Raw genomic sequence first — 111,921 nt, 5'->3', positions numbered from 1 at the left:
GCTGGACGACGATCTCCGCAGCCAGTGCGCGTCGCTCGGGCTCGACCCGAAAAAGCTCGTCTCCTCGATGGCGAACGGGGACGGCCCGTCGCCATTCGAGCTGTGGCCGGAACACCAGGAAGCCTTCGAGGTGTTCCACGCCTGCCGCACGCAATGGCGAGTGGTCGCCGGTGCGGCAGGCGCGTGGTTCCAGGGGCTCGACTTCGGTGCGGTCGACGTGGCGATGCGGCGCCTGGGCATTCCGCGTGTGCGCCAGCGTGAAGTGTTCCTGCAGTTGCAGGTGATGGAAGACGAGGGCATTGCGGTGCTGAACGTCTAGCGCGAGGAAGGCCGCAGGCGATTGAAGAAGCATGAGGCCGGCGAATGTCGGCCTCATTTTTTCCCTGGTCGGGGCGGACCATATGAGCACCGTTTCCGAGCAGAAGACAGGAACTCCACAACCATGAATTTATCCTTGATCGTCAAAGCCCTTCCTCTGTTCACTCAGGCGACGGACAAGGCGTCACCGGGCGAGGCAGCTACCAAAGTAGCGATCTCCTTCGTTGGTGCAGTCGTCGATGGAAGCCAGGAAGAAGTTCGTGCTACAGCAGCCAGGAGAACATCCGGTAACGCCGCTGGGCTGACGAATGAAGAGATGCGAGAGATGGCGGTTCGCATCAAGAACAACGGAGGGGGGACAGAGGCGCGTGGCATGGAAGCCGTGGCCGCATTGACTGAAACGGGTAGGGTTGACCGCAGCGTCATTGAGCAGGCTGCTACCGCCATAGCAAGGGCGAATCGACTGGAGAACACTCCGATCAAAGTGCTTGCTGAGAAGTTCGCCAAGCTGGGGAATCAACCGAGCAAGAGTTCAGCTGAGCTCAACGAAGAAGAAAACTACTTGTTGCGGGGGCAGCACGGGAGCATCCGTGCACTTGAAAAATCAGGAAAGCTCCAAGAAGCGGCTGTATTGGCGCAAACGCTCTATGCCGCCGAGCTGAAGTTGCGCACCGACGATATCTCCAAAAGTAGAAATCTGCTTCTTCGCGGCGCGCAGGTCGGCAAGGATGTGAGCGAGTCCATTGAAGACCGTGCGCGTGGAATCGGTCGTCAGTCAGCAGGCAAGCTGGAGAAAATTGCGGACATCGACGAGCGGATAAAGGATGCTCGCGAACGCCGCGTCGACGCAATGGCGAAGAGCGGATCTGGTTCGGGCTCCGGGCTGACCGATTCCGTCAAGCAACTGGACCAACTCATTGCAGCCCTCGCGAAGCAAAGGGCGGAGCTGGTTGAAGCGCTGTCACGTGACCGTCAGTTAGCCGAGTCGGCGCGGACCAACACGAGGGCGGTGCAGGAGGAAATCAAAGCTTCCCAGCTTGCAGAGGAAGAGGAGGATGCGAAAAAGAGCGCCGCCGCGAACAGGAAGAACGCTCTGGAGGAACGGACCTCGCGCGCAATCCCCAAGAGTCGGATGGCAGTCCATGGCAAGGGAAGTGGGATTCAGCGCGCCGAGACCGAAGGCCTTCGATCCGGCATCGAGGTTGCATGCTGTCATTGCAAGGCAGAAGTGTCGAAACCCGGAACTGCTGCCGCACAAGAAGAGCGCACTGAAACCGATGGAAAAGCCGGGCGCACGTTCGGCACACCGGACGCCTCCTCGCAGATCGATCCACTGCTGACGCTTCGTCAGGAGACGGATGGCGTTCGTGCGCAGACCGCCGCACTGGAAGCGCAAAACGCCGTGCATGGAAAGTTGAAGTCCGAGATTCGAGAACTGAACATTCTTCAGTTGGAGCGGCAACTCCAGGACCTGGAGGCCACGGAAAGCGTCATTCCCGGCTACGTCGAGGCGCTGAGTCAACGCATTGATGCCGAGAGAAAACTCCTGAACGCGACACGTGGAACCGAGGGCATCGAAGCGGCCGACAAGGCACAGACCCAACGGGACGCGAAATCCGGCAAGCTGTCCGATGACCTGAATGGTGTGTTCCGGGAGGGCTTCAATGGTCTGCTGCAGGGCGACGACAAGGCACTCGACAAGATGGGCCAGTCGCTCAAGAAGAAGATCGTTTCGTCGATCTCCGACGCGCTGTACGACAAATCATTGAAACCGGCCGTCGAGGGATTTTCCAAATGGCTCACCAATTCCCTCAGCGGTATTTTTTCGGGTAGCGGTAGCGGTAGCGGTAGCGGTAGCAGCGGCGGCGGAGGGAACGGCGACTCGGGCGGCTCCGGGGGGAACTGGTTGGGCAGTCTCGTGAATGGCGTGATGAGCTTCTTCGTCAAGAGCGCAAACGGCAATGTCTTTTCGTCTCCTGGTCTGCACGCCTACGCCAACAGCGTGGTCGGCAAGCCCACCTTCTTCCCCTTCGCCAACGGCATCGGCCTCATGGGCGAGGCCGGGCCCGAAGCCATCATGCCCTTGCGCCGTGGTTCCGACGGCCGCCTTGGCGTGAGCGCTCAAGGTGCGAGTGGCGGCGGCGCGCTGCACTACGCGCCCTCCACCGTCTTCCACATCGATTCGAGGTCCGATCGCGGCGCCGTGATGGCCGATCTGGACCGTGCACTTCAAGCAAACAACCAAGGCCAAATGGAACAACTCAAGCGTATGCGGGTGGTGCCCCAATGAGCATCATCACCTTGCCCCCCACCTTGCCTGTCAAGCGGCAGGACTTCGGTATCCAGACCTTCGACCTGAGCTTCAGCAGTGGCGACACCGGCTCGTCGCAGGTCGCCGTGCTGGCACCGCCGCGTCGAACTTGTGCGCTCGTGAGCGAAGAGCGCATTCCGCTGATGAACGAGGCCGCGATGTGGCGCAGCCTGGTGCATGCGCTGCGCGGCCAGGTCAACGTGCTCGCGGTCAGCGACATGTTGCAGCCGGCCCCGCGCGGTAGCGCGCGGGGCACATGGACGGCGCTGGCCGCTGCGGCGGGCGCGTCGTCGCTGTCGATCCAGATGGGTGCGGCGCAAGCCGGAAAGACCTTGCTGCAGGGCGACTGGATCGGTGTCAATCAGGGATCGATCCAGCGACAGCTGCTGCATGTGCAGGCCGACGCCGTGGCGAACGCGTCGGGGCTGATCGTGGTGTCGATCGAGCCGGTGTTGCGCGTGGCCGTGGCCGCCGGCAGCGCCGTGGTCTGGGATCGCCCGACCTGCCTCATGCGCAAGGTCGATACCAAGAACAACTGGTCGTCGGAGTCGCGCACGCAGGGCGGCTTCAGCCTCGATCTCATGGAGTCCTGGGAATGACAGTCACCACCAACAGCGGCTTTCAGGCCACCGCCAACGCCGGCGCCTATGGCGAACTCGCACTGGTCGAACTGCAACTGCGCTCGGGCACGGCGCGCTTCACGAACTGGCCGCTCAGCGTCCAGGTCATGGGCGAGACCTGGCAGGGCGTGGGCAACCTCGGCTCCATCGGCGAGCTGCACGAGAGCGAAGACGGGGCGGCCGAGAAGCTCACGCTGACGCTCTCGCCAGTGGACATCGGCACACGTGCTTTGGCGCTTGGCGATCCCTCCGACTACCAGGACCGTCGTGTGCGCGTGTGGATCGCGATGCTCGATGCCAACACGCTGCAGATTACCGGCGCGCCCGTGCTGCGTTTCGTCGGCGTGATGGACCAGATGAAGATCGATCGCGACGGCAACAACGCCTCGATCAGCATGGACTGCCGCACGGCGAGCTATGACGTGCGCAGCAATCCCGCTGCACTGCGCATGAACAACGCGCAGCACCAGGCGCGGCATCCGGGCGAGCTCGGCTTCTCCTACCTCACGGGCCTGATCGGCAATCCGTCGATCTGGGTCAGCAAGTGGTTGCAGGCCAATCTTCAATACCGGCAAACCCTGGGGGTGCACAGCAAATGAGCACCGACCTTGACGCCTTCATCGACGCGCGACGCCATACCGGCTTCGCCTATTTCAGGCACGACTGCGCAAGCATTGCCGCGGACTGGGTGTGCGAGCAGCGCGGCGCGGACCCGCTCGAGGCGCTGCGCGCGCCGGGCGGTGCATTGGTGTCCAAGAGGCTGCTGACGGCGCTGCGACATGTGCGTGCCTCGGGCGGTTTCGAGGCGGCGGCCTCCGCTCTCCTGGGGACCTCGCAGCCAGGCCGCATGGCGCAACGCGGCGATGTCGTACTGGCTCGCAGCGGCCGTCGCGTCGGCCGCGTTTCGGGCTACAGCTTCGGCATCTGCACGGGCTCGCACATCGTGACTCCTGGCACCGACCGATTGATTTTTCTTCCAATGACCGAGGGGGTGGCCGCATGGCGCATTTGATTCGACGGTTCTCCGTCCTGTTCGGCCTTTCTTGCTTTGCGGCGATAGCGCATGCGGAGCCGGTGACCATCATCAGCGGGCTTCTCTACGCCGTGGGCGGATACGGGGCCGTGGCCGCAGTGGTCCTTTCGATCGCAAGTTCGGCCTACAACTCATCGCAAGCCAAGAAGAAGGCGCGCCAGGCTGCGGCCCGTAAGTTCGCCGAGGACGTTGCCAACCTGCGCGATCGCACCGCCACATTGGTCAGTTCAGAGGCCCCGTGGACGACGGTCTATGGCGCACCTGCGCGCGTGGGGGGATCCATTGTCGCGGTGCTCGACAGCGGCGCGATGGCCCATTTCAAGCACATCGTCATCGTCTTCGCGGCGCACGAGTGCGAGGCCATCGACGAGATCTTCATCGACGGTACGTCGGTGGGACGACCCAACGCGGCCGGCTGGACCGATGGTGCCGAGTTCCAGATGCCGCCGCTGTTCAACGGATGGCCGTCGGAAGGTCCGTCGGTGAACGTGCAGTTCCACACCTCGCCGGGCGGTGTGGACACGGCCGACGGCTTCCTTCGCGCCAGCCTCCATGAGACCTTCCCCGATGTCGATTTCTGGACGGAACAGCACAAGCTCAGCGGCTGCACCTATGCGGTCGTCACGCTCAACCTGCTGTTCGATCGTTTCCAGGGTGGCATTCCCGAGATCACCGCGAGGATTCGTGGCAAGAAGGTGCACGACCCGCGCACCGGCCAGACCGTCTACTCGCGCAACCCGGCACTGTGCCTGGCCGACTTCCTGCGCTCGGAGTCGGGGTACCTCGCGGCGGCCGACCAGATCGACGAGAACGCGCTCATCGCTGCCGCCAACGCTTGCGACGAGCAGGTCTACACCGCGGTGCAAGCAGGCGACGCGCTGAACTACGGCAACTCGCGCGCCCGGTACGTCTGCGACGGCATGTTCCGCTCCGACCAGGACCGCGAATCGACCCGTCAGCAGATCGAGGACGCGATGGCTGGCTTCAGCCTGGAGTCGGGCGGCGTCTGGCGCGTCCAGGCCGGCGCATGGAGCACGCCGGTGCTCAACCTCGACGACGACGACATGCTGGCACCCACGGCGGTGGCCCAGACCGCCCATCCCGGTGCGAGTCGCTTCAATGGCATGCGCGGCACGTACGTCAATGGCGCGCGCAACGGCGTCAGCGAGGACTTCTCGCCCTACCAGAACTCGAACTTCCGTGCACTCGATGCGAAGGACAAGTTCACCGACATGGCGCTGGCCTTCACGGCCTCGCACATGCGCTGCCACCAGATCGCCCGCGTGGTGGTCGAGCAGAGCCGCGGCGGCTTCGTGTTGCGCATCCATCCGAAGATGCTGGCGTGGCATCTGCAGCCCGGCGACCGCATCGTGCTCTCGAGCGCGCTGTACGGCTTTACCAACAAGACCTTCCGCGTCACCGACTGGACCTACGCGCGCAACGCGCCGCTGTCGCTGCTCGTGATCGAAGACGTGCCGGCCTACTACGACCTGGCCGACGAGGTGCTGGCCGACGCGGCGCCGAACACCAACCTGCCGAGCCCGTTCCTGCAACCGCAGGCGCCGTTCGACTTCAAGGTGGAAAGCGGCCCGTCGCAGATGTCGCTGCAGGACGGTGGCATGGTGGCGCGAGCCCGCGTCTCATGGGCGAAATCGAACGAGCTCAACATCCTGAAGAGCGGTGCGGTCGAGGTGCAATGGCGCTCGCTGGCACCGGTGAGCGACTGGCACTCGTCGCAGCTGCCGGGCGATGCCACCGAGACCTTCCTGCTGGGCCTGTCGGTGCGCAGCCTCTACCAGGTGCGTGCGCGCTTTCGAACGCCCTACGCATCGAGCCCGTGGGCCACGGCCGAGCACACGTTGGTCGGCAAGGGCGGCGTGCCTGCCGACGTGGCGGGGCTCGCACTCGACGTGACCGACGCCGGCATCGTCGCCACCTGGGGCCAGCCGATCGGGCTCGACCTGCTCGACTGGAGCACGACCCGCGTGCGCATCGGCGCGAGCTGGGAGCTGGCCGACGAGGTGTTCTCCGCCAAGGGCGTGGCGGCCAACCTCGGATGGCTGCGCGCCGGCACCCAGCGTGTCTGGGCTTCGCACGGCAGCACGTCCAACCAATGGTCGGTGCCGGTCTCCGCGTCCATCGACATCGCGGCACCTGCGCAGCCGATCGTGAACGGCACTGTCTGGCGCAACGAGATCGACCTGGCCTGGCAGGACTGCAAGACCATGCAGCCGATCGCGTACTACGAGCTGCGCCGGGGTGCCACGCTCGAGACGTCCGAAGAGATCGGACGCACGGCAGAGCGGACCTTCGTTCGCACCGAAGCCACGGGCAGCTGGCGCTACTGGGTGCGCGCCGTCGATGCCGGCGGCAACGGCAGCGCTGCCGCGTATGTGCAGCTCACGGTGCTGCCCGGCATCGACGAAGCGCTGGAAGAGCTCGAAAAGGGCCTGAACGAAGCCGTCGACGAGCTCAAGGCCGTCGACCAGGCGCAGGGCCAGGCGCTGACGAAGGAAACGCAGGATCGCGCGCAGGCCCTGAGCGCCGAAGCGGCTGCGCGAACGGCCGCCCTTGCGGCAGAAACGGCCGCGCGCTCGGCGGCGTTGGTGTCCGAGGCTCAGCAGCGAACGCAACAGGTCACGCAGGTGACGAGCGCGCTCACCGCCGAAGCCACCACCCGCGCAGCGGCCGACCAGGCCGAGATCACGGCACGCGTGGCGGCCGTCTCGCAGGAGGTGGCCGACCGGAAGGCAGCGGTGACGGCCGAGGCCAGCACCCGCGCCACGGCGATCACCGCCGAACAGAGCGCGCGGGCGGCGGCGCTGCTTGCCGAAACCAATGCCCGCAGCGCTGCGATCGCGGACGAAGCCACGGCGCGGCAGACCGCTGACGAGTCGCTGTCGTCACGCCTCACGACGCTGAACGCATCGTTGAGCACCGCGCAGGCGGCACTGCAGACCGAGGCCACGACGCGCGCCAGCGCCGATGCGGCGGAAGCATCGGCACGTCAGCAACTGGCCACGCAGCTGCAGGCCGCGGACGCGTCGCTGACTGCCGCCATCGGCAATGAGGCCTCGGCGCGCAGTGCCGCAGACGCGGCCGAGGCCCGCAGCCGCGAGTCGCTCACGGTCGCGCTGGTCGGCGCAACGGACCTCGCCGCCACCTTGGCCTACGTGGATGGCGCGTCGCTGGACATCGGGTTTGCCGAGCAGAGCTACGGCGTCTGGCAGGCGCCGGCGCTGGGGCAGGTGGGCAGCGGCCTGATCGCCGAAGAACGCCAGGCCCGGGTGGCGGCTGACGCCGCCGAAGTCAGCGCGCGCGAGACGCTGCAGGCGCAGCTCACCGGTGGCTACGGCGGGTCGGACCTGTCGCAGGTGGTCAGCGGCCTGATCTACCAGGAGCGCAGTGCGCGCGCCACGAGCGACGAAGCCCTGGCGCAGCAGATCACGTTGATCTCGGCAGGCGTGGGCGAGCAGTTCGACTACGCAAAGATCTGGTACTTCGATTCCGGCCTGGAGGCCTGGACGGGCAACGGCACGCCCTCCGTGGCAGCGGGGTGGATCCGCCCCGCCAACCATGCGACCGATCCCTTCATCGTGTCGCCTGTGGGCATCGCCGCGAACGGTTCGACCTACGGCCAGATCCGCATGCGTGTGCGCAAGGTCGGTGCGCCCGCATGGGACGGTGCGTTGTCGTGGCGCGCAGCAAGCGACAGCGGCTTCGACGCGTCGCGGCGTGTGACGATGACGGAGCCGACCTACGACGGCGCAGGCATCGGCATGGTCACCGTCAGCCCCGGCTGGGATGTGGCCATCGACCAGCTCCGGATCGAGCTGTCGGCAGCGCAGACTGCCACGGCGTACTTCGAGATCGACTGGGTCGCCATCGGACGCCCATCGCCGGGTGCTTCGAACGCCGCGCTGCAGAGCGAGATTGCCGCGCGTGCGAGTGCGGATGCCGCCGAGGTCTCGGCGCGCGAGAACCTCGCGACGCAGCTGCGCGGCGCCTACAACGGCAACGACATCGGCGCACTGAGCTCGGGCCTCCTGGCATCGGAACGCGATGCACGAGTGAGCGCGGACACCGCCGAGGTCACGGCCCGGCAGCAGCTCGCAGCCACCGTGGCCAGCAACAAGACGAACGCGGATGCCGCGCTCGTGGCGGAGCAGACGGCGCGCGCCAATGCCGATGCCGCCGAGGTCACGGCCCGCCAGGCACTGGCCGCGACCGTGGCCGGGAACCTGGCCACCGTCAATGCCGCGATCAACGCCGAACAGAGCGCGCGGGCCACGGCGGACACGGCGGAAGTCACGGCGCGCGAATCGCTGGCCACGCAGGTGCGCGGTGCCTACACCGGCACCGACGTGGGGGCTGTCAGCTCGGGCCTGGTCTACAGCGAGCGCCAGGCACGGATCGCCGCCGACAACGCGGAGATCACGGCCCGCACGGCGCTGGCGGCCACCGTGGCGAGCAACAAGACCAGCGCCGATGCCGCGCTGGTAACCGAGCAGAGCGTGCGCGCCACCGCCGACACGGCCAATGTCAATGCGATCACCGCATTGCAGGCGACCGTCACCGGCAACGCGACGGCCGGCTCCGCAGCGCTGCAGGCCGAGGCGGTGGCACGGGCGCAGGCGGACAGCGCAGAGGCGATCCAGCGGCAGGGCTTGTCCGTGGCGCTCACGGGCGTTCCCGACACCTCGGGCAGCCTGGACACGGTGATCGGGGCGTCGCTGGTCAACGACTTCGTGGGCAATGCCTTCGAAGTCTGGGAGAAGCCGACGGGCCCGACGCTCGCCAGCGGCCTGATCTACGAGGAGCGCCAGGCGCGCATCACGGCGGATGCGGCCGAGGTGTCTGCACGGCAAGCGCTCGAAGCGGTCGTCAACACGAACAAGGCAGATGCCACCGCAGCCGTGACGGCCGAGCAGAGTGCCCGCGTCACCGCGGACACGGCGAACGCCAACGCGATCACCGCGCTGTCGGCCACCGTCAACCACACGACGAACGGCCTGCCGAGCAAGGCCAGCAACACGGCCCTGACCGCATTGACGACGCGCGTCACGAATGCGGAGGGCCTGATCACGTCGCAGGGCGATGCAATCACCAGCATCAACAGCGGGCTGGAGTTGGGACGTGCCGACTCTCAGGCCAGCCTGACGGCAGATGAGAGCCTGGCCAACGCAGCGGCCTGGCGCAGCCACTACGGTGTCAACCTGGCGACGTACTTCGTCACGACCACGACCGGCAAGGTCGCCACCACGGTGTGCCGTTCGCCCGTGGGCGGCGCGAACTTCTGGAACTACTCGAAGAGCAAGGTGGTGATCGACCCGGCGCGGACCTACCGCCTCACGGCATGGGTCCGACGCGTGGATGCCAACGGCACGCACTATTGGACCTGGTGGCGCAACACGTTGGGCAACTACAGCAACAGTCCCATCGCGATTGGCAGCCTGCCCAACAACGTCTGGACGCAGATCTCGCTGGACCTGCTCGGCAGCGCCTTCGGCGACACCTCGGTCAGCCCCGGCTTCGCCCTGAACCACACGGGTGGCACCACGGGCTACTCGGAGATCCAGGGGTTTCGCTTCGAGGATGTCACGGACAGCCTGCGGATCACCAAGGCGGAGATCACGAAGGCGGATGCCAGCGCGGTCAATGCGCTGACCACGCGAGTCACCAGCGCCGAAGGCTCGATCACGGCCCAGGCCAACTCGATGACTTCGTTGACTGCGACGGTGAACGGCCATACCTCCTCGATCTCGACCAACGCCTCAGCCATCGCAACACTGGATGGCACCGTCAAGTCGCAATGGCGCCTGAACGTCAACGCGGACAAGAAGGTCGCGGGCATGATCCTCAACAACGACGGCACGAAGTCCGAGCTGGTCGTGCTGGTCGACAAGTTCGCCATCGCGCAGGATGGCCCGGGCGGCGTGCCGACGTTCCCTTTTGTTGTCGGCAGCATCGGTGGCACACCTTCGGTCGGGATCAACGGCAACATGTTCGTCGACGGGTCGATCAAGGCTCGTTCGCTGGATGTGGAGCAGTTGACGGCTTCGATCTCGAAGCTGGGCTACATCACTTCCGGTCAGGTCACGATCAACGGGGACATCACGGGAACAGGGTGGGGCTACATCCGCAGCCCTGGCAAGTGGCGCGACAGTTCTTGGGGCTGGATCCTGGCGCAACACCCCACGGGCGACATGTTCGTCGACTTCACTCTCGGCGGCTGTGGGCTCGTGATGCAGTACATGCCTGCGAGCTCATACACCGGCTTCCATCTCTGGGGGCCTGGCTTCAATCTGGATCAGAGTGGACTGACGATCAGTCAGGTTGATGTGGTCGGCACGCTCAACATCAGGGGGCATTCCATCACTGTGCCCACGGCGAGATCGGAACTCGGCCCCACTGCGGGCATCCGTCATGAGATCCCCTATAGCAACGGGGCTTCGGTGCCCACGTACATCACTGGGTCTACTTTTATTCCTCCTGGCGCGGGCGGCGGCTTGGGGGGATGGCTCCAACTGACGGTCGATGGGGTACCCCGGTGGTCCGGGGCCGGTATTCCCGGAACGACGGTCAGCGGCTCCGTGGTTGTAGACCTTCCTCCTGGTGGGTATTCCATTGCCGCCATCGGGACGTTCGGTGGTTCGAACACTTCCATCTTCGCACTGAGTTGCCAACGCTAACAAGAGAATCGAATGCCTGAATTCACTGCTTTTGACAGACAGACCGGCCAATTGCTGGCGCGTGGCTCAGCGCCGACAGAAAGCGCTTGCGAGGCGCAAGCAGCCGGCGAGCACGAGCGCATCCTGATTGGAAGTTTTCCAGACGGGTGCTACATGGACTGGGAAACGATGAAGCCGGTCCCAATGGGGATGAGGCCAGGAGAGCACCATGTTTTCGATTGGGTACTGCACGCTTGGCGGGACCCCAGATCGTTGGACGACCGGCGGCGTACTTTGCGCAATCTCGTCACTGAGCGGCGTTGGGCGGTTGAGACGGGGGGAGTCACGTTGGCGGGCGGTCAACGCGTTCTCACGGGCAAGCCCGACCAGGACCGCATCACGGCAGTGATCGTCAACGCCGACATCGCGGGCATCGACGCTGTCGACTTCAAGGCCGACAGCGGATGGGCTCGCCTGAGCATCGACGAACTTCGCGGTGTGGCCCGCGCGATCGGCCTGCATGTCCAGGCGTGCTTCAGTGCCGAGCGCACGCACCACGCCGCCATCGACCAACTCCGGACAGAGGCTGAGACCGAGGCCTATGACATCTCCGCGGGCTGGCCCCTCACCCACAACAGCATCGAAACGCAATGACCACCACGCTCACCGACAAGAATTTCACGGAGCTGTTCACCTACTCTGGTGGCACCAACGGCACCTGCGTCAACTCGCAGGGGCTCATTCAGCCTAGCCCCACGCCGCGCTTCGACTTCGATCCGATCACAAAAGCGTCGAAGGGGCTGCTGATCGAAAGCCCGCGACAGAACCTGCTGTTGTTCTCGTCCCGATTCGATAGATATCCAACGTGGACGAGATCGAATGCCACGCCGGTGCCGGAAGCCGCTGTTGCGCCCAATGGGCGATGGGATGCATGCAAGCTGATTCTGAACAGCGGCGCCGCCGCAGGCCTCGGCCACGTCGTTCAGACCGTTGCCAAGGCTGCAACAGCGACCACCTACGCTTACTCCTTCTATGCGAAGGCGGGAGGCTCTTCGAGCGGCTGGATCTATGCGCGAGGCGCCTCTTCTGCTGACAGCATCAGCATTCCCTTCAATCTGACAACGATGACAGCCGCAGGTGTGGTGAGCGGCGGATTTGTCGAGGTTTCGAAAAGGGTTGTCGATGCAGGCAATGGCTGGCGTCGTGTCGAATTGGTTTTCACGAGCGATGCTTCTGCCGCGCTTGTGGCCGCCATCTACCCCGGTTCTTCTGTTGGCACCAGTGGGTCGGGCGACGGTGTTGCCGGTATCTACATCTGGGGTGCGCAGCTTGAAACTGGCGCGTTCGCAAGCTCTTACATTCCCAGCGTCGATGCCGTCACGGCCCGCAGCTCCATCGGCAGCTACTACGACCCGAAAGGCATCCTGCGCTATGCGGCGGCGGGCGTTGCGCGCAACAGCTACGAGCCGTCGAACCTGATCTTGCCGCCGGTGCTGATGGTGGAGGAGCAGCGCACGAACATTCTGCTCAAGAGTGGCGACATGCATCTGTCGCCCTGGACGGGCGGCGGGATGTCACGCGTCACAGGACGGTTGGCGCCCGATGGCACGCTTCGAGCAGTTGAGTTTTCGGGGACGTCCATCACACCCAACACGCAGAGCGCCGTCGCGACGGCGACCGTGATGACGTACTCGATCTATCTGAAGAACGTGTCGAGGACTGCCAACGTGGACCTGCTGCTGCGCAACACTACAACTGCGACGAACGACATCGGCGCCGGCGTGATCCTGCACGGTGCGAATCCGTTGATTTCGGGGGCGGGGTGGGAGATGCGTGATGCGGGCAATGGGTGGTTTCGCTGTACCTACACGTCGAAGATAGCCATCGCGGTGGGCGATGTTCTGACGGTCTACGCAGTAGTTTCTGGACCGCGAGCGGACAACGGGGCCTGCCTGGCCTGGGGTGCCCAGCTCGAAGCCGGTGCGTTCGCCACCAGCTACATCCCGAGCACCGAGACCTTCACCAGCCGCGCATCCATCGGCACCTACTTCGACGCCACGGGTGTGATGAAGACCGCTGCGGCGGGCGCAGCGCGGATGACCTACAACCCGGCCGACCTGACCATCGCACCCTGGCTCATGCAAGAGGTGTCCAGCACCAACCTGTTGACCGAGAGCGAGTTTCGCAACGGGCTTGCGGATGCGTCCGTCAGGATCGGATGCGCGGCGGCGTCCTGGAGCGAGCTGGGGTTCACGACAGGCATCGCATTCCCTGCACCGCCGCCGGCCGGCACGTTCGCGTTCTATGCCGCCAAGTCGCCTGTTCTTGCGCCGTCGACTACCTACGTGATTTCCTGTTTCGTGAAGATGGATGACGGCGGAGCGCCCAGCATGCCCGCGTCTGGTGGCGCGGCGGACTTCGCGCTCGTCATCGCGAACGCGCCGATTTCTCCCACCGCCTGCACCATGACGCATGTCGGGGGCGGCGTGTACCGCCTCACGGGCACGCGGACCACCGATGCATCCGTTCCCAGCACTGTGTCGGGTATCTGGAAGTACGGCACCAATAGCGCCCGCACTTTCAAGTTCACGGGCTTGCAGCTGGAACAGGCGTCGTCCGCGTCGAGCTACATCCCGACAACGACGGCGACAGTGACGCGTCTTGCGGACGTCGCCTCATCGGCGGCCACCACGCGCCAAGCGGACACAGCAACTTCGGTGGCAACGACCCGCGCCCTGGACAGCGTCCGCATCGACACCACGAAGGGCTGGTTCAACGCTGCCGAAGGCACGGTGTTCATGGAGCTGGAAGTGCCCCGGATGAGCGACACCGGGACCAAGACGGTCCTGGAGTTCGGCGGGGTGGGCGGGCGCATGGGCGTTTCGTATTCCGCCGGGAATGTCACGAACGGCGTGGCCTACGGGTATACGGTGATCGATGGCACGACCCTGGCCACACCGCCGAAGGTGCTGCCAGGACCGATCGCAAAGCTCGCGATGAGCTACGGGACCGAGGGCGTGCGCTTTGCCTACAACAACCAGCCGATCCAGAAGGTGGCTACGCCGATTGCGGGACCGGGCACCACCTACCTCGGTCTGGGCAGCACCTATGGCGGAGGGAACTGCCCCTTCTTCCGCATCCGCGCGGCGCGCTACCAGCCGCAGAAACTCACGGATGCGGAGGTGGTGGCACTGACGGCGTAGAGGAGGGGCCCTGGCCACAGGCCAGCGCGAAAAGCGCAATCACACACCAGGCCCCTTCGGGGGCTTTTTTCATGCCCACTCACGAGTTCACGGCATCCCCAGGCAATCCTTCTTCGTACAGCCAACCCATCACCCATCCGTGCCTTCCCCCACGTCTCGGGGAATTCCCGGTTGCACGTAATCCCCCCCCAATGGGATAGTTAGTTCGCCACTCAAACTAACTACCCCGGTCCGCCAGCTCACGCTCGGCACACCGTTCTGAGGAGAGACACCGATGCAACTGACAACGAAACACACCCTGGCCGCCCTGGCGTTCGGTCTCACGGCCGTGGGCGCGATGGCGCAGACCGTGGTCGGCGTGAGCTGGTCCAATTTCCAGGAAGAACGCTGGAAGACCGACGAGGCCGCGATCAAGGCGCAGCTCGAGAAGCTCGGCGCGAAGTACATCAGCGCCGACGCGGGCGGCTCGCCCGAGAAGCAGCTGGGCGACATCGAGGGGCTGATGTCCAAGGGCGCGAAGGCGCTGATCGTGCTGGCGATGGACAAGGACGCGATCCTGCCCGCCGTCACGAAGGCCACGCGGCAGAAGGTGCCGGTGGTGGCGTACGACCGGCTGATCGAGGCGCCGGGCGTGTTCTACATCACCTTCGACAACGTCGAGGTCGGGCGCATGGAGGCGCGCGAGGTGCTCAAGGTCAAGCCCAAGGGCAACTACGTGATCATCAAGGGCTCGCCGAGCGACCCGAACGCCGACTTCCTGCGCGCCGGCCAGCAAGAGGTGCTGGACGCCTCCATCAAGAAGGGCGACATCAAGATCGTCGGCGACGAGTACACCGAAGGCTGGAAGCCCGAGGTCGCGCAGAAGAACATGGAGCAGATCCTCACCAAGAACGGCAACAAGGTCGACGCGGTGGTGGCGGCCAACGACGGCACGGCCGGCGGCGCGGTCGCGGCGCTCACGGCCAAGGGCCTGCGCGGCATTCCGGTGTCGGGCCAGGACGCCGACTTCGCCGCACTGAACCGCGTGGCGCTGGGCACGCAGACCGCGACCATCTGGAAGGACTCGCGCGAGCTCGGCCGCGAAGCCGCCACGGCGGCGGTCTCGCTGGCGGCCGGCAAGCCGGTCGAGAAGGCCGCGCCCTGGGCCGGCGGTGCCAAGAAGATCTCGCTGTCCTCGCGCCTGCTGACGCCGGTGCCGATCACGCGCGACAACCTCGACGTGATCGTCAAGGCCGGCTGGATCAAGAAGGACGAGCTGTGCAAGGGCGTCTCGGGCGCGAACGCGCCCGCGGCCTGCAAGTAACGCCGCAACCACCGGCGCGTTCAGCTTCCCGTTGAACGCGCCCCCCATCTCTTCGCAACATGGCTTCCGGCCGACCCGCAAGGGCCAGCCGGTGGGCGGTTGCGCACCTGTAGTCCGTCCCGAGGGGGTCTGAAAAATGAGCGATCCAACACCCGGCTGGTGGCGCCGCACCGGCATCGACCTGCGCCTGCTCCTGATGTGCGTGCTGCTGGCCGTGATGGCGGTGGCGTTCAGCATCATGTCGGGCGGCGTGTTCCTCTCGCCCGAGAACCTCTACAACGTCGCGCAGCAGACGGCGGTGGTCGGCATCGTCTCCACGGTGATGGTGCTGATCATCGTGGCGCGCCACATCGACCTGTCGGTGGGTTCGGTGATGGGCTTCGTCGGCGTGCTCATCGCCTACCTGCAGTACACCTCGGGCTGGTCGTGGCCCACGGCCTGCCTCGCGGGGCTCGCGGTGGCGCTCTTGGTGTCGATCTACCAGGGCTGGCTCACGGCGGTGCTGGGCGTGCCGTCGTTCGTGGTCACGCTGGGCGGGTTGATGTCGTTTCGCGGCGCGGCCTTCCTGGTGGCCGACGGCAAGACGCAGCCGGTGAACGACGAGTTCTTCCAGCGCCTGGGCGGCGGCTACGACGGCGGCATCGGCGTCACGGCCAGCTGGGTGCTCGCGGGGCTGGTGGCACTGGTGCTGTTCGGTCGCATGGTGCAAAAGCGCCGCGCGCGCCAGCGCTACGACATGCCGACCGAGGCGCTGTGGCTCGACGTGCTGCTCACGGCCGTGCCGGTGGCGGTGGTGGTCGGCTTCGCCTGGGTGATGAACAGCTACCAGATCTCGTCCAAGAGCGAACCGCAGGGCATTCCGATCCCAGTGCTGATCTGGGCGGCGGTGGCGATCGTGCTGTCGTTCATCGTGCACCGCACGCGCTTCGGCCGCTATGTGTTCGCGATGGGCGGCAACCCCGACGCGGCGGCGCTGGTGGGCATTCCGGTGCAGCGCGTCACGCTGATGCTGTTCGCGCTGCTGGCGGTGCTGGTGACGGTGGCGGCCATCGTGTCGATCGCGCGGCTCAACGCAGGCACCAACTCGCTGGGCACGGGCATGGAGCTGTACGTGATCGCGGCGGCCGTCATCGGCGGCACGGCGCTGGCGGGCGGCAGCGGCTCGATCTTCGGCTCGGTGCTGGGCGCGCTGATCATGCAGTCGCTGGACAGCGGCATGCTGCTGCTCGACGTGCCCATCGGCAAGCGCATGGTGATCATCGGCCAGGTGCTGATCGTGGCCGTCGTCTTCGACGTGTTGTACCGCCGCAAGTTCGGGGAGAACTGAAATGGCCGACATCGACAAGACCAAACCGCTCGTCGAGCTGCGCGAGATCCGCAAGGCCTTCGGCGGCGTGAAGGCCGTGGACGGCGTGAGCATCAACCTCTACCCCGGCGAAGTGGTGGCGCTCCTGGGCCACAACGGCGCGGGCAAGTCCACGCTGATGAAGATGCTCGCGGGCGCCTACCCGATCGATTCGGGCGACACGCTCATCGCCGGCGAGAAGGTCCACATCCGCACGCCTGCCGAAGCGCAGGCCCAGGGCATCGAGACCATCTACCAGACGCTCGCGCTGGCCGACAACCTCGACTCGGTGGCGAACCTCTTTCTGGGCCGCGAGAAGATGACGGCGTGGAACACGCTGGACGACCACTTCATGGAAGTGCAGGCGCGCAAGGTGTTCCAGCGCCTGAACAAGAACTTCACCAACATCCGCATCCCGGTGCGGCGCCTGTCGGGTGGGCAGCGGCAGGTGGTGGCGATCTCGCGCGCGCTGTACTTCAACGCGCGCATCCTCATCATGGACGAGCCCTGCGCCGCGCTCGGCCCCGAAGAGACGGCGATGGTCGGGCGCCTCGTCAAGCAGCTGAAGGACGACGGCGTCGGCATCTTCCTGATCACGCACGACATGCCCGACGTGTTCTCGCTGAGCGACCGGCTCGCGGTGATGAAGAACGGCAAGCTCGTGGGCACCTACCGCACGGCCGATGTCACCGAGGATGAAGTGCTCGGGATGATCATTGCCGGCAAGCGGCCCGAGGGGCGCGAGCAGGCGCACCACGCAGCAACCGCGGCCACTGCAGCGGCATGACATGAAGACCATCGGCGACCAGCAGCTGCTCAAGCGCCTGAACCGCAGCGTGCTGCTGCGGTTGCTGCGCGCGCAGCCGGGCTTGTCGCGCGCGCGGCTCGCGAGCGAAAGCGGGCTCACCAAGTCGACCGTGAGCCTGCTGGTGCGTGAGTTGCTCGACGAAGGCTGGCTCAGCGAATCGGGCGCCGCCGTGGCCGACGGGCTCGGGCGGCCGTCCACGCCGCTGCGGATCAACGTCGGCGTGCGCGCGCTGATGGGCGTGGAGATCGCCGTCGAAACGCTGCGCCTCGTGTGCGTCTCGCTGCAGGGCGAGGTGCTGCACGCGCAGGCCGAGCCGCTGGACGACGGTGAGCCGGCCCGCGTGTGCGCGCAGCTCGCACGCATGGCGGCGGCGGCGCACGCGCAGCTCGACGAGCGCGGCCTGCGCCTGTCGAGCATCGGCGTGTGCGTGCCGGGCGCGGTGGACGACTGCACGGGCGTCGTGCGCTTCGCGCCGAACCTCGGCTGGCGCAACGTGAACCTGCTGCCCGCGCTCGAAAAGGCGCTGGCTGCGGCGGGCCTGCCGGGCGTCACGGTGCAACTGCAGAACGATGCCGATGCGGCCGCGCTCGGCGAGTACGAGTTCGCGGCGGGCGAGGGCGAAGACCCGCTGATCTTCGTCAACAGCGACGTCGGCGTGGGCGCGGGCGTGGTGCTGAACGACCGCCTCTTCACTGGCGCGCAAGGCATGGCCGGCGAGATCGGCCACACCATCCTGCAGCTGGACGGGCCGCTGTGCTCGTGCGGCCGGCGCGGTTGCGCCGAGGCCTTCTTCGGCTCGCGCGTGCTGGCGCGCGAGGGCGCGGACATGGCGCGCGCTGCTGCGTTCTTCGGCGTGCTGCTGCAGAACCTGTGGGTCACCTTCAACCCGCGCGCGATCGTGCTCGGGGGCAAGGTCTGCGCCGAGCATCCGGAGTTCGCGAAGGCTGCGTTCGAAGGCGTGATGGGCCATGCGGAGCGCGCCGGCATGCCTGCGCCGGAACTGCGCACGGCGCGCTACGAAGCCCTCGCGCCCGCGGTGGGGGCGGCGGCGTTGGCGCTGCACGACTACCTGCGGCCGCTGCAGCCCGATGCGAAGGCGCGCCGCGCGCGCGCACTGGCCCGCGCCGGCGCCTGAGCCGTCAGTCCACTGCCGCGCTGCTGTCGTCGTCGCGCCAGCCGCGCAGCCGCCGGTACAGCGTGCCGCGCGACACGCGCAGCTGCCGCGCCGCCTGCGACACGTTGCCGCCGTGCGCCGCGAGCGTGTCCTCGATCAGCTTGCGGCTGTGCTCGCGCAGGGTTTCGGTGGGCGGCGTCTCGCTAGTGGGAGCAAGCGCCACGGGCGGCTGCGCCTGCACGTCGATCGCCACGGGCGCATCGACCTGTGCGCTCGCCATCTCCGGCATCGCCACCGCGTGGCGGAAGTCCGCGCCGTCCGCGCCCTTGAGCTGCGCCTGCATCCACACGCCGAGCCCGCTGGCCAGCCGCAGCGGCTGCGCGGCCTCGCGCCGGCCCAACCGCAGCAGGCTCGCGAGGTCGTGGCCCAGCAGGCATTCCACGTCGCGGTCGTCGGGGGCCTCGGGCAGCCGTCCCAGCAGCCGCGCGCCGGCGTTGTTGAGCCACGCGATGGTGCCGTCGGGCGCGATGCCCGCGAGCGCCTCGAGCGGCGTGCCCAGCAGCGTGGGGCTGGCCTGGAAGCGCAGGATGAGATGGTCGCGCGACTGCGCCTGCAGCAGCCGGTTTTCGATGATGGTGGCGTGCAGCGCCACCATCGAGGCCGCGTCGAAGCCGAAGCGCCGCGCCTCCACCGTGAGGTCGAGCACACCCGCGAGCCGGCCGCTCACGTCGCGGATCGGTGCCGCGGCGCATTGCATGTGGCACAGCACGTCGTAGTAGTGCTCGGCGCCGTCGACGGTGCAGGCCTGCCCGGTGCTGGCCACGATGCCCGGCGCCGTGGTGCCCACGACGCGCTCGGAGATGTTCACGCCCAGGCGCGCGGTCTGGCGCAGCACGGGCTGGTGCGTGCCGGCGGGCTGGCTCGTGACATGCACCACCACGCCGTCGCGGTCGGTGAGGATCACGCGGCAGTCGGTGCCCGCGAGCATGTGCTCCATCTGCACGAGCTCGTGCCGCGCCACGTCCAGCAGCTCGCGGTTGCGCGCGAGCGTGGTGTGCAGCCGGCTGGGCGTGACGGCGTCGAAGGCCACCACGCGCTGCCGGTCGGCGTGGGTGCGGCTGCAGCGCATCCACGACTGGATGACCGCCTCGCCGACCAGCCCCGAGGGGCGCACGCCTTCTTCGAAAAACTGCTGCCGCGCCAGCGCCACGCGCTGCGCCGGCGTGCTGGCAAAGAGTTGGCGCGGCGCATCCGCCGTGCCGAGCCTGTCGAGCGCCATGGGTTCGCCGCCTCTTCCGGGTTCAGGGACCCTCTCGAATGTGTTCCGCAATGGAACAAGGCTTGATTGGGGAAATCCCGGGGGTGAAGGCCGATGCCGTGCGAACGATCCTTGGGGCAGAACGAAGAAGGAGACAGACCCCGATGAAGACGACAACGACACAGCCTCTTTCCGGGCGGCGCCTGCTTGCGGGCGCCTTGCTGTGCCTGGGCCTGGCGGCCCCGGCACTGGCCCAGACGGCCGCCAGCCCGCAGGACCGTGCCGGCGCGGCCGCCAAGCGCGTCGACGGCAACTTCGTGCGCGCCAACGCGGCGAAGAAGACGCCCGACTGGCCCAGCTACGGGCTCGACTACGCCGAGTCGCGCTTCAGCAAGCTCGACCAGGTCAACACCGGCAACGTGAAGCAGCTCGGGCTGGTCTGGTCGTACAACCTCGAATCGACGCGCGGCGTGGAAGCCACGCCGCTGGTGGTCGACGGCATCATGTACGTCACGGCCTCGTGGAGCATCGTGCATGCGATCGACACGCGCACCGGGCAGAAGATCTGGACCTTCGATCCGCAGGTCGACCGCACGAAAGGCTTCAGGGGCTGCTGCGACGTGGTCAACCGCGGCGTGGCGCTGTACGAGGGCCGCGTCTACGTGGCGGCCTACGACGGCCGCCTGATCGCGCTGGACGCTGCCACCGGCCAGAAGGTGTGGGAGAAGAACACCATCGAGGGCCAGAAGGGCAGCTACACCATCACTGGCGCGCCGCGCGTGTTCAAGGGCAAGGTCATCATCGGCAACGGCGGCGCCGAGTACGGCGTGCGCGGCTACGTCACCGCCTACGACGCGAAGACCGGCGACCAGAAGTGGCGCTGGTTCGTGGTGCCCGGCGACCCGAGCAAGCCCTTCGAGGACGAGTCGATGGCGCGCGCCGCCAAGACCTGGGACCCGAGCGGCAAGTACTGGGAAGCCGGCGGCGGCGGCACCGCGTGGGACAGCTTCGCCTTCGACCCCGAGCTAAACCTGATGTACGTGGGCACCGGCAACGGCTCGCCCTGGGCGGCCAAGGCGCGCAGCCCCAAGGGCGGCGACAACCTCTACCTGGGCTCGGTGGTCGCGCTCGACCCGGACACCGGCAAGTACAAGTGGCACTACCAGGAGACGCCCGGCGACAACTGGGACTACACCTCCACGCAGTCGATGATCCTGGCCGACGTCAAGCTGAACGGCAAGGCGCGCAAGGTGCTGCTGCACGCGCCCAAGAACGGCTTCTTCTTCGTCATCGACCGCACCAACGGCAAGTTCATCTCGGCGAAGAACTTCGTCGCGGTCAACTGGGCCACGGGCTACGACAAGAACGGCCGACCCATCGAGGTCCCCGCCGCGCGCCAGAACGAGAAGCCGGGCGACAGCATCCCGGGCCCGTTCGGCGCGCACAACTGGCACCCGATGTCCTACAACCCGCAGACCGGCCTGGCCTACCTGCCGGCCCAGCACGTGCCGATCAACCTGATGGACGACAAGGCCTGGAAGTTCGACGAGAACGCACCCGGGCGCCCGCACGCGGCGCTGGGCTGGAACCTCGGCAAATTCGCCAACGTCGAGCCGCCCACGAGCAAGCCCTTCGGCCGCCTCGTGGCCTGGGACCCCATCAAGCAGAAGGAAGCCTGGGGCGTCGACTACGCCTCGCCGTGGAACGGCGGCACGCTGACCACCGCCGGCGACCTGGTGTTCCAGGGCACGGCCGACGGGCGCCTCGTGGCCTACCACGCGAAGACCGGCGAAAAGCTGTGGGAAACGCCCACCGGCACCGGCGTGGTGGCGGCGCCCGCGACCTACATGGTGGACGGCAAGCAGTACGTGTCGGTGGCCGTGGGCTGGGGCGGCGTGTACGGCCTGGCGCAGCGCGCCACCGAGCGCCAGGGCCCGGGCACGGTCTACACCTTCGCGGTCGGCGGCACGGCCAAGATGCCCGCCTTCGTCGAGTACCGCATGGCCAAGCTGGTGCAGGGCGTGAAGTACGACCCCGCCAAGGTCCAGGCCGGCACCATGCTGTACGTGAGCAACTGCGTGTTCTGCCACGGCGTGCCGGGCGTGGACCGCGGCGGCAACATCCCGAACCTGGGCTACCTGGACCCGGCCTACATCGAGAACCTCGACAAGTTCGTGCTCAAGGGCCCGGCCATGTCGCGCGGCATGCCCGACTTCACGGGCAAGCTCTCGGGCGACGACATCGAGAGCATCAAGGCCTTCATCCAGGGCACGGCGGACGCGATCCGGCCGAAGTAGGGCGCATCGCGCAAGCAAACAGAAAAGGCGCCATCGGCGCCTTTTCTTTTGGGACAGGGCGCTCGTCAGCCCGCCAGCCGCAGCTCGTGGATCAACCCCGCCACGTTGCCCACCTGCAGCTTGTCGTAGATCGACTGGATGTGGTTGCGCACCGTGGCCGGCGAGCGGTTCAGGATGGCGGCCACTTCCTTGTGGGTGTCGCCGCGCGCCAGCAGCTCGGCGATGGTGTGCTCGCGCGGCGTGAGGCTGTCGGCGCGGCAGCGGTGGCGGCACTTGAGGAACAGCAGGCGCTGCTCGACGCGGTGCGTGACCACGATCTCGCGCCCGTTGAAGCGCGCGTGGCCCTGCAGGAAGTGCTGCAGCAGCGCATCGGGCAGCGTGCGGCCGTGCCAGGCCGGCCATTCGGCCTTCAGCATCGCCTCGAACAGCCGGTCGGCGTGGTACAGCACGCCGCGCAGGTCGCCGATGGCCGAGCCGCCGGGCGACGCGCTGCCCGCCTCGAGGCGGTCCAGGTGCATCACGCGGTTCAGCGCCAGCGCCTGCATCACGTGCGGCGCGAGGCTGGCGAGCAGTTGCCGCTCTTCCTCCGTGCCGTGGGCTTCCGGGTCGGCGCGGAACAGACTGAGCCAGTGGACGAAGCTCGTCTGCGGGTTCGAATCCGAGGTGATGAAGAAGTTGGCCTGCTCGAAGCGGCGGCCGTAGTCGCGCAGCTCGGCCTGGTCGTCGCGGCAGAACCACGCCTGCGCATTGAAGGCGAGCGTGGCGTTCGACTGCTTGGCCACCTCGCCAGCGGCCGTGTCCATGTGCTTGACCTGCTCGTAGGCCGTGACCATCTCGAGCGGCTGGTTGTGCAGGTGGATCGTGTGGATGTCGATGCCGTGGTCGGTGCGGGTGGCGGTACCCCACATCGACGAGTCGAAGGGCAGCACGGGCTTGAGGAGGTCGAGCGCGGCGTCCTGGAAGGCGTCGATGGGCAACTCGTGCGAGAGGCGGTACAGCCGCAACAGGAGGTCGCTGAAGTCGCGCGGGACACCGGCCGTGAAGGTCATGCGGGGAGTCTTCCAGCCCGGGCGCCGCATGCCCATCCCATGTTCCGGTGACGCGCGCGGGGCTCGGCCGCGCGGTTTCAAGAATGGTGCATTTGCATCATTTGATTTCCAAAAGCGAAAGCTATTGTTTGCAGCGCCCTCGGTTGCTGCCCAGGCCCTTTCCCTTTTCGAGAGACCCACGATGCCCCACCCCACCTCCAGAATCCCCCACGCCCTGTCCCTTGCCACCCTGTTGATCCTCGGCGCCTGCGGCGGCGGTGGGGGTGGCGGAGGCGGCGGTGGTTTCGCATTCCCCGTCGGTGCGGGCGGCAACGGCGGTACGCCGCCCGCTGCCGAATCGCCCGGCACGCTGAGCGGCACCGTGGCCACCGGCGCGGCCTTTGCCGGCGCCGCGCTCACCGTGTTCGACCAGACCGGCGCCAAGGTCTGCGAAGTGACCGTGCCGGCCGAAGGCACCTACAGCTGCGTGCTGCCCGCGGGCACCAAGGCGCCGTTGGTGATCCAGGCCGTGCGCGACGACCTCACGCTCTACAGCACCACCGCCAGCACCGCCACCGGCACCACCAACGTCACGCCGCTGACCACCGTGGTGGTGGCGCAGCTGGCGCCCAACGGCGATCCGTCGAAGCTCGCCGCCGCGGTGCAGGCCGACGCCGGCGCCGTCACACCGGGCGCCATCAGCGACCAGGTGGCCAAGCTCGTGGCCGCGCTCAAGCCGCTGCTGGACGCGCTCAACACCAGCATCGACCCGATGAGCGGCACCTTCCAGGCCAACGGCACGGGCCAGGACCGCGTGCTCGACACGCTGAACGTGTCGGTGCGTCCCGACGGCACCGCCGCCAACATCGAGATCACCGTCAAGGCGCAGCCCGCGAGCGAAGAGAGCGCGCCGGTGTCCATCGTCTTTCGCACCGGCGAGAGCAGCATCGCGCCGCTGCCCGCGGTCGATGCCGCGGCCCTCGTGCAGCCGCCCACGCCGGCGATGGTCAAGGACCTGCTGGACCGCCTCAACGCCTGCTACGCGCTGCCGCTGAACGAGCGCGTGGACAGCACCATCGGCTCCGACGGCAACGCCTTCGGCGAGGCCGCCGACGTGGTCGCGCCGGCCTGCCGCACGCTGTTCGTGGGCGACGACCCGGCCAGCTTCGTCGCGGCCGGCCTGCACATCGGCCGCGCGTCGAGCGGCCCGCGCCGGCCTTTCGAAAGCCTGTTCCGCTTCGGCCCCACCAACCTGAAGCACGACCGCGGCAACTTCGAATACTTCCACCCGGGCGGCGACATCGCGCTCACCTACCGCTGGACCGACAGCGTGGGCAACACCGACAACGACGTGTTCAACGCCAGGATCGTGAATGGCGCGCTCAAGCTCACCGGCAACAGCAACGCCTACCGCGCCGCCGTGCGCCCGCAGCAGGAGCTGAAGGACTTCCTCAAGCACGCGAACCTGAAGTACCACGCCGCGGGCTACAACGTGTCGGTGGACAACGTGCTCGACGGCAACGGCGACTCGATCTTCACGAAGGTGGTGGCCACCTCGTCCGCGCTGCCCGGCCGCGAGCTGGTCCTCGTGCCCCGGGCCGGGCTGACCACCCTGGTGCTCACCACCGACGGCACCGCCAACGGCGCGCTGAACTCCTCGCTGTGGCGCATGGCCGCGCGCTACGTGGACCCGGCGCAAGGCGGCAACCCGAGCAGCGTCGAGTCCGGCAATCTCTTCGCAGCGCCGCAGTTCGACGACACGCAGCTGAGCGCCATTCCCGATCAGGCGGTCTGGAAGCTCGAGTTCTTCCTGGCGGCCGGTGGGCCCAACCCGGTGCAGTACGTGCGCACCTTCTCGCGCGCGCCGACCCTCGCCGAGGCCGTGCAACTGCCGACCGTGGAAATGACGCCGGCCCTGCGCACCGAGCTGATGCAGGAAATCGACGGTGTCCCGCGCGGCATCGTGTTCGGCGCGCCGGTGCCGTCCGACCCCAGTGCCAACAACATCGACTTCAGCGCCGAGGGCAACCAGGACGGCTGGGCCGTGCCCAGCGGCGCCTACGCCCCGACCACCTTCCTGGTGGCCGGTCGTGGCCCGAACAACAACCGCTTCACCGACTCGATCACCGTGCGCACCTCGGCGCGCAAGGCCGTCATCTACTGCCAGCCGGTGAACTCGCCGAGCGACAACCACTGCGTGAGCGTCGGCAACAACGCCTACCAATACGCGCAGGGCTCGTCGGTCAGCAGCTTCATCTTCACGGCACGCACCGCGCGCCAGGTCGATGTGCGCAAGAACTTCGAGGCGTGGACCTACTCGCCTCCCTGATTCTTTTCCTGCTGTCACCGCATGAAAAAAGCCGCCGACCCGAAAGGGCCGGCGGCTTTTTCTTGAGAGGCCGAAAGGATCAGTCCGCGTACACGCCGGCGGCCTTGATGATCGGACCCCACTTGGCGATTTCAGCCGCGACGAACTTCTTGTGCTCGGCCGGCTCGACGCGCTTGTCGGTGGTGATCACGGCGCCCAGGCCTTCCTGGCGCTTGATGAAGGCCGGGTCCTTCATGGCGGCCTTGATGGCCTCGTTGACCTTCTTGAGCACCGGTGCGGGCGTGCCCTTGGGGGCGTACACGCCGTGCCAGATCGACACTTCGAAGCCCTTCAGGCCCGACTCGTCGAGCGTGGGCAGGTCTTTCAGCGCGGGCGTGCTCAGGCGCTTGCTGGTGGTCACGGCGTAGGCCTTGACCTTCTTGGCCTCGATCTGCGACGTGGTGTTGGTGGTCTGGTCGCACAGCAGGTCGATCTGGCCGCCCAGCAGGTCGGCGATGGCCGGCGCGGTGCCCTTGTACGGCACGGGCGTCATCTCGATCTTCAGCGCGCTCTGGAACAGCAGGCCGCACAGGTGCGAGGCGGCGCCCAGGCCGGCGTTGCCCAGGTTGATCTTGCCCTTGTTGGCATTGATCCAGGTCGTCAGTTCCTTGTAGTTGTTGGCGGGCAGGCCGGGCTTGCCGATCAGCGTCATCGGCACTTCATTGACCATGCCGAGGTATTCGAAGTCGTTCTCGACGTTGAACGGCAGCTTGCGGTACAGCGCCGGCATCGTCGACATGCCGATGTGGTTCAGCAGCAGCGTGTAGCCGTCGGGGTTGGCGCGCGCCACCTTGGCGGTGCCGATCGAGCTGCCGGCGCCGGCGGTGTTGTCCACGATGATCGTCGTGCCCAGCGTCTTCTGCAGCGATTCGGCCAGGTCGCGGGCCACGCGGTCGGTCGGGCCGCCGGCCGAGAAAGGCACCACCAGCGTCACGGGCTTGCCTGCGGGGAAATCCTGGGCGTGTGCGCCGACGGCGGCCGCGGCAATCGCCGCGAGGGCAAACAGTTTCTTCATGATGTCTCCGACGGAGTTTTTAAATGGAAAGGGTCGCGATCTTATCGGCTGACCGGGGGCTGACCCATACCGAATAGCCCTTAGGAATGTCACCGTTTTCGCCCCATGCTGGGGCATGATCACGCCCGTCCCGCGCACCCGCGCCGGGGTGACCACAACCACAAACAGGCCAGCCCGACGGGCGGCATCGAGGAGAAGAAACCAATGGATCCCTGGGTCTATCCGCGCGAGCGCTGGCTCGGCAAACTCACGCTCGTTCTGGGCCTGCTGGCCTGGACGCTGATCGTCGTCGGCACGCTGGGCATTGCGCTGCTGTACGTGCTGCTGGGCTTCATCGGCTACGTGTTCGCGCAGTCGGCGGTCATCGCCTGGATCAAGGGCACGGGTGTGAAGCTGTCGCCCCAGCAGCTGCCCGAGCTGCACGCGCGCTTTGTCGACTGCTGCACCCGCCTGGGCATCGCGCAGCCGCCCGAGGCCTACCTGCTGCACGGCGACGGCATGTTCAACGCCTTCGCCACGCGCTTCTTCGGCCGCAACTTCGTGGTGCTGCTGTCCGACGTGGTCGACGCCATGGAGGCGCAGCCCGACGGCATCCACTTCTACATGGGCCACGAGCTGGGCCACATCCGCCGCGGCCACCTCACGGGCCACATCTGGCGCGCGCCCGTGCTCTGGCTGCCGCTCCTGGGCGCGGCCTATGCGCGCGCCAAGGAATACACCTGCGACCTGCACGGCGCCGCCTGCTGCCGCGAGGTCGACTCCGCACCGCGCGCGCTGGTGGCGTTGGCCGCCGGCGCGCAGCAGTGGCGCAACGTGAACCTGCAGCGCTACGCCGCCCAGTCGGCCGGCAACCGCGGCTTCTGGGGCTCGTTCCACGAACTCATCGGCGGCTACCCCTGGCTCACCAAGCGCGTCGCACGCGCCATCGACCCGGGCGCCAAGCTGCCCGAGCGCAATCCGGTGGCCTACTTGCTCGCGCTCTTCGTGCCGTATGCCGGCCGGGCCGGCGGCGGCGCGGCGGGTGTGCTGATCGTGGTGGCTGTCATCGGCGTCATGGCGGCTGCAGCCATCCCGGCCTACCAGGAGTACCAGACCCGCGCCGTCGTCGCGCAGGCCTGGTCCGAGGGCGCGCCGGTGCGCAACGCGCTCACGCGCCACTACGAAGAAAAGGCCGAGATCCCCGACACCCTGGCCGCCGTCGGCCTGCCGGAAAACCTGCCCAACGGCGCGACCCTCACGCTCGACCCCGACAGCATGGTGGTGGAAGTGGCCACGACCAAGGGCACGTTGCGCATGGAGCCGTCGTCGACCGACCGGGGCATTGCGTGGCATTGCAGCGCGGGTGAGGGTTTGAAGGACAAGGCGTTGCCGGCGAGCTGCAAGAAGTAGCCGGGCATTGGCCTTGATGACGTCTCCCGCTTCCATCGCAAACGCGTGGCGCCTGCCGCGCGACTTCGCGCTCATCACCGTGGCGGTCGAAGCGGCCATCGTGGGGGTCCACTTCGGCAGGCAGTTGTGGCCCGGCTCGGGGCACGAGGGCTATGGCCTGGACGTGTGGGCGGGCATGGCGGCCAACCTCGCAATGTCCTGGGTGCTGGCGGCGGCACTGGCCTGGAGCCATGCGCGCCAGGCATTGGAGGTGCGTGGCGGTGCGCGCCTGGCGCAGCTGCGCGGCCCGCGTGTGCGCCATGCCGGGGCCTATCTCATCGTGCGGGTGCTGGACTACTTCGTGCTGAGCCCGTGGCTCTACGGGCTGGGGTTGCTCTACATGCCGGGCGGTCGGCTGGTGCAACTGGCGATGCTGGTGCTGAGCGTGTGGCTGGCAACCTGGCTTGCGCTGAGGCAGGGCACTCAGGCATCGGCCGCGTCGTTCGATGCGGGCGATGCCGACGCCGTGGCGCCCGCGAGCGCATCGCCGGGTCGCGCCACGGTAGCGCTGTTGATCGCCGCCGTGTCCGCGTCGATCCAGATTTGGTGCGCGATGGTCACGGACCCGTGGCACGAGGCCATGAGGACCATGGACCGCGTGGCGCCCTTCCTGAGCTGGGTCGCGCCGCCGTTGTTGGTCTTTGCTCTGGCGTTCTGGGGCGCGTGGCTCGGCATCGGCCGTGGCCCGCTCCCCACACGGGTCCGGCCCTTCCGGGCCGTGGCCGCGTCGGTGCTGGCCTTTGTGCTGGTGCTGGCGGGCTGCGCTGCCGTCATCCTCGCGGGACTGGGGTTGCTGGAGCCGTCCCAGACCAGCATGGCCGGTGTCGGCGACCTGGTCATCCTGCTGGCCGCGCTCGTACCGCTCTACCCCTTACTGACCGTGCTGCTCACGCGCTTCATCACCCGCCGCCTGTACCGCCCCTACTTGTAGCTGCGCGCGTCCTCGATCACCTTGCCGTCGTTCGGCAGGCTGCCCGGCGCCACCAGTTCGATGGTGCCGCGCAGCTTGGTCACTTCGCGCACCGCGTCGGCAATGCGCGCGTCGAGCCCGGCCGGGGCGCCGGCGCATTCCAGCTTGAAGGTCATCTGGTCGTCGCCCATCTCGCCCGACACCACGAGCCGCGCGCGCACGATCTCGGGAAAGCGCCGCACGACCTCGGCGACCTGCGAGGGGTGCACGAACATGCCGCGCACCTTGGTGGTCTGGTCGGCGCGGCCGAGCCAGCCCTTGATGCGCTTGTTGGTGCGGCCCGTGGGGCAGGTGCCCGCGAGCACGGCCGAGAGGTCGCCGGTGCCGAAGCGCACCAGCGGGTAGTCGGGGTTGAAGGTGGTGACGACGATCTCGCCCACCTCGCCGTCGGGCACGGGGTCGCCGGTGCCGGGGCGCACGATCTCGACCAGCACGCCCTCGTCGATCACCAGGCCCTGGCGCGCGCTGGTTTCATACGCGATGAGGCCCAGGTCGGCGGTCGCGTAGCACTGGATGCCCTGCACGCCGTGCGCGGAGATCCAGTCGTGCAGGCTGGGCGGAAAGGCCTCGCCGGACACGAGCGCCTTGGTGAACCACGGCAGCTTCTGGCCTTTTTCTTCGGCCTTCTCCAGCAGGATCTTCAGGAAGCTCGGCGTGCCCGCATAGCCGTCGGGCTTGAGGTCGACGATGGCTTCGAGCTGCTGCTCGGTCTGGCCCGTGCCGCCCGCGAAGATGGTGCAGCCCATGGCGTGCGCGCCGCTTTCCATGATGGAGCCGGCCGGCGTCATGTGGTAGCTGAAGCTGTTGTGGATCAGCTCGCCGCTGCGAAAGCCCGCCGCATGCAGGGCCCGCGCGGTGCGCCAGTAGTCGCGCGCCTCGCCCTCGGGTTCGTAGATGGTGCCGGGGCTCGCGAAGATGCGCGGCATGCGCGGCCCGCGCACGATCGACGCAAAGCCGCCGAAGGGGTCGTCGGCGCGGCGCGCCTTCTGCAGCTCGAGCAGTTCCGACTTGCGGGTGACGGGCAGCTTCGCGAGGGCTTCGCGCGAGGTGACGTCGGCGGGCTTCACGCCGTCGAGGATCTTCGTGAAGGCGGACGTTGCAGTCTGTGCCTGCGCGATCTGCCGGGGCAGCGCGGCCAGCAGGTCACGTTCGCGTTCGGCAGGGTCGCGGATTTCCAGTTGGTCGTAGTGGTCGTTCATGTCCGTACCCTTCGTCTATCGATTCGGTCGCTCTGGGGTGGGTACTTCAGGCCAGCCAACGCTTGCGGCGCTTGTAGCTCTTCACATCGCGGAAGCTCTTGCGGTCCGCGCCGCCCACGCCGAGGTAGAACTCCTTCACGTCCTCGTTCTCGCGCAGGCTCTTGGCTTCGCCGTCCATCACGATGCGGCCGTTCTCCAGGATGTAGCCGTAGTCGGCGTAGCGCAGCGCCATGTTGGTGTTCTGCTCGGCCAGCAGGAAGGTCACTTTTTCCTTGGTGTTCAGGTCTTTGACGATCTCGAACACCTCTTCCACGATCTGCGGCGCCAGGCCCATCGAGGGCTCGTCCAGCAGCACCATGGTCGGGTTGGCCATCAGCGCGCGGCCGATGGCGCACATCTGCTGCTCGCCGCCCGAGGTGTAGGCCGCCTGCGAGGTGCGGCGCGTCTTCAGGCGCGGGAAATACGCGTACACCTTCTCCAGCGTCTCCTGCACCGAGGCCTTGCCGTCGGTGCGCGTGTAGGCGCCGGTCATCAGGTTCTCTTCGATGGTCAGGTGGGCGAAGCAGTGGCGGCCTTCCATCACCTGGATCAGCCCGCGCTTGACCAGCTCGGCCGGCGACAGCGCCTCGATGCGCTCGCCGCGCAGCTCGATGGTGCCCTTGGTCACGGCGCCGCGTTCGCCCGCGAGCAGGTTGCTCACGGCGCGCAGCGTGGTCGTCTTGCCGGCGCCGTTGCCGCCGAGCAGCGCGACGATGCCGCTTTCGGGCACGGTCAGCGACACGCCCTTGAGCACGAGGATCACGTGGTTGTAGATGACCTCGATGCCGTTGACGTTGAGAAGGATCTTGGGTTCGCTCATGGTGTGGTCCGAAGCATTCGCAAGAACGGCACATCGCCGTCCTTGCGAATGGCGGCTCTTGCGAGCCGCCACGGCACTCAGTGCATCAGGATTGGCAGTCGGCCGCTTCGCGACGCGTGAGCTTCTTTTCGCCCGCGTACTTGTCGGCGGCCGCCTTCACCATCGGCTTGATGATCTGGCTGTCGGCCTCGTACCAGTCGGACATGCCGCCCCACTTGGTGCCGTCCCAGGTATGGACGCGCGCCCAGGTCGAGCCCATGTGGTCCTGGCACGAGGTGCTCACCGGACGCATCACGCCCGAGAAGCCCAGCGCGTCGAGCTTCTTCTGGTCGAGCGCGAGGTTCTCCATGCCCCAGCGCACCTGCTCGCCGGTCATGACCTTGCCCTTGCCGAAGCGCTCCTGCGCACGCCGCACGGCCTCGATGGTCAGCATCTGGATGATCACGCCGCGCGTGTAGAGCACCGAGCCCACTTCGTCCTTCGGACCCGTGCCCTGGCCCTTGTCATGCACCTGCTTGAGGATGTCCTGGATCACCTTGGGCTGCGTGCCCGAGGTGTTCAGCGCCAGCGCGTTGTAGCCCTTGGCGTTGGCGCCCACGTCCTTCACGTCGGGTTCGGCGCCGGCCCACCACACGCCGTACATCTTCTCGCGCGGGTAGCCCGTGGCCACGGCTTCCTTCAGGGCGGTGGAGTTCATCACGCCCCAGCCCCACAGCAGCACGAAGTCCGGACGCGACTGGCGCACCTGCAGCCAGGCCGACTTCTGTTCCACGCCCGGTGCGGTCACGGGAATGAGCGACAGTTCGAAGCCGTTCTGCTTGGCGCGCTCCTGCAGCAGCGGGATCGGTTCCTTGCCGAATGGCGAGTCGTGGTACACGAGGGCGATCTTCTTGCCCTTGAGCTTGTCCATGCCGCCTTCCTTCTTCCCGATGTGCTGGATCAGGATGTCGGCCGCGGTCCAGTAGGAGCCCATGAGCGGGAAGTTCCACTTGAACACGCCGCCGTCCTGCGAGGCCGACAGGCCGTAGCCCAGCGTGATGAGCGGGATCTTGTCGGTGGGCACCTTGTCGGTCAGCGCGAAGGTGATGCCGGTGGCCTGCGGGTCGAACAGCGTCACGCCCGGGCGGCCCTTCAGGCGCTCGTAGCATTCCACGCCCTTGTCGGTGGCGTAGCCGGTTTCGCATTCCTCGTACGTGATCTTCACGCCGTTGATGCCGCCGGTGGCGTTGATGTACTTGATGTAGTCCTGCTTGCCGTTGGCCCAGGGCGTGCCGTTGGGCGCGTAGGGGCCGGTGCGGTACACCAGCAGCGGGAAGAACTGTTCCTTGGCCTGGGCCTGCGCGAGCGAAGGCGCGAAGGCCGCGCCGAGGGTGCTGGCCACCAGGGCGGCGGTCAGAGCGAGCGATTTCAGTGTCATGCCTGTCTCCTTTTGTGGGCACCTCGGTGCCGGGTTTTTACGAACGAACAACAACAAGAACCAGAACCTGTCAGTGCGGGAAGGGCCACAGCCGCAGCTTTTCCTTGGCCGTGGACCACAGCCGCGCCAGGCCATGCGGCTCCACGATCAGGAAGAACACGATCAACGCGCCGAAGATCATGGTCTCCAGGTGCGAGGCCAATGCGGTCGAGATCGAGAAGCCCAGCCACCCCGGCAGCTGGTTCAAAAAGAGCGGCAGCAGCACGATGAAGGCGGCGCCGAAGAAGCTGCCCATGATCGAGCCGAGCCCGCCGATGATCACCATGAACAGCAGCTGGAACGAGCGGTCGATGCTGAACGCCGCCGGCTCCCATGCCCCCAGGTGAATGAAGCCCCACAGCGCGCCGGCCACGCCGACGATGAAGCTGCTCACCGCGAAGGCCGTGAGCTTGGCGTACACCGGGCGGATGCCGATCACCGCGGCGGCCACGTCCATGTCGCGCATCGCCATCCATTCGCGGCCGATGGCGCTGCGCACGAGGTTCTTGGCGAGCAGTGCGAACACCACCACGAAGATCAGGCAGAACAGATACTTCTGCACCGGCGACTCGATCGGCACGCCGAACACGTTCAGGCCCGCCACGCTCACCGAACCCGACGACGAGTTGTTGGTGAACCACTGGATGCGCAGGAACGCCCAGTCGGTGAAGAACTGCGCGGCCAGCGTGGCCACCGCCAGGTACAGGCCCTTGATGCGCAGGCTCGGAATGCCGAACAGCACGCCGATCACCGTGGCGCACAGACCGCCCAGCAGCAGCGAGGCGATGAGCGGCATGCCGTCGATGCGCACCTGGAAGTTGTAGGCCGCGTACGCGCCCACCGCCATGAAGGCGCCGGTGCCCAGCGAGATCTGGCCGCAGTAGCCGACCAGGATGTTCAGGCCCAGCGCCGCGAGCGACAGGATCAGGAAGGGCGTGAGGATGGCGCGCATCCAGTAGTCGGACACGCCCATCGGCACCACGACGAACGCCACGAGCAGCAGCACGAGGATCGCCAGGCGGTCTTGCGCGATCGGGAAGATCTGTTGGTCGGCGCGGTAGCTCGACTTGAACTGGCCGTTTTCTCTGTAGAACATTCTCAGACCCGATCGATGATCTTTTCGCCGAACAGACCCTGCGGACGAACCAGCAGGAAGACCAGCGCGAGGACATAGGCAAACCAGATCTCGATGCCGCCACCGAGCATGGGGCCGAGATAGATTTCAGACAGCTTCTCGCCGACACCGATCAACAGGCCGCCGATGATGGCGCCGGGGATCGAGGTCAGCCCGCCCAGGATCACCACCGGCAGCGCCTTCAGCGCCACCAGCGAGAGCGAGAACTGCACGCCGAGCTTGGAGCCCCAGATGATCCCGGCCACCAGTGCCGAGAAACCGGCCACCGACCACACGATCACCCAGATGCGCGACAGCGGAATGCCGATCGATTGCGCGGCCTGGTGGTCGTCGGCCACCGCGCGCAGCGCCCGGCCCGTGGCGGTCTTCTGGAAGAAGATGGCCAGCACCACCACCAGCGCGGCGGACACCAGCGCGGCGATCAGGTCTTCCTGGCTCAGCAGCAGGCCGCCCTGGAAGGTGCCTTCGAGCACCATCAGCGGTTCCTTGGGCATGCCCACGTCGATCTTGTAGATGTCGTTGCCGAAGATCGTCTGGCCCACGCCGTCCAGGAAGTAGGCGATGCCCAGCGTGGCCATCAGGAGCGTGATGCCTTCCTGGTTCACCAGCTTGCTCAGCGCCAGCCGTTCGATGAGCCAGGCCACCACGATCATCACCGCCATGGCCGCGATGAAGGCCAGGATGTTCGCGAGGATCTGGCTCTGGAAACCGAACCACTGCGGGAACCACTCGGCGAAGCGCGCCATGGCCAGCGCCGCGAACAGCACCATCGCGCCCTGCGCGAAGTTGAAGACGCCCGAGGCCTTGTAGATCAGCACGAAGCCGATCGCGATCAGCGAATACAGCATGCCGACCATGAGGCCGCCGAAAAGGGTTTCGAGGAAAAATCCCATGGTCAATGCTCCACGCCGAGGTACGCCCGGATCACGTCTTCGTTGTTCCGAACTTCATCCGGCGTGCCGTCGCCGATCTTCTTGCCGTAGTCCAGCACCACCACGCGGTCGGAGATGTCCATCACCACGCCCATGTCGTGCTCGATGAGCACGATGGTCGCGCCGAACTCGTCGTTCACGTCGAGGATGAAGCGGCTCATGTCCTGCTTCTCTTCCACGTTCATGCCGGCCATGGGTTCGTCCAGCAGCAGCACCTGCGGCTCCATCGCCAGCGCGCGGCCGAGGTCGACGCGCTTTTGCAGGCCGTAGGGCAGGCGGCCCACCGGCGTCTTGCGGTGCGCCTGGATTTCCAGGAAGTCGATGATGTGCTCGACGAACTCGCGGTGCTGCAGCTCTTCGCGTTCGGCCGGGCCCCAGCGCAGCGCCTGTGCGAACAGGCCGCTCTTCATCTTGAGGTTGCGCCCGGTCATGATGTTGTCGAGCACGCTCATGCCCTTGAACAGCGCCAGGTTCTGGAAGGTGCGCGCCACGCCCATCTCGGCCACCTGGCGCGAGTTCATGTGCTTGAAGGTCTGGCCGCGGAAGGTGATGGAGCCCTGCTGCGGCCAGTACACGCCGTTGATGCAGTTCAGCATCGAGCTCTTGCCCGCGCCGTTGGGGCCGATGATGGCCCGCACCTCGTGCTCGCGCACGTTGAAGCTGATGTCGGTCAGCGCCTTCACGCCGCCGAAGCTCAGGCTGATGTTCTGGACGTCGAGGATGACGTCGCCAATTTTCCGATTGCTCATGCGGCGGCCTTCACGATGGGGAAGGTCTTGGCGTCGTTGATCTTCAGCGTGGCGCTGACAACCCCCGTGCGTCCGTCCTCGAACTTGACCTGGGTCTCGATGTACTGGGCGGTCTTGCCGCCGTACAGCGCGTCGACCAGCACGGCGTATTTCTCGGCGATGAAGCCGCGGCGCACCTTGCGCGTGCGGGTCAGCTCGTCGTCGTCGGGGTCGAGCTCCTTGTGCAGCACGAGGAAGCGCGCGATCTGCGTCTCGCCCATGCCGTCCTCGGCCGCGAGGTCGGCGTTGACCTTGGCGATGCACTCGGCCACCAGCGTCAGCACCTCGGGCTTGCCGGCCAGGTCCACATAGCCGCCGTAGGCCAGGCCGCGGCGCTCGGCCCAGTTGCCGACGGCCTCGAAGTCGATGTTGACGAAGGCGCAGACCTCGTCGCGGCCGTTGCCGAAGCACACGGCTTCCTTGATCTGCGGGAAGAACTTGAGCTTGTTCTCGATGTAGTTGGGCGCAAAGATCGCGCCGCCCACGAGCCGGCCCACGTCCTTGGCGCGGTCGATGATGCGCAGGTGCCCTTCGCTGTCGAGCACGCCGGCGTCGCCGGTGTGGAAGTAGCCGTTGGCGTCGAGCACCTCGGCGGTGGCGTCGGGGCGCTTGTAGTACTCCTTGAGCACCGACACGCCGCGCACCAGCACTTCGCCGTCGTCGGCGATCTTCAGTTCGATGCCCGGCGCCGCCGTGCCCACGGTCTGCAGCTTGACCTTGCCGTCCTGCTGCAGGCACACGTAGGCGCAGGTCTCGGTCTGGCCGTAGAACTGCTTGAGGTTCACACCGATGGAGCGGTAGAAGCGGAACAGGTCGGGCCCGATGGCCGCGCCCGCCGTGTAGGCCACGCGGATGCGGCTCATGCCCAGCACGTTGCGCAGCGGGCCGTAGATGAGCAGGTTGCCCAGGCTGTACATGACCCGGTCGCCGGTGCTCACCGGTGCGCCGTTCAGGATGTCGGCGCCCACGCGCTGCGCCAGCGCCATGAACTTCGCGTACAGCCAGCGCTTGGGCGCGGCCGCGTCTTCCATGCGGATCGACACGGCCGTGAGCAGCCCTTCGAAGGTGCGCGGCGGGCCGAAGTAGTAGCTCGGGCCGATCTCGCGCATGTCGTTCATCACCGTCTCGGCCGACTCGGGGCAGTTGAGCGTGAAGCCGCCCACCAGCCACTGCGCCACCGAGAACAGGTGGTCGCCCACCCACGCCATCGGCAGGTAGCTCATGATGTTGTCGCCGGGGCCGAGCTTGTCGGTCTCGACGCCGCCGCGGCCCGCCGCGATGAAGCTGGCGTGCGTCTGGCACACGCCCTTGGGGCGGCCGGTGGTGCCCGAGGTGTAGAGGATCACGCCGACGTCGCTGGCCTCGCCGCTGGCCACGGCGCGGTCGTAGTAGCCGGCGTTGGCCTTGTCGAAGGCCCGGCCCAGCTCGCGCAGCTGCTCGTAGCTCATGAGCCCCGGCTGCTCGTAGTGGCGCAGGCCCTTGGGGTCGTCGTAGATGATGTGGCGGATGCCCTGCTGCTGGCCCTCCTGGCCTTGCTGCAGCTCGCGGCACTCGAGCAGCTTGTCGACCTGCTCCTGGTCTTCGACGATCACGAACTCGATGCTCGCGTCGTTCAGCATGAAGACCATCTCGCTGGCGACCGCGTCCTGGTACAGCGGCACGGGCACGCCGCGCAGGCTTTGCGCGGCGAGCACGGCCATGTACAGGTGCGGCCGGTTGGCACCGACGATCGCAAGGTTGTCGAAGGCCTTGAAGCCAAGGCTTGCCAGACCGCAGGCCATCTCGCGCACTTCCTGCGCCACGGCGTTCCAGGTCCAGGTTTGCCAGATGCCAAGGTCTTTTTCGCGCACGGCGGGAGCCTCGGGACGGGCCTCGGCATGCGCGAGCAGCAGACGGGGGAAGGTGGGGGCGGTGGTTTGCACAGTGGCCGGATCGTAGGTCCCACTTTGACGCCCGGTTGTCGTTCCAACGACAATCCTAGGGACACTACTCCCCGGAGTTTCCCGATGCCTCCTGGCAACCTCAACCCACAGAACGTGCTCGGCGGTTCCATCAAGGACCGCGTGCGCCCCGCCAATGCCGCTGAACTCGACGGCATTCCGTGGCTGCCCACGCTCACGCCCGCCGAGCGCCGCCGCGCCGAGGCCACGCTCGTGGTGGGCGAGGCCGAGCCCGGCGACCTGGTGTGCCGCGTCGGGCGTTCGCCCACCTACTGGTTCGGCGTGGTCGAGGGGTTGCTGAAGATGAGCAACGACAACGCCGACGGCGGCTCGGTCACCTACACCGGCGTGCCGCCCGGCGGCTGGTTCGGCGAGGGCACGGTGATGAAGCGCGAGCCCTACCGCTACAACATCCAGGCGCTGCGCCGCAGCCTCGTGGCGGGGCTGCCGATCGAGAGCTTCCACTGGCTGCTGGACCACTCCATCGGCTTCAACCGCTTCGTGATGAACCAGCTCAACGAGCGGCTGGGCCAGTTCATCGCGGCGCTGGAGATCGACCGCCTGAACAACCCCGACGCGCGCGTGGCGCGCAACCTGGTGTCGCTGTTCAACCCGGTGCTGTACCCCGGCGTGGGCGAGGTCTTGCGCATCACGCAGCAGGAACTGGCGTACCTTGTCGGCCTGTCGCGCCAGCGCGTGAACGAGGCGCTCAATGCGCTGTCGGCGCAGGGGCTGATCCGCGTGGAGTACGGTGGCCTGCGCGTGCTCGACCTGCCGGGCCTGCGCGCCACCGCGATGTCCAGCCGCAAGAACAACAGCACTTCGAACTGAAAGAAAAAAACATGGCCCTCTCCGACCACCTGCAGATCGTGCCCGCCGACGCCCAGGCGAGCTTTCTTCCGCCGCAGCAGCAACAGGCCACGCAGGCCCGCAACGAGGAAGACGACGGGCCGACGCTGGAAGAAGCCATCGACCGCGCCGAGGCCTTGGGCGAACAGATCGACGCGCTCAACGAAATATTGGCGCGCCCGCTCAAGGACATCCTGGCCGACCGCGAGAAGTCGGAAGAGGCCGCGCTGGCCTGGGACCGTTTCGGCGCGATGTGGATGCTGTCGCAGCGCGCCATGCGCCGTGTCGCGCTCGACCTGGCGGCGCAGCTCGGCGTGAGCGAGGAAGAGGTCGTGGCGCGCGCCATGGCGAACGCCAACGCGGTGCTCAACGGCGCGGACGAGGTCGACCTCGGCGGCTCCATCGCACCGGCGCAGCTGCAGCACATCGCCCGGCATCGCAACTTCCTGCGCGCCCAGTTCCGTACCGGCTGACGCGCGCGGCCTTTCGATATCCCTTAGCCTTGCGGCCTTCTCCTGCCCCTACACAACCATGACCACCTCCGCCTCTTCCCACCTCACCGTCATCACCGGCGCCTCGCGCGGCCTGGGCCGTGCCATGGCCGAACAGCTGCTGCAGGCTGGCCACACGGTGCTCGGCATCGCGCGCAAGTCCTCGCCCGAACTCGCCGAGGCCCCCAAGGCGGCCGACGCCGAACTGACGCAATGGGAGCAGGACCTGTCCGACCCGGTGGCCGCCGCGGCGCGCCTGTCGGACTGGCTGCGCACGCTGGACGGCCAGCGCTTCGACAGCGTCACGCTCATCAACAACGCCGGCACCGTCGGCAACCCCGCGCCGCTGTCGCGCGCCGTGCCGGCTGAACTGGCGCAGGCGCTGCGCATCGGGCTCGAGGCGCCGATGCTGCTCACGGCCGCTTTTCTCGGCGGCACGCGCGAATGGCGCGGCGCGCGCAAGGTGCTGAACATCTCGTCGGGCCTGGGCCGCAACGCCCTGGGCAGCCAGGCACCGTACTGCGCGGCCAAGGCCGGCATGGACCATTTCTCGCGCGCCGTGGCGCTCGAAGAGGTGCATGCACCGAACGGCGCGCGCATCGTGTCGCTGGCGCCCGGCATCATCGACACCGACATGCAGGTGCAACTGCGCGGCGCTTCGGCCGAACAGTTTCCGGACCGCACGCGCTTCGTGAGCATGAAGGAAGAAGGCCGGCTCGACAGCCCCCAGAGCGCGGCGACCAAGGTGCTCGCCTACCTGGCGCGCGCGGACTTCGGCAGCAACCCCGTGGCCGACGTGCGCGACCCGGCCTGAGCACGGCGACCACATCATGGCCACCGCAAAGTCCATCGACACCGTCGAATACAAGCTCTTCCCATCGCCGAGGAACGTGCACCGCATCGTCTTCGAGCACCAGGTGTTCGTGCCGTACCCGTACGCGCTGATCGTGATGGACGAGTTCTATTTCAAGGGCCGCTACAGCCTGTTCTCGGCCTGCCGCATGAGCGACGGGAAGATGGGGCAGGTGGCGACGTTCGAGGATGCGGCGGACGTCGAGATCTTCAACGCCAAGTTCGTGCCTGATTGAGCGCGCCCCCAGGCTTCGCGCACTTCGTGTCGCTTCGCCAACCCCCTACCGGGGGCAACACCAGCGGCCCGGCAAAGCCGGTTCCGCGGTGTTCCTGGTAATAGCCCCTCTTACTCGATCGTCGCGCCCGAGGCCTGCACGATCCCCTTCCACTTCTCGTAGTCGGTCTTCAGCAGCGCGGCGAACTGCTCCGGCGTCATGCTCTGCGGCTCCGCGCCCTGGGCGATGATGGCCGCCTTCATCTCGGGCGTGGCCAGCAGCTTGTTGATCGCCGCATTCAGCGTGGCGACGACGTCCTTGGGCGTGCCGGCCGGCACGAAGACGCCGTACCAGGTGCTCACGTCGAAGTCCTTGTAGCCCAGCTCGGCCACGGTGGGCGTGTCGGGCAGCGAGGTGCTGCGCTTGGCGGAGGTGACGGCCAGCGGGCGCAGCTTGCCGGCCTTGATCTGCGCCATGGCCGAAGGCACCGACGACACCATCAGGTCGACGTTGCCCGCGAGCACGTCCATCATGGCCGCGTTGGAGCCCTTGTAGGGCACGTGGCGCATCTTGATCTTGGCGGCGCCGTTGAAGATCTCGCCGGCCAGGTGGATGGTGGTGCCGTTGCCGGGCGAGCCGTAGGTGACGGTGTCGGGCGCGGCGCGCGCGGCCTTCACCACGTCGTCCAGCGTCTTGAACTTGGAGTTGGCCTGCGTGACGATCACCACGGGCGTGTAGGCCACGTGGGCCACGGCCGTGAGGTCCTTCACCGGGTTGTAGCTCAGGCTCTTGTAGAGCCAGGGCGCGACGACCATGTTGTCCTTCTGGCCCATCACGATGTCGTAGCCCGTGGGCGTGGCGCGCGCGGCCTCGGCGATGCCGATGGTGCCGCCGGCGCCCGCGCGGTTGTCGGGCACCACGGTCCAGTGGTTGGCCTCGGTGAGCTTCTGCGCGACCAGGCGCGCCAGGATGTCGGTGCCGCCGCCGGGCGGGAAGGGCACGACCATGCGGATGGGCTTGGCCGGGTAGGCGGCGGTCTGGGCGTGGGCCGGGGCGGTGGCCGCCACGGCGGTGAAGGCCAGCGCAAAGGCCAGCGGACGGAGGAAGTTCGATGGGGTCATGGGGGGCATTGTCTCGTTGTGGGGGCAGGGGGGATGCAGTCTGCCGGAACTGCCGGCGCGGGGTTTTCGCGGTTCGCGATGGCCCTCGTCTCGGCTGGCGGGGGCAGAACGCGGGGCGGTGCGTACTTTCGGACGCCTTGACATGCCGCGAGGCGAGTCGAATACTCCACCAAATGGTTGAGTATTTCTGGCTCGCCCGGCGCTCGGCGGCTTCCGGGCGCCCATCCTCTTTGCGGGAGGCTCCCATGCTCGGACACATCAATGCAGTGGCCAACCTGGCGGTGAAAGACCTCGCCGTGGCCCGACGCTTCTACGAAGACACGCTCGGCCTGGCGCAGGTCGATGCCGAAGGCGACGAGGTCATCGTCTACCGCAGCGGCAACACGCGGCTCAACGTCTACCGCTCGGCCTTCGCGGGCACCAACCAGGCCACGGCCGTGACCTGGTCGGTCGACGGCGACATCGAGCGCCTCGTGGCCGCGCTCAAGGCCAAGGGCGTGCGCTTCGAGCACTACGACATGCCCGGCACCACGCTCGCGGGCGACATCCACGTCATGGGCGACATGAAGGTCGCGTGGTTCAAGGACCCGGACGGGAACATCCTGAACCTCATCAACGTCTGAGCCGCCCCTGTCCATCCGGCATCCCCCGTTTGGGGGAAGCCAAGGGCGACGCGCTGCGGACAATTCCTCCTGCCATGCACCGGCCTGGCATGGAGGAGTCACCACATGCGCGCACCGCCGCCCGAGCAGTCAACGCCTGAACCATCCGCGCGCCCCGAGCGCGTCGCGGTCATCGCCATCCACGGCGTGGCCGACCAGAAGGCCGGCGACACGGCGCGCGCCATCGCCTCGCTGATGCTCAACCACCCCGGCGAGGGCGCCACCTACCGCCAGGCCGACTGCGACAGCCACCTCCTGCCGGTGCCGCCGCTGACCTCGATGGTGCAGCAGCGCACGGGGCATCAAGACAAGAACGAGAAGGCCGCCACGGAAGGCGCCGCCGCGCAGAAGGCCTACGTGCCGCCCGTGCGCAAGGCGATGCGGCAGTCGAAGACGTCCGACTTCAGCGCCGACGACTGGATCTCGACCGCCGAGGCCGACGACGCGGGCGTGGTGCGTGCCGCCAAGGGGCGCGGGCCGCTCACGCCGCGCGAGCTGAAGAAGAGCAACCCCGACATCGCCTTCAGCGACTACCTGCTGTTCAAGTCGCAGCGCGCCGAGCCCGACCACGAGGCCTACGAGGCCACGCGCGTGCGCATGACGCGCGACGCCACCGATGCCCACGGGCAGCCGGTGCAGCAGCGCATCGACGTGCACGAGATGTACTGGGCCGATCTGTCGCGCCTGCCGGGCTCGGTGGCGCGCATCGTCGCCGAGCTGTTCACCATCGTGTTCCGCCTCTCGCAGCTGGGCCGCGACGCGGTGGACCGGGCCGCCGAAGCGGCGGGTGTGAACAGGAAGCCCAGACCTTCGGGCGCGCGGCGCTGGGCCTGCCTGGCGAAGCTGCAGACCGCGCTCGACTGGGCCTTTGCCAACCTGCTGGCCAACCTCTTCCTGCAGCTGCTGCTGGTCGGGCTGGTGATCGCGGGGCTCGGCGGACTGGCGCGGGTCGAGCCCGCGCCCCATGCGTTGTCGCTCACCGAACTGCTGCGCCGGGTGCTGGCCGTGGCGGTGCCGGTGCTGGCGATCTGGTGGTACTGCTACCAGGCGCGCACAAAGGCCTCCTCGCGGATCGTGGTGGGCCTGTACGCGCTCTTGGCGGGCTGGTTCCTGTGGGCGCTGGTGCCCGCGCACTGGGTGGTCGGCGTGGCCTGGCTGGCGCTGCTCGCCGCGTTGGCCGACCGTGCCCTGCGCATCGCGCGCGACCGCTTTCCGGCGGCGCGCACCTGGGGGCTGGGGCTGATGGCGCTGACCGCCGCGGCGCTGCTGGTGCACGTGGCGATCAACGCCTCGGCCGCCGGCGCGACGGACGACCTGCGCCACTGGGTGCGTGCCGGCATGCGGGTGGTCGAGTACCTGCTGCTGGGCGTCGTGGCCTGGTGGGGCGTGGCCGGCGTGCTGCTCATCGCCTGGCTGCTCGCCGGGGAGACGGTGCCCGACCGCGGCGCCGCCGCGCGCGCCAGCATCGCCACGGGGCGGCTGGGGCTGTTCGTGTCGGTGGCGGCGTTCGTGGCGCTGTCGATGGTGTCGTGGGCCGTGCTGACGAACCTCGTGGAACTCGGCGCGAAGGACGTCGACTACGCGCCGTTCTGGTTCGGCAAGGACGTCTACTGGGCCGACGGCGCGAACTTCCTGCACAGCCGCTACGAGAAGAGCACGCAGGCCTTCGCCTTGACGGCCGGCCTCACGCTGTCGCTGCTGGCCTACCTGGTGGCGGTGCTGGTGCCCAGCCTGTTCGCCGAGCTCAAGGTGGCCTTCGGCACCTCGCAGGGCCTGGGCCGCTGGCTCGGCGCGGGCTACCGGCGGCTGGACCGCTTCGTCGCCGTGCTGACCAGCGCCAGCGTGGTGGTCGCCTTCGCGGTGGCCCTGTTGCTGGTGCTCAAGCAGTGCAATGTCTCGGTCGGGGGGCTGGTGGACGACACGGTGATCTGGGTGTCGGCGCTGTCGCAAAGCGGCCTCAAGCCGCTGATCTTCACCGCCGCCACGCTGGCCGCCTCCGTCTCGCTGCTCGGCGGTTTTCTCACGCGCACCGTGCCGGGCCTGCGCATGCCGCTCGACGTGGCGCTGGACGTCGACGGCCACTTCCGCGAGTTCCCGCGCCGCGCCATTCCGCGCGCGCGCATCTTCTCGCGCTACGTGTCGCTGCTGGAGCACGTGGCGGCGCAGGGCTACGACCGCATCGTGATCGTGGCCCACAGCCAGGGCACGGTGATCTCGACCGAGCTGCTGCGCTACCTGCAGTTCCGCGCCGCGCAGCAGGTCGATGCGCGGGTGACCGACCTCTGGGCGGCGCTCAACAAGAGCCGGCTCCTGCTGCTCACCGCCGGCTGCCCGCTGCGCCAGTTGTATGCGGCGCGTTTTCCGCACCTCTACGGCTGGGTGACGGCGGAAGACGCGAACGGCGGCGGGCCGAGCGCGGCCCAGGTCGGCGTGGCCCGCTGGGTCAACCTCTACACGGCGGGTGACTACGTCGGGCGCTGGCTCTGGGGCGAGGACGACAAGCCCTACGAGCAGGTGACGACGCCGCCGGCCTGGTGCGTCGCGGCCGAGCACGAGGCCTGCCTCGGCCTGGGCGCCCACACCCACTACTTCGACCTCGACCAGGCGCACGTGGCGCGCTGGATCGACTGGATGGTGACGGCGCGCCCATGAAAAAGCCGGCCCGCAGGCCGGCTTTTTCTTCATGCCGAAAGCGCGGGCTTCAGCCGAAGTTCTTCGCTGCGAAGTCCCAGTTCACCAGCTTGGCCAGGAAGGTCTCGACGAACTTCGGGCGCAGGTTGCGATAGTCGATGTAGTACGCGTGTTCCCACACGTCCACCGTCAGCAGCGCGGTGTCGGCGGTGGTCAGCGGCGTGCCGGCGGCGCCGGTGTTCACGATGTCCACCGAACCGTCGGCCTTCTTCACGAGCCACGTCCAGCCCGAACCGAAGTTGCCGACGGCCGACTTCACGAAGGCTTCCTTGAAGGCGTCGTAGCTGCCCCACTTGGCGTCGATGGCCTTGGCCAGCGCGCCGGTCGGTGCGCCGCCGCCTTGCGGCTTCATGCAGTTCCAGAAGAAGGTGTGGTTCCAGATCTGGGCGGCGTTGTTGTAGATGCCGCCGCTGGACTTCTTGACGATCTCTTCGAGCGTCATCGCTTCGAACTCGGTGCCCTTTTGCAGGTTGTTCAGGTTCACCACGTAGGCGTTGTGGTGCTTGCCGTGGTGGAACTCGAGCGTTTCCTGCGAGTACTCGGGGGCCAGCGCGTCGATGGCGTACGGCAGCGGGGGAAGGGTGTGTTCCATGGTGGAGTCTTTCTTTCTAGTTGGTGGAAGGGAAAAAACAGTTCGGTGCCTCAGGCGCGGGCCTTGGGCACGATGCGGTAGGCGCAGCGCCGCGCGCCCGCGAGCACGTGCTCGACACGGCTCACGTCGGCCTCGGGCCCCAGCACCTCGTCGAAGAGCTGCAGCTCGCTGCGGCAAAAGCCGGTGCAGGCCTGCGCCGCGGTGCAGATGGGGCAGTGGTTCTCGATGAAGAGAAAGCCGTCGCCCTCGGCCCGGTACTCGGCCATGTAGCCCTCGCGGCTGCGGATGTCCGCGAGCCGCTCGAGCCGCGTCTCGAGGTTGCGCGCGCCGCGCATGGCCTCGGTGTAGGTGGCGCGCATGGTGGCTTCGCGCGCGCCGATGAGCTGGTCCATGCCCTTTTCGCCGAACACGCTGATCACGGCGCTGATCATCTGCACCGTCATCTCGGCGTGCGTGTCGGGAAAGCGCTTGTGGCCCTCGCCGGTGAGCCGCCAGATCTGGGTGGGGCGGCCGCGGCCGCTGGAGCGGCTCTCGGCGTCCACCAGCCCTTCGGTTTCGAGCTTGGACATCTGCTGGCGCACCGCCTCGACCGTCACGTGCAGCACCTTGGCGATGTCGGGGATGCCGAGCGCGCCGCGGGTCTTCAGCGTGGAGAGGATGCGGTCTGCCGGCTGGTGCGGCATCCAGGTGGGCTTGGTGGCATCGGGGGCGGACATGGCGGCTTCGGTCGTGGGGGAAAACAGCGTCATTGTCAGGTGGTTGGGCCTCCCCTCGCATCCGTGGGCGCTTGCCACCCCCCCCCGAGCGCCTTGTAAAGCGCCACGAGGCTGGTGAACGAGGCCGTTTCAGCCTCGGCCACGGCATCCTGCGCGCGCAGCAGGGTGCGCTGCGCGTCGAGCACGCTCAGGTAGGGCGCGGCGCCTTCGCGGTAGCGCACTTCGGCCAGCTCGGCGGCGCGGCCGCTGCGGGCCGAGGCCTCGAGCAGCCGCTGCAGGCGCAGCTGGTTCTGGCCGTAGCCGGTGAGGGCGCTTTCGACGTCCTCGATGGCGCGCAGCACGGTCTGTTCGTAGACGGCGCGCTCGCCCTCGGCACGCGCTTCGGCGCCGCGCAGGCGGGCCTTGACCGAGCCCAGCCGCAGCGCAGGCCAGCTCACGCCGGGCGTGACGCTGAAGGCGCGGCTCGACGAACTGCCCAGGTCGGCCCCCCGCAGCGCGATGAAGCCCAGGAAGCCGCCGATGTCGACGCGCGGGTACAGCTCGGCCGTGGCCGCGCCCACGTCGGCGGTGCTGGCGGCCAGGCCGCGCTCGGCGCGCAGCACGTCGGGCCGGCGGCGCAGCAGCTCGCCCAGGTCGCCGATGGGCAGGCGCTTGTCGAGCACACGCAGCGGGTGCGGCTGCAGCATGGGTGTCAGCTCGGCCGGGCGCAGGCCCGCCAGCACGGCGACGCGGTGCGCAGCCTGGCGGCGCGTGGTCTCGAGCGCGGGCAACTGGCTCTCGGTGCTGGCCAGGTTGGCCTGCGCGCTGGCCAGGTCGCCTTCGAGGCCGCGCCCGGTGCGCACCTGCGCCTCGGTCACGCGCAGGCTCTGGCGCAGGCTCTCGAGGGTGCGCTGCGTCACGGCCAGGCGCTGCTCGGCGCCGCGCATCTCGTAGTAGTTGCGTGCCAGTTCGGCCACGGCCACGATGCGCACCTGTTCGAGGTCGGCCGCGCTGGCCTGGGCGCGTGCGGTGGCGGCTTCGTCGAGGCGTTGCAGGCGGCCGAAGAGGTCGATCTCCCAACCGGCGTCGAAGCCGGTGCGGCTGCTCTGCGCCAGCGTACGCGCATCGGCCGGCACGCCGTTGCCCTGCGCGATGCTGCGCGTCTTGCTGGCGCCCAGCGTCACCACCGGCAGGCGGTCGAGCTCGGCTTCGGTCTGCATCGCACGCGCTTCCAGCAGCCGCGCGTGGGCGATGCGGATGTCGTGGTTGCCGGCCAGCGCACGCTCGACGAGCGCGTCGAGCTGCGGGTCGTCGAGCTGGCGCCACCAGTCGCGTTGCACCGCGTCGGGCGCGAACAGCGCGCGCTCGGGGGCGGCGATGGCCACCGGCGCATCGTTCGGCGCGGCGTACTTCGGCCCGACCGCGCAACCGGCCAGCACCAGCAGGCTGAGTGCGAACGGTGCGGCGTAGGAGAAGGGTCTTCTTGTCGTCATGGTCATGCTCCCGGTGTCTCAGACGGTGTCGCCGGCAGGCTCGCGCGCCACGAGCGCCTCGAGTTCGGCGGCGCGCTGCGAGCGCCCCACCGTGCGGTGGTCGCGCGCCAGCAGCGTGTACATGGTGGGCAGCACGAACAGCGTGAACAGCGTGCCCACCAGCATGCCGACCACGATCACCAGGCCGATGCTGAAGCGGCTGTTGGCGCCCGCGCCGCTCGCGAACAGCAGCGGCACCAGGCCCACCACCATCGCGGCCGTGGTCATCAGGATCGGGCGCAGCCGGATGCGCGCGGCCTGCTCGATGGCGGCGCGGCGCTCCAGGTTCAGGCGCTCCTGGATCTCGTTGGCGAACTCCACCATCAGGATGCCGTGCTTGCTGATGAGCCCGATGAGCGTCACCAGCCCGATCTGCGTGTAGATGTTGATGGTGGCAAAGCCCAGCGCCAGCGGCACCAGCGCGCCGCAGATCGACATCGGCACGCTGACCAGGATGATCAGCGGGTCGCGCAGGCTCTCGTACTGCGCGGCCAGCACCAGGTAGATCACCACGATCGCGAACACGAAAGCCATCACCAGCGCCGAGCCTTCCTGCGTGAACTGGCGTGCGTCCGACTGCCAGTCGTAGCTGAAGCCGGCCGGCAGCTTCTTGGCCTCTTCGCTGAGGAACGCCACGGCGTCGCCCATGGTCACGCCCGGCATCGGAATGGCCTGGAAGGTCGCGGCGTTGAGCTGGTTGAACTGCGTGAGCTTGTTGGGGCCCACGCTGGTCGACAGCTGCACCAGGTTGGCCAGCGGCACGGGCTGGCCGCTCGCGCTCTTCACGAAGTAGCGAGCGAGCGCCTCGGCCGTGAGCCGCTGGTCGCGCGGCGACTGCGGAATCACGTCGTACGAGCGCCCGTCCATGCCGAAGCGGTTGACGTAGTTCTCGCCCACCAGCACGGCCAGCGTGTCGCCGATGGCCTTCATGGTCACGCCCATGCTGTTGGCCTTGGCGCGGTCCACGCGCACCTCGGTCACGGGGTTGTTGAACTCCAGGTCGCTGTCGACCACGGCGAACTTGCCGCTCTCGCGCGCCGCCTTCTTCAGCGTTTCCATCGCCTCGAACACGCTGCGGTGGTCGCCCGCGCTGCGGATCACCATCTGCACCGGAAGCCCACCGGTCGAACCGGGAAGCGACGGCAGCTGAAAGGCGAACACGCTGCTGCCCTCGACCTCGTTCATGCCGCCCTGCACGTCGCCCTGGATCTGGTCGGCGTTGCGCTGGCGATCTTTCCAGTCGGACAGCTGCACGCCGCCGATGCTGTTGGAGACGCCGTCCGAGCCGTTGATGAGCCAGCGGCCGGTGTTCTCGGGCAGCTTGGCCAGCACCTCGTCCCACTTCTGGCCGAACTTCTCGACGTAGTCGATGTTGGCGTGCTGCGGCGACTTGATGACGGTCATCACCATCGCCTGGTCTTCGCCCGGCGCCAGCTCGCGCTGCGCCGCGTTGTACAAAAAGGGCAGGCTCACCAGCACGGCCGCCGCCAGCAGGCCCGTGACCCAGCGGTGGTGCAGCGACACGTCGAGCAGCCGCCCGTAGGCCGTGGCCAGCTTGTGGAAGAAGGCCTCGGCATAGCGCGCCATGCGGCCCGCCGTGGCGTCCTGCGGCAGCAGGAACGAACTCATCACCGGCGACAGCGTGAGCGCGATCACGCCCGACACCACCACCGCGCCCGCCAGCGTGAACGCGAACTCCTTGAACAGCGACCCCGTGAGTCCGCCCATGAGGCCGATGGGCGCGTACACCGCGGCCAGCGTGAGCGTCATCGCGATCACCGGGCCGGCCACTTCGCGTGCGCCGATCAGCGCGGCCTGCACGCGCGACTTGCCTTCCTCGATATGGCGGTGCACGTTCTCCACCACCACGATGGCATCGTCCACCACCAGCCCGATGGCCAGCACCATCGCCAGCAGCGTGAGCAGGTTGATGCTGAAGCCGAACAGCAGCATCAGTGCCGCCGCGCCCAGCATCGACAGCGGAATGGTCACCACCGGAATGAGCACCGCGCGCAGCGAGCCCAGGCACAGGAAGATCACCAGCACCACGATGGCGATCGCTTCGAGCAGCGTCTTCTGCACCTCGTCGATCGAGGCCTCGATGAAGCGCGCGAGCTCGAAAGGCAGCTGCACCTCCACGCCCGGCGGCAGGTTCTGCTTGATGCCGGGCAGCAGGTCGCGGATGCGCTTCACGATCACCAGCGGGTTTCCGTTGGGCGCCGCTTGCAGGCCCAGGTAGATGGCCTTGTCGCCGTCCATCGTCGCGCTGCTGTCGGCGCTCGCCGCGCCGAGCTCCACCGTGGCCACGTCGCCCAGGCGCACGATGGCGTCGCTTCCACCGTCGGTCTGGCGCTTGATGACCATGTCGCGGAACTCGGCCACGTTCACCAGGTCGGTGTTCACGCGGATGTTCGACACCACGTACAGGCCCTTCACCTGCCCGGGGGCGGCCTGCACGTTGTTCTGGCGCAGCGCGTCGGCCAGCTCGCCGGCCGAGATGCCGCGCGCGGCCATGCGGTTGGCGTCCAGCCACACGCGCATCGCCAGCGTCTGCCCGCCCGACACCTCGACGCCCGAGACGCCCTCGATCGACGCGAACTGCGGCTGCACCACGCGCGAGAGGTAGTCGGTGAGCTGCGGCACGGGCATCGTCTTGCTCGAGAAGCCCACGTACGCGACGGCCGTGGCCTCGCCCGACGACTTGAGGATCACCGGGTCGAAGGCCTCGGCCGGCAGCCGGTACTTCACCTGGCTGACCTGCGCCATCGCCTGCGTGAGCGCCTGGTTGGCGTCGGCGTTGAGCTTCATGCGCACGCTGATCACGCTGCGGCCCAGCGTGGAGGACGACGAAAGGTAGTCGACGTTCTCGATGGTCGCCACCGCCTGCGCGATCGGCTGCGTGACGAAGCCCTGCATCAGCTCCGGCGAGGCGCCGGGGTACTGCGTGGTGATGGTGAGCGTGGTGCTCTCGGTGAGCGGGTACTGGCGCACCGGCAGGTCGCCCAGCGCACGCGCGCCGAGCAGCAGGATGAGCGTGCTCACCACCAGCGCCAGCACGGGCCGGCGCACGAAGAGGTCGGTGAACTTCATGACTTCGGCTCCGTGAGGGCCAGCGTGTCCTTCGCGGCCGGGGCCACGGCGGCGCCGTTGTACAGGCGCAGCTGGCCCGAGGTGACGACCTGCTCGCCGGCCTTCAGGCCCTGCTCGACGACGACCAGGCCGTCTTGCCGCTCGCCGGTCTTCACGAACACCTGCTGCACCGAGAAGCCGTCGCCCTTGTCGCCGGCGCGCACCACGAACACCGAGTCGCCGTGCGTGCTGTAGGTGATGGCGGTTTCAGGCACCGCGATGGCGTCGGCGCGCGCGGGCAGCGCCACCTTGGCGTTGACGTACATGCCGGGCGTGAGCGCGCCGTCGGCGTTGTCGACCGTGGCCTGCAGCCGCACGGTGCGCGTGTCGCTGCCGATCATGGGTTCGATGGCGCTGAGCTTCGCGGGGAACACGCGGCCCGGGTAGGCGTCGACCGCGAGCGCCACCGCCTGGTTGCGCTTGAGCGCCGGCAGCGCGTTCTCGGGCAGCGTGAGGTTGGCGAACAGCGTGCGCGCATCGGTGAGCGACACCAGCGCATCGCCGGCGCGCACGAACTGGCCGAGGTTGACCTTGCGGATGCCCAGCACGCCGTCGAACGGCGCCCGGATGTGCTTCTGCTCGATGAGCGCCTGCACGCGGCGCAACTCGCCGCTGGCCTGGTCGAAGGCGGCTTGCGCCTGCTCCATCTGCTCCTGCGTGGCGGCCTGCTGTGGCAGCAGGCGGCGCGTGCGTTCGAGCAGGGCCCTGGCATTGGCCTGCTGGGCGCGCAGCCGTTCGAGGTCGCCCTGCTCGGGCGCGTCGTTCAGCTGCACCAGCAGTTGGCCGGCGCGCACCTGCGCGCCCGGCGTGAAGAGGATCTTCGCGACCCGTCCCTCCACCTCGGCCGGCACTTCGACCTGCCGGTTGGCCTCCAGCGTGCCGATGCCGCCGAGAAAGCGCGCCATCTCGGTCTGCCGCGCGGGGGCCACCGCCACCTTGGCCGGCGGCATGGCGCCGCCCTGTGCATGGGCCGGCTGGAATTTCGCCACGAGCCCGTAGCCCGCCGCGCCCAGCACCGCGACCGTGAGACCGGCGCCGAGCCAGGTCCTGGATTGTTTGTTCATACGCAACCTGCTTTTTTATCAAAGAAAGTGCTTTGATTATTAGATCGCGTCCGAACGCTGTCGAGAAAGACGTGGCAATGGCCCCGATAGGACAGGGCTATCTTTGGCGTCGCGTGCATGGTGGGTGCTCCGGGTGGTTGCGCGGGGACATCCCCGCACCCCGAAGACGGGCGGCGCGTCGCTTTTGTGACGCGGCGGCGGTGCGCAATCGCCGTACGGCCGCCGGGACATCGCTCGCGCCGCCAGGCGCCGATGTACATTGCGACCTGCGCATGAACCTATTCAGCATGGCCACCAAACCCCGTAAGAAGTCCGCGGCTGTCACCGAGGACGAGGTCTTCGACATGGCCGCCGACCTGTTCCGGGCCATGGCCGCGCCCATGCGGCTGAAGATCGTGAGCCTGCTGTGCAACGGCGAGAAGAACGTGAGCGAGCTGCTCGCGCAGATCGACACCACGCAGCCCAACATGTCGCAGCACCTGAACACGCTCTACCAGGCGGGCGTGCTCGCACGACGCCGCGACGGCGTGAGCATCTACTACAGCATCGCGAACGAAACCGTGGTGGCGCTGTGCCGCAGCATCTGCGTGCAGATCGCCATCGAGCAGGAATAAGAAGAGAAGAAGAAGGCCGGCGTCAGCCGGCTTTCGCGCCTCAGGGCTTCAGGTAGACGTAGCCTTCCTTCGCCTGCAGCCGCGCCACCTCGGCCACGCCCGAGGGCACCACCTTGGTTTCCATCAGCAGCTTGCCCGCGTCGATGTTGCGCGTGGTCAGCGTGTTGTTGCACACCTTGAACTCCACGCCGCGTCCGGCCAATGCGCTCACCGGGCCGCTGAACTCGCGGCCCCGGCTGTCCTTCGCATCGCTCAGCAGGAAGTCGATGCCGGGGCCGTGCGTGACCACGACGATCTTCGCCTTCGGCTCCGCGTTCAGGTGGTTCGTGATGTTCGCCAGGATGGCGGCGCTGCTCTCCACGCCGGTGTTGACGTGGTAGACCACCTTGGTCTCCTGCGCGCCCGCGAACGTGGCGACCATGGCGAGCAGGAAAGCGATGAATGCGTGTCTCATGGGGAAACCCTCTGGCTGTTGTCGTTGCCCGCAAAATATCATCTTCTGCTTATATTTACAGCCGGGCAAGCCCGCGGCCTTCGCCGCCCAGCCCGCAGGAGACGACCCACGATGTTCCCGTGCCGGCCCACCGCCGTTCGCGCGAAGGCGCTGCTGATGTGCGCTGCGCTCTGGCTGAGCGCCAGTGCCGCGTTCGCGGCCCCCGAGATCCGCCCGCTGCCGGTGGCGCCCGACATCTACTACGTGCAGGGCATCCCCGCGCTGGGCTCGAAAGAGAACCAGAACTTCATCTCCAACGCCGGCTTCGTCGTCACGCGCGACAGCGTCGTGATGATCGACGCGCTCGGCTCGCCCGCCGTCGCCGAGCGCATGGTGCAAGAGATCCGCAAGCTCACGCCCAAGCCGATCAGCCACGTCATCCTCACGCACTACCACGCCGACCACATCTACGGCCTGCAGGTGTTCAAGGCGCTGGGCGCGCAGATCGTGGCGCACACGCGGGGCAAGAGCTACCTCACGTCCGACACCGCGCGGCTGCGGCTCGAGGCCTCGCGCCAGGAGCTCGCGCCATGGATCGACGAGCGCACGCGGCTGGTGCCGGCCGACGTGTGGATCGACGGGCGCACCGAGCTCACCATCGGCGGCACGCGATTCGTGATCCAGCCCGCCGGCCCCGCGCACACGCCCGAAGACCTGGCCATCTTTTTGCCGCAGCAGAAGGTGCTGTTCACCGGCGACATCGTGTTCCGCAACCGCACGCCCTACGTGGGCTCGGCCGACAGCCGGCACTGGATCGCGTCGCTCGACGCGCTGCTCGCGCTCGACGCACGCACCATCGTGCCGGGCCACGGCCCCGCGTCGGACGACCCCGCGCAAGACCTGCGGCAGACGCGCGACTACCTCGTCTTCCTGCGCGGCGCGATGCAGAAGGCCGCCACCGAGATGACGCCCTTCGACGAGGCCTACGCCGCCACCGACTGGTCGCGCTTCGAGGCCTGGCCGCTGTTCAAGGTGGCCAACCGCATGAACGCCTACAACACCTACCTGCTGCTGGAGCAGGAGGCGCGATGAGCGGCGACCGCACGCGCCGGCAGCTCGTCGCGGGTCTTGCCGCGTGGTGCGTCGCGCCGATGGCCGTGCATGCGGCCGATGTGCAACTGCCCGCGCCCGTCTCGCTGGCTGGCGCGCTCGCCGCGGCGCTGGCCCGCGCGCAACCGCTGGTCGTCATGGCCAGCCTGCAGGGCTGCCCCTTCTGCAAGATCGCGCGCGAGCACTACCTCATGCCCGAACTCGCCGCGGGCCTGCCCGTGGTGCAGATCGACTTTCGCGACGCGCGCACCGTGCGCGACTTCGACGGTTCAGCACGCACGCACGACGCGCTCATCAAGGCGTGGCATGTCAGCGTCGCGCCGACCGTGCTCTTCTTCGGCCGCAACGGCCGCGAGGTCGCCGAGCGCCTGACCGGCGGCGACTCGGACTTCTACGGCGCCTACCTCGAAGCACGCCTGCAGCAAGCGCGCACCGCCGTCCGAAGCTGACGTTATGCATGGCGAAACCGAACGGGTTTCCCCCAAGAGCAAAGCCCTTCCCTTGTTCACGATCGTCCCTAAAATCAATACATAACGATTTACTTATTTAACGATGAAACCGGCCGCTTCGGGGCGCGTTTCGAGGAGACCGAATTGAAGTTGCTGCTGCCGTCGCTCGCCGTCGCTGTCACCGCCTTGCTGCTGTCGACACCGGCCCTTGCCAACAAGGAACTGGCCCAGAAGAACGCCTGCCTCGCCTGCCACGCGGTCGACAAGAAGCTGGTCGGCCCCGCCTACCTCGACGTCGCGAAGAAGTACACCGGCCAGGCCGACGCGCTCGCCGCGCTCACCGCGAGCATCCAGAAGGGCAGCACCGGCAAGTGGGGCGCCGTGCCCATGCCCGCGCAGCCCGCGATGAGCGAGGCCGATGCCAAGGCGCTGGCCGCCTGGGTGTTGGGCGGCGCCAAGTAAGGCCCACGGACGCGACGCGATGAGCGGCAGCATCCAGCAGACCGGGCAGGTGCGCAAGGCACCCGAGAACTTTCTCGACGCGCAGGGCGTGCGCGCCGTCTTCGCCGAAGCCGGCAAGGGGCGGCGCGACTTCATCCGCAACGCTTTCGCCGCCGCCGTTGCAGGCACGGCGGCCACGTCGTCCGCGCTTGCGCAAACGCGCACCGCCGTGGGCGACGGTGACCCCGCGATATTGAACCTGCCCGCGCACAGCACGGGCCTCGGCCAGCCGGTCGTCACTGACGGCTACGGCAAGCCTTCCAAATACGAAGCCAACGTGCAGCGCCGCCAGAGCCCGGGGCTCACGCCGACCGCGCAGGCCTCGGTGTCGTTCGCGCCGCTGCAGTCGCTGTTCGGCATCGTCACGCCCAGCGGCCTGCACTTCGAGCGGCACCACCAGGGCTGGTGGGACATCGATCCGTCCAAGCACCGCCTGATGGTCAACGGCATGGTGAAGACGCCGAAGGTCTTCACGCTCGACGAGCTGATGCGGCTGCCCTCGGTGTCGCGCTTTCACTTCATCGAGTGCGGCGCCAACACCGGCATGGAGTGGGGCAACGTCGCCGTGCCCACGGCCCAGTACACGCACGGCATGCTGTCGTGCAGCGAGTTCACCGGCGTGCCGCTGATCACGCTGCTCGAGATGGCGGGCGCCGACCTGAAGGGCGAGCGCTTCGTGCTCGCCGAAGGCGCCGACGGTTCGTCGATGACGCGCACCATTCCCATGAGCCTCATCCGCTCGGGTGAGGTGCTCGTGGCCTACGGCCAGAACGGCGAGATGCTGCGGCCCGAGCAGGGCTACCCGCTGCGGCTCGTGGTGCCCGGCGTGCAGGGCGTGAGCTGGGTCAAGTACCTGCGCCGCATCGAACTCGGCGACCAGCCCTACGGCGCCAAGGACGAGACCGTGCACTACGTCGACCTGATGCCCGACGGCCAGCACCGCCAGTACACCAGCATCCAGGAATGCAAGAGCGTCGTGACCACGCCTTCGGGCGGGCAGATGCTGCTCGACAAGGGCTTCTACAACATCACCGGCCTCGCATGGTCGGGCCGCGGCAAGGTCAAGCGCGTGGACGTGAGCGTGGACGGCGGACGCAACTGGCGCACCGCGCGGCTCGAATCGCCCGTGCTCTCGAAGTGCCTCACGCGCTTCAACATCGACTGGGTGTGGGACGGCACGCCCGCCATCATCCAGAGCCGCGCGATGGACGACACCGGCTACGTGCAGCCCAGCTACAAGCAGCTGCGCGCGGTGCGCGGCACGCGTTCGATCTATCACAACAACGCCATCCAGTCGTGGCAGGTGCAGGCGAACGGGGAGGTGGCGAATGTCCAGCTTTCCTAAGCGCGCGCTGCTGTTGCTGGTCCTCGCTGGCAGCGCTGCGGCATGGGCGCAACCGAAGACGGCAGGCTATGCTGGCATCGGCCGCGACGCCACGCCCAAGGAAGTGGCCGCGTGGGACATCGACGTGCGTCCCGACTTCAAGGGCCTGCCGCCCGGCTCGGGCTCCGTCACGCGCGGGCAGGACCTGTGGGAAGGCAAGTGCGCTTCGTGCCACGGCGTGTTCGGCGAATCGAACCAGGTGTTCAGCCCGATCGTTGGCGGCACCACCGCAGAAGACATCAAGAGCGGCCACGTCGCACGCCTGAAAGACCCGGCGTTCCCCGGCCGCACCACGCTGATGAAGGTCACGAGCCTGTCGACCGTGTGGGACTACGTGTACCGCGCCATGCCGTGGAACCAGCCCAAGTCGCTGACGCCCGACGACGTGTACGCCGTCACCGCCTACATGCTGAACCTCGGCGGCATCGTGCCCGACGACTTCACGCTGTCCGACAAGAACATCCGCGAGGTGCAGGCCCGCATGCCCAACCGCAACGGCGGCACCACCGCGCATGCGATGTGGCCCGGCAGCGAGTTCGGCCGCGCGACGAAGCCCGACGTGTCGGCCGTGGCCTGCATGCGCGACTGCGTGCCGGCGGCGTCGTCCGTCGCGCAACTGCCGGCGCATGCGCGCGGCAGCCACGGCAACCTCGCCGACCAGAACCGGCTGGTGGGCGCGCAGCGCGGCATCGCCACCGCAGCGCCTGCGGCTGCTGCCGTGAAGACCAGCGCACCGGCCGCGGCCCCGAAAGTGCCCGTGGCGCTGCTCGAGAAGAACAGCTGCACCGCCTGCCACGGCATGACGCAAAAGCTCGTCGGCCCCGCCTTCTCGGACATCGCGAAGAAGTACCCCGGCCAGGCCGACCACCTGCTGCAGAAGATCAAGGCAGGCAGCACCGGCGTCTGGGGGGCGATCCCGATGCCGCCGCAGACCCTCGGCGACGATGATGCCAAGGCCATCGCCCGCTGGCTCGCCGATAGCGCCGGACCATGATTCGACAGGAGACAACCCCATGAAAAACCGCAGACAGATGCTCACGCAGTCCGCCGCCCTCGCAGGCCTGGCGGCCACCGCCGGCTGGCTCCCCGCCACCGCCCTCGCGTATTCGAAAGACGCCTTCGACGCCAAGAGCGTGGCCGACGCGCTCAAGGCCGTCGGCGTCACCGGCGCGCCCACCGAGAGCAAGGACGTCACCATCACCGGCCCCGACATCGCCGAAAACGGCGCCGTGGTGCCGCTCAGCGTGGCCACCGCCTTGCCCGGCGTGAAGCAGCTCATGCTGCTGGTCGAGAAGAACCCCAACGCCGTGGTCGCGATCTTCAACACCTCGGAGTTCGTCGAGTCGAACTTCACCACGCGCGCCAAGCTGGGCCAGTCGTCCGACGTGTACGCGATCGCGGTCATGAACGACGGCAAGGCGCTCTTCGCCAAGAAGGAAGTCAAGGTCACGCTCGGCGGCTGCGGCGGCTGAGCGACGGGCTTCACACACAGAACACGACGAGAAGAAGGAGACCACCATGGCAGATCCCATGCGCATCCGCGCCCAGGCCGCGGGCGACAAGACGACCGTGCGCATCCTCATGGCGCACGAAATGGAAACCGGCCAGCGCAAGGACGCCGCCGGCAAGACCATCCCCGCCTGGTTCATCCAGGAGGTCACGGCCTCGCTCAACGGCAAGACCGTGCTCACGGCCGACTGGGGCCCGGCGGTGTCGAAGAACCCCTTCATGCAGTTCACGCTGAAGGGCGCGAAGGCCGGCGACAAGATCGCCGTGACCTGGAAGGACAACCGCGGCGACACCCGCACCGACGAAGCCACCGTCAGCTGACGCTTTCTTCGCCCACGCGGGCGCTCGCTCGCGTGTTGTGTTCCCCACGAAAAAAAAAGGCGGCCCCATGAGGACAACCACATGCCTGAGCCTGCTGGTGCTGGCCGGCAGCATCGCACTGCCCGCCGCGGCGCAGAAGACCACGGCCGAAGGCATCGCCGAGTACCGCGCGCTGCTGCAGGACGGCAACCCCGCCGAACTGTTCGAGGCCAAGGGCGAAGACCTCTGGAAACAGAAGCGCGGCCCCAAGGCCGCGTCGATGGAGAAGTGCGACCTCGGCAAGGGCCCGGGCGTGGTGAAGGGCGCGTTCGCCGAACTGCCGCGCTACTTTCCCGACACCGGCCGCGTGCAGGACATGGAGTCGCGCCTGCTCACCTGCATGGAAACCTTGCAGGGCTTCGACGCCGCCGCCATCGCCAAGACGCCGTTCGGCCAGGGCGAGCAGAAGAACCTCGAGGGGCTGGTGGCGTGGATCTCGGCCGAATCGAAAGGCCTGCCGCTGAACCTGCCGCAGTCGCATGCGAGCGAGCGCCGTGCGTACGAAGTGGGCAAGCGCCTGTTCTTCCTGCGCGCCGGCCCGCACGACTTTGCCTGCGCCACCTGCCACGGCGCCGACGGCAAGCGCATCCGCCTGCAAGACCTGCCCAACCTCACGAAGAACCCCGGCGCCGGTGAAGGCTTCGGCGCCTGGCCGGCGTACCGCGTGTCGTCGGGCGAACTGTGGGGCATGCAGCGTCGACTGAACGACTGCTTCCGCCAGCAGCGCTTTCCGTACCCGGGCTACGCCAGCGACGTGACCGTGGCACTGGCCGTGTACATGGGCGTCAACGGCAAGGGCGGCAAGACCACCGCGCCCGCCATCAAGCGCTGAAGGAGCCACGCCATGAAGTCTGATCATTTCTTCGGCCTGGCCGCCGTGGCCTGCGCGCTCACCGTGTTCGGCTGCGCGTCCGTCGACAGCGCGGCCGAGCTCGACAAGCTCACCGCCGACGCGCTGCAGCGCTCCTTCCGCGACCAGGGCATCGCCAAGGTCGACCGCCTCGTGCAAGACCCGGCCAACCTCGCGTGCAGCGAAGCCGAGGCCAGCGGCAAGCCGCTGGACGACCAACGCACCAAGGAGATCGAGGCCGCCAACATGAAGACCGTGCGCTGGCCGTCCGATGGCAAGTTCGTCGGCGACTGGCGCGAGGGCGAGAAGATCGCGCAGAACGGCCGCGGCCTCACCTGGACCGACGCCGCCAACGCCGCCAACGGCGGCAATTGCTACAACTGCCACCAGATGTCGAAGGAAGAAATCTCCTTCGGCACGCTCGGCCCGAGCCTGTATCACTACGGCAAGCTGCGCGGCGTGAGCGACCCGGCCAGCGCCGCGTCCAAGCCCATCGTCGAATACACCTGGGGCAAGCTGTGGAACGCGCGCGCCTACAACGCCTGCTCGAACATGCCGCGCGTCGGCCATTCCGGCATCCTCAACGAGAAGCAGATCCGCGACGTGATGGGCTTGCTGCTCGACCCCCAGTCTCCCGTCAACCGCTGAACGCCCGGCCTCTCTCTTCATGAACCTTTCCAAGCGCGAGTTCGTCCAGATGCTCGGTGCCGGCGCTGTCGCCGGGCTGGGCCTGGGCCGCCACGGCAGCAGCATGGCCGCCGGCCTCGACGGCATGTACACCGTGCCGGCCTTCGGCAACGTGTCGATGCTGCACATGACCGACTGCCACGCGCAGCTCAAGCCCCTGTACTTCCGCGAACCGGGCGTCAACATCGGCGTGGGGAATATGCGCGGCAAGGTGCCGCACCTCGTGGGCGAACACCTGCTCAAGGCCGCCGGCGTGAAGCCCGGCACGCGCATGGCGCACGCGCTCACCTACCTCGACTTCGACAAGGCCGCGCAGCGCTACGGCAAGGTCGGCGGCTTCGCGCACCTGGCCACGCTGGTGAAACAGCTCAAGGCCAGCCGCCCCGGCGCGCTGCTGCTCGACGGCGGCGACACCTGGCAGGGCTCGGCCACGTCGCTGTGGACCGATGCGCAGGACATGGTCGACGCCTGCAAGCTGCTCGGCGTCGACGTGATGACCGGGCACTGGGAGTTCACCTACGGCATGGCGCGGGTGCAGCAGATCATCGAGAAGGACTTTGGGGGCAAGGTCGAGTTCGTGGCGCAGAACGTCAAGACCGCCGACTTCGGCGACCCGGTGTTCAAGCCGTATGTGATGCGCGAGATCAACGGCGTGCCCTGCGCCATCATCGGCCAGGCCTTCCCGTACACGCCCATCGCCAACCCGCGCTACATGGTGGCCGACTGGACCTTCGGCATCCAGGACGACAACCTGCAGCGCGTGGTGAACGAGGCGCGCGGCAAGGGCGCGCAGGTGGTGGTGGTGCTGTCGCACAACGGCATGGACGTCGACCTGAAGATGGCCAGCCGCGTCACCGGCATCGACGCCATCCTGGGCGGCCACACGCACGACGGCACGCCCATGCCCACGCTGGTGAGCAACGCGGGCGGCAAGACCATCGTGGTCAACGGCGGCTCCAACGGCAAGTTCCTCGGCGTGATCGACTTCGACGTCAAGGGCAAGAAGGTGAGCGACTTCCGCTACCGCCTGCTGCCCGTGTTCTCCGACCTCATTCCGGCCGACAAGGAGATGGACGCGCTCATCACCCGCGTGCGCGCGCCCTACGAAGCCAAGCTGGCCGAAACCCTCGCCCACACCGACGGTGCGCTGTACCGGCGCGGCAACTTCAACGGCACCGGCGATCAGCTGCTGCTCGACGCGCTCATGGAAGTGCAGGACGCGCCCATCGCCTTCTCGCCGGGCTTTCGCTGGGGCACCTCGCTGCTGCCCGGCCAGGCGATCACGCGCGAGTGGCTGATGGACATGACGGCCACCACCTACTCGTACGCGACGGTGACGCAGATGACCGGCGAGACGCTCAAGACCGTGCTCGAAGACGTGTGCGACAACCTCTTCAACCCCGACCCCTACTACCAGCAGGGCGGCGACATGGTGCGCGTGGGCGGGCTGCAGTACACCTGCGACCCGACCGCCGCCATGGGCCAGCGCATCCAGGACATGCGCCTGGGCGGTAAGCCCATCGACGCCAGCCGCAGCTACAAGGTCGCGGGCTGGGCGCCCGTGAGCGAAGAGGCGCGCACCGCCGGCAACAAGCCGGTGTGGGAAGTCATCGAGCCGTGGCTGAAGTCGCGCAAGGTGGTGACCACGCGCCGGCTCGACGAACCCGTGCTGAAGAACATCGCGCCGAACCCCGGCCTGGGCTGAATGGGGCCCCGCACGCGCGGGGTCGCTCCCTAGAATCGGGGCATGTCCATCGCGCAGCTTTCCCTTCTCACCACGCTCGCGCTCGTGGCGGCCTTCGTGCTGTCGGCGGTGTTCGGCGCCGTCGCGCGCGCCACGCGCTTTTGCACCATGGGCGCGATCAGCGACGTGGTGGCGCTGGGCGACTGGACCCGCGTGAAGCAGTGGGCCGCGGCCGGCGGCGTGGCGCTCATCGGCTTCTCGGCGCTCGTGTTCGCGGGGCTCGTCGATGCCGACCGCACGCTCTACGCTTCGCACCAGATCCTCTGGCTCGCCGCGCTGGTTGGCGGCCTGCTGTTCGGCGTCGGCATGGTGCTGTCTTCGGGCTGCGGCAACAAGACGCTGGTGCGCCTGGGCGGCGGCAACCTCAAGGCATTGGTGGTGCTGGTGCTCATGGGCGTGTCGGCCTTCGCCACGCTGAAGGGCATCACCGCGGTGCTGCGCGTCGCGACCGTCGATGCGGTGCACATCGACCTGGCGATGAATGCGTCGCTGCCCGATGTGCTGGCCGCGTCTTTCCAACTGAAGGCGTCTTCGCTGCGCCTCGCGCTCGGCCTCGTGCTCGGCGGCGCGTTGCTCGTGTGGGCCGCATGGGGCCGCGCGACGCGCGACGTGCGCAGCCTCGTCGGCGGCATGCTGATCGGCGCGCTGGTCGTCGGTGCATGGTGGCTCAGCGGCCACTGGGCGGTGGTCGAGGAGCATCCGCTCACGCTCGAGCACGTGTTCCTCGCCACCAACTCCGGCCGCGCCGAAGCGCTGAGCTTCGTGACGCCGGTGGCCTACGCGCTCGACTGGCTCATGTTCTACAGCGATGCCAACAAGCGCCTCACGCTGGGCATCGTGTCGGTGGCCGGCGTCGTGGCGGGCGCCGCGCTGCATGCGCTGTGGTCGCGCGAATTCCGCTGGGAAGGCTTCGCCGGCACCGGCGACCTCGCGCACCACGCGACGGGCGCGGTGCTCATGGGCATCGGCGGCGTCACGGCCATGGGCTGCACCATCGGGCAGGGCCTGAGTGCGCTGTCGACGCTGAGCATCGCGAGCCTGCCGGCCATCGCGGGCATCGTCATCGGCGCGGTGGTAAGCCTGAAGTACCAAAGCTGGCAGCTCGAACGCACGCTCTGATTTCCAGCGCCGTGCGTTGAAGCGAATCCTCACAATTTAGTTCGGCGCGCGGGGCGTTTTTCGCGCGTTCGCGACGATCGGGCGCGGTGGTGCTGGCTATCATTTTCCGCACCTGATGCCGCTGCGAACGATGGCCTTCATCGACGGGCGCGGCACCGAACAACCACAACCGAGGGAGAGCGCCATGACTGCGCACAACAACCGATCGGCGCGCACGCGCCTGTTTGCCTTGAGCCTTTGCTTCTGTGCCGTGCTCGCGGCCTGCAAGGAAGACAACAAGCCGACGCCGGCGGCAGCCTCGCCATCGCCGTCCGCATCGGGCAAGACCCAGCCCGCCAAGGACCCGGCCCGCGTGCAGGCCGCGGCCCGCACCACCTACAGCCAGGGCTACAACCGGCTCATCGACGACAACCGCAGCGTGGGTGCCAAGTACAAGAGCTACGTGCAGATGAACGTGAACGGCAAGTCGCCGAGCGGGAACTCGTTCTATGGCAGCCCTTCCGATGTGCAGTCCATCGTGGACGACCTGAAGAAGGCCCGCGCCGACGGCTCGGGCGACGCGGCGCTCGACGCGGCCGTCGATGGCGTGGTGGCCACGGGCGAGAAGCTCGTCGCCGTCTGGACGCCGATGGACCCGTACTACCGGTCCAAGAGTTTTCTCGAAGACAAGTGGGTCAAGGGCCGCGCGGCCGACGCCGACATGAACGCCGGCTTCAAGGGCCTGCTGGCCAGCATCGACACGCTGGGCGGCGAGCTGGACCGCGTGCAAGAGGCGTCGCGCACCGAACGCATGGCCAAGCTCAAGGCCGAGGGCGACATGCTCAACTACCACACGCTGGCCTCGATGGCGGTGGCCAAGAAGTTCGTCAACGGTCTCGACCAGATCGACGGCCTGAAGAACAAGGACGCCGTCGCCAAGGTCGATGCAGCGGCCAGCGAGTTGCAGGCCTCGCTGGAAGAACTCTCCAAGGCGCTGGAAGAAGCCAAGGCCGCAGCCAAGGCCAAGGGGGAAGCAGGCAAGGCGCCCAACTACAACTACGAGTCGCTGCACGGCAGCCTGCTGAACATGATCGGCCAATGGCGCACGTTCAAGGACAGCAAGTTCCCGTCGACGTACAAGAACATCGTGAGCTACTACAACTCCGCCGTGGGTTCGTACAACCGCGGCTTCGGCCGCTGACCCCCGCCATGGGCACCGCGCGGGTTCTTTCGCGCGGCGGCGTCGCGGCCCTGGCGGTCGCGGCGCTTCTCGTTGCGACGGGGTTGGCGGGATGCGGCAGTGCCCGCGAGACGCAGCAGATTCCCGTCTCCGCGTTCCGCAACTACGGCGCGTCGCCGCTGCAGCACACCTTCTACATCGGCTCCGACGCGCGCTTCCACCGCTTCCAATGGTCCAACGGCAAGCAGGGCGGCACCTGGCTGATCGCGCGCGCCGAGATGGACATCGTCAACGAAAAATCAGTCGACGACCCGCGCGCCGCCCGCGCCGGCTACTTCCTGAGCCGACGTGACGACGGGCGGTGGATGGCGCACTGAGCCTGTCGCTCGCCCGAATCAGGGCACCACGTCCATGACCACCGGGTAGTAGATGTCATAGACAGGGCCTCCGTCCGGGGTGTAGCGGAACTGAACCTGTGCGCTGTAGTGTCCGGGCGGCAGGCATGCACCCGACCCGATCGGCAGATAGCATGCGCGTTCTTCCCCCACCAACTTCGCCCCTCGCATGACCCTCTCGACGAGAAACCTGAAGGCGCTTCCAGACATTCCGACGTTGAAGCGACTGACCCAGTCTCTTGCAATGCTCGACGCCATGCTCTCGCCGGAGTGGGAGTACCGGTACTACGCGTTCAACGCCGCGTGGTCGGATGAGGCGGCGATGGCATCGATGCGCAATGGTTCGGGCGATCATTGGTTTGCCATCTTCTGCCAGGCCGGCGTCGCGCTCCACGGGCTTGCGCACGAGGCTCCGGCATTCCGGCCGGGGACGCCATGGCCCGGAATCTTCGAACGACTGCCGGCGGAGTTCCGCGCCAACCTGCTGGAAGAGCCGGCGTTCACGACCAGCGACAGCACCTTCTGTCTCTGGCGCCTGAGCCATGAAGAACGCTGGACTTGCGGACCGGTCGAGCTTCCGCCGGGGGAGGATCCGGATGGTTCCGTCGAGCTGCTTGGCATCCTCGCCGGCCGGCCCGAGCAGTACGTCGAATTCGCGACCGACTACTACGAACGCGACCTCGACCTGGGCGATGTCGAGGCGATCTATCGGCACCAACCGCTCAGCGACGCGCTCGTCCGGCGATTCAATCCCGACCTCGACATGGCGTCGCTCGGAAATGACATCGCCGAGATCGGGTATCCCCGGCAGGTAGGCTGACAGGGCCGCGCCATCGGCAACAGCCTCGGCTGTTTGAATGGCCCCGGCTCCCTTGCTGGAACTCGCCGAGGCATTCGACGCGGCGCATCAGGCGGGCCTCACCCTCTGCGTTGCCGGCGTTTTTACGCTTTCTTTACGCCCCCCCACTCACTCTTTCCCCCGGTTTTACGCACGCCTGCCGAGACTCCTTTCATCTTGTTTGCAGGAGTGATGAATGGACATCGTCTGGATGGGCGCCTTGCTGGCGCTGTGGGTCGTGGTGGCGGCCATGGTCGTCGGGCTGAACCGACTCGAAGGGCCGCAAAAGCCGCACGCGGGCGTTGAGACAACGCGCACGCCGGGAGATGCATCGTGATCGGCCTCGAAGTGCTGTACGGCTTCGGCGCGCTGGTCGCCGTGGTCCTGTTCGCGTACCTGGTGTTCGCGCTGATCTGCGCCGAGGAGTTCTGACATGGAAACCTCGGCCTGGGTCTTGCTGGCCCTTTTTCTCGGCGCGCTGCTGGTGCTGGCCTGGCCGCTGGGCAAGCTGCTGGCCGCGCTGTGCGCCGAGCGCGTGCCGCGCTGGATGCAGCGCGTCGAAGCGCCGCTGTACCGGCTTGCGGGCACGCAGCCCGAGCAGTCGATGCACTGGCTGCGCTACGCGCTGGCGCTGCTGGCGTTCAACGCCATCGGCGCGATCTTTCTCTATGCCTTGCAACGCCTGCAGGGCGGGCTGCCGTTCAATCCGGCGGGCATGGGCGCGGTGTCGCCCGACTCGGCCTTCAACACGGCGGTGAGCTTCGTCGCCAACACCAACTGGCAGGGCTACGCCGGCGAGTCGACCATGAGCTACCTCACGCAGATGCTCGGCCTGGCGGTGCAGAACTTCCTGTCCGCCGCCACCGGCATCGCGGTCGCCTTCGCGCTGGTGCGCGGCTTTGCGCGCCGCGGTGACGGCAAGGGCCTGGTCGGCAACTTCTGGGCCGACGTGACACGCGTCACGCTGTGGGTGCTGCTGCCGATCTCGTTCGTGCTCGCGCTGTGCCTTGCAGGGCAGGGCGTGATCCAGAACTTCGACGCCTACAAGAGCGTGCAGACGGTGGAAGCCACGGCCTTCCAGCAACCGAAGAACGGCCCCGACGGCCAGCCGCTGAAGGACGACAAGGGCGCCCCCGTGATGGAAGACGCCACCACCCAAACGCAGACGCTCGCCATGGGCCCGGTCGCTTCGCAGGAAGCGATCAAGATGCTCGGCACCAACGGCGGCGGCTTCTTCAACGCCAACTCGGCGCACCCCTACGAGAACCCGACCGCGTTCAGCAACCTGCTGGAGATGCTGGCGATCTTCCTGATCCCGGCGGCGCTGTGCTTCGCCTTCGGCCGCGTGGTCGGCGACCTGCGCCAGGGCTGGGCCGTGCTCGCGGCGATGACGGTGCTGTTCGTGGTGGCGGTGCTGGCCGTCACGCCCGCCGAGCAGGCCGGCAACCCGCTGCTGGGCCCGCTGGGCGTGGACCAGGTGGCCAGCGCGCTGCAAAGCGGCGGCAACATGGAAGGCAAGGAAGTGCGCTTCGGCATCGACGCCTCGGCCCTCTTCGCCGCCGTGACCACCGCCGCCTCGTGCGGCGCGGTGAACGCCATGCACGACTCGCTCACGCCCATCGGCGGCATGGTCCCCATGGTGCTGATGCAGCTGGGCGAGGTCGTCTTCGGCGGCGTCGGCAGCGGCCTGTACGGCATGCTGGTGTTCGCCATGCTCGCGGTGTTCATCGCGGGCCTGATGATCGGGCGCACGCCCGAGTACCTCGGCAAGAAGATCGAGGTGCGCGAGATGAAGCTGATCTCCATCGCCATCCTGGTCACGCCGGTGCTGGTGCTGGCGGGCACGGCGCTGGCGGTGAGCGCGGGTGCGGGCAAGGTCGGCATTGCCAACCCCGGCGCGCACGGCTTCTCCGAGGTGCTGTATGCGCTGACCTCGGCCGCCAACAACAACGGCAGCGCCTTCGCGGGCCTGTCGGCCAACACGCCGTTCTACAACGGCCTGCTCGGCCTGGCGATGTGGCTCGGGCGCTTCGCGATGATCGTGCCGGTGCTCGCCATTTCCGGCGCGCTGGCCGCCAAGAAGCGCCTGCCCGTCACCAGCGGCACGCTGCCCACGCACGGCCCGCTGTTCGTCTTCCTGCTGATCGGCACCGTGCTGCTGGTCGGCCTGCTCAACTACGTGCCGGCACTGGCCCTGGGCCCGATCGTCGAACACCTCGTGCTCTGGAAATAAGAAGGAGCGCACCATGACTGCCAAAACCAAAACCTCTCTTTCGCTGTTCGACGCAGCGCTCGTGAAGCCCGCGCTGTGGGGCGCCTTCGCCAAGCTGAACCCGCGCACCCAGTGGCGCAACCCGGTGATGTTCATCGTCTACATCGGGAGCATCCTCACGACGCTGCTGTGGGTGCACGCGCTGAGCTTTCCGGGCGACACCGGCATGAAGCCCGCCTTCGTGCTGGCCGTGACCGTGTGGCTGTGGTTCACCGTGCTGTTCGCCAACTTCGCCGAAGCGCTGGCCGAAGGCCGCAGCAAGGCGCAGGCGGCCTCGCTGCGCGGCCTGCGCAAGGACACCTGGGCCAAGAAGCTGAAGGACCAGCAACAGCCGCACCACGGCGCGCCGTGGCTGCCCGAGCAGGCGCCCAACCTGCGCAAGGGCGATGTCGTGCTGGTCGAAGCCGGCGACGTGATCCCGCTCGACGGCGAAGTGATCGAAGGCGTGGCCTCGGTCGACGAAAGCGCCATCACCGGCGAATCGGCGCCCGTGGTGCGCGAATCGGGCGGCGACTTCTCGGCCGTCACCGGCGGCACGCGCGTGCTGTCCGACTGGCTGGTGGTGCGCATCTCGGTGAACCCCGGCGAGTCGTTCCTGGACCGCATGATCGGCATGGTCGAGGCGGCCAAGCGCCACAAGACGCCGAACGAGATCGCGCTGACCATCCTGCTGGTCGCACTGACGATCGTGTTCCTCATGGTCACCGTCACGCTGCTGCCGTTCTCGGTGTTCAGCGTCGAGGCCGCGGGCGCGGGCACCGTGGTGTCGCTCACCGCGCTGGTCGCGCTGCTCGTGTGCCTGATCCCGACCACCATCGGCGGCTTGCTCTCGGCCGTGGGCGTGGCCGGCATGAGCCGCATGATGCAGGCCAACGTGATCGCCACCTCGGGCCGCGCGGTGGAAGCCGCCGGCGACGTCGACGTGCTGCTGCTGGACAAGACCGGCACCATCACGCACGGCAACCGCCAGGCCAGCGCCTTCCTGCCTGCGCCCGGCGTGCCGAAGGGCCGCCTCGCGCGCGCTGCGATGCTCGCCTCGCTGGCCGACGAAACGCCCGAGGGCCGCAGCATCGTCGAGCTGGCGCGCCGCGACGGCCTCGAAGCGGCGTCGGTCGACGGCGCGCGCTTCGTGCCCTTCACCGCGCAGACCCGCATGAGCGGCGTCGACCTGCCGGCCGCGCCGAACAGCCTGGACGTCGATGCCATCGTGCTGCGCAAGGGCGCGGTCGACGCGGTGCGCCGCCATGTCGAATCGCTGGGCGGCAGCGTGCCGGCCGAGATGCTGCGCGCCGCCGAAGAAACGGCACGCCGCGGCAGCACGCCGCTGGCCGTGGCTGAAGGCAACCGCGTGCTCGGCGTGGTCGAGCTCAAGGACATCGTCAAGACCGGCATCCGCGACCGCTTTGCCGAACTGCGCCGCATGGGCATCAAGACCGTGATGATCACGGGCGACAACAAGCTCACGGCCGCCGCCATTGCGGCCGAGGCCGGCGTGGACGACTTCCTGGCCGAGGCCACGCCCGAGGACAAGCTCGCGCTGATCCGCAAGTACCAGGCCGAAGGCCGGCTGGTCGCGATGACCGGCGACGGCACCAACGACGCCCCCGCGCTCGCGCAGGCCGACGTGGCCGTGGCCATGGGCAGCGGCACGCAGGCCGCGAAGGAGGCCGGCAACATGGTCGACCTCGACTCCAACCCGACCAAGCTGCTCGAGGTGGTGGAGACCGGCAAGGCGCTGCTCATGACGCGCGGCTCGCTCACCACCTTCTCGATCGCGAACGACGTGGCGAAGTACTTCGCGATCATTCCGGCGATCTTCGTGTCGACCTACCCGCAGCTCGGCGCGCTCAACGTGATGCGCCTGGCCAGCCCGTCGTCGGCCATCCTGAGCGCGGTGATCTTCAACGCGCTCGTCATCGTGTTCCTGATTCCGCTGGCGCTCAAGGGCGTGCGCTACCGGCCGGTGGGCGCCGCCGCGCTGCTGCGCCGCAACCTCGCCATCTACGGCCTGGGCGGTTTGCTCGTTCCTTTCATCGGCATCAAGTTGATCGACTGGCTGCTGGTCGCAGTCCATCTGGTCTGAGGAGTTCTTCATCATGAAAAACAACAACGGCAGCATCGTCCGCCCCGCGCTCGTGCTCTTCGCATTGCTGAGCGCATTCACCGGCCTGCTCTACCCGGCGGCCGTCACCGGCGCCGCGCGGGCGCTGTTCCCCGCGCAGGCGGCGGGCAGCCTGGTGATGCGCGACGGCAAGCCCGTCGGCTCCGCGCTCATCGGCCAGAACTTCAGCGACCCGAAACACTTCTGGGGCCGCCCGTCGGCCACCGCGCCGCAGCCCTACAACGCGAGCGCCTCGGGCGGTTCCAACCAGGGCCCGCTGAACCCCGCACTGGCCGACGCCGTGAAGGCACGCGTCGAAGCACTGCGCGCGGCCGATCCGGGCAACACCGCCCCGGTGCCGGTGGACCTCGTCACGGCCTCGGCCAGCGGGCTCGATCCCGACATCAGCCCCGCCGCCGCCCACTACCAGGCCGCCCGCGTGGCGCGCGAACGCGGCGTGCCGATCGATCAGGTGAACGCGTTGATCGCGAAGAACACCCAGTCGCCGCTGTGGGGCGTGCTGGGCGAATCGCGCGTCAACGTGCTGGCGCTGAACCTGGCGCTCGATGCTTCTTCGACGGTGCGTTGAGGAGAAAACAACCATGGCCTATGCCGCCTACCGTGAACACCCTGTCGCCGTCGTGCGAAGTCCGATCGCGCCGCGCACGACGCAGTTCCACGTGCTCGACGTCACCGTCTGCTGCGCCGACGCGCTGCGCGTGCGCCGCAGCATCGCCGCCTGCGCCGAGGCCGGCGTGGTGCGTTGCGAGCCGCTGCTGCACGCCTGCAGCTCGCAGGAAAGCGACGCACCCTGCGTGCGCCTGATGATCCGCTTTCCGACCGCGCGCTACGCCGAGGTGCTGCACCGCCTCATCGAGTGCGTGCCGTCGGGCGAGATCGGCCGGCTCATGAGCTGGCGCGATCACCTCGCGCGTTGCGGCCTGCGCCATGGTCACTGACCTGTTGCACGCGCTGCTGGCCATGGCGGCGCTGTTCGTGCCGCTGGGCTTCGCTTGGTGGGTGCTGTCGCGCACCGCGCGCCGACACTCACGGCGGCGCAAGAACGGACCGCCAATGCGCTAATCTGCGCGCTCCCATGCCCGAGACCCGCCCCGACCCCGACGCCCTGCTCGCGCAACTGCGCAGCGACGAGGCGCGCGCGCTGCGCGGCAAGCTGCGCATCTACTTCGGTGCCAGTGCCGGTGTGGGCAAGACCTGGGCCATGCTCAGCGCCGCCCGGCGCGAGCGCGAGGCCGGGCGCGACGTGCTCATCGGCGTGGTCGAAACCCACGGCCGCAGCGAGACCGCCGCGCTGCTCGCGGGGCTCGACACGCTGCCGCTGCGCGAGGTGCCTTACCGCGGCCGCACGCTCGCCGAGTTCGACCTCGACGCCGCCCTGGCGCGCAGGCCCGCCGTGCTGCTGGTCGACGAACTGGCCCACACCAACGCGCCCGGCTCGCGCCACGCCAAGCGCTGGCAGGATGTGCAGGAGCTGCTGGCCGCCGGCATCGAGGTGTGGTCGGCACTCAACGTGCAGCACCTGGAAAGCCTCAACGGCACCGTCGGCGCCATCACCGGCGTGCGCGTGCACGAGACCGTGCCCGACACCGTGCTCGACGAGGCCGACGAGGTGGTGCTGGTCGACGTCACGCCCGACGAACTCACGGCGCGGCTCGCGGCCGGCAAGGTCTACCTGCCGCAGCAGGCCGAGCGCGCCGCACAGAATTTCTTCCGCAAGGGCAACCTGATCGCGCTTCGCGAGATCGCCCTGCGCCGCACCGCCGAGCACGTCGAGGACGACGTGCGCGGCTGGCGCGTCGAACAGTCGGGTCCCGGCGGCAATGGGCAGGGCGGCGCGGCGCTGCAGGCCTGGAACACCTCGGGCGCGATCCTCGCCTGTGTCGGCCCGCACGAGGGCGCGGCGCAGACCGTGCGCACCGCCGCGCGGCTCGCGGGCCAGCTCAACGTGCGCTGGCATGCCGCGTATGTCGAGACGCCGCGGCTGCAGCGCCTCGATGCGGCACAGCGCGACCGCATCCTCGCCGTGCTCAAGCTGGCCGAGGAACTGGGCGCGGCCACGGCCGTGCTCACCGGCGCCGACGTGGCGGAGCAACTGTCCGAGCAGGCGCGGCGCCTCAACTGCGCGACGCTGGTCATCGGGCGCGCGGAGCCCGTGCGCAGCTGGCGGCGCTGGTGGGGCGCGTCGGCCGTGCCGCTGGCGCGCGCGCTGGCGCAGCGGGCACCGGCGCTCGACATCCTCGAAGTGGGCCGCGCCGACAGCGCGCGCCGCCTGTCGCAGGCGACGCTGGTTGCCACGCAGGCCGACGACGATGAGCGCGCGCAGTCGCGCTGGCCCGGCTACGCCTGGGCCGCGGCCACCAGCATCGCGCTCACGCTGCTGTGCACGCCGCTCACGGGCGTGCTGGAGCTGTCCAACATCGTCATGCTGTTCCTGCTCGGCGTGGTGGGTGTGGCGATGCGCTTCGGGCGCGGGCCTTCGGCGCTCGCGGCCATGCTCAACGTGGCGGCCTTCGACTACTTCTTCGTCGCGCCGCGCCTGTCCTTCGCGGTCAGCGATGTGCAGTACCTGCTGACCTTCGCCGTGATGCTCGGCGTCGGCCTGCTGGTGGGCCAGCTCACGGCCGGGCTGCGCTTCGCGGCCGGCGTGTCGACCAGCCGCGAGCGCCGCGCGCGTTCGCTGTTCGAGCTCACGCGCGAGCTCTCGGCCGCGCTCGAAAGCACCCAGGTCGTCGCGCTCGGCGCCGCCGCCGTGCAGGCCCACTTCGGCGGCCATGCGCGCGTGCTGGTCACCGACGCGGCCGACCAGCTCGTGCCCCCCGCCGACCCGCCGCCCGGCTTCGATGCGCAGGTCGCCGACTGGGCCTTCCGCCACGGCCAGCCCGCCGGCCTGGCCACCGCCACGCTCGCCGCCCAGCACTGGCACTACGTGCCGCTGCGCGCGCCCATGCGCGTGCGCGGCGTGCTCGCGCTGTGCCCGGCCCGCCCGCGCTGGCTGCTGATTCCCGAGCAGGCGCAGCAGCTGGACACGCTGGCGCGACAGATCGCCATCGCGCTGGAGCGCGTGCACTACGTCGAAGTCGCGCAGCGCGCCGTGGTCGAGATGGAATCGGAGCGCCTGCGCAACGCGCTGCTCGGTGCCATCTCGCACGACGTGCGCACGCCGCTCACCGCGCTCATCGCGCTGGCCGAGTCGCTGCAGACCCTGCCGCCCGAAGAACACGGCGAGGCCGCGCGCGCCATCGTCACGCAGGCTCATGCACTGCATGCGCTCGTCAGCAACCTGCTCGACATGGCGCGCCTCGAAAGCGGCGTGGCCGGCGGCGCGGTCAACCTGCGGCGCGACTGGCAGTCGGTCGAAGAAGTGGTGGGCGCCGCCATCCGCGCCGCACGCCCCGCGCTGCGCGGCATGACCGTGCAGACCGCGTGGGACCCCGAGCTGCCGCTGGTCGAGTTCGACGCCGTGCTCATCGAGCGCGTGCTCGTCAACCTGCTGGAGAACGCCGCCAAGTACGGCGCCGCGCCCATCGAGGTGGGCGCGCGCGCCGAGCCCGCCGCGCTGGTGCTCACCGTGCGCGACCACGGCCCCGGCCTGCCTGCCGCGCTGCACGGCCGCGAGCAGACCCTGTTCGACAAGTTCACGCGCGGCGAAGCCGAGTCCGCCACGCCCGGCGTCGGCCTCGGCCTGGCCATCTGCCGCGCCGTGGTGAGCGCGCACGGCGGCGAGATCAGCGCGGCGAATGCGCGCGACGGCGGTGCAGAATTCACCGTCACCTTGCCGCGCCGCGAGCCACCCGAACCCGCTGAAGCCCAGCTCTGAAATCCGCCATGCCATCCCCCACCGCCATCGTGATCGAAGACGAGCCGCAGATCCGCCGCTTCGTGCGCGGCGCGCTCGAGGCCGAAGGCTGGCAGGTGCACGAGGCCGGCACCCTGCGCGATGGCCTCGCGGCCGCCGGCACGCGCCAACCCGACCTGCTGGTGCTCGACCTGGGCCTGCCCGACGGCGACGGCGTGTCGCTGATCCGCGATGTGCGCGGCTGGTCGCAGGTGCCGATCATCGTGCTCTCGGCCCGCACCGACGAAGCCGACAAGATCGCCGCGCTCGACGCCGGCGCCGACGACTACCTCACCAAGCCCTTCGGCACCGGCGAACTGCTCGCCCGCGTGCGCGCCAACCTGCGCCGACCGCGCGCCGCGGGCGGCAACGGCGACGAACCGGCCGCCGAGGCCGTGTTCCGCTTCGGCGAGATCGAACTGGACCGCGCCGCACGCATCGTGCGCCGCGCCGGCGCCGAGGTGCACCTCACGCCGACCGAGTACCGCCTGCTGTCGGTGCTGGTGGCCAACGCCGGCCGCGTGCTGACGCAGCGGCAGCTGCTGCGCGAGGTGTGGGGCCCGTCGCACACGGACCAGAGCCACTACCTGCGCATCTACATGGGGCATCTGCGGCAGAAGCTGGAGGCCGATCCGGCGCAGCCGAAGCATCTGTTGACGGAGACGGCGGTGGGGTACCGGCTGGTCGTCTAGTCAGCGCTTCAAGCCGAGCAGCTCGCGTGCAACCACCCAGCGGTGCACTTCGCTCGGACCTTCGTAGATCCGCATCAGGCGCGCTTCGTTGGCCATCTGATGCAGTGGCATTTCCTTGGTCATGCCCATGGCGCCGAACATCTGCATCGCGTGGTCGATCACTTTCCCCGCCATCTCCGTGGCGAACACCTTGACCATGGAGACCTGGCTGCGCGCCTCGTCGCCACGATCGATGCGCGCGGCTGCTTCGTAGGTCATGAGTCGACAGGCGTGAATGCGCGTGGCCGCGTCGGCAATCCACCATTGCACCGTCTGGCGCTCGGCGAGCGAGGCGCCGAAGGTGCTGCGCTGCGGTGCGTACTCGCACATCATGTCGAGCGCGCGCTGGGCGCGGCCGACGCACCATGCGGCCATCTGCAGGCGCCGGCTCGACAGGCGCGCCTGCATCGGTGCGAACCCCTGGCCTTCCTGGCCGAGCAGGCGTGCATGCGGTACGCGACAGTCTTCGAGCAGCACCTCGTAGGTCGAGACGCCGCCGATCATGGGGATGCGACGCTCGACGCGAAAGCCCGGGGTGTTGCGGTCGACGATGAACGCCGAGATGGCTGGGCGCCCCACCTTGGTCTTGTCCGTGACGGCCATGACGATGGTCCAGTCCGCGCGCGCGGCGCGGCTGATCCAGATCTTCCGACCATTGAGAACCCAGTCGTCGCCGTCGCGCACGGCGCGCGTCGACATGGCCGAAGGGTCGGCGCCCGCGCCGGGCTCCGAAATGGCGATGGCCGAAACCGTCTCTCCGCGTGCGTAAGGGGCCAGGTAGGCGGCGCGCTGCGCGTCGTTGGCGGCGGTCAGCAGCATCCGCAGGTTGGGCGAGTCGGGGGGCAGCTCGTAGGGCGTGATGGTCTTGCCGAATTCTTCGTTCACCCCGACCATCGCCACCACCGGCAGGTCGAGGCCCTCCATTTCGGCGGGTGCATCGAGGCCCCACAGGCCACGGGCCTTCGACACGGTGTCCAGCCGCGCGTGCTCATCGGCCGACAGCTCCCAGGGTTCGCCGGTCGCCTCCCGTTTCAGCAGGGCCGGTTCCAGCGGCAGCAGGTCTTCGCGCACGAAGCTGGCGACAAGCTCCTTGAGCGTCTGGTGTTCGGGGTCGAGTTCGAAATTCATTCAGGTACTCCGTCGTTGTCTGTGCAAAGCTGATCGAGTGGTCGCTCAGCGACCGGTGAAGCGCGGTGTGCGGCGCTCGGCCATGGCCTTGACGCCTTCACGGAAGTCTTCGCTCAGGAATTGCACCTGTTGCTCGGCCAGCTCCCGTTGGTTGATTGCGCGCACGTCCTGCGCGCAGCCGGCGCGCAAGGTGGCGCGCGTGCTCTGTACCGCGAGCGGCGCCGACCCGGCGATCTCCTGGGCGAGCGCCTGCGCGCGGGCCAGCACCTCGTCGGCCGTCACCAGCTCGTCGACCAGGCCGATGGCCAGCGCTTCGGTGCCGTCGATGCGGCGGCCCGTGTAGAACAGCATCGAGGCCCGCTGCATGCCGATCAGGCGAGGCAATGTGTGGCTCAGACCGAAGCCGGGGTGAAAGCCCAGCCGGTTGAAGTTGACGCTGAACCGCGCCTGCACACAGCTCACGCGAAAGTCGGCCACCAGCGCAAGCCCGACGCCCGCGCCCACCGCCGCGCCTTGCACCGCCGCGACCAAGGGCTTTCGGGCGTCGAAGAGCCGCATGGCGTGGGTGTAGAAGTCGGCGGGGTCGACGGCCTGGCCGCCCGAGGGAACGCCCGAGAAGTCGGCGCCGGCACAGAACGACTTGCCTTCGGCCGCGAGCACGATGGCGCGGCAGTCCGCATCGTCGTCGAGCGCGGCCAGGCGATCGGCCAGGTCGCGCATCGTGGCGGCATCGACAAAGTTGTGCGGGCCGCGCCGCAGGGTCAGCGTGACGACATGGGCGTCGCGGCTGTGGGAAATGGAGGGCGAATCGATCATTGGAGTTCGATCCTTGCGGCCGCCGCGATGCGCTTCCAGACGGCGATCTGTTCGCGCTGGAAGTCGCGCAGCTCGTCCTGGCCGCCTTTCATCGTGATCACGTTCTGCTTGGCGTAGAACTCTCGCGTCTCGGGCATGGCGAGGATCTTCACGAACATGTCCGACAGCTTGTCGACCACCGGCTTCGGCGTGTTGGCCGCCACGGCGACGCCCGTCCACGTGTCGGCGCTGAAGCCGCCGATGCCCTGTTCCTGCGCGGTGGGCACATCGGGCAGGCCGGCAAGGCGCTGGTCGGCCGCAATGGCGAGTGCGCGGATCTTGCCGCCGCGCAGCAACTCCATGGTGGCGGTGATGTCGGAAAAGCCCAGATCGGTCTGCCCGGAGAGGGTGGCGTTGACTGCATCGGGCGCGCCCTTGTAGGGCACGTTGAGCAGCTGGATGCCGGCCTTGTCGGCGAACAGTTCGCCCATGAGCTGGTAGGCGGCCGACCCCGATGCATAGGTGCGCTGCCCGGGCTTGGCGCGCGCCGCATCGATCAGGTCCTTGAGTGTCTTGTAGGGCGAGTTGGCCGGCACGATGAGCACGATGGGCGAGCGCATGAGCGTCGAGACCGGGGCCAGGTCCTTCACCGGGTCGTACGGCAGTTGCTTGAACAGCGCCACGTTGGTGGCCAGCGTCGAGTTGCTGCCCATCAGCAGGGTGTAGCCGTCGGCAGGCGCGGAGGTCACGGCTTTCACGGCGATGAAGCCGTTGGCGCCCGCGCGGTTCTCGACGATCACCGGCTGTCCTGCCAGCTCGCCCAGCTTTCGCGCGAAGAAGCGTGCGCCGACGTCGGTGCCGGAGCCGGGCGGAAACGGTACGACGAAATGGATCGGCTTGGACGGATAGGTCGCGGCGGCCTGTTGTGACTGGGCCTGCGCGAACGGTGCCGCGGCGGATGCCAGCGCGGCCGTGAACGCCGCGGCGCGCAGCATCTTCGACAAAGGGTTCATGAACGTGTCTCCTGTGGTGGAGGTCGGATTCTATGAAGTTACTTGTTGATCGACAAGCAAGTTGATAAGATGACCCTCACCACATCAGCAGAGAACCTTCATGGAAAAACGGCCCCCCACGACACCAGCGGCGAGCGGACCGCTCAAGGGCGTTCGCGTGCTCGACCTGACCTCGGTCGTGCTCGGACCCGTTGCCACGCAGATCCTGGGCGACTATGGCGCCGACGTCATCAAGGTCGAGCCGATCGAAGGCGATCTGATGCGCGCCAACGGTGTGTCGCGTCACACCGGCATGAGTTCGATCTTCCTGGCCATCAATCGCAACAAGCGCTCCCTGGCGGTCGACCTCAAGAGCGCCGAAGGCCGGCAGATCCTGCTCGAACTCGCGGCGGACGCCGATGTCTTCGTGCACAACATGCGCGTTCCCGCCATCGAACGCCTGGGCCTGGGCTACGACGCGCTGCGGGCGGTACGCCCCGACATCGTCTACTGCGCGGCCACCGGCTTCGGCCAGGACGGCCCGGACCATGCCAAGCCTGCGTTCGACGACATCATTCAGGCCGCCAGCGGTGTCGCGGGGCTGATGTGGCAGTCCACGGGAACGGCTGACTACGTGCCCACGCTGATGGCCGACAAGACCACCGGCATCGTGGTCGTCAATGCGGTGCTTGCGGCGCTGTTCCATCGCGAGCGCACCGGAAACGGCCAGTACGTCGAAGTGCCCATGCTCGAGACGATGGTCGAGTTCACCATGGTGGAGCACATGGGCGGGCTCGCCTTCGATCCGCCGACCGCACCCGCGGGCTATGGGCGCGTGGTGAGCGGCGGGCGCAAGCCGGCACCGACGTCGGACGGCTACATCGCCATGCTGCCGTACAGCCCGCAGCAGTGGCTCGCGCTGTTCCGCCGCGTGGGACGGGAAGACCTGGCGGGTGCCTACGACCTGTCGGACCGGCACAAGCTCAACGCGAGCGTCCGCGAGCTCTATCGCGAGCTCCACAGCCTGACACCGACGCGCAGCACCGCCGCGTGGGTCGCGATCTGCGAAGAGCTCGACATTCCCGCCACGCAGATCTGGCGCATCGACGACCTGCCCGAGCACCCGCACCTGAAAGCGGTCGGCATGTTCCAGCCGATGGACCATCCCTCGGAAGGCGCCCTGCAGACCACGCGGCCGGCCACGCTGTTCGGCGCGACGCCGGCGCAGATCCGCAGCGGTGCGCCGCTGCTCGGGCAGCACTCGAACGAGATCCTCGGGGAGCTGGGCTATGCCGGCGACCGGATCGACCGGCTGCTCAGCGCCGGCGTGGTCAAGGATGCCGCATCGCGTCGTTAGACTTCGGGCCCATGAGGACCGCCGCCAAATCGCCGAACACCACGCTCCCTCGCCGAACGCAGATGGAGCGCCGCGCAGCGGCTGAGGCACGCCTGCTGGAAGCGGCCCGCGAGATCGTGTCGCGCAAGGGATGGGTCGGGATGACGCTCGCCGAAGTGGGCGAGGCGGCCGGCTACAGCCGGGGCCTGGCGGCGCACCATTTCGGAAGCAAGCCTGCGCTGCTGCGTGCGCTGGCTGCCTACATCAACCAGAATTTCATGCACGAGCTCGAGCGCAGCCCTCCGGCCGACGAGGGCATGGCATCGTTGCTTTCCTTCGTGGACGTGTACCTGGGGCGCGCCGATGGCGGATGGACCAACACCCGCGCCTTGCTGGTGCTGATGGCCGAGGCCACCACCGACGATTCCGAAACCGGCGAAAGCCTGGGGCGCTACAACCAGAGCGTGATCGACTTTCTGGCGTTGCACTTCCGGGCCGCCATCGCTGCAGGCGAAATGCGAAAGGGCGTCGATCCCGCCACGGCTGCCGTCATCGTGCTGGGGGCGCTGCGTGGCGTGATGCTGCAGGCGCTGCTGAAAGAATCGACGGTCGACTTGCGCGCGGTGCAAAAAGAGCTGTCGACGATGATTGTTCAAAGCTTCGCGCAAGACCCCGACGCATGGCAGGGGCCCCGCAGCCGCAATTCGCGGCCGAGGTGAGGGGCCGCGCCGGCTGAATCGAGCCGAACGCCGGGTTGCGGGCCGGGCCGATGGTCTTGCGCCCAGGCAGGTGTCAGCCCGTCAGCCCCTTGTTCGGATTCAGCAGGAATTTCTCCCCGGTAGCCTGCTTCCCATACACCCCGATCGCATCGAGCTGCAGCGCCTCGACCAGCGACACCTCCCGCGTGTAGTGGCTGGCAAACGTCGTCTTCAACTCCGCCACCACGCGCGAACGCAGCCGCTGCGTGCCTTCATCGCCCAGCTTCTGCAGGAACGGGAACAGCAGCCAGCCGCCCATGCCCCAGGCCATGCCGAAGTTGCGCACGAACTCGGTCGGGCTGCGGTCCAGGCCGCCGTAGATGTAGACCTGCTTGTGCGTGGTCGAGCCGTAGCGGCTGTATTCCTTGGCCGTGCGGTTTAGTGCCGCTTCCATGCAACCGAGGATCTGGCCGGCCAGCTTGCCGCCGCCCGTGGCGTCGAAGGCCAGCGTGGCGCCGGTGGCGACCAGCGCGTCGGTCAGCTGTTCGAGGAAGTCCGGCGAGCTGGCGTTGCAGACGTACTTCGCGCCGATGCCGCGCAGCAGCGCTTCCTGCTCGGGCTTGCGCACGATGTTGACGAGGTCGATGCCGTCCTTCTGGCAGATCTTGTTGAGCATCTGGCCCAGGTTGGACGCGGCCGCCGTGTGCACCAGCGCCTTGTGGCCTTCGCGCTTCATGGTCTCGACCATGCCCAGCGAGGTCAGCGGGTTCACGAAGCACGACGCGCCCTCGGCCGGCGTGGTGCCCGCCGGCAGCTCGAGGCACATCGCCACGGGCACTGCGCGGTACTGCGAGTACATCGCGCCGCCGATGGCCGCCACGGTCTTGCCCAGCAGCGCCTGCGCAGCCGGCGACGAACCGGCCTTGACCACCACGCCCGCGCCTTCGTTGCCCACCGGCATCGACTGGTCGAGCCGCGCCGCCATCGAGGCGCGCGCGCGTTCGGGCACCGTGGCGGTGACGACGGGGCGATCGGCCGTGCCGGAGGCCACGGCGGTGCTCATGTCGGCGGCGCCGAAGAGCAGGCCCAGGTCCGACGGGTTCATCGGCGAGGCCTCGACGCGGATCACCACCTCGTGGGCCTGCGGTTCGGGCATCGGGTCGTCGTGCAGGGAGAGTTCGAGTTCGCCGTTGGAACGGACGAGGGAGCGCAGTTGGAGTGCCATGGGAAAGCCCCTGTGAAAGGTCGTTCGGAGATGGCCATCGGCCACGGGGCGGCCAGTATAGGAGCGGGTGCGCGCGCCTGCTGGCGCCTTCAAGACACCATGGGGATCACCGGGGCATGGGCCAGCGCATGGCGCATCCGCAGCGGATCGAGCCGCTCGATGTAGCGCGGAATGTTGCGCCACAGCGTGTGGTACCCATAGCCGCCGCGCAGCATCTCCTGGCGCGCGCTGTCCTTGTCCCAGTCCTGCACGGCCATGCGGTAGACGGCCGCCACCACGCCCGTGCGGTCGGCGCCGTGCATGCAGTGGATGAGCACCGGCCCCTGCTTTTCGGCCTCGCGCATCGCGACCAGCGCGCGCAGCACCTTGGCGTCGTCGATGGCCCAGGTGTTGATCGGCACGCGCACCAGCCGGATGCCGCTGCCCGCAAACACCTTCCGGTCGTCGTTGAAGGAGCGCAGGCTCACGACGGTGCGGATGCCCAGCGACTGCAGCGCCGCCACGTTCGCGCGCCGCGGCTGCGCGCTGCGGTACAGCGTGGGCGTGATGCGGTGCAGGTTCTCGACCTGCAGGGCATCGAGCGGATCGGCCCAGTGGTCGGGGCGCAGGTCGGCGGTGTCTTGCTTCATCGTGCGCGGCGCGGCCAGTGGCGGCGTACCAGGATCAGCAGCGCCACCGCGAGCCCGCCCCAGTAGTCGACCGGCGCGCCCCACAGCCAGTGCTTGTGCCAGAAGGCCTTCACGGGGTTGAAGTTCTCGAAGCCGAAGGCCGGGTTGATGAGAAACCACAGAAAGTCTTCGCAGACCCAGAACACGATCAGCCCCGCGAGCGCCAACCCCCAGTCGCGCAAGGTCCAGCGTCCCTGGAAGGCCAGCGGCGAGAAGAACACCAGCATCATGAAGGTGAACACCCAGGCGTGGTACCCCGTCATCGCGCGCCCGCCCCAGAACAGGTCGAGCCAGATGTTGTTCTCGATGCGCCAGGTGGGCAGCGAGGTCGCCCAGCCGGCACCGCCTTCGATCTGGATCTCGGCGTTGGCGAAGAAGAACGCCATCGTCACGACCCACGCGAGGTAGACCAGCGTGCGGCCGATGCCGGGCCGCGGCTCCACGGCTGCGCCGCTCATGCGCCGAGGCCCAGCACGCGCTGCAGCACCGCGCGCGCGGCCTGCGGCTTGCCCAGCGCGCGGCTGCGCGCGGCCATGGCTGCGAGCTTGGCGGGGTCGGCCATGAGGCGCGCCACCTTGTAGTCCAGGCCGATGGCGTCGTAGGCCAGCCAGGCCGCGCTTTCTTCCATGAGGAAGCCGGCGTTGTGCTCTTCCTGCCCCGGAATCGGCGAGATCAGCAGCATCGGCTTGCCCAGCGCCAGGCACTCCGACACCGTGAGGCCGCCAGGCTTGGTCACGACCAGGTCGGCCGCGGCCATCATCTTGTGCATCTCGTTCGTGAAGCCGACGGCCACCACGCGGCCTGGATGGCGCTGCGACAGCGCCTCCAGCCGTGCGTGGGCTTCGGCGTTGCGGCCGGCCACCGCGATGACCTGGAAGGGCGTGTCGCCGCCCAGCGCCAGCACGCGCTCGACCATGCTCGGCAGGTCGCCCACGCCGGCACCGCCCGACGCCATCAGCAGCACCGGGCGCGCAGGGTCCAGGCCCAGCGCACTCGCGCAGGCGGCGTGCGCGAGCTCGGGCGCATCGGGCTCGGAAAAGGCCGGCATCACCGGAATGCCCGTGACATGCACGCGCTCGGGCGGAATGCCGCGCGCGCGCAGCCGGAAGGCGACTTCTTCCGTCGCCGCGAGGTAGCCCGTCATGCCCGGCACCAGCCACATGTTGTGCAGGTCGTAGTCGGTGATCTGCAGCCACACGGGGCACTCGATGCGGCCCCGGTTGCGTTCGCGCATCAGCAGCTCGGCCGGCAGGAAGTGGGTGCAGATCACGGCGTCGGGCTTGGCGCGGCGGATCTCGCGCACCAGCGCCCCGGTGCTCAGGCGCTCGATGCCGCGGCGCAGCCGCTGCGAGGGCGCGTGGTGCGGCGTGACGTCGGTGCGCTGGTGCAGGTACGACCACAGCTCGGGCGCGCGGTTCACCAGCTGCAGGTACCAGTCGGTGTACACCTTGCGAAAGCCCGCCGGCACATGGGCCATGGCGTCGACATGCACCGCGGTGTGCGGCGCAAACGACTGGGCGAGGGTGGCTTCAAGCGCCTGGGCGGCGCGCACATGGCCGTTGCCGGCGCTCACACTGAGGATCAGGAGGTGGGTCATGCAGTAGGGGTGCCGGCGGCGTGCCGATTGGCGCGCATTATCGCCACGCATTGCGACACATCGGCCCCGGGCATGGCGCGGCGCCCGCCATCGGCGAAAATGTCACGGGACGCCCCGTCCCGCGGGCTGTGCACCGCCACCCCGCCAGCCGCAACCATTGCTCCCATGACCGACACCGCTCCCACCCCGATCCGCCTCAACAAACGCATGGCCGAACTCGGCCTGTGCTCGCGCCGCGAGGCGGACGACTGGATCGCGCAGGGCTGGGTGCGGGTCAACGGCAAGCCCGCCGAGATGGGCGTGAAGGTCACGCCCAGCGACCGCATCGAGGTCGACAAGGCCGCCAAGGGGCAGCAGGCGAACCAGGTCACGATCCTCATCAACAAGCCCATCGGCTACGTGAGCGGGCAGGCCGAAGATGGCCACGAGCCGGCGGTCACGCTGTTCACGCCGCAGAACCGCTGGTCGGAAGACAACGCGCGCTTCTTCTTCGGCCCGCAGCAGCTGCGCGGCCTGGCGCCGTGCGGGCGGCTGGACATCGACTCCACCGGCCTGCTCGTGATGACGCAGGACGGCCGCATCGCGCGCCAGCTCATCGGCGAAGACTCGACGATGGACAAGGAATACCTCGTGCGCGTGGCCTACCACGGCCTGGACCAGCCCGCGCCCACCGGCCAGTTGGTGCGCCTGGACGACGACGACCCGGTCACCACCAACGTGCAGGCGGTGTTTCCGCCCGCCATGCTGGCCCGGCTGCGGCACGGCCTGAGCCTGGACGGCCAGGCGCTCAAGCCGGCGCGCGTGGAGTGGCAGAACCCCGAGCAGCTGCGCTTCGTGCTCACCGAAGGCAAGAAGCGCCAGATCCGCCGCATGTGCGAGTTGGTCGGCCTCAAGGTGGTGGGCCTGAAGCGCGTGCGCATCGGCAAGGTGATGCTGGGCAACCTGCCGGTGGGCCAGTGGCGCTACTTGGCGCCGCACGAGAAATTCTGACGACCTGCCCATGGCCGTGGTGCTGAGCCGGCGTGCGCTGAACCGGGCCACGCTGGCCCGGCAGATGCTGCTGGCGCGGCGCAAGGCGAGCGTCGTGCAGGCCATCGAGAAGCTGGCCGGGCTGCAGGCGCAGGCGCCCAACCCGCCCTACATCGGCCTGTGGAGCCGGCTCGAAGGCTTTCACCGCGCGCAGCTGACCGACGCGCTGAAGAACCGCCGCATCGTGCGCATGTCGACGCTGCGCGCCACCCTGCACCTGATGACCGCCCCGGACGCGTGGGCCTGGCGGCCGCTGCTCGAGCCCGTGCACCAGCGCGGCCTGTCGGGCCTGCATGCGCGGGCCCTCGAAGGCGTCGACCGCGCGGCTGTGGTGAAGGCGGGCCGCGCGCTGCTCGACGATGGGCCGCTCACCGGCACCGCCCTCGGCCAGGCTTTGGCCGCGCGCTGGAAAGACCACGCGCCGGCCTCGCTCGCCGCGCTCATCCGCAACAACGTGCCGCTGGTCCACCTGCCGCCCGCGGGCAGCTGGAATTCGCACCAGAACGCGCTGCTGCAGCCGCTCGGTGACTGGCTGGGCGATGCCACCGGCGAGATCGCCGCCGCCACGCAGGACGACCTGCTGCTGCGCTACCTCGCCGCCTTCGGCCCCGCGACGCTGGCCGATGCCGGCGCGTGGTCGGGCCTCACGGGCTGGAAGGCCGTGGCCGAACGGCTGAGGCCGCAGCTGCGCGTGTTCACCGGCGACGAGGGCCAGGAGCTTTTCGATCTGCCGCGCGCGCCGCGCCCCGACCCCGACACGCCCGCGCCGCCGCGCCTGGTCGCTGAGTGGGACAACCTGCTGCTCTCGCACGCCGACCGCCGCCGCGTGCTCGACGAGGCGCACCGCGCCCGCGTGTTCACCATCAACGGCATCGTGCGCGGCACGGTGCTGCTCGACGGCTTCGTGGCGGGCACCTGGAAGATCGAGCGCGCGACGCGCACGGCCACCGTGGTGCTGGAGCCCTTCACGCGCTGGTCCGCGGCCGACCGGCGCGGCGTGGAGGAAGAGGCGCTGCGCCTGCTGGCCTTCGCCGCGGACGCAGAGAACGAGCAGCACGCCGTCCGCGTCCTGCGGCCCTAAGCCCCGCCTAAGTCTTCGCGCCTACGCTGCGCCGAGGCGCAGGGCCCCTGACGATCATCCCGGTCGCGTGCTACCTTGCGCGCAAAGGAGTCGCCGCGATGCGCGTGCTGCTGGTGGAAGACGACGAAATGATCGGGCGCAGCCTGAAGCAGGCGCTCGAGGGCGCGGGCTGGTCGGCCGACTGGGTGCGCGACGGCGAGCTGGCGCACAGCGCGCTCGGCGACGGCGGCTACACCTGCGTGCTGCTCGACCTGGGCCTGCCCCGCCAGGACGGCACCGAGGTGCTGCGCCGCGCGCGCGAACGCGGCGACGCCACGCCCGTGCTGGTGCTCACCGCGCGCGACGGCCTGGACGACCGCATCCACAGCCTGGACCTGGGCGCCGACGACTACCTGCTCAAGCCCTTCGAGTTCCGCGAGCTGCTCGCGCGCATGCGCGCCGTGGTGCGCCGCCGCGACGGCGCCGCGCATTCGCTGATCGGCACCGCCGCGCTGCAGCTGGACCTCACGACGCGCGAGGTGGCGGTCAACGGCGTGCGCGAGGCGCTCACGGCGCGCGAGTTCGCGTTGCTGCACGCGCTGCTGGAGCGGCCCGGCGCCATCCTCTCGCGCGAGCAGCTCGAGAACCGCATCTACGGCTGGGGCGACGAAGTGACCAGCAACGCCATCGACGTGCTGATCCACGGCATGCGCCGCAAGCTCGGCGCCGACGCCATTCGCAACGTGCGCGGGCTGGGCTGGCGAGTGGCGGCATGACCGGTGCCGCCCGCCGCTGGTGGCGCCCGCGTTCGCTGCGCACCCAGCTGCTGCTGTGGCTGGTCACGCTGCATGTGGTGGCGGCGGTGCTCACGGCGTGGTTCTCTTTCCTGGCCTACGGCAACCTCGTGCACAACGCGCTGGACGACCAGATGCGGCTGGTGGCCGAGTCCTACGCGGGCAACGACCCGCCCAAGACCCCGCGCGCGATGGACGGCGAAGCGGCCTTCTCGCGCGGCGCCTTCGTGGTGCAGATCTGGAGCGCCGACGGCGCCACCTTGCGCGCGAGTTCGTGGCCCGCGCTGTCGGTGCCGCTGCAGCCCGGCAGCGGCTTCAGCGACGTGCACGCCGAAGGGCCCGCGCATTCGCGCTGGCGCGTGTTCACGGCCGAGCCCGCGCCGCATGCCGACGCGCCGCGCGTGCAGGTGCTGCAGAACGAGGACTACCGCCATCGCCGCGCACTGCGCCGTGCCTTGCTCGAAGGCCTGCCGATCGCGCTGCTGCTGCCGGCGGCGCTGCTGGTGCTGTGGCTCATCGTGTCGGCCGCCTCGCGCTCGCTGCGCGGCGTGGCGCGCGACGTGGCCTCGCAGGACGAGCGCCGCCCCACCGAGCTGTCGCTGGCGCGCGTACCCGACGAGATCGCGCCGCTGGTGGGCGCCTTCAACCACCTGCTGTCGCGCGTGCGCAGCGCCTTCGCCACGCAGCGGCGCTTCGTGCAGGACGCGGCGCACGAGCTGCGCACGCCGATGGCCGCCATCGGCCTGCAGATCGAGAACCTGCGCGCGCACGTGCCGGCCGGCGAAGCCACCGAGCGCTTCAACCAGCTCGAGGCCGGCGTGACGCGCGCGCAGCACCTGATCGAGCAGCTGTTGCAGCTGTCGCGGCAGGACGCGCCGCCCTCGGATGCGCCGGGCGAGCGGGTCGACATCGAGGCGCTGCTGCGCGAGAGCCTGGGCCAGCGCATGGTGCTGGCCGATGCGCGGCGCATCGACGTGGGTTTCGAAGGCCTGACCGGTGCGGTGGTGACTGCGCCTGCGTCCGAACTGCGCAGCGTGTTCGACAACCTGATCGACAACGCGCTGCGCTACGCGCCCGAAGGCGGCGTGGTCGATGTGCGGCTGCACCGTGTCGACGGGCAGGCGGTGGTCGATGTGCTGGACAACGGACCGGGCATTCCGCCGACCGAACTGGAGCGCGTGTTCGACCGCTTCTTTCGCGTGCCCGGCGCGGCGGCGGGCGGCAGCGGGCTGGGCCTGGCGATCGCGCGCACGGCGGCCGAGCGGCATGGCCTGCGCATCGAGTTGCGCAACCGCGACGACGGACCGGGGCTGAGGGCGCGGGTGCTGCTGCCGACGTAGTCATCGCGCGGTGCTCACTCCGGGCTCATTCTTCGCTCACGCTGGCCTCAGTCAGGCTGCCTAGAGTGGCTGCAGGTCCTGCTGCGCGCGGTCCGCGCGACGGCACCGGACCGGAGACAACCTGCCCTCAGGAGAACACACCATGCGCACTTCGTTCCAACTTCTTGCCGTTGCTTCCTTCGCCGCGTTCGCGGCGCTGGGCACGGTCAATGCCTCCGCCGAAACCACCGACGGTTCGGACTTCCATCCGCTGCAGTTGAATTCGCCGGAGAACCCGGAAGTGCAGGCCGGCGCGATGGCGGCGGCACGTCCGAGCGGCACGGAGCCCATTGGCCAGTCGACGTCGGCGCCGGCGATCAACGGGATGACGCCGGTGTCCGACATCCAGGCCGGCGCCTATGCGGCGTCGCACCCGACGGGCACCGAGCCCATCGGGCAATCGACTTCACTGCCGATGGTGAAGTCGGGCAGCGGAAGCTGAGCTAGCCTCCGCTGCGGAAAGCTCAGTCGTCGTTGCTGCTGAGCAGTGCGCGGTAGATCACCGCGCCGATGATCGCGCCCACGATCGGGGCGACCCAGAACAGCCACAGCTCCGACACCGCGTACGACGGGCCGAACAGGGCCGGGCCGGTGCTGCGCGCCGGGTTCACCGAGGTGTTGGTCACGGGGATCGACACCAGGTGGATCAGCGTCAGGCACAGGCCGATGGCCATGCCCGCGAAGCCGGCTGCCGCGCGCTTGGCGGTGGCACCCAGGATCACGATCAGGAACACGGCGGTCATCACCACTTCGCTGATGAGGGCGGCCGTCATGCCGTACTTGCCGGGCGAGTGCTCGCCGTAGCCGTTGGTGGCAAAGCCGCCGATGTCCGCGCCTGGCTTACCGGTGGCGATCAGGTACAGCACGCCGGCCGCCGCGATGGCGCCCAGCACCTGCGACACGATGTAGCCCGGCAGCTGCCCGGCCTTGAAGCGGCCTGCGGCTGCGAGGCCGATCGACACGGCCGGATTGAAGTGGCCGCCCGAGATCGGACCGAGCGCATAGGCGCCGGTGACCACCGTCAGGCCGAAGGCCAGCGAGACGCCGAGCAGGCCGATGCCGACGCCCGGAAAGGCCGCCGCCAGAACTGCGCTTCCGCAGCCTCCGAGCGTGAGCCAGAAAGTACCAATGAATTCTGCAGACCACTTTTTGTAGGTACTGTGTTCCATAACGCTCCATCCTGAAGTTGAGAAAGCACGCACGGCGGGAGCCGAACGCGGGCCGCATTCTAGGAACGGGAAATGGAGGCGTCGAGCAAACCGGCGCGCTTAGCGGCAACTGTTCACGAATGCTGTGGATTTGTGCCCTGCAGCATTTGCAAATGGTCGGGCGAGGGCGGGGCCGCGTCACATCGTCGTCATGCCATCGTCACGACGACCTTGCCGAACGCGCCGCGTTCCAGGTGGTCGAGCGCGGCAGGCAGTGCGTCGAAGCCGTAGCGCGCCGCGATCACCGGCTTGAGCGCATTCGCATCGACCGCGCGCACCAGCTCTTCGAGCGCACGGCGATGGCCGACGCCGATGCCCTGCACCGTCACACGGCCGAGCACCATCGCGTAGAACGACGCGCTCAGCGTGTCGCCGCCGAGCATGCCGATGATCGACACGCGCCCGCCCTGCTTCACGGCCTGCAGCGAGCGGTCGAGGTCGGGGCCGCTCGACAGTTCGAGCACGTGATCGGCACCGCGCCCGTGCGTGAGCCGGCGCACTTCGGCGGGCCAGTCGCTGTCGCGCGCGAGCACGTGCGTGGCGCCGAGCGCGCGCGCCGCGGCCTGCTTGTCGGCGCTGCCCGTCACCACGATGGCCTGTGCGCCATGCAGCCTCGCGAGCTGCAGGCCGAACAGCGCGACACCGCCGGTGCCGTGGACCAGCACCGTCTCGCCCGCGCGCAGGGCGCCGGTTTCCACCAGCGCGAACCACGCCGTGAGGCCGGCGCAGGGCAGCGTGCTCGCTTCTTCGAGGCTCAGCGTGGCGGGCGCGGCCACGGCCCAGTTCGCGTCGATGCACACGTGCGAGGCCAGCATGCCCGGCCCGGGGCCGCCGAGCAGCGTGGTGTCGGCGTGCCAGTGGCTGTCGGTCCAGCCGCCCCAGAAGGTGTTGATCACGCGGTCGCCCACGGCAAAGCGGCGCACGCCGGGGCCCACGGCCACCACGGTGCCCGCCATGTCCGAGCCGGGCGTGAAGGGCAGGTCGAGCGCCATGCCCATGCCGTCGCGCACCATGAGCAGGTCGCGGTAGTTGAGCGCCACCGCGCCCACGCGCACGAGGATCTGGCCCGGGCCCGGCGAGGGCATCGGCGCTTCGGCCTGTGCGAGGTGGGCGCGGCCCAGTCGGGGAAGCTGCCAGCGGCGCAGCACGTCGGGTTCTTGCATCGGAAAAGGCTCCATCGGAAAAGATCGGCCTCGATGCTATTGACGATGAAAGCGATCCGGTGGTGGATAATTTTCCGAAGAATGGTGCTTGAAAGTATCCAATGAGCCAACGCCTGCAAGGCATCGAGGAGTTCGTCGCGGCGGTGGAGGCGGGCAGCTTCGCGCTCGCCGCGCAGCGCCTGCACGTCACCCGTTCGGCCGTCGCCAAGAGCATTGCGCGGCTCGAAGCGCGGCTGGACACGCGCCTCTTCTTGCGCACCACGCGCAGCCAGAGCCTCACCGAGGAAGGGCACGGCTACTACGAGCGCTGCCGCCGCGCGCTGGCCGAGCTGGAGGCGGCCGAGGCGCTCACCGACGCCGCGCGCCACACGGCCGCCGGCCTCGTGCGCCTGAGCATGCCGGCGATGCTGGGGCGGCTCAAGGTCGGGCCGCTGCTGCTGGCCTTGGCGCGCCAGCATCCGCAGCTGTCGCTGGAGCTGGCCTTCAACGACCGGCGCGTCGATCTCGTGGAAGAGGGGCTCGACCTGGCCATCCGCAGCGGCGAGCTCGACGACAGCGCGGGCCTCGTGGCGCGGCCGGTCGGCGTGCAGTGGATGCTGCTGTGCGCCGCGCCCGCCTACTTGGCCGAGCGTGGCCATCCGCGCGACATCGCGGCACTGGTCGCGCCGCACGAGGCCGTGTACTACGCCCGCGACGGGCAGGTGTCGCCCTGGCGCTTTCGCGAGGGCGATGCGATGGTGGAGGCCGCGCTGCCCTCGCGGCTGCGCTGCGACAGCGCCGAGGTGCTGCTGGAGGCCGCCATCGGCGGCATGGGCCTGGCGCGGTTGCCGGCCTGGCTGGCGGCCGACGCGCTCGCGGCCGGCACGCTGGTGCGCGTGTTCGACGAGCCCGAGCCTTTCGGTTTTCCGCTGCACGTGATCCGCACGCCGAGCCGCTACCTGCCGCTGAAGACGCGCGTGGTGATCGACTGGCTGGTGGAACATCTGCCGCCGCTGCTGGCGGCGCGCTGACCTCAGGCACCCAAGCCGGCGCTATCCTGCGCTGTCATACAACGTCGAACAACGAGGAGACTGCCCATGCCTTCATCCGCCCCCCGGCACACCGTGAGTGCCCTTGCCACCGCCTGCCTGGGCACGGCGCTCCTGCTCGGGGCGTCGCAGGCCGCCGCGCAGGGCACCGTCAACGCGCTGTGCAGCACCGACGCGGGCTGGTGCGAAGCGGCCGCCACGGCCTTCACGCGCGAGACCGGCATCAAGGTGCAGCAGGCCCACAAGGGCACCGGCGAAATCGGTGCGCAGCTGCGCGCCGAAGCCGCCAACCCCAAGACCGACCTCTGGTGGGGCGGCACCGGCGACCCCTTCCTGCAGGCCGCCGAGCAGGGCCTGCTCGAGCCCTACCGCCCGGCCTACATCAACGACCTGCACGACTGGTCGGTGCGCCAGTACGCCATGTCGCAGAACATGGTGGGCGGCTTCTACACGAGCGCCATGGGCTTCGGTTTCAACACCGACCTGCTGAAGAAAAAGAAGCTCGCCGAGCCCAAGTGCTGGGCCGACCTCATCAAGCCCGAGTACAAGGGCGAGATCGAAATTTCGCACCCCGCCACCAGCGGCACGGCCTACACCGTCATCGCGGGCCTGGTGCAGCAGATGGGCGAGGAGCCCGCGTTCGACTACCTGAAGAAGCTGCACAGGAACGTCACCAGCTACACGCGCAGCGGCCAGGCCCAGGCGCCCAATGTGGCCAAGGGCGAGGTGGCGATCGGCGTGAGCTTCATCTTCGGTTTCGAGCGCTGGCGGCACGACAAATTTCCGGTGAAGACCGCCGCGCCCTGCGAAGGCACGGGCTTCGAGATCGGCGGCATCGCGCTCGTGAAGGGCGCGCGCAACAAGGAGAACGCCAAGCGCTACTACGACTGGCTCATGAGCCCCGCGGGCCAGTCCATCGGCGCCAAGGCCGGCAGCCTGCAGTCGCCGGCCAACAAGACCTTCAAGCCCGATCCGCGCATTCCCTCGATGGAGAGCGTGAAGCTCATCAAGTACGACTTCGAGAAGTACGGCAAGGCGGCCGAGCGCAAGCGGCTCATCGACCGCTGGACGCGCGAGGTGGAATCCCAACCGCGCTGAAAGCGCGGCGCTGAACCGACAGCCGTGTGACAAAGTTCGCGCGGCCTTGCGCTCGTTGTTTTTTGGCGCGACAACCCCAGTTCATAAAGTTGGCAAGGCCGCCGCCCGCCACGGGCGGCTCGCCTTAGAATTTTTTGGCTTCGATCCCTTTCTTTCCCATGGCTGATTCCTCCAATACCAAACTCCCGTTCCAGGCTGAAGTCGCGCAACTGCTGCACCTCGTCACGCATGCGCTGTACTCCAACAAGGAAATCTTCCTGCGCGAGCTGATCTCGAACGCGTCCGACGCGTGCGACAAGCTGCGCTTCGAGGCGCTCGACCACCCCGCGCTGTACGAAGACCAGCCCGACCTGGACGTGCGCCTGACGTTCGACAAGGCCGCGCGCACCCTCACCATCACCGACAAGGGCATCGGCCTGTCGCGCCAGGAAGCCATCGACAACCTGGGCACCATCGCCAAGAGTGGTACCAAAGACTTCATGAGCCGCCTGAGTGGCGACCAGAAGGCCGACGCGCAACTCATCGGCCAGTTCGGCGTGGGCTTCTATTCGGGCTTCATCGTGGCCGACAAGATCACGGTCGAGTCGCGCCGCGCGGGCCTGCCCGCCGACCAGGGCGTGCGCTGGGTGAGCGGCGGCGCCGGCGACTTCGAGGTGGCCGACATCACGCGCGCCGCGCGCGGCACCAGCATCACGCTGCACCTGCGCGACGACGCCGACGAATACCTCAACGCCTGGAAGCTCAAGCAGATCGTCGGCAAGTACTCCGACCACATCTCCCTGCCCATCCTGATGGAAAAGGAAGAGTGGAAAGACGGCGAGAACGACCAGCCCGGCGACATGGTGAAAACGGGCGAGTGGGAAACGGTGAACAAGGCCAACGCCCTGTGGAGCCGCCCCAAGAAGGACATCACCGCCGAGCAGTACGAAGAGTTCTACAAGAGCATCAGCCACGACTTCGAGGCGCCGCTGGCCTGGAGCCACAACCGCGTCGAAGGCAGCACCGAGTACACGCAGCTGCTGTACATCCCGTCCAAGGCCCCGTTCGACCTGTGGAACCGCGACAAGAGCGCGGGCGTCAAGCTGTACGTCAAGCGCGTCTTCATCATGGACGACGCCGAGGCGCTGCTGCCCAACTACCTGCGCTTCGTGAAGGGCGTGATCGACTCGGCCGACCTGCCGCTGAACGTGAGCCGCGAGCTGCTGCAGGAAAGCCGCGACGTGAAGGCCATCCGCGAAGGCAGCACCAAGCGCGTGCTGTCGATGCTCGAAGACCTGGCCAGGAAGCAGAAGACCGCGCCCGAGAGCGGCGAAGGCAAGGTCGACGTGGGCTCGGGCGAATCGGTGCCCGCCCCCGAGCCGACCGAAGGCGTGACCGATGTGGTCGACAAGAACACCACCCCGGCCGCCGAAGCCGCCGCCGAGTACGCCGACGAATCGGGCAAGTTCGCCAAGTTCTACGCCGAGTTCGGCGCAGTGCTCAAGGAAGGCCTGGGCGAGGACATGGGCAACCGCGACCGCATCGCCAAGCTGCTGCGTTTTGCCTCCACCACGAGCGACGTCGCGAGCGTGAGCTTCGCCGACTACAAGGCGCGCATGAAGGAAGGCCAGGACGCCATCTACTACATCACGGCCGACAACCTCGCCGCCGCCAAGAACAGCCCGCAGCTCGAAGTCTTCAAGAAGAAGGGCATCGAGGTGCTGCTCATGACCGACCGTGTCGACGAGTGGGCGCTGAACTACCTCAACGAGTTCGACGGCACGCCGCTGCAGAGCGTGGCCAAGGGCGCGGTCGACCTGGGCAAGCTGCAGGACGAAGCCGAGAAGAAGGCCGCCGAGGAAGCCGCCGAGTCGTTCAAGCCGCTGCTCGAGAAGCTGAAAGAGGCGCTCAAGGACAAGGCCGAAGACGTGCGCGTGACCACGCGCCTGGTCGACTCGCCCGCCTGCCTCGTGGTGGAAGACGGCGGCATGAGCACGCAGCTCGCGCGGATGCTCAAGCAGGCCGGCCAGCCCGCGCCCGACCTCAAGCCCGTGCTCGAAGTCAACGCCGAACACCCGCTGGTGAAGAAGCTCGAAGGCTCCGCGCATTTCGACGACCTCGCGAACATCCTGTTCGACCAGGCCCTGCTGGCCGAAGGCGGCCTGCCGGCCGACCCGGCTGCCTACGTGAGGCGCGTCAACGCGCTGCTGGTGTGAACGCCCGGCCGCGCATCGTTCGTCGCGCAGCGGTTGCCACCTCGGCGCTGCTGCTGTTGCTTCTGGTGGGCGGCTGTTCGCACTATCACATCGGCATTCCGCTGGTGCCCGGGCTCTCGCTCGGGCTCGGTGCCACGAAGGACGGCAATTTCTCCGTCGGCCTGAACACCGGCTGGGGCCCGCTCGGCGCGGGCGTGGCGCTGCACGACAACGGCGCCGTCACCGGCTCGGCCAGCGTCGGTGTGGGCGTGGGTGTCGGCCCGATCGGCACCGGCGTAGGTGTCGGCAAGAGCGTGGTGCTGCACAACCCGTACGAGACGGCGGCGCCAGCGCCCGGGCAGGCGACGCCGGCCGTGGTGGTGCCTGCCGGCACACCGGCCGCCACGCCCGTCACCGTCACCAAGGCCGGCGTCACGCGGCCCATGGCTTCGTCGCCGTCGCCGCAGCCATCGCCACCGATCGCCGCCGCACCCGTGCCGGCGGCCCGCGTGTCCTACCGCGCCCCCGCTGCCAAAACAGCGGTCGTGGCCGGTGAAGCAGGCACGCCCGGCAACCCCATCGCGCCCTGATGGTCGCGCCCCTCCCACCCCTGACCGCGCCGCGGCCCGGCGCGAGGCTGCCCTTTCCATGAGTCTCAGTACCGAAGCCGTCCTCGCGCTCGCGCCGGACGACGCCTCCGCGAAGGCCGCCAAAGGCCTGCTCGCGCCCGCCAAGTGGCCCACGCTCGGGCATTCCGACGACGCTGTCTGGGGCGAATGCCAGGGCAGCGGCAGCAAGCCGTACCAGACGCAGGTCGACCTGTCGGGCCCGGTGTTCCGCTGCTCCTGCCCGAGCCGCAAGTTCCCTTGCAAGCACGGCCTGGCGCTCTTGCTGCTGCGCGCGCAAAGCGAAGCCAGCTTCACCGCCGGCGCGCCGCCGCCGTGGGTGGCCGACTGGCTCGCCTCGCGCCGCGAGAAGGCCGAGAAGAAAGAAGCGCGCGCCGCCGAACCGGCCGCCGCCCCTGATCCCGCCGCAGCCGCCAAGCGCGACGCGCAGCGCTGGAAGCGCATCGAGGCCGGCGTGCAGGAGCTCGCGCGCTGGCTCGACGACCAGACCCAGCGCGGCCTGGCCGCGCTCGGCAGCGAGCAGGCCGAAGGCTGGGCCGCCATGGCCGCGCGCATGGTCGATGCGCAGGCGCCGGGGCTCGGCCAGCGCATCACGCAGGCGGCCGAACTGATCGGCGCCGGCGAAGGCTGGCCCGCGCGGCTGCTCGACCGGCTGGGCCGGCTGCAACTGATCGTCGATGCGGTGCCGCGCCGCGACAGCCTCTCGCCCGCCACGCGCGCCGACCTGCGCGCCGCGCTCGGCTGGCCGCAGGACCGCGAGGCGCTGCTGGCCGACGGCGAACGCGTGAACGACCACTGGCTCGTGCTGGGCCAGTGCCTGGACGAGCGCGACACCAAGCTGGTCGAGCGCCATGTGTGGCTGCAAGGCCGCGCGAGCGGACGCCGCGCGCTGCTGCTCGACTACTCGCACGGCGGACGGGGCTTCGAGACCGGCTGGGTCAGCGGCAGCGAACGCGCGGCCGTGCTGTGTTTCTATCCCGGCCACGCCTCGCAGCGCGCGGTGGTGGCCGAGTTGCCGGCCGAGGCCGCATCGACCGCCGCGCCGGTCGCCGCCTCCGACGAAGCCGGCGAATGGCAGCGCATGGCACAACAGATCGCGGCCAACCCGTGGCAGCCGCTGCTGCCCCTGGTGTGGGCCGATGCCGTGCCCGCGCGGCATGGCGACCAGTGGTGGCTGCGCCTGGGCGCCGCGTCGCAGGCCCTGCCGATGCAGCTGGCCGCGGCGGAAGCCTGGCAGTTGCTGGCGCATTCGGGCGGCGCGCCGCTGCGCGTCTTCGGCGAATGGGACGGCGAACACTTCGCGCCGCTCACCGCGTGGGCGGCTGAGGGTGGAACACCCGTCTGGACCTTGAGCGGAGCGCGCGCATGAGCCACTGGAACACCTTGCTGCAGACCGCGCTTGTCGGCACTGCACGCCAACCCGTGCCGGCCGCCGACGGCATGGCCGGCGATTTCGGCGCGCTGCTTCAAGCACTGCAACAACCCACCGACACCGCGCAGGGCCTGCTGCTGCGCGTCGCGGGCGCCGTGGCCGTGGGCCGCCGCGCGGGCTTCGTTGCACCGGGCTTGCCGGCCGACGACGCACCGCCCGCCGCCAACGACACCTGCCCCGCGCTCGGCGACCCCGCCTTGCTCGCCGTGATCGCCGATGCACTCGCCAGCGGCCCGCAGCGCCTGCAGCACGAGGTGCTGGCCGTGCTCGCCACCGCCGGTTGGCGCCTGCCGCCCAGCCTGCTGCCCGCCGCGCTCGATGCCGGCCGCCGCGACACCGCACTGCGGCCCGCCGTGGTGCTCGCCCTCGGCGAACGCGGGCGCTGGCTGGCCGCGCGCAACGACGACTGGCGCTACGCCGTCGGCGCCAGCGCGCAGGCCGACACGCAGACCCGCTGGGACGAAGGCAGCATCGACCAGCGCCGTGCCGTGCTGGCCGAGCAACGCCGCGACGACCCGGCCGGCGCGCGCGAACGCCTCGCTGCCGAGCTGCCACAACTGCCCGCCAAGGAGCGCGCCGTGCTGATCGGCGCACTGGCCGAGAACCTCGGCCCCGACGACGAAGCGCTGCTCGAAGCCCAGCTGAAAGACCGCGCGCGCGACGTGCGCCAGACCGTGGTCGAGCTGCTGCAGCGCCTGCCGGCCAGCGCGCACGTGCGGCGCGTCGAAGCCTTCCTCGCGCCGCTGCTGTCGTCGCAAGGCGCGACCTGGCAACTCAACGCCCCCGAGGCCGCCGACCCGCGCTGGAAGGACGACGCCATCGACGCCGCGCGCCCCACGCACGACAGCCTCGGCGAGCGCGCGTGGTGGCTCTACCAGCTGGTGCGCCAGATGCCGCTCGCGTGGTGGACCGCGCGCACCGGCCTGACGCCCGCTGCATTGCTCGATTGGGCTGCCAAGGGCGACTGGCACGACGCGCTGCTGCGCGGCTGGAACGAGGCCGTGCTGGCCGCGCCGGATTTCGACTGGTGCGACGCGCTGCTCGACCGCCCGCGGGCCCACCGCGGCGGCGTGGGCCCGCTGCTGGCGCTGTTGCCGCGCGAGCGCCGCGAGCGCCACTGGGCGACGCAGCTCGGCGATGCCGGGCAGGGCGTGCAGGACGTCGTCGCGTTTGCCGACCAGGCCTGCGCACCCGGCGACACGCCGTCGGCCGCGCTGTCGCTGCGCATCGCGCAGGCGCTGCGCATGCGCGTCGAGCGCGGCGACCTCGTCAACGACTACGTGCTGCGCCAGGTGCTCGGCACCGCCGCCGCGCTGCTGCACCTGGATGCACTGCCGCTGCTGGCCGACCTGCCGCGCGCGGCCGAGGAAAGCCCCGGCCTCGCCAACGCACTGGCCGACACCGCGCGCATCGTGCGTGCGCGCCGGCTGGTCGCCACGCTTCCTTCTTCTTCTTCCTCTTCTTCCTCACTTTCAACCTCTTCCCAAGGCCGTCCATGAGCAATGTCCTGCGCCAGCATGCCGAACAGCAATTCGCCGAAGAACTCGAAGCGCTCCAGAAGGTCGACGACCGCCAGCGCCCGGCCAACTGGAAGCTCTCGCCCTGGGCCGTGCTCACCTACCTGATGGGCGGCAAGCTGGCCAACGGCTTCGAAGTCAGCCCCAAGTACATCGGCAATTCGCGCCTGATGGAAATCGCCGTGTCCACGCTTGCCACCGACCGCGCGCTGCTGCTGTACGGCGTGCCGGGCACCGCCAAGTCGTGGGTGTCGGAGCACCTGGCCGCCGCCGTGAGCGGTGACTCGACCATGCTGATTCAGGGCACCGCCGGCACCAGCGAAGAACAGCTGCGCTACGGCTGGAACTACGCCGAGCTGCTGGCCCACGGCCCTTCGGAAAAGGCGCTGGTGCCGAGCCCGCTGGTGCACGCCATGCGCCTGGGCAAGATCGCGCGCGTCGAAGAACTCACGCGCATCCCGGCCGACGTGCAGGACTCGCTGATCACCGTGCTGTCGGAAAAGACGCTGCCCGTGCCCGAGCTCGGCACCGAGGTGCAGGCCACGCGCGGCTTTTCGGTGATTGCCACCGCCAACAACCGCGACAAGGGCGTGAACGAACTGTCGAGCGCGCTCAAGCGCCGCTTCAACACCGTGGTGCTGCCGGTGCCGTCGAGCGAAGCCGAAGAAGTGCAGATCGTCGTCAAGCGCGTCGGCGAGCTGGGCCGCGCGCTCGCGCTGCCGGCCGAGCCGCCCGCGCTGCAGGAAGTGCGCCGCGTGGTGCAGATCTTCCGCGAGCTGCGCAACGGCCAGACCGAAGATGGCAAGACGCGCATCAAGTCGCCCACCTCCACGCTCTCGACCGCCGAGGCCATCTCGGTCATCAACAGCGGCATGGCGCTGGCCGGCCATTTCGGCGACGGCGTGCTGCGCTCGGCCGACGTGGCCTCGGGCCTGATCGGCGCGGTCATCAAGGACCCGGTGCAGGACCAGGTGGTGTGGAAGGAATACCTGGAGACCGTGGTGAAGGAACGGGCCGACTGGAAGGACCTCTACCGCGCCTGCCGCGAACAACTCTGACGCGAGCCAGCGCATGAGCACGAGCGCGGCGCCTTCGCCGCTGCACTACTTCGGCATCCGCCACCACGGCCCCGGCTGTGCGCGCAGCCTGTTGCGCGCCTTCGAGTCGCTGCAGCCCGACTGCATCCTCGTTGAGGGCCCGCCCGAGGCCGAGCCGCTGCTGTCCTTCCTCGCGCATGCCGACCTGCAACCGCCGGTGGCGGTGCTGATCCACGCGAGCGAGGACACGGGCCTGGCCGCGTTCTATCCCTTCGCCACCTTCTCGCCCGAATGGCAGGCGCTGCAGTGGGGCGCCGCGCGCGGCGTGCCCACGCGCTTCATCGACCTGCCGCAGGCGCACCGCATGGCGATCGAGCAGGCTGCGCGCGCGGCCGATGAGGCCAAGGCCGCAGAGCCTGAAGAAACACCGCTCGGCGATGACGAGACCGACACGGTGCCCGTCGCCGAAACCGTCGAAGCCCCCGAGGAAGAACAGGCGGCGAACACGCTGCCCGACGACCCCTTCGACTGGCTCGCCCATGTCGCCGGCTATGCCGACGGCGAGAGCTGGTGGAACCACATGGTCGAGGAGCGCGGCGACGGCGAAGACCTGTTCGGCGCCATCGCCGAGGCCATGACCGCCGTGCGCGCCGAAACGCCCGAAGACCGGCGCGGCGTGCGCGCGATGGAACGCGAGCAGCGGCGCGAAGCCTTCATGCGGCAATCGATCCGCGAAGCCGTCAAGGCCGGCCACCAGCGCATCGCCGTCGTGTGTGGTGCGTGGCACGTGCCCGCGCTGCAGGGCGCGGCCACCGCCAAGGCCGATGCCGCGCTGCTCAAGGGCCTGCCCAAGCTCAAGGTGCTCGCGACCTGGGTGCCGTGGACGTATCGGCACCTCACGAGCGCCAGCGGCTATGGCGCCGGCATCGATTCGCCGGGCTGGTACGAGCACTTGTGGCAGCAGGGGCACGAGGTGGCGGGGCGCAGCACCGGCTGGCTCGCGCGCGTCGCGCGCCTGCTGCGCGAGCACGACCTCGACTGCTCCTCCGCCCACCTCATCGAGGCCACGCGCCTGGCCGACACGCTGGCCGCATTGCGCGAGCGCCCCGCGCCCGGCCTGCCCGAGCTCGACGAGGCCGTGCGCAGCGTGATCTGCATGGGCGAGCAGGCGCCGCTCACGCTCATCCGCGAACGCCTCACGGTCGGCGACCGCATGGGCCAGGTGCCGGCCGACGTGCCCACCGTGCCGCTGCAGCGCGACCTCGAACAGGCGCAGAAGAGCCTGCGCCTCAAGCCCGAAGCCACCGCGAAGACGCTCGACCTCGACCTGCGCCAGCCCAACGACCTGGCACGCAGCCACCTGCTGCACCGCCTGCGCCTGCTCGATCTGCCGTGGGGCGAGGTCACTGCCGGCCAGCGCGCGAGCCGCGGCACCTTCCACGAGGTGTGGCAGCTGCAGTGGCAGCCCGAGTTCGCGCTGCGCGTCATCGAGGCCAGCCGCTTCGGTGCCACCGTGGCGCATGCCGCGAGCGCGCGCGTGATGGAAGGGCTCGCGGCCGAGACCTCGCTCACCGCACTGGCCGAGCAGGTCGACACCGTGCTGCTGGCCGACCTGCCCGTGGCCGTGCAGGCCGTGACCCGCGCGCTCGAAGACCGCGCCGCGCTCACCGGCGACGCCGTGCAGCTCATCGGCGCCGTGCCGCCGCTGGCCAACGTGTTCCGCTACGGCAGCGTGCGCCAGACCGACAGCGCGCTGCTCTCGCACGTGCTCGACAGCCTCATCGTGCGCGGCGCCATCGGCCTGCCGATCGCCTGCGGCGCGCTCGACGCCGAAGCCGCCGAGTCGCTGCGCACCCGCCTCATCGGCGCGCACGACGCCGTGCGCCTGCGCGACGGCGAAGAAACGACCACCGCCTGGCGCAACGCCCTGCGCGCCATCGCCTTCGGCGAAACCGGCGCGCCGCTGCTGCGCGGCGTGAGCTGCCGCCTGCTGCTCGACGATGCGCAGATCGACAGCGACGGCGCTTCGCAGCAACTGGCACGCAACCTCTCGGCCGGCGCACCGCCCACCGATGCGGCGGCCTGGCTCGAAGGCTTTCTCAACCGCAACGCGATGGTGCTGCTGCACGACGATGCCGTGTGGTCGCTGGTCGACGGCTGGCTCGCGGGGCTCGGCGAGGAGCACTTCGTGCAGGTGCTGCCGCTGGTGCGGCGCAGCTTCGCGGACTTCTCGGGCGCCGACCGGCGCGCGCTCGGCGAACGCGCCAAGCGCGGCACCGTCGGCGGCACCTTGCCGTCCGCCGTCGCCGCCATCGACTGGGACGAATCACGCGCGGTGCTCGCGCTGCCGCTGCTGCGGGAACTGCTGGGAGTGAAGGCATGAGCGCGAATCCAACACCCATCGACGAAGAAGAAACCCTGCCGCCCACCGACCGCCTGCAACGCTGGCGCCTCGTGCTCGGCAGCGAAGCCAACGCCAGCTGCGGCGCCATCGAAGGCCGCGTGCGCGAGATCGACCAGGCGCTGGCCGCGCTCTACGAAGCCGACGGCCGGCGCGGCCTCGGTCAGGGCGGGCAGCGCGGCGGCCGGGGCGATTCGGCGCCCAGCGTGGCGCGCTGGCTCGGCGACATCCGCAAGTACTTTCCGAGCCAGGTGGTGCAGGTGATGCAGCGCGACGCGATGGAGCGCCTGAACCTGCGCCAGATGCTGCTGCAGCCCGAGATGCTCGAGAACGCGCAGCCCGACGTGCACCTGGTGGCCAACCTCGTGGCGCTGGCGAGCGTGATCCCGGCCGGCACCAAGGACACGGCGCGCGCCGTGGTGCGCAAGGTGGTCGACGAGCTCATGAAGAAGCTCGAGGAGCCGATGCGCAGCGCCGTGAGCGGCGCGCTCAACCGCAGCCAGCGCAACCGCCGCCCGCGCCATTCGGAGATCGACTGGCACCGCACCATCCGCGCCAACCTGCGCCACTGGCAGCCCGAATACCGCACGGTGGTGCCGCAGACGCTGGTGGGCTACGGGCGCAAGGCGCGCCAGCCGCAGCGCGAAGTGATCCTGTGCATCGACCAGAGCGGCTCCATGGCCGCGTCGGTGGTCTATTCGAGCATCTTCGGCGCGGTGATGGCGAGCCTGCCGGCGGTGTCGACCAAGCTGGTGGTGTTCGACACCGCCGTGGTCGACATGACCGAGCAGCTGCAGGACCCGGTCGACCTGCTGTTCGGCGTGCAGCTGGGCGGTGGCACCGACATCAACGGCGCCGTGGGCTACTGCCAGACGCTGGTGCGCGAGCCGCGCAACACCATCCTGATCCTCATCTCCGACCTGTACGAAGGCGGCGTGGAAGACGGCCTGCTGCGCCGCGCCCACCAGCTGGTGGAGGCCGGCGTGCAGTTCATCGCGCTGCTGGCGCTCAGCGACGAGGGCGCGCCCTCGTACGACCGCGACCTGGCCGCCAAGCTCGCGGCGCTGGGCGTGCCCTCGTTCGCCTGCACGCCCGATGCGTTCCCGGGCCTCATGGCCGCGGCCATCAAGCGCGAGGACGTGTCGACCTGGGCCGCGGGGCAGGGCCTGAAGACCAGCCGGGCCGCGCCGTGACGCAGCGCCGCCTACCAGACCTGACACGCCGGCGGCTGGCCGCGCTGCTGGGTCTGGTGGCCGGCACGGCATGGGCGCAGCCCTCCGACGACACCGCGCGGCCGATCCGCTGGATCGTGCCGTTCCCGACGGGCGCGATCGCCGACGTCGTCGCGCGCGCCATCGGTGCCCAGCTCGCCATCGACACGGGCCAGCCGGTGCAGATCGAGAACCGCCCCGGCGGCAACACCGCGCTCGCCGCCCTCGAGGCCGCGCGCGCGCCGGCCGACGGCCACACCGTGCTGTCGGCCGACAACGGCATGTGGGTGTTCAACCCGGCGCTGTACCGCAGCCTGAGCTACAGCCCGTCGCGCGATTTCACGCCCGTCACGCAGCTGGTGCGGCTGCCGATGGTGCTGCTGGTCGGCCCGGCCAGCGGCGTGCGCGATGCGCGTGCCTTCATCGAGGACGCGCGCGCCTTCCCGGGCCGCTTCAGTTTTGCGTCGGCCGGCAACGGCAGCGCGCAGCACCTCGCGATGGCGTTGCTGGCGCGCGAGGCCGGGCTGGAGATGGTGCATGTGCCGTACCGCAGCGCCGGGCCGGCGCTGGTCGAGGTGGCGGGCGGGCAGTTGCCGTTCGCGATGGGCGAGCTCGCCACGGCGCGCCGCTTCATCCAGGGCGGCCGGCTGCGCGTGCTCGCGGTGGCGAACCCCGCGCGCCTGGCCCAACTGCCGGGCGTGCCGACCTTCGCGGAGCTGGGTTTGCCGAAGGTCGAGGCCGCGATCTTCCACGGCCTCGTGGCGCCGGCGGGCACGCCGCCCGAGGTGGTGGCGCGGCTGCAGCGTGCGGTGGCCAGCGCGCTGCACAACCCGGTGGTGCAGCGCCGCCTCGCCGAGGCCGGCGTCGAGCCGGTGGGCGGCACGCCGGCCGAGTTCGAAACGCTGCTGGCGCGCGAGTCGGCGCGCTGGCATCCGCTGATCCGCGCGCTCAAGCTCTCGCTCGACTGAGCGCGCGACAGGTCAGCGCGCGGCGTTGTCGTCGTTGGGCAGGAACGCGTCGCCCGGCGTCAGCGGCGCATGGCGGTAGCTGGCCGGCGTGCGGCTGAGCTTCACGGGCGCGCCGATGCCGCGGTAACCGCCTTCCATCTCCACCACCATCTCGCGGTGCAGCGTGTGCGGGTGCTGCAGCGCGGCCGCCACCGGCAGAACGGGCGCGGCGGGCACGCCGGCGGCCATCAGCTGGTCGACCAGCGTGCGGCCGTCGAAGGCGGCGAGCGCGGCTTCGAGCTGCTGCTTGAGGCCGTCGCGGTTCACCGAGCGCGCGCCGGCGGTGCGGTACAGCGGATCGTCGGCCAGCGCGGGCAGGCCGATGCAGCGGCAGAAGCTCGCGAACTGGCGGTCGTTGCCCACGGCCACGAAGATCGGGTCGGTGCCCGTGGCCAGCGCGTCGTAGGGGTAGATGTTGGGGTGCGCGTTGCCGGTGCGGCGCGGCGCCGTGCCGTCCATGAACCAGTTGGCCGCGTGCGGGTGCAGCAGCGAGAGGCCGCTGTCGTACAGCGCCGCCTCCACGAACTGGCCGCGTCCGCTGCGGTGGCGCTCTTGCAGCGCGAGCAGCACGCCGATCACCGCGTTGAGCCCCGTCACCATGTCGACCACCGGCAGGCCCACGCGCAGCGGGCCGCCGTCGGCCTCGCCGTTGATGCTCATGATGCCGGTCATGGCCTGCACGGCGGCGTCGTAGCCCGGCAGCGCGCCCAGCGGGCCGTCGGCGCCGAAGCCCGACACACGGCACCACACCAGGCGCGGAAAGCGCTGCGACAGCGTCTCGTAACCGATGCCCCAGCGCTCCATCGTGCCGGTCTTGAAGTTCTCGATCAGCACGTCGGCCTCGGCCACCAGCGCCAGCAGCGCCTCGCGGCCTTCCTCGGTCGAGAAGTCCAGGTGCTGCACGCGCTTGTTGCGGTTCAGGCCGTGGTAGTACGAGGCCACGCCTTCCTTGAAGGGCGGGCCCCAGGTGCGCGTGTCGTCGCCTTGCGGCGGCTCGACCTTGAGCACGTCGGCGCCGTGGTCGCCGAGGATCTGGCCGCAGTAGGGGCCGCCGAGGATGCGCGAGATGTCGAGCACGCGGATGCCCGCGAGGGCGCCGGTCGAAGAAGGGGCGGTGGTCATGGGGTGGACTCGGAAGAAGAGGGAGCGGTGCGCGGCACCAGCTTGAAGGTGCCGGTGGCCAGCGCGAGCAGCTCGCCGTCGGCGTTGCGCGCCTCGCCGCGCGCGAAGCACATCGCACGCCCGCGCCGCTCGCACACGGCGCTGGCGATCACGTCGCCGGCGCAGGGCGCGGTGTAGTGCACCGTGATGTCGACGGTGACCACGCCGAAGGCCGTGGGCGCGTGCGAACGCACGGCGCTGGAGAGCGCACAGTCGAACAGCACGGCGATCGCGCCGCCGTGCACGTCGCCGCGGCTGTTGGTGTGGTCGGCGCTGTAGGGCATGCGCACGCGCGCGCGCTCGTCGCCGATGGCTTCGCCGCGCAGCGCGAAGGCGCGTGCCATCGGCATGGGCAGGCCGAACAGCACGCCCGGTGGTTCGTCGACGAAAGCGGTGTCCGACATGGTGTGCGTCTGGGGGTCAGTCGAGCAGGCCGCGCTGGCGCAGGCGCGCCACGCGCTCCTTCTCGCGCGCGGTCGTGGCCAGCGCGTAGCGGCGGTACTGCTCGGGGTCCATCGCGTTGGCCTGCTGGTTCAGCTGCTCCAGCACGCGCAGGCCGGCGGGCGATGCCAGTGCCTTGCGGAAGGCGTCGTGCACGGTCTTCACGCGCGCCGGGTCCATGCCGGCCGGGCCGGCGATGCCGTAGGGCGAATCGATGACCGCGTCCACGCCCTGCTCGCGCAGCGTGGGCACTTGCGGGTAGCGCTTGACGCGCTGCGGCGTGAGCATCACGAGGTAGCGCATCTTGCCGGCATCGATGTGCGGCACGGCCACGCCCGAGAGCGGCGCGGCGTCGATGTGGCCGCCGAGGATGGCGTTGGTGACTTCGGCGTCGCCCTTGAAGGGCACCATGTTGAGCTGGACCTTCGCCATCTCGGCGGCCTCGTCCATCACGATGCGCGGCGTGCCCACCGCGCCGGTGGCGCCCACGTTGAGCTTGCCCGGGCGGCGCGCGGCATCGGCCGCGAAGTCCTGCCAGGTCTTCCACGGCGCGTCGGCCTTCACCGCGAGGCCGAAGGTGTAGTCGGACAGCATCACCACGTACGAGAAGCTGCGCGCCGGGTCGAAGGCCACCTTGTTGATGAAGGGCTCGCGGTACACCGAGGCCGGCAGCACGGCCAGCGTGTAGCCGTCGGGTGCGGCGCGCACCAGCGCGGCGGCGCCGTTGGTGCCGCTCGCACCGGGGCGGTTGTCGAGCACCACGGGCTGGCCGAGCGCCTTGCCTGCCTCGTCGGCGACGGCGCGCAGGTGCTGGTCGGTGGGACCGCCCGCGGCGTATGGAACGATCAGCGTGACGGGGCGTTGCGGGTAGGTCTCCGCGGTGGCGGCGCCGGCTGCGGTGAACAGCGCGGCGAGGGCGATCAGGCGTGACAGCAGGTGCGTCTTCATCTTCTTGTCTCCTTGTTTTTCTTGTGCGTCGTGGCGGTCAGTCGAGCTGTGCGCCGGACTTCTTCACCACGTCCTTCCACTTGGCCGTTTCGCTGCCGATGAACTGCGCGAGCTTCTGCGGCGAGGTGTCCGCCGTGGCTTCCAGGCCCTGCGCGGCGAACATCTGCTTGACCTTCGGCGAGTTGAGCACCTCGGCGAACGCGTGGTTGAGTTTGGTCACGCGGTCGGCCGGCGTGCCGGCGGGCGCGACGATGCCGAAGAACACGCTCACGTCGTAGGGCTTGTGCAGCTGCTCGGTGATGGTGGGCACCTCGGGCAGCGCCTGCGAGCGCGCCGAGGTGGCCACGCCGAGCGCGCGCAGCTTGCCGGCCTTGACGTAGGGCAGCGCGGTGAGGATGTCGGTGAAGGTCATGCTGACCTGGTTGCCCAGCAGGTCGTTGAGCGCCGGGCCCGTGCCCTTGTAGGGCACGTGCAGCAGGTCGGTGCCGGCCACCGAGTTGAACAGCACGCCCGCCAGGTGCGACGAGGCGCCGTTGCCCGACGAGGCGTAGCTGAGCTTGCCCGGGTTGGCCTTGGCATAGGCGACCAGCTCGGCCACGTTCTTCACCGGCAGGGCCGGGTTCACCACCAGGATGTTCGGCAGGTAGCCGACCTGGATCACGGGCGCGAAGCTCTTCGTCGGGTCGTAGCTGATCTTGCGGTACAGGCTCACGTTGATGGCCAGCGGGCCCGAGGTGCCGAACAGCAGCGTGTGGCCGTCGGCCTCGGCGCGCGCCACATAGTCGGCGCCGATGTTGCCGCCCGCGCCCGCGCGGTTCTCCACGATCATGGGTTGGCCGAGCTTGTCGCGCAGCTCGGCGGCGAGCGTGCGCGCCATCGCGTCGGTCGGGCCGCCGGGCGGGAAGGGAACGACCAGCGTCATGGGCTTGGTCGGGAAGGCGCCGGGCTGGGCGTGCACGGCGGGCGTGGCTGCCAGCAGCAGCGCGGCGCAGGCGGTGCCCAGGAGGAGGCTGAGTCGTTGTCGCATGGGGTCTTGTCTCCGTTGTTCTCGAAAAAGGGGCTCAGGCCGCTGTGCGTACCAGCGCGGCGTGCCAGTCGGCGGGCAGTGCGTCGGGCGCCAGCGGATCGCGCGGCAGCACGCGGTGCAGCAGCACCAGCTGGGCCCAGCGCAGGCGCGCGGCGGAGCCGCCGGCCGAGGCCTCCCAGGCCATCGCGGCGGCGCTGGTGCAGTGGTACAGGGCCGAGGCGGCCTGGCGCGCGAGCACGTCGCCGCCTTCGCGCGCGGCGGTCTCGGCCAGGGCGCAGGCGCGTGCCATCGTGTCGCGCAGCGCGGCGGCAAAGGCCGGCGTGAGTTCGGTGGCGTCGCCGATGAGCTTTTCGACGTGCGCGCGCAGCACGGGCAGCGAGCCTTCGCGCTTCACGGCGCGGATCACGTCCAGCGCCACGATGTTGCTGGTGCCTTCCCAGATCGAGCCCAGGTGTGCGTCGCGCACGAGGCGCGGGTCGCTCCACTCTTCGATGTAGCCGCAGCCGCCACGCACGTCCATCGCATCGCCCGTGACCTGGCGCGCGTCGCGGCAGGCGCGGAACTTGATGAGCGGCGTGAGGATGCGCAGCAGCGCATACGCATCGGGCTCGCCGGCGTCGGAGCGCGCGAGCGCCTGCGCGGTCTGGCAGACCATGGTGCGGGCCTGTTCGGACGGCACGCGCAGCTTGTCGAGCTGGCGCTGCATCAGCGGCATCTGCTCGAGCGCGCGGCCGAAGGCGCGGCGCTCGGAGGCGATGTACTCGGCCTCGGCCACCGCGCGGCGCATCAGGCCGGCGGAACGCACGCCGTTGGACAGGCGCGAGTTGTTGACCATGTCGGCCATCTGCTGGAAGCCGCGGCCTTCCTCGCCCACGAGGTAGGCCACCGCGCCTTCGAGGCGGATCTCGCCGCTGGCCATCGAGCGCGTGCCCAGCTTGTCCTTGAGGCGGATGATGCGGTAGTGGTTGAGGCTGCCGTCGTCGAGCTCGCGCGGCAGCAGGAACAGCGACACGCCCTTCATGCCCGCGGGCGCGTCGTCGGCGCGCGCCAGCACCATCGCAAAGCCGGCGTCGGGGTTGGAGCAGAACCACTTGTCGCCGGCCAGGCGCCAGCTGCCGTCGGCCTGGCGCTGCGCGGTGGTGGCGGTGGCGGCGATGTCGGAGCCGGCGGCCTGCTCGGTCATGAACATCGCGCCCTGCGCGAGTTCGTCGAAGTCGAGCGAGGTCAGGCGCGGCAGGTACTTGGCGACCAGCTCGGGCGCGCCGAACTTCTTCAGCGTGCGCGTGAGCGAGTCGGTCATCGAGACCGGGCAGCACAGGCCGAACTCGGCCTGCACGAAGAGGTAGGTCAGCACGTACTTGACCAGCGGCGGCATCTTGCCGCTCCAGCCCAGGGTCTCGTCGCGGTGCGAGATGGCGGCCAGGCCGAACTCGCTGAGCGCCAGGCGCTCCATTTCGACGTAGGCCGGGTGCTTGATGACCTTCTGCTCGTCGATGCCGGTGCGCGTGCGCTGCTTCAGCGTGGGCGGGTTGCGGTCGGCGGTGCCGGCCAGGTCGTCCAGCAGGCCGCCCGCCAGGCCGCCCAGGCGCTCGAAGTGCGGGCGCATGTGGGTGAGCAGGGCCTCGGGCAGGTACAGCGCGAGCAGCGTGTGCAGCTCGGTGTCGGTGGTGAAGAGGTTCTGGCCGTGGCGATCGGGGATCGGGTGCGCGGCGGCTGTGGCGGCGGAAGCAGCGGGTGTGGGCATGCGGGCGTCTCCTGGTTCGCCGCATTGTTGAGTTGGCAACGATCCGTGTCTAATATTGATTTGGTCTTGTGCGATTTGATTTGACTATTCATGGAACTACGGCACTTGCGCTACTTCTCCGTGCTCGCCGAAGAGCTGCACTTCGGGCGCGCCGCGCGGCGGCTGGCGATTTCGCAGCCGCCGCTGTCGGTGGCGATCCGCCAGCTCGAAGACTCGGTGGGCGCACGCCTGTTCGAGCGCAACAGCAAGGAGGTGCGGCTCACGCCCGCGGGCGAGGCGCTGCGGGTGTCGGCGCGGCGCGTGCTGCTGCAGGCTGAAGAAGCGGCGCTGGAGGCGCGCGACGTGGCCACCGGCTCGGCGGGCCGGCTGCGCATCGGCTTCGTGGGCGCCATGCTCTACCGCGGCCTGCCGCCCGCGCTGCGCGCGTTCCAGGCGCGGCATCCGGCGGTGCGCATCACGCTGAGCGAACTCAATTCGGGCGTGCAGATCGCCGAGCTGCTGCATGACCGGCTCGACCTGGGCTTTGTCCACACGAGCCGCATGCCGGCCGAGCTGCAGCACCGGTTGCTGCTGTCGGAGCCCTTCGTGGCCTGCCTGCCCGCGGGCCATGCGCTGGCGCGCAAGCGCGTGCTGGCGCCGGCCGACCTGCGCGATCAACCCTTCGTGCTGTTCTCGCGCGAGGCCTCACCCGACTACCACGAGCGCATCCTGTCGATCTGCGCCGACGCGGGCTTCCTGCCCGAGGTGCGCCACGAGGTGCGGCATTGGCTGGCCGTGGTGTCGCTGGTGTCGCAGGGCATGGGCGTGGCGCTGGTGCCGCAGGCGATGCGGCACTCGGCGCTGCGCGGTGCGGTGTTCCGCCCGCTCGACCGCGCGGTGGCGCAGTCGGAGGCTTACGGCGTGTGGCGCACCGGGCCGGTCAATGTGCTGGTCGAGCGGCTGCTCGAAGGCGTGGCGCAGAGCCTGGCCGCGAACGCCGCTCAGTGATCACGCGTAGAGGGGCTCTTCGGCCATCTGCTCGCACTGGTCTTCCAGCACGAGGATCTGGCCCTTCCAGTAGTCGCTGGAGCCGAACCACGGGAAGTTGATCGGGAAGATCGGGTCTTCCCAGCGGCGTGCCAGCCAGGCGCTGTAGTGGATGAGCCGCAGCGTGCGCAGCGGCTCGATGAGCGCCAGCTCGCGGCGGTCGAATTCGCGGAACTGCTCGTAGCCGTCGAGCAGGCCCGACAGCTGCGCGGTGCGCTGCGCGCGGTCGCCCGACAGCAACATCCACAGGTCTTGCACGGCAAAGCCCGTGCGCGCGTCGTCCAGGTCGACGAAGTGCGGGCCGCCGCCGGGGCGGTCGGTGGGCGTCCACAGGATGTTGCCGGGGTGCACGTCGCCGTGCAGGCGCAGCTTGCGGGGCTTGAAGTCGGAGGCCGACGGCTGCAGCGCCAGGGCGGTGGCGCGGACCATGTCCAGCGCCTCGTTGCAGATTTTTTCCCAGTCGCGCTGCATGTCGAGCGGGATCTTGTCGTTCTCCAGCAGCCAGTCGCGCGAATCGAGGCCGAAGGTCTGCAGGTCGAGCGCGGGGCGGGCCTCGAAGGGCTTGGCGCTGCCCACCGTGTGGATGCGCGCCAGGAAGCGGCCCACCCATTCGAGCACCTCGAAGTTGTCCAGCTCGGGCGCGCGCCCGCCGCGGTAGGGGCTCACGCTGAAGGCAAAGCCGGCGTGGTGGTGCAGCGTCTTGCCGTCGAAGGCCAGCGGCGGCACGGCCGGCACCTCGCCGGCGGCCAGTTCGAGCGAGAAGGCGTGCTCTTCGAGGATCTCGGCCTCGCTCCAGCGGCCGGGGCGGTAGAACTTGAGCACCACCGCCGGATGGGGATTGGGGTCTTCCAGGTAGACCTGGTAGACCCGGTTTTCATAGGAGTTCAGGCCGGTGAGGCGGCCGTCGCCGTGCAGGCCGAGTGTCGCGAGCGCGTCGAGCACCACGTCGGGCGTGAGGCTCTCGTAAGGATGGGTGTTCGCGGGCGCGACAGAAGAAGGGGTCATGCGGCGATTGTCGCCACATGGGCCCCGCGCGGGTCAGCGAGCGCCCGCTTGTTTGTAAAGCGAAAGGATATGGCCGGTGCGCGGGTCGCCCTTGCCCGCCAGCACCTGCGCGTAGGCGGCCTGCACCGCCTCGCCGCCATGGTGGTGCTCGGTGTGCAGCCAGGGGTTGCTGGTGTCGGTCACCGTGGCCAGGAAGCGGTGCCACGCGGCCACCATGCGTCGGCCGAACTCGTCAGCGCCCCATTCGGTGGTGCGCTTCTTGATCTGCGCCGGCGCGAAGAACAGCGTGGCGCGCGGGCCGGTCAGGCTCTTGCCCGCGCCCTTGGCGGCGAGCTGCTCCACGTGCGTGCCGCCGATCGAGCTGCTGTACTTCAGGTTGGTGAAGCGCTCGTGGATCGCGGTGCGCAGCTCGCCGTTGCCGGCGAAGTCGATGTACACGCAGGGCGTGTCGGCCGCGATGGTGTCGAGCGCGTCGTAGGTCACCACGCGGTCGTAGCAGCCCAGGCTCTGGCAGAAGGCCACGTTGGCGGGCGAGGTGAGGCCGACCACTTCGATGCCGTCGCGCTGGTGCAGCTGGAAGGCCGTGCCGTAGGCCGTCTTGCTCGAGGCGCTCGACAGCAGCATGGTGGTGGCGCCGAAGAAGTCGTTGTCGGCCATGAAGTCGTCGATGAGCCACGAGGTGATGAACAGCGGGCGCAGCAGCGCCTGCAGGTCTTCGGTGTCGGTGGTGTACAGCGGGTCGGCGTTGCAGCGGAAGTACTGGTTGTAGACCGCGGGCAGCTCGGCGCGGTGCGCCGCCGCGTCGGTGAAGCGCGAGGGCGAGAGCCGGTCGGGGCTGAGCACCGCGCTCGTGGACATCGGCCAGTAGCCGTAGATCCGTTCGCCCACGGCCACGCCCGGGTGCTGCGACTGCACCACGCTGGCGAAGCCCCACACCGGGATGCTGCCCCAGCCTTCTTCCTCGGAGGGAAAGAACTGCCAGTAGCTCATCGCATCGCCGAAGGCGGCGTAGGTGATGTTGTTGGAGGTGAGCGCAAAGCTGTCGATGCGCACGCGCACCTGGCCGTCGGTCAGTGGCCGGTCGGAGGTGTCGGTGTGCAGGCGCGTGGTGGCCAGCTGGTCTTTGCGGATCAGGAGGTGGGTGGTGCTCATGGGGTCGATCTCCACGGGTGTGTGTTGAAGACGGGTGGGCGGGACGGGCGAGACGTGCGGCCACATTAGCCAAGCTTGGTGAAAGGCGCTATCTCGGCGTGCGTTTCGGCGTCACCCGTGAGACAGACATGAAAAAAGCGCCCGGGCTTGGGGCCGGGGCGCTTTGCTTCGTGTCGCCCGGAGGCGGGAAATCAGACGATCGTCAGTTCCACGTCGATGTTGCCGCGGGTGGCGTTCGAGTAGGGGCAGACCTGGTGGGCGGTGTCGACCAGCAGCTTCTTCTGTGCGTCGTCGAGGCCGGGCAGCGAGATCGCCAGTTGCACCGAGATGCCGTAGGCCGCGCCGCCGTTCGTCGGGCCGAGGGAGACCTTGGAGTCGATGGCGACTTCTTCCGGCACCTTGACGCTGATCTTCGGGCCGACGGCCTTCATGGCGCCGATGAAGCAGGCTGCGTAGCCGACCGCGAACAGCTGCTCGGGGTTGGTGCCGGGCTTGCCCGAGCCGGGCGAGCTCAGCTTGACGTCGATGGCGCCATCGCTGGACTTGCCGGCGCCGTCACGGCCGCCGACGGTGTGGGCTTCTGCGGTGTAGAGAACTTTGTCGAGCTTGGTGGTCATGGTGATTTCCTTTGGTCAGGGGAGTGGTGATGAAAGGGCTTCTTCTCACGAAGCCGGGGAGAACTCTGGATGGGTTGTGTGTCAGGCGGCTTTGCGGATGCGGTCGCGCAGGGTCTGGATCTGCTGCGTGAGGGCGATCAGCTCGGGGACGGAGCATTCGGCGGCGGCCATGAGGCACTCGGGGACGTTGGCGGCTCGGGACTTGAGCTTGCGGCCTGCGGGGGTGAGCGTGATGTGGACGCGGCGCTCGTCTGCGACGTCGCGGACTCGGGATACGTAGCCGTTGGCTTCGAGGCGTTTTAGCAGCGGGGTGAGGGTGCCGGAGTCCAAAGAGAGACGCTCGCCGAGGGCGGAGACGGTGGGGCCGTCTTGCTCCCAGAGGGCGAGCATCACGAGGTATTGGGGGTAGGTGAGCTGGAGCTTTTCTAGCAACGGCTTGTAGAGGCGGGTCATTGCCAAGGAGGCGGAGTAGACGGCGAAGCAGAGCTGGTTGTCTAGCTTGAGCAGGTCGTCTGTGTTGGGTTTCGTTGGCATGGGTTGAATTGTAGTTCGCAATTGAATTGTGTGCAATGCAGTTGTTTTGGATTGGTTTTGGGGGGTGCTTTCCGGGGCCGGGACTCGCCCCGGCGGGCGACTCACTTTCTTTGCTTCGCCAAAGAAAGTAAGCAAAGAAAGGCGACCCCACTGTCTGCGACCCTTCGCTTCGCTACGGGCAACCTGCGGTGCTCGCGTTTCGCGGGGTCTCGCAGAACTCGCTTCGCTCAAACAGCTGCGAGCCCTGATCCGCGAAACG

The 111,921-nt window shown here is 68.8% G+C and carries 99 protein-coding genes (1 of these 99 only partly in view); 64 read left to right on the top strand and 35 right to left on the bottom strand.

The window, feature by feature from the left end; genetic code table 11:
* From AC07OX_RS11890 to AC07OX_RS11835, 12 genes are all read left to right on the top strand, one after another.
* Positions 1-319, top strand: partial view of a DUF1799 domain-containing protein gene (locus tag AC07OX_RS11890; RefSeq protein WP_495261450.1) — the 3' portion only. The gene continues 32 nt to the left of window position 1, outside the view; the window shows 319 of its 351 coding nt (coding positions 33-351); its start codon lies off the left edge, out of view; it ends in the stop codon at positions 317-319.
* A gap of 123 nt (positions 320-442) precedes the next feature.
* Positions 443-2,608, top strand: a complete 2,166-nt coding sequence (locus tag AC07OX_RS11885; protein ID WP_495261451.1) for a phage tail length tape measure family protein — start codon at positions 443-445, stop codon at positions 2,606-2,608.
* Positions 2,605-3,228: a hypothetical protein gene (locus AC07OX_RS11880; RefSeq protein ID WP_159274827.1), complete on the top strand. Its 624-nt coding sequence runs from the start codon at positions 2,605-2,607 to the stop codon at positions 3,226-3,228. Before AC07OX_RS11885 ends, AC07OX_RS11880 begins: the two co-directional genes overlap by 4 nt.
* Complete coding sequence (locus AC07OX_RS11875) at positions 3,225-3,848, top strand: hypothetical protein (protein WP_159274826.1); 624 nt, start codon at positions 3,225-3,227, stop codon at positions 3,846-3,848. Before AC07OX_RS11880 ends, AC07OX_RS11875 begins: the two co-directional genes overlap by 4 nt.
* On the top strand, positions 3,845-4,261 hold the full coding sequence (locus AC07OX_RS11870) for a DUF6950 family protein (RefSeq protein ID WP_159274825.1): 417 nt from the start codon (positions 3,845-3,847) through the stop codon (positions 4,259-4,261). The genes AC07OX_RS11875 and AC07OX_RS11870 overlap by 4 nt, the downstream gene beginning before the upstream one ends.
* Before the next feature lie 110 nt (positions 4,262-4,371).
* Positions 4,372-10,974 carry a hypothetical protein gene (locus AC07OX_RS11865; RefSeq protein WP_495261452.1) on the top strand — a complete coding sequence of 2,201 codons (6,603 nt, stop codon included), beginning with the start codon at positions 4,372-4,374 and terminating at the stop codon, positions 10,972-10,974.
* A 12-nt stretch (positions 10,975-10,986) separates the two neighbouring features.
* Positions 10,987-11,607 carry a DUF4376 domain-containing protein gene (locus AC07OX_RS11860; RefSeq protein WP_495261453.1) on the top strand — a complete coding sequence of 207 codons (621 nt, stop codon included), beginning with the start codon at positions 10,987-10,989 and terminating at the stop codon, positions 11,605-11,607.
* Positions 11,604-14,156, top strand: coding sequence for a phage head spike fiber domain-containing protein (locus AC07OX_RS11855; RefSeq protein WP_495261454.1), 2,553 nt, complete (start codon positions 11,604-11,606; stop codon positions 14,154-14,156). Before AC07OX_RS11860 ends, AC07OX_RS11855 begins: the two co-directional genes overlap by 4 nt.
* A 280-nt stretch (positions 14,157-14,436) precedes the next feature.
* Positions 14,437-15,459, top strand: a complete 1,023-nt coding sequence (gene xylF, locus AC07OX_RS11850; RefSeq protein WP_492686983.1) for a D-xylose ABC transporter substrate-binding protein — start codon at positions 14,437-14,439, stop codon at positions 15,457-15,459.
* A 136-nt stretch (positions 15,460-15,595) separates the two neighbouring features.
* On the top strand, positions 15,596-16,786 hold the full coding sequence (locus AC07OX_RS11845; RefSeq protein WP_095747146.1) for a sugar ABC transporter permease: 1,191 nt from the start codon (positions 15,596-15,598) through the stop codon (positions 16,784-16,786).
* A 1-nt stretch (position 16,787) separates the two neighbouring features.
* Positions 16,788-17,591 carry an ATP-binding cassette domain-containing protein gene (locus AC07OX_RS11840; RefSeq protein WP_095747145.1) on the top strand — a complete coding sequence of 268 codons (804 nt, stop codon included), beginning with the start codon at positions 16,788-16,790 and terminating at the stop codon, positions 17,589-17,591.
* A 1-nt stretch (position 17,592) separates the two neighbouring features.
* A complete protein-coding gene (locus AC07OX_RS11835) occupies positions 17,593-18,747 on the top strand; it encodes an ROK family transcriptional regulator (RefSeq protein ID WP_495261455.1) in 1,155 nt (384 codons plus the stop codon).
* Positions 18,748-18,751: 4 nt separating this feature from the next.
* On the opposite strand, the gene AC07OX_RS11830 is transcribed toward AC07OX_RS11835, so the two are convergent.
* Positions 18,752-20,005, bottom strand: a complete 1,254-nt coding sequence (locus tag AC07OX_RS11830) for a helix-turn-helix domain-containing protein (protein WP_495261456.1) — start codon at positions 20,003-20,005, stop codon at positions 18,752-18,754.
* Between the two features lie 143 nt (positions 20,006-20,148).
* On the opposite strand from AC07OX_RS11830, the gene AC07OX_RS11825 reads away from it, so the two are divergent.
* Positions 20,149-22,281 (top strand): PQQ-dependent dehydrogenase, methanol/ethanol family, encoded by a 2,133-nt coding sequence (locus tag AC07OX_RS11825; RefSeq protein ID WP_062473911.1) that lies wholly within the window; start codon positions 20,149-20,151, stop codon positions 22,279-22,281.
* A 65-nt stretch (positions 22,282-22,346) separates the two neighbouring features.
* On the opposite strand, the gene AC07OX_RS11820 is transcribed toward AC07OX_RS11825, so the two are convergent.
* Positions 22,347-23,330, bottom strand: coding sequence for a helix-turn-helix transcriptional regulator (locus AC07OX_RS11820; protein ID WP_062473909.1), 984 nt, complete (start codon positions 23,328-23,330; stop codon positions 22,347-22,349).
* A gap of 181 nt (positions 23,331-23,511) precedes the next feature.
* On the opposite strand from AC07OX_RS11820, the gene AC07OX_RS11815 reads away from it, so the two are divergent.
* Positions 23,512-25,638, top strand: a complete 2,127-nt coding sequence (locus AC07OX_RS11815; protein ID WP_495261457.1) for a carboxypeptidase regulatory-like domain-containing protein — start codon at positions 23,512-23,514, stop codon at positions 25,636-25,638.
* A 79-nt stretch (positions 25,639-25,717) separates the two neighbouring features.
* Here AC07OX_RS11815 and AC07OX_RS11810 read toward each other — a convergent pair whose 3' ends face one another.
* Entirely contained in the window at positions 25,718-26,692 is a 975-nt protein-coding gene (locus tag AC07OX_RS11810) for a tripartite tricarboxylate transporter substrate-binding protein (RefSeq protein WP_492743263.1), read from the bottom strand.
* A gap of 204 nt (positions 26,693-26,896) precedes the next feature.
* Between AC07OX_RS11810 and AC07OX_RS11805 the strand changes: the two genes are divergently transcribed.
* Positions 26,897-28,081, top strand: coding sequence for a M48 family metalloprotease (locus tag AC07OX_RS11805; RefSeq protein WP_070062995.1), 1,185 nt, complete (start codon positions 26,897-26,899; stop codon positions 28,079-28,081).
* Positions 28,082-28,097: 16 nt separating this feature from the next.
* Entirely contained in the window at positions 28,098-29,051 is a 954-nt protein-coding gene (locus AC07OX_RS11800; protein WP_139700820.1) for a hypothetical protein, read from the top strand.
* Here AC07OX_RS11800 and AC07OX_RS11795 read toward each other — a convergent pair.
* The 7 genes from AC07OX_RS11795 to AC07OX_RS11765 all read right to left on the bottom strand — a co-directional run bounded on the left by AC07OX_RS11795 (position 29,042) and on the right by AC07OX_RS11765 (position 37,381).
* A complete protein-coding gene (locus AC07OX_RS11795; RefSeq protein WP_495261458.1) occupies positions 29,042-30,289 on the bottom strand; it encodes a phenylacetate--CoA ligase family protein in 1,248 nt (415 codons plus the stop codon). The two genes, AC07OX_RS11800 and AC07OX_RS11795, sit on opposite strands and share 10 nt — an antisense overlap.
* 46 nt (positions 30,290-30,335) lie before the next feature.
* Positions 30,336-31,148: an ABC transporter ATP-binding protein gene (locus tag AC07OX_RS11790; protein WP_062473897.1), complete on the bottom strand. Its 813-nt coding sequence runs from the start codon at positions 31,146-31,148 to the stop codon at positions 30,336-30,338.
* An 85-nt stretch (positions 31,149-31,233) separates the two neighbouring features.
* Positions 31,234-32,565, bottom strand: coding sequence for an ABC transporter substrate-binding protein (locus AC07OX_RS11785; protein WP_495261459.1), 1,332 nt, complete (start codon positions 32,563-32,565; stop codon positions 31,234-31,236).
* A gap of 70 nt (positions 32,566-32,635) precedes the next feature.
* Positions 32,636-33,700, bottom strand: a complete 1,065-nt coding sequence (locus tag AC07OX_RS11780; protein ID WP_062473892.1) for a branched-chain amino acid ABC transporter permease — start codon at positions 33,698-33,700, stop codon at positions 32,636-32,638.
* A gap of 2 nt (positions 33,701-33,702) precedes the next feature.
* Complete coding sequence (locus AC07OX_RS11775) at positions 33,703-34,632, bottom strand: branched-chain amino acid ABC transporter permease (RefSeq protein WP_070062998.1); 930 nt, start codon at positions 34,630-34,632, stop codon at positions 33,703-33,705.
* A 2-nt stretch (positions 34,633-34,634) separates the two neighbouring features.
* Complete coding sequence (locus AC07OX_RS11770) at positions 34,635-35,420, bottom strand: ABC transporter ATP-binding protein (protein ID WP_062473888.1); 786 nt, start codon at positions 35,418-35,420, stop codon at positions 34,635-34,637.
* Positions 35,417-37,381 carry an AMP-dependent synthetase/ligase gene (locus AC07OX_RS11765; RefSeq protein WP_492699469.1) on the bottom strand — a complete coding sequence of 655 codons (1,965 nt, stop codon included), beginning with the start codon at positions 37,379-37,381 and terminating at the stop codon, positions 35,417-35,419. The genes AC07OX_RS11770 and AC07OX_RS11765 overlap by 4 nt, the downstream gene beginning before the upstream one ends.
* An 84-nt stretch (positions 37,382-37,465) precedes the next feature.
* Here AC07OX_RS11765 and AC07OX_RS11760 point away from each other — a divergent pair, with 84 nt between their 5' ends.
* The 4 genes from AC07OX_RS11760 to AC07OX_RS11745 are packed head-to-tail and all read left to right on the top strand — an operon-like array spanning position 37,466 to position 39,827.
* Entirely contained in the window at positions 37,466-38,230 is a 765-nt protein-coding gene (locus tag AC07OX_RS11760; protein WP_062473884.1) for a Crp/Fnr family transcriptional regulator, read from the top strand.
* Between the two features lie 11 nt (positions 38,231-38,241).
* The gene (locus AC07OX_RS11755; RefSeq protein ID WP_062473882.1) at positions 38,242-38,721 is read left to right on the top strand and encodes a hypothetical protein; all 480 of its coding nucleotides are present in this window, start codon (positions 38,242-38,244) and stop codon (positions 38,719-38,721) included.
* Between the two features lie 58 nt (positions 38,722-38,779).
* Positions 38,780-39,553: an SDR family NAD(P)-dependent oxidoreductase gene (locus AC07OX_RS11750; RefSeq protein ID WP_495261460.1), complete on the top strand. Its 774-nt coding sequence runs from the start codon at positions 38,780-38,782 to the stop codon at positions 39,551-39,553.
* A gap of 16 nt (positions 39,554-39,569) precedes the next feature.
* On the top strand, positions 39,570-39,827 hold the full coding sequence (locus AC07OX_RS11745) for a hypothetical protein (protein WP_062473877.1): 258 nt from the start codon (positions 39,570-39,572) through the stop codon (positions 39,825-39,827).
* A 110-nt stretch (positions 39,828-39,937) separates the two neighbouring features.
* Here AC07OX_RS11745 and AC07OX_RS11740 read toward each other — a convergent pair whose 3' ends face one another.
* Positions 39,938-40,927, bottom strand: a complete 990-nt coding sequence (locus AC07OX_RS11740; protein ID WP_495261461.1) for a Bug family tripartite tricarboxylate transporter substrate binding protein — start codon at positions 40,925-40,927, stop codon at positions 39,938-39,940.
* Between the two features lie 245 nt (positions 40,928-41,172).
* On the opposite strand from AC07OX_RS11740, the gene AC07OX_RS11735 reads away from it, so the two are divergent.
* Both AC07OX_RS11735 and AC07OX_RS11730 read left to right on the top strand, forming a co-directional pair.
* Positions 41,173-41,550: a VOC family protein gene (locus tag AC07OX_RS11735; RefSeq protein WP_492683392.1), complete on the top strand. Its 378-nt coding sequence runs from the start codon at positions 41,173-41,175 to the stop codon at positions 41,548-41,550.
* Between the two features lie 105 nt (positions 41,551-41,655).
* Positions 41,656-44,241 carry a hypothetical protein gene (locus AC07OX_RS11730; RefSeq protein WP_495261462.1) on the top strand — a complete coding sequence of 862 codons (2,586 nt, stop codon included), beginning with the start codon at positions 41,656-41,658 and terminating at the stop codon, positions 44,239-44,241.
* Positions 44,242-44,290: 49 nt separating this feature from the next.
* Here AC07OX_RS11730 and AC07OX_RS11725 read toward each other — a convergent pair whose 3' ends face one another.
* The 5 genes from AC07OX_RS11725 to AC07OX_RS11705 are packed head-to-tail and all read right to left on the bottom strand — an operon-like array spanning position 44,291 to position 51,292.
* Positions 44,291-44,872, bottom strand: coding sequence for a superoxide dismutase (locus AC07OX_RS11725; protein WP_062473869.1), 582 nt, complete (start codon positions 44,870-44,872; stop codon positions 44,291-44,293).
* 50 nt (positions 44,873-44,922) lie between these two features.
* On the bottom strand, positions 44,923-45,588 hold the full coding sequence (locus tag AC07OX_RS11720; RefSeq protein WP_492686917.1) for a helix-turn-helix transcriptional regulator: 666 nt from the start codon (positions 45,586-45,588) through the stop codon (positions 44,923-44,925).
* Between the two features lie 35 nt (positions 45,589-45,623).
* On the bottom strand, positions 45,624-47,066 hold the full coding sequence (locus AC07OX_RS11715) for an efflux transporter outer membrane subunit (RefSeq protein WP_495261463.1): 1,443 nt from the start codon (positions 47,064-47,066) through the stop codon (positions 45,624-45,626).
* A gap of 12 nt (positions 47,067-47,078) precedes the next feature.
* On the bottom strand, positions 47,079-50,189 hold the full coding sequence (locus AC07OX_RS11710) for a MexW/MexI family multidrug efflux RND transporter permease subunit (protein ID WP_495261464.1): 3,111 nt from the start codon (positions 50,187-50,189) through the stop codon (positions 47,079-47,081).
* A complete protein-coding gene (locus AC07OX_RS11705; RefSeq protein WP_495261465.1) occupies positions 50,186-51,292 on the bottom strand; it encodes an efflux RND transporter periplasmic adaptor subunit in 1,107 nt (368 codons plus the stop codon). The genes AC07OX_RS11710 and AC07OX_RS11705 overlap by 4 nt, the downstream gene beginning before the upstream one ends.
* Before the next feature lie 287 nt (positions 51,293-51,579).
* Here AC07OX_RS11705 and AC07OX_RS11700 point away from each other — a divergent pair, with 287 nt between their 5' ends.
* The gene (locus AC07OX_RS11700) at positions 51,580-51,906 is read left to right on the top strand and encodes an ArsR/SmtB family transcription factor (RefSeq protein ID WP_062473861.1); all 327 of its coding nucleotides are present in this window, start codon (positions 51,580-51,582) and stop codon (positions 51,904-51,906) included.
* Positions 51,907-51,946: 40 nt separating this feature from the next.
* Here the strand turns inward: AC07OX_RS11700 and AC07OX_RS11695 are convergent, their stop codons facing one another.
* Complete coding sequence (locus AC07OX_RS11695) at positions 51,947-52,360, bottom strand: DsrE family protein (RefSeq protein ID WP_062473859.1); 414 nt, start codon at positions 52,358-52,360, stop codon at positions 51,947-51,949.
* Positions 52,361-52,471: 111 nt separating this feature from the next.
* Between AC07OX_RS11695 and AC07OX_RS11690 the strand changes: the two genes are divergently transcribed.
* The 23 genes from AC07OX_RS11690 to kdpE all read left to right on the top strand — a co-directional run bounded on the left by AC07OX_RS11690 (position 52,472) and on the right by kdpE (position 73,365).
* On the top strand, positions 52,472-53,431 hold the full coding sequence (locus AC07OX_RS11690; protein ID WP_095950320.1) for an MBL fold metallo-hydrolase: 960 nt from the start codon (positions 52,472-52,474) through the stop codon (positions 53,429-53,431).
* A complete protein-coding gene (locus AC07OX_RS11685; protein ID WP_095950319.1) occupies positions 53,428-53,898 on the top strand; it encodes a thioredoxin fold domain-containing protein in 471 nt (156 codons plus the stop codon). The genes AC07OX_RS11690 and AC07OX_RS11685 overlap by 4 nt, the downstream gene beginning before the upstream one ends.
* A 144-nt stretch (positions 53,899-54,042) precedes the next feature.
* Positions 54,043-54,360 (top strand): c-type cytochrome, encoded by a 318-nt coding sequence (locus AC07OX_RS11680; protein WP_062473853.1) that lies wholly within the window; start codon positions 54,043-54,045, stop codon positions 54,358-54,360.
* A gap of 19 nt (positions 54,361-54,379) precedes the next feature.
* On the top strand, positions 54,380-55,744 hold the full coding sequence (gene soxC, locus AC07OX_RS11675; RefSeq protein ID WP_095747119.1) for a sulfite dehydrogenase: 1,365 nt from the start codon (positions 54,380-54,382) through the stop codon (positions 55,742-55,744).
* Positions 55,728-56,777 (top strand): c-type cytochrome, encoded by a 1,050-nt coding sequence (locus AC07OX_RS11670; protein ID WP_495261466.1) that lies wholly within the window; start codon positions 55,728-55,730, stop codon positions 56,775-56,777. Before soxC ends, AC07OX_RS11670 begins: the two co-directional genes overlap by 17 nt.
* Positions 56,778-56,796: 19 nt before the next feature.
* Positions 56,797-57,255, top strand: a complete 459-nt coding sequence (gene soxY / locus AC07OX_RS11665) for a thiosulfate oxidation carrier protein SoxY (protein ID WP_056576806.1) — start codon at positions 56,797-56,799, stop codon at positions 57,253-57,255.
* A gap of 46 nt (positions 57,256-57,301) precedes the next feature.
* Positions 57,302-57,613: a thiosulfate oxidation carrier complex protein SoxZ gene (gene soxZ / locus AC07OX_RS11660; RefSeq protein ID WP_172438442.1), complete on the top strand. Its 312-nt coding sequence runs from the start codon at positions 57,302-57,304 to the stop codon at positions 57,611-57,613.
* 67 nt (positions 57,614-57,680) lie between these two features.
* A complete protein-coding gene (gene soxA / locus AC07OX_RS11655) occupies positions 57,681-58,484 on the top strand; it encodes a sulfur oxidation c-type cytochrome SoxA (RefSeq protein WP_062473848.1) in 804 nt (267 codons plus the stop codon).
* 12 nt (positions 58,485-58,496) lie between these two features.
* Positions 58,497-59,150 (top strand): sulfur oxidation c-type cytochrome SoxX, encoded by a 654-nt coding sequence (soxX, locus tag AC07OX_RS11650; protein ID WP_062473846.1) that lies wholly within the window; start codon positions 58,497-58,499, stop codon positions 59,148-59,150.
* Between the two features lie 19 nt (positions 59,151-59,169).
* Positions 59,170-60,894, top strand: a complete 1,725-nt coding sequence (soxB, locus tag AC07OX_RS11645; RefSeq protein WP_495261467.1) for a thiosulfohydrolase SoxB — start codon at positions 59,170-59,172, stop codon at positions 60,892-60,894.
* 42 nt (positions 60,895-60,936) lie between these two features.
* Complete coding sequence (locus AC07OX_RS11640) at positions 60,937-62,052, top strand: YeeE/YedE family protein (RefSeq protein WP_495261468.1); 1,116 nt, start codon at positions 60,937-60,939, stop codon at positions 62,050-62,052.
* 184 nt (positions 62,053-62,236) lie between these two features.
* Positions 62,237-63,232 carry a DUF3829 domain-containing protein gene (locus tag AC07OX_RS11635; protein ID WP_495261469.1) on the top strand — a complete coding sequence of 332 codons (996 nt, stop codon included), beginning with the start codon at positions 62,237-62,239 and terminating at the stop codon, positions 63,230-63,232.
* An 8-nt stretch (positions 63,233-63,240) separates the two neighbouring features.
* A complete protein-coding gene (locus AC07OX_RS11630) occupies positions 63,241-63,588 on the top strand; it encodes a hypothetical protein (protein WP_495261470.1) in 348 nt (115 codons plus the stop codon).
* A 187-nt stretch (positions 63,589-63,775) separates the two neighbouring features.
* Entirely contained in the window at positions 63,776-64,426 is a 651-nt protein-coding gene (locus AC07OX_RS11625; RefSeq protein WP_495261471.1) for a hypothetical protein, read from the top strand.
* A 214-nt stretch (positions 64,427-64,640) separates the two neighbouring features.
* Positions 64,641-64,781 (top strand): hypothetical protein, encoded by a 141-nt coding sequence (locus AC07OX_RS11620; protein ID WP_169805043.1) that lies wholly within the window; start codon positions 64,641-64,643, stop codon positions 64,779-64,781.
* Positions 64,778-64,876 (top strand): K(+)-transporting ATPase subunit F, encoded by a 99-nt coding sequence (gene kdpF / locus AC07OX_RS11615; RefSeq protein WP_056576794.1) that lies wholly within the window; start codon positions 64,778-64,780, stop codon positions 64,874-64,876. Before AC07OX_RS11620 ends, kdpF begins: the two co-directional genes overlap by 4 nt.
* A gap of 1 nt (position 64,877) precedes the next feature.
* Positions 64,878-66,677: a potassium-transporting ATPase subunit KdpA gene (gene kdpA, locus AC07OX_RS11610; protein ID WP_495261472.1), complete on the top strand. Its 1,800-nt coding sequence runs from the start codon at positions 64,878-64,880 to the stop codon at positions 66,675-66,677.
* Positions 66,678-66,690: 13 nt separating this feature from the next.
* On the top strand, positions 66,691-68,799 hold the full coding sequence (gene kdpB, locus AC07OX_RS11605; protein WP_495261473.1) for a potassium-transporting ATPase subunit KdpB: 2,109 nt from the start codon (positions 66,691-66,693) through the stop codon (positions 68,797-68,799).
* A 13-nt stretch (positions 68,800-68,812) separates the two neighbouring features.
* Positions 68,813-69,406, top strand: coding sequence for a potassium-transporting ATPase subunit KdpC (kdpC, locus tag AC07OX_RS11600; RefSeq protein ID WP_495261474.1), 594 nt, complete (start codon positions 68,813-68,815; stop codon positions 69,404-69,406).
* Between the two features lie 13 nt (positions 69,407-69,419).
* The gene (locus AC07OX_RS11595) at positions 69,420-69,776 is read left to right on the top strand and encodes a hypothetical protein (protein WP_062473825.1); all 357 of its coding nucleotides are present in this window, start codon (positions 69,420-69,422) and stop codon (positions 69,774-69,776) included.
* Positions 69,766-69,900: a hypothetical protein gene (locus AC07OX_RS11590; RefSeq protein WP_307581936.1), complete on the top strand. Its 135-nt coding sequence runs from the start codon at positions 69,766-69,768 to the stop codon at positions 69,898-69,900. Before AC07OX_RS11595 ends, AC07OX_RS11590 begins: the two co-directional genes overlap by 11 nt.
* Positions 69,901-69,913: 13 nt before the next feature.
* Positions 69,914-72,655, top strand: coding sequence for a DUF4118 domain-containing protein (locus AC07OX_RS11585; protein ID WP_495261475.1), 2,742 nt, complete (start codon positions 69,914-69,916; stop codon positions 72,653-72,655).
* 8 nt (positions 72,656-72,663) lie between these two features.
* Positions 72,664-73,365, top strand: a complete 702-nt coding sequence (kdpE, locus tag AC07OX_RS11580) for a two-component system response regulator KdpE (RefSeq protein WP_062480698.1) — start codon at positions 72,664-72,666, stop codon at positions 73,363-73,365.
* Here the strand turns inward: kdpE and AC07OX_RS11575 are convergent, their stop codons facing one another.
* Genes AC07OX_RS11575 through AC07OX_RS11565 form a run of 3 tightly spaced genes read right to left on the bottom strand, consistent with a single transcriptional unit; the run spans position 73,366 to position 76,340 of the window.
* Positions 73,366-74,532 carry an acyl-CoA dehydrogenase family protein gene (locus tag AC07OX_RS11575; RefSeq protein ID WP_495261476.1) on the bottom strand — a complete coding sequence of 389 codons (1,167 nt, stop codon included), beginning with the start codon at positions 74,530-74,532 and terminating at the stop codon, positions 73,366-73,368. It abuts the gene before it with no gap.
* 45 nt (positions 74,533-74,577) lie between these two features.
* Positions 74,578-75,348, bottom strand: coding sequence for an enoyl-CoA hydratase/isomerase family protein (locus AC07OX_RS11570; protein WP_495261477.1), 771 nt, complete (start codon positions 75,346-75,348; stop codon positions 74,578-74,580).
* Positions 75,345-76,340 carry a Bug family tripartite tricarboxylate transporter substrate binding protein gene (locus tag AC07OX_RS11565; protein WP_495261478.1) on the bottom strand — a complete coding sequence of 332 codons (996 nt, stop codon included), beginning with the start codon at positions 76,338-76,340 and terminating at the stop codon, positions 75,345-75,347. The genes AC07OX_RS11570 and AC07OX_RS11565 overlap by 4 nt, the downstream gene beginning before the upstream one ends.
* A 100-nt stretch (positions 76,341-76,440) precedes the next feature.
* Between AC07OX_RS11565 and AC07OX_RS11560 the strand changes: the two genes are divergently transcribed.
* Both AC07OX_RS11560 and AC07OX_RS11555 read left to right on the top strand, forming a co-directional pair.
* Positions 76,441-77,676 carry a CaiB/BaiF CoA transferase family protein gene (locus tag AC07OX_RS11560; RefSeq protein ID WP_495261479.1) on the top strand — a complete coding sequence of 412 codons (1,236 nt, stop codon included), beginning with the start codon at positions 76,441-76,443 and terminating at the stop codon, positions 77,674-77,676.
* Between the two features lie 11 nt (positions 77,677-77,687).
* On the top strand, positions 77,688-78,374 hold the full coding sequence (locus AC07OX_RS11555; protein WP_070063030.1) for a TetR/AcrR family transcriptional regulator: 687 nt from the start codon (positions 77,688-77,690) through the stop codon (positions 78,372-78,374).
* A 73-nt stretch (positions 78,375-78,447) separates the two neighbouring features.
* Here AC07OX_RS11555 and AC07OX_RS11550 read toward each other — a convergent pair whose 3' ends face one another.
* The 4 genes from AC07OX_RS11550 to AC07OX_RS11535 all read right to left on the bottom strand — a co-directional run bounded on the left by AC07OX_RS11550 (position 78,448) and on the right by AC07OX_RS11535 (position 81,843).
* Positions 78,448-79,578, bottom strand: coding sequence for a zinc-binding dehydrogenase (locus tag AC07OX_RS11550; RefSeq protein ID WP_495261480.1), 1,131 nt, complete (start codon positions 79,576-79,578; stop codon positions 78,448-78,450).
* Between the two features lie 89 nt (positions 79,579-79,667).
* On the bottom strand, positions 79,668-80,207 hold the full coding sequence (locus AC07OX_RS11545) for a dual specificity protein phosphatase family protein (protein WP_070063032.1): 540 nt from the start codon (positions 80,205-80,207) through the stop codon (positions 79,668-79,670).
* Positions 80,204-80,704, bottom strand: coding sequence for a hypothetical protein (locus AC07OX_RS11540; RefSeq protein WP_062480692.1), 501 nt, complete (start codon positions 80,702-80,704; stop codon positions 80,204-80,206). The genes AC07OX_RS11545 and AC07OX_RS11540 overlap by 4 nt, the downstream gene beginning before the upstream one ends.
* The gene (locus AC07OX_RS11535) at positions 80,701-81,843 is read right to left on the bottom strand and encodes an MGDG synthase family glycosyltransferase (protein WP_495261481.1); all 1,143 of its coding nucleotides are present in this window, start codon (positions 81,841-81,843) and stop codon (positions 80,701-80,703) included. The genes AC07OX_RS11540 and AC07OX_RS11535 overlap by 4 nt, the downstream gene beginning before the upstream one ends.
* Positions 81,844-82,008: 165 nt before the next feature.
* Here AC07OX_RS11535 and AC07OX_RS11530 point away from each other — a divergent pair, with 165 nt between their 5' ends.
* The 5 genes from AC07OX_RS11530 (at position 82,009) to AC07OX_RS11510 (ending at position 86,547) form a co-directional block, all read left to right on the top strand.
* Positions 82,009-82,833, top strand: coding sequence for a pseudouridine synthase (locus AC07OX_RS11530; protein WP_495261482.1), 825 nt, complete (start codon positions 82,009-82,011; stop codon positions 82,831-82,833).
* Between the two features lie 10 nt (positions 82,834-82,843).
* Positions 82,844-83,953 (top strand): winged helix DNA-binding domain-containing protein, encoded by a 1,110-nt coding sequence (locus AC07OX_RS11525; RefSeq protein WP_495261483.1) that lies wholly within the window; start codon positions 82,844-82,846, stop codon positions 83,951-83,953.
* Between the two features lie 98 nt (positions 83,954-84,051).
* The gene (locus AC07OX_RS11520; RefSeq protein ID WP_062480678.1) at positions 84,052-84,708 is read left to right on the top strand and encodes a response regulator; all 657 of its coding nucleotides are present in this window, start codon (positions 84,052-84,054) and stop codon (positions 84,706-84,708) included.
* Positions 84,705-86,066, top strand: coding sequence for a sensor histidine kinase (locus tag AC07OX_RS11515; RefSeq protein WP_495261484.1), 1,362 nt, complete (start codon positions 84,705-84,707; stop codon positions 86,064-86,066). The genes AC07OX_RS11520 and AC07OX_RS11515 overlap by 4 nt, the downstream gene beginning before the upstream one ends.
* A gap of 142 nt (positions 86,067-86,208) precedes the next feature.
* On the top strand, positions 86,209-86,547 hold the full coding sequence (locus AC07OX_RS11510; protein WP_487847462.1) for a hypothetical protein: 339 nt from the start codon (positions 86,209-86,211) through the stop codon (positions 86,545-86,547).
* A 22-nt stretch (positions 86,548-86,569) separates the two neighbouring features.
* Here the strand turns inward: AC07OX_RS11510 and aqpZ are convergent, their stop codons facing one another.
* Both aqpZ and AC07OX_RS11500 read right to left on the bottom strand, forming a co-directional pair.
* Complete coding sequence (aqpZ, locus tag AC07OX_RS11505) at positions 86,570-87,274, bottom strand: aquaporin Z (protein WP_095747097.1); 705 nt, start codon at positions 87,272-87,274, stop codon at positions 86,570-86,572.
* Between the two features lie 188 nt (positions 87,275-87,462).
* Entirely contained in the window at positions 87,463-88,476 is a 1,014-nt protein-coding gene (locus AC07OX_RS11500; RefSeq protein WP_062480670.1) for a zinc-dependent alcohol dehydrogenase family protein, read from the bottom strand.
* A gap of 101 nt (positions 88,477-88,577) precedes the next feature.
* Here AC07OX_RS11500 and AC07OX_RS11495 point away from each other — a divergent pair, with 101 nt between their 5' ends.
* The 10 genes from AC07OX_RS11495 to AC07OX_RS11450 all read left to right on the top strand — a co-directional run bounded on the left by AC07OX_RS11495 (position 88,578) and on the right by AC07OX_RS11450 (position 101,968).
* The gene (locus AC07OX_RS11495) at positions 88,578-89,486 is read left to right on the top strand and encodes a LysR substrate-binding domain-containing protein (protein WP_495261485.1); all 909 of its coding nucleotides are present in this window, start codon (positions 88,578-88,580) and stop codon (positions 89,484-89,486) included.
* Between the two features lie 66 nt (positions 89,487-89,552).
* Positions 89,553-90,602, top strand: coding sequence for an ABC transporter substrate-binding protein (locus tag AC07OX_RS11490; protein WP_495261486.1), 1,050 nt, complete (start codon positions 89,553-89,555; stop codon positions 90,600-90,602).
* Between the two features lie 158 nt (positions 90,603-90,760).
* Positions 90,761-92,797: a molecular chaperone HtpG gene (htpG, locus tag AC07OX_RS11485; RefSeq protein ID WP_492686946.1), complete on the top strand. Its 2,037-nt coding sequence runs from the start codon at positions 90,761-90,763 to the stop codon at positions 92,795-92,797.
* On the top strand, positions 92,794-93,366 hold the full coding sequence (locus tag AC07OX_RS11480; protein ID WP_495261487.1) for a hypothetical protein: 573 nt from the start codon (positions 92,794-92,796) through the stop codon (positions 93,364-93,366). Before htpG ends, AC07OX_RS11480 begins: the two co-directional genes overlap by 4 nt.
* 58 nt (positions 93,367-93,424) lie before the next feature.
* Positions 93,425-94,771, top strand: coding sequence for an SWIM zinc finger family protein (locus tag AC07OX_RS11475; protein WP_495261488.1), 1,347 nt, complete (start codon positions 93,425-93,427; stop codon positions 94,769-94,771).
* Positions 94,768-96,333 (top strand): DUF5691 domain-containing protein, encoded by a 1,566-nt coding sequence (locus tag AC07OX_RS11470; RefSeq protein WP_495261489.1) that lies wholly within the window; start codon positions 94,768-94,770, stop codon positions 96,331-96,333. The genes AC07OX_RS11475 and AC07OX_RS11470 overlap by 4 nt, the downstream gene beginning before the upstream one ends.
* Positions 96,330-97,409, top strand: coding sequence for an AAA family ATPase (locus tag AC07OX_RS11465; protein WP_062482644.1), 1,080 nt, complete (start codon positions 96,330-96,332; stop codon positions 97,407-97,409). Before AC07OX_RS11470 ends, AC07OX_RS11465 begins: the two co-directional genes overlap by 4 nt.
* A gap of 13 nt (positions 97,410-97,422) precedes the next feature.
* The gene (locus tag AC07OX_RS11460) at positions 97,423-99,771 is read left to right on the top strand and encodes a DUF5682 family protein (RefSeq protein ID WP_495261490.1); all 2,349 of its coding nucleotides are present in this window, start codon (positions 97,423-97,425) and stop codon (positions 99,769-99,771) included.
* A complete protein-coding gene (locus AC07OX_RS11455; protein ID WP_062482648.1) occupies positions 99,768-100,982 on the top strand; it encodes a VWA domain-containing protein in 1,215 nt (404 codons plus the stop codon). The genes AC07OX_RS11460 and AC07OX_RS11455 overlap by 4 nt, the downstream gene beginning before the upstream one ends.
* Positions 100,979-101,968, top strand: coding sequence for a Bug family tripartite tricarboxylate transporter substrate binding protein (locus AC07OX_RS11450; protein WP_495261491.1), 990 nt, complete (start codon positions 100,979-100,981; stop codon positions 101,966-101,968). The genes AC07OX_RS11455 and AC07OX_RS11450 overlap by 4 nt, the downstream gene beginning before the upstream one ends.
* A 12-nt stretch (positions 101,969-101,980) precedes the next feature.
* On the opposite strand, the gene AC07OX_RS11445 is transcribed toward AC07OX_RS11450, so the two are convergent.
* Genes AC07OX_RS11445 through AC07OX_RS11425 form a run of 5 tightly spaced genes read right to left on the bottom strand, consistent with a single transcriptional unit; the run spans position 101,981 to position 107,328 of the window.
* On the bottom strand, positions 101,981-103,129 hold the full coding sequence (locus tag AC07OX_RS11445) for a CaiB/BaiF CoA transferase family protein (protein WP_495261492.1): 1,149 nt from the start codon (positions 103,127-103,129) through the stop codon (positions 101,981-101,983).
* On the bottom strand, positions 103,126-103,572 hold the full coding sequence (locus tag AC07OX_RS11440) for a PaaI family thioesterase (RefSeq protein WP_495261493.1): 447 nt from the start codon (positions 103,570-103,572) through the stop codon (positions 103,126-103,128). The genes AC07OX_RS11445 and AC07OX_RS11440 overlap by 4 nt, the downstream gene beginning before the upstream one ends.
* Before the next feature lie 16 nt (positions 103,573-103,588).
* Entirely contained in the window at positions 103,589-104,557 is a 969-nt protein-coding gene (locus tag AC07OX_RS11435) for a tripartite tricarboxylate transporter substrate binding protein (RefSeq protein ID WP_495261494.1), read from the bottom strand.
* Between the two features lie 37 nt (positions 104,558-104,594).
* A complete protein-coding gene (locus AC07OX_RS11430) occupies positions 104,595-105,584 on the bottom strand; it encodes a Bug family tripartite tricarboxylate transporter substrate binding protein (protein WP_495261495.1) in 990 nt (329 codons plus the stop codon).
* A gap of 34 nt (positions 105,585-105,618) precedes the next feature.
* On the bottom strand, positions 105,619-107,328 hold the full coding sequence (locus AC07OX_RS11425) for an acyl-CoA dehydrogenase family protein (protein WP_495261496.1): 1,710 nt from the start codon (positions 107,326-107,328) through the stop codon (positions 105,619-105,621).
* Positions 107,329-107,418: 90 nt separating this feature from the next.
* On the opposite strand from AC07OX_RS11425, the gene AC07OX_RS11420 reads away from it, so the two are divergent.
* Positions 107,419-108,315, top strand: coding sequence for a LysR family transcriptional regulator (locus tag AC07OX_RS11420; RefSeq protein WP_095747085.1), 897 nt, complete (start codon positions 107,419-107,421; stop codon positions 108,313-108,315).
* Here the strand turns inward: AC07OX_RS11420 and AC07OX_RS11415 are convergent, their stop codons facing one another.
* The 4 genes from AC07OX_RS11415 to AC07OX_RS11400 form a co-directional block, all read right to left on the bottom strand.
* Positions 108,316-109,359 (bottom strand): serine/threonine protein kinase, encoded by a 1,044-nt coding sequence (locus AC07OX_RS11415; protein ID WP_495261497.1) that lies wholly within the window; start codon positions 109,357-109,359, stop codon positions 108,316-108,318. It lies immediately after the preceding gene.
* 33 nt (positions 109,360-109,392) lie between these two features.
* Positions 109,393-110,511 (bottom strand): DUF2855 family protein, encoded by a 1,119-nt coding sequence (locus tag AC07OX_RS11410; RefSeq protein WP_495261498.1) that lies wholly within the window; start codon positions 110,509-110,511, stop codon positions 109,393-109,395.
* A gap of 191 nt (positions 110,512-110,702) precedes the next feature.
* Positions 110,703-111,128: an organic hydroperoxide resistance protein gene (locus AC07OX_RS11405; protein WP_062481095.1), complete on the bottom strand. Its 426-nt coding sequence runs from the start codon at positions 111,126-111,128 to the stop codon at positions 110,703-110,705.
* Positions 111,129-111,209: 81 nt separating this feature from the next.
* The gene (locus tag AC07OX_RS11400; RefSeq protein ID WP_487847445.1) at positions 111,210-111,662 is read right to left on the bottom strand and encodes a MarR family winged helix-turn-helix transcriptional regulator; all 453 of its coding nucleotides are present in this window, start codon (positions 111,660-111,662) and stop codon (positions 111,210-111,212) included.
* Positions 111,663-111,921 lie beyond the last annotated feature (259 nt).

Source organism: Variovorax sp. GW821-FHT09D07, from assembly GCF_059416345.1.
The sequence above is the reverse complement of the archived record's forward strand: the minus strand, read 5'-3'. Positions and strand labels throughout refer to the sequence as shown.

Excerpts from the sequence above, each read along its gene's own strand:
- AC07OX_RS11885 (WP_495261451.1), top strand. The coding sequence starts at position 443 with ATGAATTTATCCTTGATCGTCAAAGCCCTTCCTCTGTTCACTCAGGCG.
- AC07OX_RS11880 (WP_159274827.1), top strand. The coding sequence starts at position 2,605 with ATGAGCATCATCACCTTGCCCCCCACCTTGCCTGTCAAGCGGCAGGAC.
- AC07OX_RS11875 (WP_159274826.1), top strand. The coding sequence starts at position 3,225 with ATGACAGTCACCACCAACAGCGGCTTTCAGGCCACCGCCAACGCCGGC.
- AC07OX_RS11870 (WP_159274825.1), top strand. The coding sequence starts at position 3,845 with ATGAGCACCGACCTTGACGCCTTCATCGACGCGCGACGCCATACCGGC.
- AC07OX_RS11860 (WP_495261453.1), top strand. The coding sequence starts at position 10,987 with ATGCCTGAATTCACTGCTTTTGACAGACAGACCGGCCAATTGCTGGCG.
- AC07OX_RS11855 (WP_495261454.1), top strand. The coding sequence starts at position 11,604 with ATGACCACCACGCTCACCGACAAGAATTTCACGGAGCTGTTCACCTAC.
- AC07OX_RS11845 (WP_095747146.1), top strand. The coding sequence starts at position 15,596 with ATGAGCGATCCAACACCCGGCTGGTGGCGCCGCACCGGCATCGACCTG.
- AC07OX_RS11840 (WP_095747145.1), top strand. The coding sequence starts at position 16,788 with ATGGCCGACATCGACAAGACCAAACCGCTCGTCGAGCTGCGCGAGATC.
- AC07OX_RS11835 (WP_495261455.1), top strand. The coding sequence starts at position 17,593 with ATGAAGACCATCGGCGACCAGCAGCTGCTCAAGCGCCTGAACCGCAGC.
- AC07OX_RS11830 (WP_495261456.1), bottom strand. The coding sequence starts at position 20,005 with ATGGCGCTCGACAGGCTCGGCACGGCGGATGCGCCGCGCCAACTCTTT.
- AC07OX_RS11825 (WP_062473911.1), top strand. The coding sequence starts at position 20,149 with ATGAAGACGACAACGACACAGCCTCTTTCCGGGCGGCGCCTGCTTGCG.
- AC07OX_RS11820 (WP_062473909.1), bottom strand. The coding sequence starts at position 23,330 with ATGACCTTCACGGCCGGTGTCCCGCGCGACTTCAGCGACCTCCTGTTG.
- AC07OX_RS11815 (WP_495261457.1), top strand. The coding sequence starts at position 23,512 with ATGCCCCACCCCACCTCCAGAATCCCCCACGCCCTGTCCCTTGCCACC.
- AC07OX_RS11810 (WP_492743263.1), bottom strand. The coding sequence starts at position 26,692 with ATGAAGAAACTGTTTGCCCTCGCGGCGATTGCCGCGGCCGCCGTCGGC.
- AC07OX_RS11805 (WP_070062995.1), top strand. The coding sequence starts at position 26,897 with ATGGATCCCTGGGTCTATCCGCGCGAGCGCTGGCTCGGCAAACTCACG.
- AC07OX_RS11800 (WP_139700820.1), top strand. The coding sequence starts at position 28,098 with ATGACGTCTCCCGCTTCCATCGCAAACGCGTGGCGCCTGCCGCGCGAC.
- AC07OX_RS11795 (WP_495261458.1), bottom strand. The coding sequence starts at position 30,289 with ATGAACGACCACTACGACCAACTGGAAATCCGCGACCCTGCCGAACGC.
- AC07OX_RS11790 (WP_062473897.1), bottom strand. The coding sequence starts at position 31,148 with ATGAGCGAACCCAAGATCCTTCTCAACGTCAACGGCATCGAGGTCATC.
- AC07OX_RS11785 (WP_495261459.1), bottom strand. The coding sequence starts at position 32,565 with ATGACACTGAAATCGCTCGCTCTGACCGCCGCCCTGGTGGCCAGCACC.
- AC07OX_RS11780 (WP_062473892.1), bottom strand. The coding sequence starts at position 33,700 with ATGTTCTACAGAGAAAACGGCCAGTTCAAGTCGAGCTACCGCGCCGAC.
- AC07OX_RS11775 (WP_070062998.1), bottom strand. The coding sequence starts at position 34,632 with ATGGGATTTTTCCTCGAAACCCTTTTCGGCGGCCTCATGGTCGGCATG.
- AC07OX_RS11770 (WP_062473888.1), bottom strand. The coding sequence starts at position 35,420 with ATGAGCAATCGGAAAATTGGCGACGTCATCCTCGACGTCCAGAACATC.
- AC07OX_RS11760 (WP_062473884.1), top strand. The coding sequence starts at position 37,466 with ATGCCTCCTGGCAACCTCAACCCACAGAACGTGCTCGGCGGTTCCATC.
- AC07OX_RS11755 (WP_062473882.1), top strand. The coding sequence starts at position 38,242 with ATGGCCCTCTCCGACCACCTGCAGATCGTGCCCGCCGACGCCCAGGCG.
- AC07OX_RS11750 (WP_495261460.1), top strand. The coding sequence starts at position 38,780 with ATGACCACCTCCGCCTCTTCCCACCTCACCGTCATCACCGGCGCCTCG.
- AC07OX_RS11745 (WP_062473877.1), top strand. The coding sequence starts at position 39,570 with ATGGCCACCGCAAAGTCCATCGACACCGTCGAATACAAGCTCTTCCCA.
- AC07OX_RS11740 (WP_495261461.1), bottom strand. The coding sequence starts at position 40,927 with ATGACCCCATCGAACTTCCTCCGTCCGCTGGCCTTTGCGCTGGCCTTC.
- AC07OX_RS11735 (WP_492683392.1), top strand. The coding sequence starts at position 41,173 with ATGCTCGGACACATCAATGCAGTGGCCAACCTGGCGGTGAAAGACCTC.
- AC07OX_RS11730 (WP_495261462.1), top strand. The coding sequence starts at position 41,656 with ATGCGCGCACCGCCGCCCGAGCAGTCAACGCCTGAACCATCCGCGCGC.
- AC07OX_RS11725 (WP_062473869.1), bottom strand. The coding sequence starts at position 44,872 with ATGGAACACACCCTTCCCCCGCTGCCGTACGCCATCGACGCGCTGGCC.
- AC07OX_RS11720 (WP_492686917.1), bottom strand. The coding sequence starts at position 45,588 with ATGTCCGCCCCCGATGCCACCAAGCCCACCTGGATGCCGCACCAGCCG.
- AC07OX_RS11715 (WP_495261463.1), bottom strand. The coding sequence starts at position 47,066 with ATGACCATGACGACAAGAAGACCCTTCTCCTACGCCGCACCGTTCGCA.
- AC07OX_RS11710 (WP_495261464.1), bottom strand. The coding sequence starts at position 50,189 with ATGAAGTTCACCGACCTCTTCGTGCGCCGGCCCGTGCTGGCGCTGGTG.
- AC07OX_RS11705 (WP_495261465.1), bottom strand. The coding sequence starts at position 51,292 with ATGAACAAACAATCCAGGACCTGGCTCGGCGCCGGTCTCACGGTCGCG.
- AC07OX_RS11700 (WP_062473861.1), top strand. The coding sequence starts at position 51,580 with ATGGCCACCAAACCCCGTAAGAAGTCCGCGGCTGTCACCGAGGACGAG.
- AC07OX_RS11695 (WP_062473859.1), bottom strand. The coding sequence starts at position 52,360 with ATGAGACACGCATTCATCGCTTTCCTGCTCGCCATGGTCGCCACGTTC.
- AC07OX_RS11690 (WP_095950320.1), top strand. The coding sequence starts at position 52,472 with ATGTTCCCGTGCCGGCCCACCGCCGTTCGCGCGAAGGCGCTGCTGATG.
- AC07OX_RS11685 (WP_095950319.1), top strand. The coding sequence starts at position 53,428 with ATGAGCGGCGACCGCACGCGCCGGCAGCTCGTCGCGGGTCTTGCCGCG.
- soxC (WP_095747119.1), top strand. The coding sequence starts at position 54,380 with ATGAGCGGCAGCATCCAGCAGACCGGGCAGGTGCGCAAGGCACCCGAG.
- AC07OX_RS11670 (WP_495261466.1), top strand. The coding sequence starts at position 55,728 with ATGTCCAGCTTTCCTAAGCGCGCGCTGCTGTTGCTGGTCCTCGCTGGC.
- soxY (WP_056576806.1), top strand. The coding sequence starts at position 56,797 with ATGAAAAACCGCAGACAGATGCTCACGCAGTCCGCCGCCCTCGCAGGC.
- soxZ (WP_172438442.1), top strand. The coding sequence starts at position 57,302 with ATGGCAGATCCCATGCGCATCCGCGCCCAGGCCGCGGGCGACAAGACG.
- soxA (WP_062473848.1), top strand. The coding sequence starts at position 57,681 with ATGAGGACAACCACATGCCTGAGCCTGCTGGTGCTGGCCGGCAGCATC.
- soxX (WP_062473846.1), top strand. The coding sequence starts at position 58,497 with ATGAAGTCTGATCATTTCTTCGGCCTGGCCGCCGTGGCCTGCGCGCTC.
- soxB (WP_495261467.1), top strand. The coding sequence starts at position 59,170 with ATGAACCTTTCCAAGCGCGAGTTCGTCCAGATGCTCGGTGCCGGCGCT.
- AC07OX_RS11640 (WP_495261468.1), top strand. The coding sequence starts at position 60,937 with ATGTCCATCGCGCAGCTTTCCCTTCTCACCACGCTCGCGCTCGTGGCG.
- AC07OX_RS11635 (WP_495261469.1), top strand. The coding sequence starts at position 62,237 with ATGACTGCGCACAACAACCGATCGGCGCGCACGCGCCTGTTTGCCTTG.
- AC07OX_RS11630 (WP_495261470.1), top strand. The coding sequence starts at position 63,241 with ATGGGCACCGCGCGGGTTCTTTCGCGCGGCGGCGTCGCGGCCCTGGCG.
- AC07OX_RS11625 (WP_495261471.1), top strand. The coding sequence starts at position 63,776 with ATGACCCTCTCGACGAGAAACCTGAAGGCGCTTCCAGACATTCCGACG.
- AC07OX_RS11620 (WP_169805043.1), top strand. The coding sequence starts at position 64,641 with ATGGACATCGTCTGGATGGGCGCCTTGCTGGCGCTGTGGGTCGTGGTG.
- kdpA (WP_495261472.1), top strand. The coding sequence starts at position 64,878 with ATGGAAACCTCGGCCTGGGTCTTGCTGGCCCTTTTTCTCGGCGCGCTG.
- kdpB (WP_495261473.1), top strand. The coding sequence starts at position 66,691 with ATGACTGCCAAAACCAAAACCTCTCTTTCGCTGTTCGACGCAGCGCTC.
- kdpC (WP_495261474.1), top strand. The coding sequence starts at position 68,813 with ATGAAAAACAACAACGGCAGCATCGTCCGCCCCGCGCTCGTGCTCTTC.
- AC07OX_RS11595 (WP_062473825.1), top strand. The coding sequence starts at position 69,420 with ATGGCCTATGCCGCCTACCGTGAACACCCTGTCGCCGTCGTGCGAAGT.
- AC07OX_RS11590 (WP_307581936.1), top strand. The coding sequence starts at position 69,766 with ATGGTCACTGACCTGTTGCACGCGCTGCTGGCCATGGCGGCGCTGTTC.
- AC07OX_RS11585 (WP_495261475.1), top strand. The coding sequence starts at position 69,914 with ATGCCCGAGACCCGCCCCGACCCCGACGCCCTGCTCGCGCAACTGCGC.
- kdpE (WP_062480698.1), top strand. The coding sequence starts at position 72,664 with ATGCCATCCCCCACCGCCATCGTGATCGAAGACGAGCCGCAGATCCGC.
- AC07OX_RS11575 (WP_495261476.1), bottom strand. The coding sequence starts at position 74,532 with ATGAATTTCGAACTCGACCCCGAACACCAGACGCTCAAGGAGCTTGTC.
- AC07OX_RS11570 (WP_495261477.1), bottom strand. The coding sequence starts at position 75,348 with ATGATCGATTCGCCCTCCATTTCCCACAGCCGCGACGCCCATGTCGTC.
- AC07OX_RS11565 (WP_495261478.1), bottom strand. The coding sequence starts at position 76,340 with ATGAACCCTTTGTCGAAGATGCTGCGCGCCGCGGCGTTCACGGCCGCG.
- AC07OX_RS11560 (WP_495261479.1), top strand. The coding sequence starts at position 76,441 with ATGGAAAAACGGCCCCCCACGACACCAGCGGCGAGCGGACCGCTCAAG.
- AC07OX_RS11555 (WP_070063030.1), top strand. The coding sequence starts at position 77,688 with ATGAGGACCGCCGCCAAATCGCCGAACACCACGCTCCCTCGCCGAACG.
- AC07OX_RS11550 (WP_495261480.1), bottom strand. The coding sequence starts at position 79,578 with ATGGCACTCCAACTGCGCTCCCTCGTCCGTTCCAACGGCGAACTCGAA.
- AC07OX_RS11545 (WP_070063032.1), bottom strand. The coding sequence starts at position 80,207 with ATGAAGCAAGACACCGCCGACCTGCGCCCCGACCACTGGGCCGATCCG.
- AC07OX_RS11540 (WP_062480692.1), bottom strand. The coding sequence starts at position 80,704 with ATGAGCGGCGCAGCCGTGGAGCCGCGGCCCGGCATCGGCCGCACGCTG.
- AC07OX_RS11535 (WP_495261481.1), bottom strand. The coding sequence starts at position 81,843 with ATGACCCACCTCCTGATCCTCAGTGTGAGCGCCGGCAACGGCCATGTG.
- AC07OX_RS11530 (WP_495261482.1), top strand. The coding sequence starts at position 82,009 with ATGACCGACACCGCTCCCACCCCGATCCGCCTCAACAAACGCATGGCC.
- AC07OX_RS11525 (WP_495261483.1), top strand. The coding sequence starts at position 82,844 with ATGGCCGTGGTGCTGAGCCGGCGTGCGCTGAACCGGGCCACGCTGGCC.
- AC07OX_RS11520 (WP_062480678.1), top strand. The coding sequence starts at position 84,052 with ATGCGCGTGCTGCTGGTGGAAGACGACGAAATGATCGGGCGCAGCCTG.
- AC07OX_RS11515 (WP_495261484.1), top strand. The coding sequence starts at position 84,705 with ATGACCGGTGCCGCCCGCCGCTGGTGGCGCCCGCGTTCGCTGCGCACC.
- AC07OX_RS11510 (WP_487847462.1), top strand. The coding sequence starts at position 86,209 with ATGCGCACTTCGTTCCAACTTCTTGCCGTTGCTTCCTTCGCCGCGTTC.
- aqpZ (WP_095747097.1), bottom strand. The coding sequence starts at position 87,274 with ATGGAACACAGTACCTACAAAAAGTGGTCTGCAGAATTCATTGGTACT.
- AC07OX_RS11500 (WP_062480670.1), bottom strand. The coding sequence starts at position 88,476 with ATGCAAGAACCCGACGTGCTGCGCCGCTGGCAGCTTCCCCGACTGGGC.
- AC07OX_RS11495 (WP_495261485.1), top strand. The coding sequence starts at position 88,578 with ATGAGCCAACGCCTGCAAGGCATCGAGGAGTTCGTCGCGGCGGTGGAG.
- AC07OX_RS11490 (WP_495261486.1), top strand. The coding sequence starts at position 89,553 with ATGCCTTCATCCGCCCCCCGGCACACCGTGAGTGCCCTTGCCACCGCC.
- htpG (WP_492686946.1), top strand. The coding sequence starts at position 90,761 with ATGGCTGATTCCTCCAATACCAAACTCCCGTTCCAGGCTGAAGTCGCG.
- AC07OX_RS11475 (WP_495261488.1), top strand. The coding sequence starts at position 93,425 with ATGAGTCTCAGTACCGAAGCCGTCCTCGCGCTCGCGCCGGACGACGCC.
- AC07OX_RS11470 (WP_495261489.1), top strand. The coding sequence starts at position 94,768 with ATGAGCCACTGGAACACCTTGCTGCAGACCGCGCTTGTCGGCACTGCA.
- AC07OX_RS11465 (WP_062482644.1), top strand. The coding sequence starts at position 96,330 with ATGAGCAATGTCCTGCGCCAGCATGCCGAACAGCAATTCGCCGAAGAA.
- AC07OX_RS11460 (WP_495261490.1), top strand. The coding sequence starts at position 97,423 with ATGAGCACGAGCGCGGCGCCTTCGCCGCTGCACTACTTCGGCATCCGC.
- AC07OX_RS11455 (WP_062482648.1), top strand. The coding sequence starts at position 99,768 with ATGAGCGCGAATCCAACACCCATCGACGAAGAAGAAACCCTGCCGCCC.
- AC07OX_RS11445 (WP_495261492.1), bottom strand. The coding sequence starts at position 103,129 with ATGACCACCGCCCCTTCTTCGACCGGCGCCCTCGCGGGCATCCGCGTG.
- AC07OX_RS11440 (WP_495261493.1), bottom strand. The coding sequence starts at position 103,572 with ATGTCGGACACCGCTTTCGTCGACGAACCACCGGGCGTGCTGTTCGGC.
- AC07OX_RS11435 (WP_495261494.1), bottom strand. The coding sequence starts at position 104,557 with ATGAAGACGCACCTGCTGTCACGCCTGATCGCCCTCGCCGCGCTGTTC.
- AC07OX_RS11430 (WP_495261495.1), bottom strand. The coding sequence starts at position 105,584 with ATGCGACAACGACTCAGCCTCCTCCTGGGCACCGCCTGCGCCGCGCTG.
- AC07OX_RS11425 (WP_495261496.1), bottom strand. The coding sequence starts at position 107,328 with ATGCCCACACCCGCTGCTTCCGCCGCCACAGCCGCCGCGCACCCGATC.
- AC07OX_RS11420 (WP_095747085.1), top strand. The coding sequence starts at position 107,419 with ATGGAACTACGGCACTTGCGCTACTTCTCCGTGCTCGCCGAAGAGCTG.
- AC07OX_RS11415 (WP_495261497.1), bottom strand. The coding sequence starts at position 109,359 with ATGACCCCTTCTTCTGTCGCGCCCGCGAACACCCATCCTTACGAGAGC.
- AC07OX_RS11410 (WP_495261498.1), bottom strand. The coding sequence starts at position 110,511 with ATGAGCACCACCCACCTCCTGATCCGCAAAGACCAGCTGGCCACCACG.
- AC07OX_RS11405 (WP_062481095.1), bottom strand. The coding sequence starts at position 111,128 with ATGACCACCAAGCTCGACAAAGTTCTCTACACCGCAGAAGCCCACACC.
- AC07OX_RS11400 (WP_487847445.1), bottom strand. The coding sequence starts at position 111,662 with ATGCCAACGAAACCCAACACAGACGACCTGCTCAAGCTAGACAACCAG.